This is a genomic window from Actinomadura madurae, assembly GCF_900115095.1.
In the GTDB taxonomy this organism is placed as follows: Bacteria; Actinomycetota; Actinomycetes; order Streptosporangiales; family Streptosporangiaceae; genus Spirillospora; species Spirillospora madurae.
In genome coordinates this window covers 1-111,398 of sequence record NZ_FOVH01000011.1, presented here as the reverse complement: position 1 = coordinate 111,398, position 111,398 = coordinate 1, and the positions used below count along the sequence as shown (strand labels likewise).

Genomic DNA, 111,398 nt, shown 5'->3' with positions numbered 1-111,398 from the left:
CGGGCGGCTCGCCCGAGGGTGTGCGTGCGGGGTCACTGGGCGGCGCGCCGGCGAGGCGGGCCACCGCGCCGCCGAAGAGATCGCCTTGTGAACCCGCCCCGCGGCGCTGGTGGGTCAGGCGGGGGTGGCGAGGGTTTCCAGGACCTGTTCGCCGTACTTGGCCAGTTTGTTCTCGCCTACGCCGTTGACTCGGCCCAGTTCAGTGAGGGTGGTGGGGAGGGCGGTGGCTATCTCGCGCAGGGTGGCGTCGTGGAAGATGACGTAGGCGGGGACGCCCTGCTCCTTCGCGGTGGCGGCGCGCCAGGAGCGGAGGCGTTCGAAGACCGGGGCCGCCTCGGCGGGGAGCTCGACCGGGGCCTTGGCCGTCTTGGCGGTCTTCGCCGCCTTCGCGGTGGGACGTTCCGGTTCGCGGCGCATCATCACCGTGCGCCGCCCGCGCAGGACGTCGGCGCTGGCGTCGGTCAGGACGAGGGTCCCGTGGTTGCTCTCCACGGCGACGAGCCCCTGCGCGAGGAGCTGGCGGATGACGCCGCGCCACTCGACGTCGCGCAGTTCGGTGCCGATGCCGAAGGACTTCAGCGCGTCGTGGTCGAACTGGATGACCTTGGCGTTCTTCTTGCCGAGGAGGATGTCGACGATGTGGCCGGCGCCGAACTTCTGGCGCCGTTCCCGGTCGAGCCGGACGATCACCGACAGCACCTTCTGGGCGGAGATGGTCGCGTCCCACGTCTCGGGCGGCTTCAGGCACGTGTCGCAGTTGCCGCAGGGCTCGCCGGACTGGCCGAAGTAGTTCAGCAGCTGGACGCGGCGGCACTCGACCGTCTCGCAGAGGGCGAGCATGGAGTCGAGGTGCTGGCTCTGGCGGCGGCGGTGGGCGGCGTCGCCCTCGCCGCCGTCGATCATCTTGCGCAGGTTGACGACGTCCTGGAGGCCGTAGGCGAGCCAGGCGGTGGACGGGAGGCCGTCGCGCCCGGCGCGGCCCGTCTCCTGGTAGTAGCCCTCGACGGACTTCGGCAGGTCGAGGTGCGCGACGAACCGGACGTCGGGTTTGTCGATCCCCATGCCGAACGCGATGGTCGCGACGATGACGAGGCCGTCCTCCCGGAGGAAGCGCGCCTGGTTCGCGGCGCGCGTCTCGGAGTCCAGGCCCGCGTGGTACGGGAGGGCCTCGATGCCGTTCTCGGTGAGGAAGGCGGCGTGCTTCTCCACCGAGTTGCGGGACAGGCAGTAGACGATCCCCGCGTCGCCCTTGTGCTCGTTCTGGAGCAGGCGGAGCAGCTGGCGTTTGGGGTCGGTCTTCGGCTCGATCCGGTACTGGATGTTCGGACGGTCGAAGCTCGCGACGAAGTGCCGGGCCTGCTCCAGCTGGAGCCGGGACGCGATCTCGCGGCGGGTCGCCTCGGTGGCGGTCGCGGTGAGGGCGATGCGCGGGACGTCCGGCCAGCGTTCGTGCAGGCCGGACAGCATCAGGTAGTCGGGACGGAAGTCGTGCCCCCACTGGGACACGCAGTGCGCCTCGTCGATCGCGAAGAGCGAGACGTCGCCCCGGTCGAGCAGCTCGACGGTCGAGGCGAGCTTCAGCCGCTCGGGCGCCAGGTACAGCAGGTCGAGCTCGCCCGCGACGAACTGCGCCTCGACGACCCGCCGCTCGTCGAGGTCCTGCGTGGAGTTGAGGAAGCCCGCCTGGACGCCGGCGGTGCGCAGCGCGTCCACCTGGTCCTGCATGAGGGCGATGAGCGGGGAGATGACGATGCCGGTGCCCTTCCGGACGAGCGCCGGGATCTGGTAGCACAGCGACTTCCCGCCGCCGGTCGGCATCAGGACGAGCGCGTCCCCGCCGACGACGACGTGTTCGATGATCTCCCGCTGGCCGTCCCGGAACGTGTCGTAGCCGAACACGCGCCGCAGGGCGTCGAGGGTCTCCGGGGTCTCAGGGGAAGTCACCGGGCCATACTATGAACCGCTCGCGACACCCGTCCGCCGAAACCTCACCTGTGGACAACGTCCGCGAGTTCCGGCGTCAGCTCGTCGAGGTCCTCGGCCACGTGCGCGGCCAGCGCGAGCGCGTCGGGCGCGGGCGGATGCGCCGGACGCGGGATCGCGATCACCGTCATGCCCGCCGCGTGCGCCGACCGGATGCCGTTGCTGGAGTCCTCGACCGCGACGCAGTCACCGGCGGGCACGTCGAGCTGGGCGGCCACGGCGAGGTACCCGTCCGGTGCGGGCTTGCCGCGGTCGACCTCCGCGGTCGACACGGTCGCGCGGAACAGGCTCTCCACGCCGACCTTGCCGAGGACCAGGTCGATCAATGCGCGCGGGGACGAGCTGGCGAGCCCCAGCGGACGGTGCTCGGCCATCCGGCGGACGGCGGCCTCGGCCCCCGGCAGCATCGGCGGCCCGGCCTCGTACCGCTGCGTCATGTGGTCGATGACCTCGTAGGCGACCTCCTCGGCCGTCACGCCGTCGACGAGGTCGGTGGCGATGTAGTCCGCCCACTCCTCGGTGCTCATGCCCATGAGCCGCTCCTGGGTGTCGGGCAGCCAGCGCCCGCCGCGCCCGGCGACGTAGGCGCGCCGCACCTCCTCCCACACCGGCTCGGAGTCGATCAGGACGCCGTCCAGGTCGAAGACGATCGCCTGCACGGACATGGGCCCTCCACGGTTCTCGGGTGCGACGTCCCGTCACTACCCGGTGCGATCGGGCCGGAACCTCCGGCACCACCTGCGGTGACGCGGTGGGGACGAAACGTATTTATCCGACGAATGCGACAAGATCCAGTTGCAGTCTGGCATCGTGGAGACCCTCCGCACCCCCTCCGGAGTCACTGCAGAGGAGATCTGCTCATGGTGTTCCTCGGTTTTCTCCTGGTCGCCGCCGCCATCACCGTCGGAGTCGGCATCGTCCTGGACAACACCGACCCGGCGAACCTCGTCCTCTTCGGCCAGACGGTGCCCGCACTGGAGAACGAGTGGCAGGTGTTCCTCGCCGGCGCGGGCGTCGCCCTCGTCCTCGTCTGCGGCCTGACGCTCACCTTCATGGGTGCGGCCCGGCGCGTCCGCGACCGCCGCGACCTGCGCGACCTCCGCGAGGAGCACGAGGAGTCGCTGACCACCCTGGAGATGGAGAAGCGCCGCCTCCAGCGCGAACTCGCCCGCGTCAAGCAGTCGGGCCCGCGGCAGGCCCCGCCCCGCGAGCCGGCCGTGCAGGGCGTGCGCGTCGCGGGACGGCCCGCCGGGAACCGCTCGCAGATCCCCGCGACCTCCCCGTTCTTCGACCGCGCCGAGTAGTCCGCGAAGATGACGCCGCCGTCCGGGCGAATCGTCAAGGGGAGGGATGACGCGGGCGGACCCCGGCCAGCATGATCGTGGTGTGCGTATTCTTCTCAAGGTCGCGATCACCGCGGTCGCCCTCTGGGTCTCCACCGTCCTGATCGAGGGCATCACCCTCGGCGACCAGTCGACCGGCCGGCGGATCGTCACCCTGCTCGCGGTCGCGGTCATCTTCGGCCTGGTCAACGCCATCCTCAAACCCGTCATCAAGACGCTCGGCTGCGCCTTCTACGTCCTCACGCTCGGCCTGATCGGGCTCGTCGTGAACGCGCTGCTGCTCTGGCTGACGAGCGAGCTGGCCCAGGAACTGGACCTGCCGTTCCACGTCACCGGCTTCTGGCCCGCCTTCTGGGGCGCGATCGTCGTCGGCGTCGTCGGCTGGCTGCTGCACGTCCTCGTCCCGGACGGCAAGGACAAGGACGACGACTAGCCGAGCAGGTCCGGGGCGGCGCTCGCGGCCCGCTCGAACGGGCTCTGCTCCAGGCGCCCGGACGGCTCGTCCGCGTACTCCCGGTAGCCCGGCGGGCGCGAACCGGCCGCCCCCACGAGGATCCAGCGGCGCGTCCGGACGGCGCCGACCAGGAACTCGCCGTCCGTCAGCGCCCCCGCGTCCGCGACGATCAACGCGTCGAACTCCTGGCCGGGGGCGGTCAGGGCGGCGCCCGCCGGCGTCCCGACGACCAGGTCGGCGGTGCGGAGCAGGACGTCGCCGCCCACCGCCCGGCCGCCCTGCAGGTAGCCGGTCAGCTCCTCGATCCGGGCCATCGCGCGCCGCTGATGCGTGGGGACGACCTCCGGGTCGTCGGCGGGATCGGCGCCGCAGATCTCGACGACGTTCTCCCGCGTCCGCGCCTCCGTCGCCGTGACCGTCTCCAAATCCTTCTCCCGGGCGGCCATCTCCCGCGCGGCCTCCTCGGTGTGGCGCTCCAGCGTCGCCGCCAGCTCCGCCTCCCGCGCCGCGGCGGCCGCCGCGGCCGACCGGGCCCGCTCCGCCGCCGCCAGCGCCTCCGCGCGGGAAGCCCGCGCCGCATTCACCCGGTCCTGGATCACCTGCGCCGCCTGGTGCGCCGCCCGCGCCCGCAGGCCCGCCTCGGTCGCGCGCTCCACCGACTCCGACGCCAGCCGCGCCTGCTCCCGGTGCTCGGCCCCGGCCTTCTCCCGCTCGGCCGCGAGCCACGTCAGCTCCGTCCCGAGCCTCTCCTGCGCCTCCTGCGCCGCCTTCAGCCGCGCCCCGCCCTCCGACACGAACGACGCCAGCCCGCGCCGCACCCGCTCCGCGTGCTCCGCCGCCTCCTTGGCCTCCCGCGCCCGCTTCGCCGCCTCGTCCGCCTCCCGCGTCCGGGCCTTGACCTCGGCGCGCAGGCTCTTCAGCTCCGACGGCGGTGACGCCACGTGCAGGCGCTGCCCGAGCGACATCTTCCGGCGCAGCGCCGCCAGCGCCGACTCCGCCGACACCAGCCGGTAGTAGGCGGCGTGCCCCTCCGCCGCGGCGTCCGCGTCCGCCGCCGTCAGCCGGTGGGCCTCCTCCGCCGCGCCCGGCAGCGCCTCCCGCGCCCGCGCCAGCTCGTCGGTGAGGGACGCCTCCGCCTGCCGCGCCGCCTGCAGCTCCGCCTGCGCCGTCTTGGCCCGCTCGTCCATCTGCACGCACCGCGCGTAGGAGGCGTCGGCCGTCCGGGTGAGCGCGTTCGCCTCGGCGCCCGCCTCGTCCGCGGCCCGCTGCAGCCGCTCCGCCTCCTCCCGCGGACCCACCAGCTCCGCCTCGGCCTCCTCCTCGACGCCGGCGAGCCGGCGCGCCTCGGCCTCCGCCTCGTCCGCGGCCTGCTCCGCCGCGCCCGCCGCGGTCCGCGACTCCTCGATCGCCTCCGCCAGGCCCGCCCGCTCGACCTCCAGCTGCTCGGTCCGCCGCAGGTTCTCCGCCTGGACGGCCTTCAGCGCCGCCGCGTCCCGGGGCCACTGCTCCAGCCACATCAGCCCGCGCTGCAGCAGCCGCGCCTCCGTCTGCCACGACAGCCGCCACGCCTCCCCGACCGGCCGCAGCGCCGCCGACCGCACCCGCGTCTCCGGCGCCGACGGCCCCTCCTCCGGCTCCACGGGCGGCGCGGCCTCCACGGGCACCGGCAGCGGCTCGGCCCTGGTCACAGCGGCCTCGCCAGGCGCCACGGGCCTGAACTCGATCGTCCCGTTGGACCCGGGCTCCCGCAGCGGCGGCGGCTCCTCCACGGGCGGCATGGCCTGCGTCCGCACCGACCGGACCTCCGCCGTCTGCGGCTGCGTCTCGATCAGCAGCGAGAAGACCTCGGGATCGTCCTCCATGCTCCGCAGCAGCTCAGCGGCCTTCTCCGGGGTGGGAGCGACCAGCAGCGCCCGCTCGTCCCTGCCCGCGAGTTCCTTGACCGCCTCCCGGACGGCCTCCACCTCGTCCCCCGCGTCCACCTCGACGAGCCGCAGCTCCTCCGCGCCCTCCACTGACCCGGGCGAGACCAGGAACCGGGCCAGAACCTCCCAGTTCCCCGCGACCTGCCCGTCCCGCAACGCCCGCAGCGCCGCCACATACGGCCCCCACCCCACCGGCGGGACGTCCTCGGGCACCTCCCGAAGCCGCGCATCGATCCGCTCGTAGAACTCGCTCAGCGGCCCGTAAACACTCTCGACGAGCTCCCGCCACCCCTCATCCGCGGACTCCGTCCCCATGGGCGGCGTAGGCTCTCCGACCTCCACGGGTACGGTCTCCAACCCCGCCCGAACATCAAGCACCTCGCCTTCCACGGCCGCCGCGCCACCGGACCCGCCGACGCTCTCCCCGGCAGGAACCGCCTCCCCACCCTGCTCCCCGGCCCCGCCACGGCCGTCCCCGACCTCCGCGGCCCCGGCACGCCCCTCGACACCCGCGGGTTCGGAGGACGCAGCGCTGTCGCCCGTGAGCGCGTCCGTCACGCCGACGCCAGCCGGGGACTCCGCATCGCCCGGCGTCGCTGTGGTGGACGAGAAGCTGCCGCCCCCAGCGACCTCGCCCGCCATATCCTCACCAGGCGCAGGTTCGCCATCGTCGCCTTCGGTGGACGGGCCGGGGTCGTCCGCAGCGGCCGCCTCTGGCGTGGTGTCACTGACCGAGGGCTCTGCATCGCCCGCGATCGCTTCGAAGGGCGCGGTGACGCTGCCCGGCGTGGGCACGCCCGTCATGTCGGCGCCAGTCGTGGGCTCCGCACTGCTGGCTTCGGGGAGCGGGTTGGTGTCGCCAGCGTTGGCGGGCTCTGGCGTGGTGGCGCCAGCCGGGGGCTCCTCATCCCCTGCCGTCGCTTCGGTCGCAGGGAGGGTGACGTCTGCCGAGGCCTCGTCCGGTGCGACGGCACCGGGCTCTGTGGTGGTGCTTGCCGGGAATTCGGTGTCGGTTGCCGTGGGTGCGGGGGTGCCGACTACGGGTACCTCGGCCGCAGGTTGCTCGTCGTCGGCCTCGCTGGACGCGGCGGGCTCGCTCGGAGTGGGTGCGTCTGGTGTGGCGGCGTTGGTCGCGGGATCCTCGTCGTCGGTTTCGGGGGACGGCGAGGCGTGGTCCGCGGAAGGCTCGTCCTTGGTGGGGAGGGGGACGGTGACGGTGGGGAGTTCGGAGTCCGGGATGTACCTGGGCTCGGCGTCTTCCTCGTCCGGCCCGTTGGTTTCCGAAGGTTGCTTCACGGTGCTGTCCGTCCCACATCTACCGCCCGGGGCCAGTATGTTCCCCTTCTGCTCGGGACTAACGTCTCACAGGTAAGCGATCAGCGGTGGCCCGCGAGGACGGCGTGATGGTCCTCACCGGGGCGTGGCTCGGGGTCGGGGTGGACGGCGGCGCCGGTGAGGCGGGGGAGCGCGTGCAGGAGGCTGTGTTCGGCGTCGGCGGCGATCCGGTGGGCGCGGACGACGGTGGACGCGGGGGTGGACGCGGGGTCGACGACGACGTCGCATTCGGCGCGGAGGCTGTGGCCGATCCAGCGGAGCCGGACCTCGCCCACGGCGAGGACGCCCGGGGTCGAAGAGAGGGCCTGCTCGGCGCGGTCGACGAGCGAGGGGTCCACGGCGTCCATCAGGCGGCACCAGACGTCCCGGGCCGTCTGCCCGAGGACGGTCAGGATCGCCGCGGTGATCAGCAGGCCGACGACCGGGTCGGCCCACGGGGCGCCGAGGGCGACGCCCGCGGCGCCCAGCAGGACGGCGAGGGACGCGAACCCGTCCGTGCGGGCGTGCAGGCCGTCGGCGACCAGCGCGGCGGAGCCGATGCGGCGGCCCACGCGGATGCGGTAGCGCGCCACCAGCTCGTTGCCGACGAAGCCGACCAGGGCGGCGACGGCCACGGCGGCGACGTGGTCCACAGGTTGTGGATGGGCCAGGCGCTGGACGGCGGCGTACCCGGCGGCGACGCATGACGCGGCGATGGCCAGGACGATGACGACGCCGGCGAGGTCCTCCGCGCGGCCGTACCCGTAGGTGTAGCGGCGGGACGGCGGCCGCCGGCCGAGGACGAACGCGATGGCCAGCGGGACGGCCGTCAGCGCGTCGGCGGCGTTGTGGAGGGTGTCGCCCAGCAGCGCCACCGAGCCGGTGAAGGCGACCGCGACGGCCTGCAGCGCCGTGGTCGCGCCGAGGCCGGCCAGGGAGATCCACAGGGCGCGCATCCCCTGGGCGTCCGCCTCCATCGCCGAGTCGACCTTGTCGGCCGCCTCGTGGGAGTGCGGGCGGATCCGGTGGAGGAGCCGTGCCCGCGAGGAGTGCCGGTGTCCGTGTCCGCTCATGCGTCCACGATGGACCGGAAAGTCCGTTGCAGCATCTCGACACCTGCGGGGTCGTCGCAGGTGCACGGCCTGTGTCAGTGCGGGTTGGTCGCCAGCAGCTCCGCGAGGAGGTCGTCCAGGGTGACGATGCCGGCGAACTCGCCCCGGCCGTCGTTCACCACGGCGAGCTGGGCGCGGCCCCGGCGCATGCGGCTGACCGCGTCCAGGACGGTCGTCTCCGCCGTGAGGACGGGCGCCGGGTGCGCCAGCTCGCCGGCGCTGCGGTCGCCGGGGTCGGTGATGGCCGCCCGGACGTGGACGATGCCCGTCATCGCGCCGTCCTGATCGCGGACCAGCAGTCGGCTGTGGCCGCTGGCGGTGGCGGTCCGGCGGATCTGCGCGGCGGTGGCGTCCGCGCCGATCGTGCTGACGGACGTGGCGGGCACGACGAGGGTCCCGACGGTCGCCTCCCGCGCCGAGATCGCGCGGCGGAGCAGCTCGTGGTCGTGCCGCCCGATGAGGCCGAGGCGGCGGGACTCGCCGACCAGGTGGTTGAGCCGCGCCGGGTCGGTGTGGTTGTCCAGCTCGTCCTTCGGCGTGACGCGGACCAGCCGCAGCAGCGCGTTGGTGGTGGCGTTCAGCGCCGACAGGATCGGCCGGGACACCTTCGCGAACGCGCGGAACGGCAGGGCCAGCAGCAGCGCCGACCGCTCCGGATGCGTGATCGCCCACGACTTCGGCGCCATCTCGCCGATGACCATGTGCAGGAACGTCACGACGGCGAGCGCGGTGCCGAGCGCGATGGCCTTCACGCCCGCCTCGGGGACGCCGGCCGCGTGCAGCGGCGGTTCGAGGAAGTGCTCGAACGCGGGCTCGGTGACGATCGCGAGGCCGAGCGAGCACATCGTGATGCCGAACTGCGCGCCGGCGAGCATCAGCGACAGCTCGCGGACGCCCGCGACGGCGGCGACGGCGGGACGGCTGCCCTTCGCGGCGGCGCGCTCCAGCTGGGGCCGGTTCGCCGCGACCAGGGCGAACTCGGCCGCGACGAAGAACCCGTTGCCGAGCAGCAGCAGGACGGTGATGAGCAGCGAGGTCAGGGGGTCCACGCGGCCTCCCCGGCCGGGACGTCCGCGGTGCGGATCAGGATCTTCTCGGCGACCCGGCGGGCCACGCTCACGACCTCCAGCTCGACGGAGCCGGCGTCCAGCCCGACGGTGAGCCGGTCGCCGGCGGACGGCAGCCGGCGCAGCTCCGCCATGACGAGGCCGCCGAGGGTGTCGTAGGCGTCGCCTTCGGGCAGGTCGAGCCCGGTGAGCCGGCCGACCTCGTCGATGCGCATGCCGGCGTCGACCAGCCAGGACCCGTCCGGGCGGGACGTCGGCGCGTCCTGCGGCCCGTCGGTCTCGTCGGAGATCTCCCCGACGAGCTCCTCGGCGACGTCCTCGAAGGTGAGGATGCCGGCGAGCCCGCCGTACTCGTCGACGACGCAGGCGAACTCCTCGCCCGAGTCGCGCATGTGCTCGATCACCCCGTACAGCGGCTGGCTGCCGGGCACCAGCAGCGCGGGACGGGCGACGGAGCCGACCGGGGTGGACGGGTCGAGCGCGTCGTCGGCGACCTCGCGGACGCCCGCGACGCCGACGACGTCGTCGACCTCCTGCCCGTAGACGGGGTAGGCGCTGTGCCCGGTCTCGCGGATCAGCGCGACCAGGTCGGCGACGGGGGCGGCGGCGGGCAGCGTCCGGACCTGCGGGCGGGGCACCATGACCTCGTCCGCGGTGAGGTCGCCGAACGACAGCGCGCGGTCGAGGAGCCCGGACAGGTCGGCGGGCAGGTGCCCGGCGCTGTGCGACTTGCCGATGATGTCGCCGAGCTCCTCCAGCGTCGCGCCGCTGTGCAGCTCCTCGACGGGTTCGACGCCGACGGCGCGGAGCAGCCGCTCGGCGGCGCGGTCGAACAGCCGGATCAGCGGCCCCGCGACCGTCAGGTACACGAGGGTGGACGAGGCCAGCGCCCGCGCCAGCGACTCGGCGCGCGCGAGGGCGAGGTTCTTGGGGAACAGCTCGCCGAGCAGCATCTGGACGAGGGTCGCCAGGACGAAACCGGTGGCGAGCGCGATCGCGCCGGTGGCGCCCTCCGGGATGCCCGCGAGGGTCAGCAGCGGCTCGATCAGCTCCGCGAGGGCGGGTTTGGCGATGAATCCGACGACCAGCGTCGTCATCGTGATGCCGAGCTGCGCGCCCGAGAGCATGAAGGAGAGCCTGCCGATGACCTTGACGGCTCTGCGGGCGGAGGTGTCGCCGCGCTCGGCGGCCTGTTCCAGGGTCGCGCGGTCGGCGGCGACGTACGCGAATTCCTGGGCGACGAAGTATCCGGTGGCGGCGGTGAGGAGGATCACCGCCAGCACACCCAGTGCCGCGGTCACCACGGGGCACCGGGTCTATGACTGGGGTCCGACACCGCGGACTCACCACTCCTCTCGTAGACGGGCTACCTGACGTAACGTCACCAGGGACAACGAGGTTCCCCGCGGACAGGGTACGGCCGGGCGGCGGTGGCCCTCGGGCGGTGTCGGGCTTCCGTGAGAGAAAGGACCTTGTCTCGGTTGGTGTCACGGATCACACTTGTATGAGAGCGTACGTCCGATAGTGGACCGGTCCGTGCTCCCAGACCGGCATTGAGGGCATGCTCAGGGGGACCCGAGAACACGAGCGTGGGGCGAACGTTGGACCAGAGCGGGGCAGGGGCCGCCGCGCCCATGAGCCGTGAAGGCGTTGACCATGCCCTCAGGGAGCTCAGGGCGGAGCGCGACCGCATCGCCGCGTCCCTGCTCGAACTGGACCGCCACCAGGGCGGCCGCCTGCTGAAGGGCGCCCGCCTCACCGGCGAGACGTGGCGCCGCTGGGAGGACGCGCAGGCCCGGCTGGCGACGCTGTGGCGGCTGTTCGACGCCTACCAGCGCGTCCTGGACGCGGCGGGGGAGCTGCGCGACCGGTCGTCCCGTCCGGACGCGGCGACGCTGGTGGAGCTGTCGGAGCTGCTGTCGGGCCCGTCGGTGGAGCTGCCCGACGGGGAGATCCCGCTGGAGCACCGCACGCTGCTCGGCCCGCAGGAGCGCCGGATCACGCTGGACGAGGCCGTCACGATGATGTCGGACGCCTACGCGTTCGTCGCCGGCGAGATCGCCGCCGCGGACGCCGCCTGGTCTGCGCTGCTCCAGCCGCTGGAGAAGGCCGAGGAGGGCTGGCGCGACACGGCCCGGCTGGCGCACTCGCTGGACGGCACCCGGCACCCGGAGCTCGACCGCGTCGGGCGCGAGCTGACCGCGCTCGGCCGGATCGTCCGCACCGATCCGCTGTCGCTGGTCAAGGACGGCAATGCCGACACCGCCCGGCTCGACCGCGTCTGCGCCATACTGACCTCGCTCGGCGACGAACTCGCCGGCGTCGCCCGGATGCGCGAGGACTACGAGGAACTCGTGCTCCGGGTCACCGCCACGGTCGAGGAGATCGAGGAGACGGAGCGGCGCGCCCACGAAGCCCACGCGACCGCCCTCGCCAAGATCTACTCGCCCAACCTGCCCGCACCGTCGCGGGGCCTCGGCACCGCGCTGCGGGACCGGCTCGCCGCGCTCGAACGGCTCCGCGAGGCGGGCCGCTGGGTGGAGATGGCGGGCCGCTTCGCCGAACTCGAACGCGCCGCCGACGAGGCGCTGGAACGGGCGAGGGGTGACCTGCGTCTCAGTGCCGGGCTGCTCGACCGGCGGGGCGAGTTGCGCGGGCGGCTGGAGGCGTACCGGGCCAAGGCGGCGCGGCTCGGCCTGGCCGAGGACGAGCGGCTCACCGTCCTGTACGGGGAGGCCCGCGAGGTGCTGTGGACGGCACCCTGCGACCTGCGCAGGGCGACCACGGTACTGGCGGAGTACCAGCGAGCGATCAGGGCGTGCGAAAGCGAGACGGGGACCCGGCGATGAACCGATGCACCCAGCCCGGCTGCACGGGCGAGGTGGAGGCCGACGGCTTCTGCGACGTGTGCGGCATGGCCCCGGCCGCCGCTCCGGCCGCCGCTCCGCCGCCCGCGGAGTCCGCCGCCGGACCGGTCGCGGAAAGCCCCGCGAACTCGGTGTCCCGGCCCGCGCCCGCCGCACCGGCGCCGCAGATGCCGCCCGCGCGGGCGGCGGCGCCCGCGCGTCCCGCCGCGCCCGTGGCCCCCGGCTACCCCGGCGCGTACGGGCGGCCTCCGAACCCCGCCCCGGTCACGACTCCGGCGACTCCCGCGGCCCCCGTCGGCGCGCCGCCCGGGCCTCCGGTCGGGGCGCCGCCCGGCTCCTCCGGCCCGAGCGGGCCCGGCTCGTCGTCCGGCGGCTCGTCGAGCAGCGGGTCGCCGGCCAGCGGGTCGCGGAGCGTCGGGTCCGGGCGGACGGCGTCGCGCGGCGGCACCCGCGGCACGGGCTCCAGCGGCTCCGCCCGGCGCGGCATGCTCGGCGCCGGGCTGGTGGAGGTGCCGCCCGTCCCGGCCCGCGACCCCGCCTCGGCGATCATGGACAAGCCGGAGGTGCCGGAGAACCGGCGCTTCTGCAGCAAGTGCGACGAGAAGGTCGGGCGGAGCCGCGGCGGGCGCCCCGGACGCACCGAGGGGTTCTGCCGCAACTGCGGGCACCCGTTCTCGTTCACCCCGAAGCTGCACCCGGGCGAGATGATCGGCGGGCAGTACGAGGTGCTCGGCTGCCTCGCGCACGGCGGGCTCGGCTGGGTGTACCTCGCCCGCGACCACAACGTGAGCGAGCGGTGGGTCGTCCTGAAGGGCCTGCTCGACACCGGGGACGCCGACTCGCTGGCCGCCGCGACCGCCGAGCGCGCCTTCCTCGCCGAGGTCGAGCACCCCAACATCGTCAAGATCTACAACTTCGTCCGGCACGGCGAGTCCGGCTACATCGTGATGGAGTACGTCGGCGGGCGGTCGCTGAAGGACATCCTGCTCAGCACCCGCAAGCAGCAGGGCGAGCAGGCGGCGCTCCCGCTCGGCCAGGTGATCGCCTACGGGCTGGAGGTGCTGAGCGCCCTCGGCTACCTGCACGGCGTCGGGCTGCTGTACTGCGACTTCAAGCCGGACAACGCCATCCAGTCCGAGGAGCAGCTGAAGCTGATCGACCTCGGCGGCGTCCGCCGCGCCTTCGACGTCGACAGCCCCATCTTCGGCACGCCCGGCTACCAGGCCCCGGAGATCGGCTCGCAGGGCCCGTCGATCACGTCCGACCTGTACACGGTGGGACGGACGCTGGCCGTGCTGAGCTTCCCGTTCCGCGGCTACACCGGACGGCACCTGCGCAGCCTGCCGCCCCGCGAGGAGGTGCCGCTCTTCCAGCGGTACGAGTCCTACCACCGGCTGCTGCGCCGCGCCACGCACCCTGACCCGGCCCGCCGGTTCCAGAGCGCCGCCGAGATGGCCGAGCAGCTCACCGGCGTCCTGCGCGAGGTCCTGTCCGCCGAGGACGGCCGCCCGCGCCCCGCCCCGTCGCCGCTCTTCGGGCCCGAGCAGCAGACAGCCGGCACCGAGATCGTCGAGGGGCTGGAGCACACCGCCGCGAACGGGGCGGCCCCGCCGATCCTGGCGCGGCTGGAGCCCGCGGCCGCCGCGGCGGCGCTGCCCGTCCCGCTGGTGTACGCCTCCGACCCGGCCGCCGCGTTCCTCGCCGGGCTCACCGCCCGCGACCCCGCCGACCTCGCCGCCGCCCTCGGCTCGGCCCCGGTGGCGTCCCGCGAGGTGCGGCTGGCGCTGGTCCGCGTCCGCATCGAGCTCGGCGACCTCGACGGCGCCGCCCGGCTCCTGGAGGACATCGCCGCCGAGGCCCCGGACGACTGGCGCGTCGACTGGTACCGCGGCGCCCGCGCCCTCGCCGGCGGCCGCGGCACCGAGGCGGTCGCCGTCTTCAACGACCTGTACGACCTCGCGCCCGGCGAGCAGGCGCCGAAGCTGGCGCTGGCGTTCTGCCACGAGACCCTCGGCGACATGCAGAGCGCCGGCCACTTCTACGAGACGGTCTGGCGCACCGACCCGACGCACGTCAGCGCCGCGTTCGGGCTGGCCCGCACCCGCCTCGCCGCCGGTGACCGGGCGTCCGCCGAACGCGTCCTGGACTCGGTGCCGAACATCTCCAGCCACTACCTGTCCGCGCAGCTCGCCGCCGTCGCCACCACCGTCCGGGGACGGCGCCCCGCCGAGCTGACCGCGCCCGCGCTCATCGAGGCGGGCCGCCGGCTGGCGTCGCTGCGGCTCGACACCGAGCGCTCCGCCGCGTTCACCGCCGAGGTCCTGGAGGCGGCGCTCGGCTGGCTCCGCGCGGGCCGCGGCTCCGCCCCGCCCGGCGTCCGGCAGCAGGTCCTCGGCACCGACCTGGACGAGCAGGCCCTCCGCAAGAGGCTGGAGGACACCTACCGCGTCCTCGCCAAGCTCGCCGACGGCTCCGAGCACCGCCACGCGATGGTCAAGCGCGCCAACGCCGTCCGCCCGAGGACGCTCTTCTGACCATGAACGCGGACCAGCACACCCCCGTGGCGCTCTGCCGTACCTGCGGCGAGCCCGTCCAGCCCCGCGACCGCTTCTGCGAGGAGTGCGGCCGGCCCGATCCGACCATCCGGCGGACCCCGCCCCTCGGCAACTCCCTCCCGAACGCCGCCCCTCCGCCCGCCGGCCGCGACGTCCTCTTCGTCCCCAACCCCTCCCCCGCTCCCGAGACGCCCGCACCGCCCGGTGGAGGTGCGGTCTGCGTGGACTGCGGGAGCGGGGCCGTCGGGGCGGACGGGTACTGCGAGCAGTGCGGGCTGCGGCAGCCGAGCGGGCGGGAGCATGTGGAGGCCGACCTCGGCCGGCTGGGGGCGGCGGTCAGCGACCTCGGTCTCCGGCGCAGCCGCAACGAGGACGCGTTCGCGCTGGCGGCGCTGCCCGCGGGCGCGTGCGCGGTGGTGTGCGACGGCGTCGCGACGGCCCCCGGGTCGGAGGAGGCGTCGCGGGTGGCCGCCGAGACGGCCGTGTCGGTGCTGACCGGACGGGTCTCGGTCGGCATGGATCCGCGCGGCGCGATGCGCGCGGCGGTGGCGCGGGCGGCCGAGGCCGTGGCCGGGCTGCCGGGCGATCCGGAGTCCTCGCCCGCCTGCACGTTCGTGTCGGCCGTGGTGGACGCGTCCGGCGTGACCGTCGGGTGGGTCGGCGACAGCCGCGCGTACTGGCTGTCCGCCACAGGCTCGTGCCGGCTGAGCACGGACGACTCGTGGGCCGCGAACATGATCGAGCAGGGCACGATGACCGCCGCCGACGCGTGGGCCGACAAGCGGGCGCACCTGCTGACCGCGTGGCTGGGCGCGGACGCGGGGCCGGTCGAGCCGCACGTGACGGCGTTCCGCCCGACGCGGCCGGGGATGGTTGTGCTCTGCAGCGACGGGCTGTGGAACGACCTGCCGGAGCCGTCCGACCTCGCGCGCGTGGCGCTGGACGGGCGGGACGGCCCGCTCGGCGCGGCGCGCAGGCTGCTGCGGGCGGCGCTCGACGCGGGCGGGCACGACAACGTCACGGTGGCGGTGATCCCCTGTCCACCGCCGGAACCGATCAGGGAGCGGGGCAGATGAGCGATTTTCCGGAGTTCACCGTCCGGGTGGACCAGAACCCCTACCTTCCGGCGGGCGGACGGGAGATGCACGCGATCGTGTCCGTGGAGGCGCGGTCGTCGGGCGCCGCGCCGGCCGCGGCCGGGCGGGCGCCGGCCGCGGAGATCATCATGATCGACACGTCCGGGTCGATGTCGTACCGGGGCAAGATGGCCGCGGCGAAGCGGGCGGCGCGGGCGGCGGTGAACGTGCTGCGCGACGGAGTGCACTTCGCGGTGGTCGCCGGCGCGAACCGGCCGCGGATGATCTACCCGCAGGGGGAGCGGCTCGTCGTGGCGGACGAGACGTCCCGGCGCAACGCGGCGACCGCGATCGGGCGGCTGGAGGCGGCCGGCGGCACCGCGATCGGGTCGTGGCTGCGGCTCGCCGAGCGGCTGTTCGCCGGGCACGACGCGGCCGTCGGGGAGAGCGCCGTCAAGCACGCGATCCTCCTCACCGACGGCAAGAACCAGCACGAGTCGGACGAGGAGCTGGACGCGGCGCTGCGGCAGTGCACCGGCCGCTTCCTGTGCGACGCGCGCGGCGTCGGCACCGACTGGGACGTCGCCGAGCTGCGCAAGATCAGTTCGGCGCTGCTGGGCGGGTTCCTGGACGTCCCCGACCCGGCCGACCTGGAAGCCGACTTCCTGGCGATGACCCGCGCCGCGATGAGCAAGGAGATCGCGGACGTGACGCTGCGGGTGTGGACGCCGCAGCAGGCGAAGCTCCGGTTCGTCAAGCAGATGGTCCCGGTCGTGGAGGACCTGACCGGCCGCCGGGTCGAGTCGGGCACGCAGACGGGCGACTACCCGCTCGGCGCGTGGGGGAACGAGAACCGCGAGTACCACGTGTGCGTGGAGGTACAGCCCGGGGACATCGGGCGGCAGATGCGCGCCGGGTGGGTCAAGCTGGTCGCGGGCGACGAGGTGCTGGCGTCCGGGAACGTCCTCGCCGAATGGACCGACGACGAGGCGCGGTCGACGCGCATCAACGGCCGCGTCGCGATCCACACCGGCCAGTCGGAGCTCGCCGACGCCATCCAGGAGGGTCTGGAGGCGCGCCGGGAGGGCGACGAGGACACCGCGACCGCGCGGCTCGGCCGGGCCGTGGTGCTGGCCCGCGAGGTCGGCAACGAGCAGATCTCCGATCTGCTCGACAAGGTCGTCGACGTGGTCGACCCGGTGCGCGGCACGGTGCGGCTCAAGCGGGACGTGGCGAAGGCGGATGAGATGTCGCTCGACACCCGTTCCGTCCGGACCGTGCGGACCCGGCACGGCGACGAGGCAGGGGGCTGAGGCCCATGCCGGTCTGCCCGAGCGGGCATTCCTCCCAGGCCACCGACTACTGCGACGTGTGCGGTGACCTGATGGAGGGTGCCCAGCGCGCCGAGTTCGCCGAGCCCGAGCCCGTCCCGAAGCCGCCGGAGCCGTCCGCGCCGTCCCAGCCGTCGGCGTCGTCGAAGCCGGAGCCGGCGGACTGCCCGCACTGCGGGACGCCCCGCTCCGGCCGGTTCTGCGAGGTCGACGGGTACGACTTCGAGACCGGCACCGTCTACACCGTCCAGCTGTCCGCGGCGGGCACCGCGCACGCGGTGCCGCTGGTGCCGCGGCAGCGTACGCCCGGCCCGCCTTCCGCCCCGACCCCGGCGCCGTCCGCGCCCGCCGGCCCGTGCGCGGTCATCGCGGCCGACCGCGCCTACTTCGACACGGTGGTCGCGGAGATGGGGCCGGACGCCGGGGGCCTGACGTTCCCGCCGTACTGCCCGGAGCGCCGCGTCCCGCTGCTCGGCGACCAGATCCGCATCGGGCGGCGCAGCACGTCCCGCGCGCTGCTGCCGGAGATCGACCTGAGCACGCCGCCGGAGGACCCCGGCGTCTCGCATCTGCACGCCGTCCTGCTCGCCCAGCCGGACGGCACCTGGAACCTGATCGATCCCGGGTCGACGAACGGCACGACCGTCAACGGCGGGACGGAGCCGATCCCGGTGAACGTGCCGATGCCGGTCGGTGACGGCGACCGCATCCACGTGGGCGCCTGGACGACCATCACGCTGTCCCTTCAGGAGGGCACGCCATGACGATGAGTCCCGCACCGCCGGCGGCCCCCGCCCCGCAGCCGTCGCGGCCGCCCGTTACGGAGGACGCCGCGGAGGTGCGGCCCACCGGCCGCCTGCGGACGTTCGTCCGCGGACGGTGGCTGAAGACCATCCCGGGCCGGATCCGCTCCCACGTGGTGCTGTGCCTGGCCGCGCTCCTGGCGCTGCTTGCCGTCCTCACCGTGGCGATCGGGAACGCCCGCGACTCCGTCGAGACGATCGGGCACGACGCGGGCCCGCAGGTCGTCGCGACCGGCACGCTGTACTTCGCGCTGAGCGACATGGACGCGCAGGTCTCCAACATCCTGCTGATCGGGCGCGAGCACGATCTCGGCATCGGCTACGACGAGACGCTGCGGGTGTACGAGCGGCGCCGCGCGGAGGCGGACGCGGCGGCCGTGCAGGCCGCGCAGCTCGCCGGAAGCGACCTGGCGCTGAAGCGGACCGTCCAGGAGGTGCTGGACGGCCTCGGCAAGTACGAGCGGCTGGTCGGTCAGGCGATGCAGCTCGACGCGCAGTCGAACCACGCGCCCGGCGAGACCCCGCCGCAGGTCGTGAACGCCTACCGGCAGGCGACCGACCTGATGAAGCTGCAACTGCTGCCGAAGGCGTACAACATCACGCTCGACACGGGCGCGCACGTGCGGGAGTCCTACGAGACGAAGCGGTCCGCGGTGCTGACGGGACGCGCCTGGGTCGCGCTCACCGGCCTGATCGTGCTGCTGTTCCTGATCGCCACGCAGCTGTACCTGATGCGGACGTTCCGCCGCGTGCTCAACCCGGCGCTGGTGCTGGCGACGCTCGGCACGCTCGTCCTCACCGCCGTCGGGGCGGGCCTGCTGACGGCCCACGCCGGGCACATCCGCAAGGCCAAGGAGGACGGGTTCGACTCCATCCTGCAGCTGTCGCGGGCCCGCGCGATCAGCCACAGCGCGTTCGGGGACGAGAGCCGCTACCTCCTCGACCCCGGCCGTGCCGACACCTACGAGCAGACGTACCTGGACAAGTCGCTGTCGGTGATCTACCCCGACCTCGGCGACAAGCCGGTGAACCTGGAGAACTACTACGCGGGCCTGGAGCAGAAGGCGGGCGCGTACAAGTCCGGCCAGCGCACCGTCGGGTTCCTCGGGTTCTTCGGGGACGAGGCCCGCACCGCCGGCACGGGCCGCGAGGGCGACGCGCTGGCCAAGACGCTCGCGGCGTACCGGGCAGTCCAGCGCAACGACGCGGAGATGCGCCGGCTCGCGTCGGCCGGGAACCGGACGGCGGCGGTCGACCTGCGGATGGGCCGCAACAGCAGCACGATCCGTGACTTCGACGACTACGACTCGGCGCTGAGCGCGCTGACGGCCGTCCACCAGGACGTCTTCGACGAGGCGATCGAGGACGCGGACGGCGGGCTGCGCGGCTGGAACGCGGTCCCGCCGATCGCCGCCGCCGTCATCGCCGCCCTGATCATCGCGGGGGCCCGTCCCCGGCTGGCCGAGTTCCGCTGAGCGAGGGAGAGCAAGCCATGCGCGCGACCCGTGCGATCGCCGCCCCGGCGGCCGTCCTGGCGGCGGTGGCGCTGCTGCCCGCCTGCGGCCTCGGGGCCCAGGAGGAGCAGTCCATCGCCGACAAGGACGCCCTCGTCATCGGTGTGAAGGAGGACCAGCCGGCCCTGGGCGTGAAGCGCCCGGACGGCAAGTACGAGGGCTTCGACGTCGACGTCGCCAAGTACATCGCGGGGCGGCTCGGCGTCCCGGAGAGCAATCTGACGTTCCGGACGACGAACTCGTCCGTCCGCGAGGACGCGCTCGCCAAGGGCACCGTCGACATGATCGTCGCGACGTACTCGATCACGGCCAAGCGCAAGATGAAGGTGACCTTCGGCGGCCCGTACTACGTCGCGCACCAGGACACCTTCGTCCGCGCCGACGCGACCGCGGTCAAGGACGTCCGGGACCTGAAGGGCAAGCGGATCTGCGAGGTGACCGGGTCCAACTCCTGGCGGCGCGTCATCGAGGAGCGCAAGGTCGCGGCGAAGCCCGTCACCGTGAACACCTACGGCGCCTGCATGGACGCCCTCGCCGCCGGCCGGCTCGACGCCGTCTCGACCGACGACCTCATCCTCGCCGGGTTCGCCACCGGCCGCCCCGGACGGATGATCAACGCGCCGTTCACCGACGAGAAGTACGGCGTCGGGCTGAAGAAGGGCGACCTGAAGGGGTGCGAGGAGGTCAACCGGGCCATCACCGCCATGTACCAGGACGGGACGGCGCAGCGGCTGCTGAACAAGTGGTTCGGCCAGTCGGGGCTGAAGCTGACGACGAGCGTCCCCCAGTTCGAGGGCTGTACCTGAGCCGCGGAGGGCCCGGACCTATCTGGTCGTGGACGGGAAGGCGACGATCGCCTCCCGCAGCGTGTCGTGGATCGGGATGAACTTGTCGAGCCCGGTGATGCGGAAGACCCGCTGGACGCGCGGCGGCAGCGCCACCAGCGCGATGTGCGTGCCGCGCTCGCCCGCGCGGCGGTTGGCGGCGACGATCGCGTTCAGGCCCGTCGAGTCGCAGAACGTGACCTCGCGCATGTCGACCACCATCGGCTCGCCCGATTCGACGACCTCGAACAGCGTCTCCTCGAAGCGCGTGCGCGACACCACGTCGATGTCGCCCTTGACGCGGACGAGCGTGCAGCGGTCGTCGCGCATCAGACTGATGTCGAAGTCCATCGTCACCTCACGCCCCACTCCGGCGGTTCCCGGCCATCTCAGGTGACTCCTCAGGATTGCGCACCCGTGCCCGCATTCCAAGCACTTCCCGGGAAAAGGACCAGGTCGCCCGCCCCTCACCCGGGACCGTAACGCCCGCCAGGACGTCCGCCCGGTGCTCCGTGACGACTCTACCTGACGATGCGCCCGGGGCGTCCGGATGCCTCCCGGGGCGTCCGGGAAACAGGCGTAATAACTTACTCAAGAGAAACTTACTTGAGGGTAGGGAATGGCGTCCAATACCGCCTGGGTGGCCTTTGACCTGGACTTGAACCATTCCTGACCGGCTCTCGGCCGGGAAAGGAGGGCGCTGACCGGGGCCCGGATCGGCGCAGAGGTTACAGTGGCGTTGGCGAATTCGGGAGGCTGGGTGTTCTACACGTTCATGACGCGCGTGGTGCGTCCGATCCTCTGGCTTCTTTTCCGCCCGCGGGTGGTGGGCGGCGAGAACGTGCCGAGCTACGGGCCGCTCATCGTGGCGAGCAACCACCTGTCGTTCATCGACAGCTTCATCATCCCCCTGGCGGTCCCGCGTCCGGTCACCTACATCGCCAAGGCGGACTACTTCGAGGGCGGCGGGCTGAAGAACGGCTTCGTCCGCTGGTTCCTCACCAACCTCGGGCACGTCCCGGTGCGGCGCGGTGCCCGGCGGGCCGCCATGGGCGCGCTGGAGCAGGCCGCCGAGGTCCTCGGCAACAGCGGCGCGTTCGCTATCTACCCGGAGGGCACCCGCTCCCCGGACGGGCGCCTCTACCGCGCCCGGACGGGCATCGGCTGGCTCGTCCTGCAGTCCGGGGCGCGCGTCCTGCCGGTGGCACTCGAAGGCACCGAGAAGATCCAGCCGATCGGCGCGAGCCTCCCCCGCGTGTTCGGCCCCCGCCCCACCGTGCGGATCGGCCCGCCGATGGACTTCTCCCACTACCGCGACCTGCCGCCCGCCAAGGCCCGCCGCGCCATCGCCGACGAGATCGTCGAGACCATCCAGAAGATGTCCGGCCAGGAGTACGCCGGCGAGTACAACGAGCGCGCCGAGAAAAGCTGACGGGTTCGTCCGGGGGTGTGTCGTCCGGGGCGACTCGCCCCCTGTGCCCCGTAGGGTCGCGCCATGGCGCACAGGCTCCTCCCGATCATGCTGCTGTCGACGGCCGCCGCCGCGACCGCGTGCGGCGGCGGCGACGCCGGACGCGCCTCCCAGGTGGGCGGCACGGCCCGCGCCGAGGTGGCGGGCATCGGCTACACCTCCGACCAGCTCGCGCAGGCGCTGCTCACCGCGCCGACCGGCTACCGGCGCGCGGGCGAGCCCGACTCGGGCGAGTACGGGTCGCTGAAGGCCATCCAGAACGCGGCCAGGCTGCAGCGGGAGGCGGCGCTGGACAAGCCCCGCTGCGGGACGGGACGCCTCGCCGGGGACGTCGCCGGCGACGTCCCCGCCGCCCTCGTCTCGTTCACCAACGGCAGCGGCCAGACCGCCACCGAGACGCTGATGGGCATGTCCGCCGCCGACGCCGAGAAGCAGGTCAACGCCCGCGTCCCCACCGGCTGCCTGACCTTCCGCACCAAGGTCGGCACCACATGGTCCGAGCACCGGGTCGTCGAGGCGCCCAAGGGCGACATCGGCGAGGGCTCCCGCACCGTCGGCGTCACCACGATCAGCGGCGGCGCCCGCACCCGCACCTGGTACGTCGTGTTCCGGGGCCGCCACTACCTGTCCACCATCACCGTCTTCGGCCCCAACGCGACCCGCACCGACGCCGAACGCCTGGCCCACGAAGCCCTGGCCCAGGCTCAGCGCGTCCTGCCCTAACTCCCAGGGGTAGCGACCCCCCTGGAACCCCCCGTCACGACGCAGGCGATCCTCACGCCGCGGTTGCGGTCTGTCGTGCCTGTTCTGGCGTGCGCGGCGTCGCTGCGGTCGCCTGCGTCGACGGGCATGCGCGCTGCGCTCGCTGCGCTCGCTCCGCGCGCCTGCCCGTGACCCCGGCTGAGCTTCAAACCCCGAGAGGGTGCGGCCGTGTCGCCCGCGGGGGTGGGGTGCGGCGGTGCGGGAGGGGGGTTTCAGCAGATACGGTTCGGCTTACACGAGCCGCAGGGTGCGGTGAGGCATGGCGTTCGCAGGGGTGGTCGTGGTCGGTAGGGAGGGACGGGTGACCGGCCGGATCGGGCCTGGACTCGTCGGCGAGGTCATGGTGGGCATCCGCGGGGGTGTGGAGGCGTTCTACGCGCACCCGGTCAATCCCCGTGACGAGATCGACGTCGGGGCGATCGTCGTCGTGGTCGAGTACCACCCGCCCCGGACGGTGTACGTGGCACCCGCGCTGCCCTCGTGACGCCACGACGATGAAATTGGCCTCATCAGGACGCGAATACGTGCGGCGGTGACCGAACCGTCCGCGCGCGGATCGCGTCTATTGGGAAACGCGGACGGGCCGCCCCCGGGCCGGCCGCGCCCCTGACATCTGAAGAGGAGGCCCCATGCCCGTGATCGCCGTGGCGGTCGGTGCCGTCGTCGCAGTCATCGTCTTGATCATCTTGTTCAAGATGGTCTGGCGGGTCGCCGAGCCGAACGAGGCTCTGATCATTTCCGGGCTGGGCGCCAGGTCCAAGCCGATCGACGGCGTGGACAGCCTCGGTTTCAAGATCATTACCGGTAAGGGCACGGCGGTGCTGCCCGGCTTCCAGACGTCCCGCCGGCTGCGGCTCGACAGCCGCGCGGCCAACCTCGAGGTCAGCTGCGTGACGCAGCAGGGCATCCCGGTCAAGGTCCGCGGCGTGGTCATCTACAAGGTCGGCGACGACTTCGTGTCGATCGCCAACGCGGCGCGGCGCTTCCTGGAGCAGCAGAAGTCGATGGACGGGGCCATCCACGAGCTGTTCACCGGCCACCTGCGCTCGATCATCGGCAACCTCACCGTCGAGGACCTGATCCTCAACCGCGAGCGCCTGACGTCCGAGACCCGCGGCTCGGCCGCCGACGAGATGAGCAAGCTCGGCCTGATCGTGGACTCCCTGCAGATCCAGGAGATCCACGACGACGCCGGCTACATCACCAACCTGGGCCGCCCGCACGCCGCCAAGGTCGCCGCCGCCGCCCGCATCGCCGAGGCCGAGCGGAACCAGGAGGCCACCCAGCGCGAGCAGGAGGCCCTGCGGGAGAACGCCGCGGTCATCCGGGACACCGAGATCAAGAAGGCCGAGTACGAGGGCCAGGTGCAGCAGGCCGCGCAGCAGGCCCGGCAGGAGGTCATCCTCAAGGAGACCCGCAACGCCGAGCTGGAGGCCGAGCGCACCGAGAAGCGGCTGGAGAGCGAGGTCCGCAAGCCCGCGGACGCCCGCGCGTACGAGCAGGTCAAGCTGGCCGAGGCGGAGCGCGAGGAGCGCATCTCCTACGCCCAGGCCGCCGCGACCGAGGTCCAGCTCAAGGCCCAGCGCGAGTCCGAGGCGATCCGGCTGCTCGGTGAGGCCGAGGCGGACGCGACCCGGCAGAAGGGCCTCGCCGAGGCGGAGGCGATCAAGGCCCGCGCCGTCGCCCTGGCGGAGAACACCGACGCCGTCATCGCCCAGCAGCTCGCCGAGAAGTGGCCGGAGATCGTCGAGGCCGGCGCGGGCGTGTTCGGCAACGTCGACAACATGGTCCTGCTCAACGGCGCCCAGGGCATGGAGGACATGCTCGCCAAGGCGCTCACGCTCGGCGGCACCGGCCTCGGCGTCGCCCGGCAGCTCCTCGCCGGGATGAACGGGCAGAACGCCGCGAACGGCCACAACGGCGTCCCGGCCGCCACGGTTCCCGTGGAGGTCCCCGCGGAGACGCCGAAGGAGGACTGACCGCCGAAGGCCCGGCCCGGTCCCGGGCCGGGCCTTCTTGGCGTTAACGGCCCGTCGCTCCCGCTAAGTTCGTTGCATGTCCGTGCCGCGGCTTGCCGTATCCGTCGACCTCGTCGTCCTCACCGTGCGGGAGCACCGGCTGTGCGCCCTCCGGTGGCGGCGCGACCGGGCGCCGTACCAGGGGGCGTGGTCGCTGCCGGGCGGGTTCATCCAGCTCGACGAGGACCTGCCCGCCGCCGCGTCCCGCCTCATGGCGGAGCGGGCCGGGCTCGCGGACGTGCGCATCCACCTGGAGCAGCTCGCGACCTACGGGTATCCCGACCGCGACCCCCGGCAGCGGGTGGTGAGCGTCGCCTACCTCGGGCTCGCGCCGGACCTGCCCGCCTCCAGCCGGGCGCAGGTGCTGTGGACGGCCGTGGACGACCTCGTCCACCGGGACCGGGCCGCGTTCGACCACCGGCGCATCCTGTGCGACGGGATGGAGCGGGCACGGGCGAAGCTGGAGTACACCTCGCTGGCCGCCGCCTTCTGCCCGCCCGAGTTCACGGTCGCGGAGCTGCGCCGCGTCTACGAGATCGTGTGGGGCACCAGCCTCGACCCGCGGAACTTCCACCGGAAGGTGACCGGCGCCGACCGGTTCCTCATCCCGACCGACCGGACCACCACGCGGGACGGCGGACGCCCCGCGAGGCTCTACCGGCGCGGCGACGCCGAACAGCTCAGGCCGCCCATGCTGAGACCCCGCGCATGAGGTTTTACCTGGGGCGATGTCGCAAGCAGCGCCGGGCGGTTGCTAGTTTCACCCCCTATGAACGGTGACCCTTCCGACGCTCTCGGCCTGCTCGTCCGGGACATCGGGGAGGCCGGCGTCGCGGAGATGGCCGGCTCCCCGGGCCTGGCGGCGGCCGTCGACCAGCATGTGGCCAGCCTCCGCGACGAACTGGGCGAGCCCGGCGCGCCGCCCGGATCGGCCGAGCTGATGGGATACCTGCACGGTTTCGCAGAGGACGCGTTCAACCGGGGCTGGTGGCCGGACGACACCCGCGACTGGGAGTTCGTCCGGATCGTGGCCGTTTGCTGGATGATGATGGACGCTGCATAGGCTGGGGCTCATCACCCCCTGTGCGATCTGGAGGACAACGGTGTCCGAGGCAACCACTCCGCGCTTCCGCTCCGTTCTCGACCGGTTCGTGGCTTACAAGCCCGGCAAGGTCGTGATGTCGCCCGAGGGCCGCTCGTTCAAGCTGTCGTCCAACGAGTCGCCGCACGGTCCGCTCCCGTCGGTCGTGGACGCGATCGGCGAGGCGGCCCGGAACGTCAACCGCTACCCGGACAACAACGCGACCGCGCTGACCGAGGCGATCGCGGAGTTCTGCGGCGTCCCCGCCGACCATGTCGCGGTCGGCTGCGGGTCGGTCGGGATGACCCAGATGCTGCTGGAGGCCGTCGCCGAGCCGGGCGCCGAGGTCGTCTACGCGTGGCGCTCCTTCGAGGCGTACCCGCTGCTGGTGTCGCTGTCGGGCGCCACGGGCGTCCAGGTCGCGCTGCGGGACGAGACCCACGACCTGCCCGCGATGGCCGGCGCGATCACCGACCGGACCCGCCTGATCTTCCTCTGCAACCCGAACAACCCGACGGGCACGATCGTCCGGCGCGCGGAGATCGAGGCGTTCCTGGACCGCGTCCCCGCCGACTGCCTGGTCGTCCTGGACGAGGCGTACCGCGAGTACGTCCGCGACGACGAGGTGCCGGACGGCCTCGCCCTCTACGGCGACCGGCCGAACCTGGCGATCCTCCGCACGTTCTCCAAGGCCTACGGCCTCGCCGGCCTGCGCATCGGGTTCCTCGTGGCGCACCCGGAGGTGGCGGGCGCGATCCGCAAGACCTTCCTCCCGTTCAGCGTGAACTCGGTCGCGCAGGCCGCCGGGATCGCGTCGCTGCGGGCCACCGGTGAACTCCTGGAGCGCGTCGAGGGCACGGTGAAGGAGCGCGACCGCGTCCGGGACGCGCTCCTCGCGGACGGCTGGACCGTCCCGCCGACGGAGGCCAACTTCGTCTGGCTCCGCCTGGGCGACCGCACGATGGACTTCTCCGCAGCCTGCGACGCCCAGGGCGTGAGCGTCCGCCCCTTCGCGGGCGAGGGCGCCCGCGTCTCGATCGGCTCCCCAGAGGAGAACGACGCCTTCCTCGCGGTGGCCAAAGCCTTCCCCCACCGCAACTGACGGCCCTCGGACGGCAGCGCACGACGGCCTTCGCGTGCGCTGCCGTCAGTGGACCGCCTGATCCGTCCTCGTCGGCTCGGCAGCCGGTTCGGGCTGTTCCGGCCCGGACCGTGAGAGCCAGCGAAGCGCGATGACGCCGAGGACGACGTGCAGGAGGCTCGCCACGGCGGCGGCGACGCGGAGGCCGGTGACGAAGGCCGCCTTCGCGTCCCCGATGGCCGCGGGCGTCACCCCGGGGAGCCGGAGCGTCTCATCGAGGGTGGGCGCCAGGCCGGGCCCCTGGAGCCGGAAGATCAGCGCGGCGAGCGAGCCGAGCAGCGCGATCCCGAGGGCGTTGCCGATCTCGTTGCTGGTCTCCGCGATCGCTCCCGCCGAGCCCGCCCGCTCGACCGGGACCGCGCCGACCGCCGTGTCGGCGACCACGGCGAAGGAGATGCCGTAGCCGACGCCCGCGGTGACCGTGGCGGCGACGTACCATCCGGCCCCGCCGCCGGTCGTGACCGGCAGGAAGAGGAGCAGCCCGGCCGCGATGGAGAAGTGGCACGTGATCAGCGCGGCCCGCCTGCCGACGCGGTCGGCGACCGGCGGTGTCACGACGCAGGCGGTGGTCAGGACCGCGGCCCCGGGCAGGGCCAGCAGCGCGGCGTCCAGGATGGGCAGGCCGAGGACCGACTGGAGGTGGACGCCGGCCAGGAAGGCGGTGGCCGACCACGCGGCCAGCGGCAGGAGACCGGTGATGATCGCGACGGTGAAGACGCGGTCGCGGAAGAGCGAGAAGTCCATCAGCGGGTGCGCGAGGACCCGCTGCCGGCGGGCGAACCACGCGAGCAGCGCCACCCCCGCCGCGCCCGCCAGGACGGCGGCGGGCGAGAGGCCCTCGGCGGCCCCGTGCTTGAGCCCGTGGACGACGAGCAGGAGGCCCGCCGCCGAGGTCGCCACGCTGAGGACGTCCACGCGCCCGGGACGGGCCGCGCGCACCTCGCCGAGCAGGAGGGGGGCGAACACCAGGAAGAGCACGGTGACGGGCAGGTTCACCAGGAAGACCGATCCCCACCAGAACCGTTCCAGCAGCATCCCGCCGACGACGGGGCCGATCGCGAACCCGGCCGAGAACGCCGCGGCGAAGATGCCGATCGCCTGCGCCCGGCGGCGGGGGTCGGCGAACAGCTCGCTCAGCACCGCCAGGGCCGACGGCAGCAGCGTCGCGCCGGCGGCGCCCATCAGCGCGCGGGCGGCGATGAGCAGCTCCGGGGTGGGCGCGAACGCGGCCGCCGCGGACCCGAGACCGAAGACCGCCGCGCCGATCATGAGCAGCCGCAGCCGGCCGTACCGGTCGCCGATGGCGCCGAACGCGATGAGCAGGGATCCGACCGCGAATCCGTAGACGTCCAGGATCCACAGGGCCTGGTCCGCCGTGGGCGTGAGGGCCTGACCGATCCGTGGCATCGCCAGGAACAGGATCGAGCCGTCCATGGACACCAGGAGTACGGGACCGAGGATCACCAGGAGCCCGAGCCAGGAACGGAGACCGGCGGGGTTCGTCGCGTGCCGCTGAGACATGCCGTCCACGCTCCGGCACCGCCCGGACGGCAGCCATCCACCTGCCGTGGGTACACCTCGCAGGTGCACCCGGTCAGACGCCGGACCGCTTACGCTCGAAATCGTGGAGAGCCTCGGAACGTTCCTGCGGAGCCGTCGTGACCGGGTCACGCCGGCCCAGGTCGGGCTGCGTACCTACGGCACCGCGCGGCGGGTGCCGGGACTGCGACGCGAGGAACTCGCCCAGCTCGCCGGAGTGAGCGCGGGCTACTACACGCGCCTGGAGCAAGGCCTGGCGGACACCGCTTCCGAGCAGGTTCTGAGCGCCCTCGCCAGGGTGCTGCGGCTCGACGCGGTCGAGCGCACGCACCTGCTCAATCTCGCGCGGCAGTCTCCTGTTCCCGGTCTGTCCGAACCACCTCGTGAGGCGCCCCACGCGCGGGTCCTCGCGCTCTTGAACTCCCTCGGTGAGGCGATACCGGCGCTCGTGCTGGGCCGCCGGGGAGACGTCCTGGCCTGGAACCGCACCGGTCACGCCCTGTTCGCCCGGCACCTCGCCTTCGACGCGCCGAAGGAACCAGGGCACCGGCCGTCCATCCCGCGCATGTTCTTCCTCGACCCGCGCACCCGCGACCTGCACCGCAACTGGGAGGAGCTCGCGCGCATCCACGTCGCCTACCTCCGGCTCACCGCCGGCCGGTTCCCCACCGACGCGCGGCTGGCGGAGCTGATCGGGGAACTCGTCATGCGAAGCGACGAGTTCGCGGCCATGTGGGCGACCGGCGAGGTCGCCGACTGCACCACCGGCGACATGCACCTGAGCCACCCCGCCGCCGGCGCGGTCAGCATCGCCTACCAGGTCTGGCTCCAGCCCGACAGCCCCGACCACCGGCTTGAGATCTACACACCGAACGACCCCGCCTCAGCAGCCGCCCTGCAGTCCCTCGCCAACGTCTCTCGCCAGGACGACGTCCGCGAAGCCGGCGCCGCCCCTCGCGGACGTCCGGAGCCGTCTCGGGGTCAGCCGGCCTTGGCGGGGCCGAGCTTCTCCACGATCAGCCGGTAGAGCTGGCGGGGGCGGCCGGGCTGCGGGGTGCGGTTCGGGGGCAGCGGCCAGGCCAGGCCCTCCTCGACGAGGGTGCGCAGGAGGCGGCGGGCGGTGCGGGGCGTGACGCCCAGCATCTTGCCGGCGTTCTCCGCGTCCACGATGAGCGGCTGCTCCTGGTCGCCGAGCTTGTCGGCCAGCCGGGCGAGGATCTCCAGGCCCTTCGGCTTGGCCTGCGGCTGGGCGCGCTGGGAGCTCTGCGAGCGGGCCAGGGCGGCGCGGGCGTGGTTCTCCGCCTCGTGCGCCGTGCGGCCCATGCCGATGCCGACCTCGATGGCGAGGCCCAGCTCCTCGCGGACGCGCTCGACGAACGGCGGGGTGCGGAACCCCTCGGTGGACGCGGTCACCGAGCCGCGCGTCGCGATGACCAGGTAGCTGTGGTCGTCCAGGGGCCACACGGAGGCGTTCATGCGGTGCGCCTCCTGGAGGAGGACGCGGTGCAGGGCGAGCTTCAGCTCGTCCCGCCAGTAGCGGGGGGTGACGCGGCGCGGCGTCTCGCGGAGGGTGGGCACGTCCACCAGGACGACGACGAGCTGCGACTCCTCCAGGCGGTGGTGGGCGCCGAGCAGCGCCGCGGTCTGGAGGGAGCTGCGGATCGCGGCGCCGGTCGGGCGGACGCGGATGGTGGGCACGCCCGCCATCTCCATGCGCTCGGCGGTGGCGTGCACGCAGGTCATCGCGACGGTGGTGGCGCCGCGCCGCCACAGCCGCTCGTGGAACGCGGCGAGCGTGCCGGGGCCGGCGGCCTCCTCGCGCAGGTGCACCTGCTCGGTGCCGAGGCTGATCTCGGAGTAGGCCTCCTCGACCTCGGCGCGGCCGAGCACGTCGATGCTGACCCGGGACGGGTCGAAGCGCTCGTCGAGGGACGCCCGCAGCAGCGCGCCCTGGAGCGCGGCGCCGTTCAGCGGCACGTAGGTGGCGGGCATGCTGAGGACGCCCGCCTTGCGCGCGAAGTCGTAGGGGACGGGGCTGGCGAACAGGCACACGTCGACGCCCGAGCCCAGCCGCACCACCTTGTCGGCGGCCTCCTGCTCGTCCCGGTACGCGGCGGCCACCAGCCGGCTCGGGACGGGTGTGGGGCCATGGCCCATCAGCATGACCCGTTCCACCAGGTCATGCGGGCCCACGACCCCGATCGTGAGGTCGGGGGTGACCGACCCCGTGCGTGCCGCCGTCATCGATGATCGCTCGCTTCCGGTCCGTCCTCTCGGCGGGGTCGCCGCCCCGGCCACCTGCTCGCGCACGTTCCGCCCAACGGTTGACTCATGGCTCGTCGTCCCTGCCTTCTGCCCCAGCACCGCAGTTCCCGTGCGATTCGCCTTCCCACAGTCCGCAGATCGGGTCAGGACGACGATGTGTGACGCCCAGAGGCGAAATCGAATCAAGAGTGCGGCGAAAAAGTAACCTACGCGACCCCTTGGTCAGTAATTTGTCACCAATCGGCCAGGCATGATCCTGCATCTTCGGACGTCCGAAGTTGAAAAACAAGACCCGAAAACATGGCGGGGGGTCCTTCCTGACGCTGTCACGTACAGGGGGGACCCCTAGGGTGTCCGTTTGGTTTACGCGCGGGCCGAAATCCGTGCGAGCCCGTGCCGACCGGGCCGGAAAGACGAGCGATCCGTGCAGGCAGGGCCGCGGATCGGCGCCGGTGATTTTTTACCGCGTTACGGTCCGCCCCATTGGGAGCGGTCCAGGGGGCACTTCCCAGGTCGGCGGGACGCCCTACAGGCGGTCAGGACGGCTGTCCGAGCGGTGCGTCACCGGCCGGTGACGCACCGCTCGGGCGATTTGGCCGCCGGGCGTTACATGCCCCGTCAGGGATCACGCCCGAGTTGGTCAGAGGGAGGCCACATTCGGCCGATTAAGGCCCCGGGGCGGGCGCCGCGGCGCCTTAGTCGGCCTCGCGGACGATCTCCGCGCCGAGCTGGGAGAGCCGCTCGGCGGTGTGCGCGTGCCCGCGGTCGAGGTAGTACGCGGAGGTGATCGTCGTCTCGCCCTCGGCGGCCAGGGCCGCGAGGACGAGGGCGCTGCCGCAGCGCAGGTCGTGCGCCTCGACCTCGGCGCCGCGCAGGCCGCGCGGGCCGTTCACCTTCGCGCGGTTGCCGTCCACCTCGATGTCGGCGCCCATCTTCGCCAGCTCGCCGGCCAGCTTGAACCGGCCGTCGAAGATCCGCTCGTAGACGTAGGACGGGCCCTCGGCCAGGCAGGACAGCGCCATGATCGGCGACTGCAGGTCGGTGGCGAAGCCCGGGTACTCGTCGGTGATGACGTTGATCGGGCGGAGCGTCCGGTCGCGGCGCACCTGCAGGACGGCGCCCTGCTGGTGGAACTCGACGCCCATCTGCTCCAGCTTGTCGGCGGCGACGCCGAGGTGCTCCAGCGAGGCGCCGACGAGGCTGAGGTCGCCGCCGGTGATCGCGGCGGCCATCACGAACACGCCGGCGTCGATCCGGTCGGGCATCACGGTGTGCTCGACGGCGGTCAGCTCGTCCACGCCCTCGACGGTGATGAACCCGGTACCGCCGCCGCTGATCCGGGCGCCCATCGCCTGCAGGATCGCGATGTTGTCCAGCACCTCGGGCTCCAGCGCCGCGTTCTTGATCAGCGTGGTGCCGTGCGCCAGCGCGGCCGCCATGATCAGGTTCTCGGTGCCGGTGTGCGACGGGGTGTCGCAGTACAGCGTGCCGCCGCGCAGGTCGCCGGCCTTGATGTGGATGATGCCGTCGCCGTTGTCGGCCACGTGCTCGGTGACCGTGGCGCCCATCCGCTTGAAGCCGTTGTAGTGGAAGTCCAGGTTGCGGCTGCCGAGGTTGCAGCCCCCGACGCCCTCGATCACCGCTTCGCCGAGCCGGTGCAGCAGCGCCGGGACGAACAGGAACGAGCCGCGGAACCGGGAGGCGATGTCGGCGGGCAGCACGGGGCTGCTCAGCGATGACGCGTCGATCACCAGGGTGCGCTCGGTCTCGTGCAGCTCGGCCTTGGCGCCCACCGCGCGGGCGAGCTCCACCGCCCGCCGGACGTCCTCGATGATCGGGACGTTGCGCAGGACGGTCCGTCCCTTGGCCGCCATCAGCGAGGCGCCGATCATCGGCAGGACGGCGTTCTTCGCGCCCTGGATGAAAACGGTGCCGTGCAACTGCCGGCCGCCGCGCACGCGGTAGCGAACCTCGTGGCCCATGCTCATGCCGCCTTACTTCCTCTCAGATGCGGTTTCAGTGCCTGCAATCCAGTGGGAGCACGAGGGCCGAGCGCGCCGAGTCCCCCCTCTGCGTCAACGCGACCCCAGTAAACCACCGGGCCGAGGGTGTGAAGCCCGGCCCGCGCCTCGTCGGCGTCAGTCTGCTCGTTGAGACTTCCGCGACACGCCAAAGGTTCGCGTTCCCCAGGAAAATTCCCAAGGTCAGCCTAGGGCCGCGGGGCGGGCGAATACGGGCTATCGTGATCATTTATGGATGATGAGACGCCCGGCTGGGACGCCATCGACGACGCCCTCCGCGGCATCTACGGGGACGCGAAGCCCTATCACCTGGGCACGCTCCTCAAGTGGGCGCTGGGCGGTCCCGATCCGCTGGACGGGATCAGTGTCTACGCCCGCACCGAACCCATCCCGCACTGGCATTTCGTGTCGTACGGGATGAGCGAGCTGTACACCAAGGAATCGGAGAATCCGGACGAGTCGGGCTGGGGCTTCGAGTTCACCTTCCGCCTCGCCCGCGACCCGGCCGAGGAGACGCCGCCCGCGTGGGCCGCGAACTTCCTGCAGAACCTGGGCCGCTACGTCTTCACCAGCGGCAACTGGTTCGAGCCCGGCCACCACATGGACGTCAACGGGCCGATCGCCGCCGACCGCGACGACTCGGAGATCCGCGCGGTGACCTTCGCCGCGGACCCGGAACTCGGAGAGATCGCGACCCCGCACGGCAGCGTCCTCTTCCTCCAGGTCGTCGGGCTCGCGGCGGAGGAGTACGAGGCGCTGCGCCGCTGGAACGCCGACGGCCTCATGGCCGTGCTCGCCCCGCACCTCCCGCTGCTCGTCACCGACGTCGACCGCCGGTCGCTGCTCGCCGACCCCGGCGTCGCCCGCGCCGTCGAGGCGGGCATCGCGCGGGACGGCTCCAGCAGCGGGCTGCTGTTCGTGACCACGGCCGGCTGGCTGCGCGACGCCGGGTCCACCACGCTGCGGCTCGGCGCGCTCCAGGCCCCCGCGATCGCGGACGCGCTGCGGGGCCGCCTCCCCTTCGGCCGGGAACTGATCCTGCAGACCGAGGACACCGTCCTGGCGTTCCGTCCCGGCGACGCGTTCGCCGTCGAGGAGCCGGACGAGGGACAGCTGGAGGTCCACGTCCCGCCGGCCGCCCTGGACGACCTCACGGCCGTCCTGCGGCCCACCGCGGGCAGCGCCGCGGTCCCCGCCCTCCCCGGCCTCACCGTGGAGATCGTGCCGACCGCCATGCGCGACCGCTACGGCAACGAGACCGGCGAAGTGGTCGGCTGACCCTCCGCGGGTCAGCGGGGTTCCAGGACCTCGATGGGGTCGCCGACCGTGAGCGTGCCCAGGACGCGCGGAACGCAATTCTGACCGAAGAGGATGCCGCGGTCACGGTTGCGGTAGGAGGCGAGCGTCCGCAGCGGCTCACGGCCCCGTTCGGCCGTTTTCTGGTCGGTGGTGGTGATGACGCAGCGGTTGCACGGCTTCACCATTTCGATGACGGTCTCGCCGACGCGCAGGAGTCGGACGTCGTCCTCGCCGAAGGGGCCGAGGCCCTCGACGACGAGGCTCGGACGGAACCGGTTCATCGGCAGCGGTTCGTCCAGGTGCGCGTTGAGGTCGTCCAGCGACTCCGCGGAGATGACCAGCAGCGGGTATCCGTCGGCGAACATGACCTCACCGCCACCCCGGGACGTGGGCCGGTGACCGGTGAAACGCACCAGGCGGCAGTCGATGTCGAACAGTTCGGAGAACCACGCCGCGGCCTCGTCGCCCTGGTCGACGCCCTGGCATTCCTTGCGCTGGACGGTGACGTCCCTGACCTCGCCCACGTCCGAGGCCTTGTGCACCAGCGGTGAGACTCCGGGCGCGTCCACCGTGAGGATCTCGCCGTCGTAGGACGGGCGCAGCAACGCCATCCGCGCGAGATCCCGCTGAGAGAGGAAGCGGCCCTCGGGTGTGACGAGCATGAACTCGCGGTCGAACGGCAGACCGCGCGCGGTCAACTCGGCAGTGCGCAGCGCGGTCACGGCGCCGCTCTTGAGCGGATAGACGTTCAGCTCGGTCAGGGTCCCCTGCAAGGCCCCTCCTACCTCAGATCGGCCAGTCGGTCGAACATCGCCCCGAGACGCTCGACGAAACGCTCGGGACGGCACACCTCGTCCAGGCGCCGCTCGTCCAGGGTCAGGCCCGCCTCCGCGGCGTGCTTGCGGAGCGTCTCGCGGAACGGCGTCCCGCTCTCCCACGTCTCCATGGCGGCCTTCTGGACCAGCGGATACGCCTCGTCGTCGCGCGACATGCCCGCCTCGACCAGCTCCAGCAGCACGGTCGAGGTGTAGATGAGGCCGCCGGTCGAGTCCAGGTTGGCCCGCATCCGCGCCTCGTCCACGACCAGACCGGACATGAGGCGGTTCGTCAGGTTCAGCATGTAGTCGAGCGCGATGGACGCGTCCGGCAGCGCGATCCGCTCGGTGGACGAGTGGGAGATGTCGCGCTCGTGCCACAGCGGGATGCCCTCCAGCACCGGGACGACCTGGGCGCGGACGATCCGCGCCATCCCCGCCAGCCGTTCGGAGATGATCGGGTTCTTCTTGTGCGGCATCGCCGACGAGCCCTTCTGGCCCTTGCCGAACGGCTCCCACAGCTCCCGGACCTCGGTGCGCTGCCCGTGCCGCACCTCCAGCGCGATCGCCTCGCACACCGTCGCCATGATCGAGAGGGACGACACCCACTCGCTGATCCCGTCCCGCATCACGACCTGCGTCGACACGTCCGCCGGCCGCAGCCCGAGCTTCCGCGCGACGTGCAGCTCGACCGCCGGGTCGATGTTGGAGTACGTCCCGACCGCGCCGGAGATCGCCATCACGCCGACCGCCTCGCGGGCGCGCCGCAGCCGGTCGCGCGAGCGGGCCAGCGCGAACGCGAAGTCGGCGACGCGGTGCCCCCACACGTCCGGCTCGCCGTGGATCCCGTGCGTCCGCCCGACCCGCAGCGTCGCCCGGTGCGCGAGGGCGTGGTCGCGCAGCGTCGCCACGAGCGCGTCCGCCTTGTCCAGCAGGATGTCGGTCGCCTCGACGAGCTGCAGCGCGAGCGCCGTGTCGAGCAGGTCCGACGACGTCATGCCGAAGTGGACGTACCGGGCGGCCTCCCGCGGCTCGGTGTTGTCCGCCCACGCCGACAGAAAGGCGATCACGTCGTGCTGTGTGACCGCCTCGATCGCGTGCACCGCCTCCGGCGTCGGCGGCGGCGCCGCGCGCACCGGCTCCACCACCTCCGGCGGGATCGTGCCGGCCTCGGCGTGGGCCTCGACGACGAGGACCTCCACCTGGCACCACAGCTCGTATTTGTGCGCGTCGCTCCAGACACGCCCCATCTCCGGAAGGGTGTACCGCTCGATCACCTGCTTATTATGCGTCCCTCTCCTCCTTCGGGCCTTGGCGGCCCTCCATCGTCGAGAAACGCGGGCGATCGCTGGCATCGCTCCGGCTCGCCTTGCGGCTCGCTGCGCGATCAGGGTCTCGCTTCGCTCGCCCCTGCCTTCGGACGCGATCGCAACCATTGAGGTTGTTGCGGGGTTGCGGAGACGGTTGGGTGGGGCGGTTGTCAGGGCGCGCCGGCTGTGGCGCGCAGGGCGATGTCGGTGCGGTGGTGGGCGCCGCGCAGGGCGATCTTCGAGACGGCCTCGTAGGCGGTGGCGCGGGCCGCCGCGAGGTCGGGCCCGGTGCCGACGATGTTGAGGACGCGCCCGCCGTTGGCGATCAGCCGTTCCTCGCCGCCGAGCTTGGTGCCCGCGTGCAGGACGTACGCGCCGTCGACCCCGGCGGCCCCGTCCAGGCCGGTGATCTCGTCGCCCTTCACCGGCGCGGCCGGATACCCCTCGGCGGCCACGACCACAGTGACGGCCGCCCCCGGGTGCCATTCGGGACGGAACTCCGGGTCGAGCCCGCCGATCGCGCAGGCCTGCAGCAGCCTGCCGATCGGGGTCGCGAGCCGGTCCAGGACGACCTGCGTCTCCGGGTCGCCGAAGCGGGCGTTGAACTCCACCACCCGCACGCCCCTGGACGTCAGCGCCAGACCCGCGTACAGGACGCCGACGTACGGCGTCTCGCGGCGGCGCAGCTCGTCCACCGCGGGCTGGACGACCGTGGACATGACCTCGTCCACCAGTTCCGGGGGCGCCCAGGGGAGCGGCGTGTAGGCGCCCATCCCGCCCGTGTTCGGGCCCTCGTCCTTGTCGTAGGCGCGCTTGAAGTCCTGCGCCGGCAGCAGCGGAACCGCGTGCTGCCCGTCGCACAGCGCGAACAGGGAGACCTCGGGGCCGTCCAGGAACTCCTCGATCACCACGCGCTCGCACCCGGCCGCGTGCCGCTCCGCGGCGGCCCGGTCCCCGGTGACGACGACGCCCTTCCCCGCCGCCAGACCGTCGTCCTTCACGACGTAGGGCGGGCCGAACGCGTCGAGCGCCTCGGCCACCTGCGCGCTCGTGTCGCACACCCGCGACGCGGCCGTCGGCACCCCGGCCTCCGCCATGACCTCCTTCGCGAACGCCTTGGACGCCTCGATCCTGGCCGCCGCCCGGTCCGGGCCGAAGCACGGGAACCCCGCCCGGCGCAGGGCGTCGCCCACCCCCGCCACCAGCGGCGCCTCCGGGCCCACGACCACCAGGTCGACCCGCAGCCGCCCGGCCAGCTCCGTCACCGCCACCGGATCCGTCGGGTCCAGCTGGTGGTTGTCCGCGATCTCCGCCGTGCCCGGATTGCCGGGGGCGCAGTGGACGGCGGTGACGGCAGGGTCGCGATGCAGGGCGCGGGCGAGCGCATGCTCGCGGCCACCCGATCCAAGGACGAGTACTCGCACGTCACGCGAGCTTACTGGTCCCGCCTCCGCCGAGGGCGGGCATGACCCCTCGGAGACCGGCGTCGCTCCGGATGAGGCGACCGTCACACCCGAGCCGGGTGAACCTCGCCGTTACGGGCGGCGTCCCAATTGTCGGCTGATAAGCTGCGACGGGCTTGACCGCCGCATGTCGAGGTGCGTGAAAGGAGGTGGTCGGGATGAGTCCTGGTGATCCTTGCAGTTCGCCGGAAAACCCTCACAGTCCGGGCAGGACTGTCTCACCGTCCGCCTCCATCTGGCGTCCGGCCACCCCCCTCGCGCGCTCCCTTCGCTGACGGCCTGGGTTGAGCGCGCGCTGCGCGCGTGGCCGGCGGGTTAGGAGCACCTCATGGCCATGACACGAGTTCGCCCGAGCCGCGTGCTGTTCAAGACGCGCGGCCGCCCCACCGGCGTCCAGGCTCCGAACCGCGATTCCGCCGTCATCGACTGGGCCGCCTACATCGACGGGCACCGCGTCTCCACCGACACCGTCGCCGACGCCGTCCGCCTCATCCGCGACGGCCGGCTCACCCCCGAGGGCGACAGCGCCGGCTTCGTCTGGGTCGGCCTGCACGAACCGTCCGCCACCGAACTGGCCGACCTCGCCGAGGTCTTCGGCCTGCACCCCCTCGCCGTCGAGGACGCCATCCACGCCCACCAGCGCCCCAAGCTGGAACGCTACGACGACGTCCACTTCGTCGTCATGAAGACCGTCGGCTACGTCTCCACCGGCCCCGGCGGCGCCGAGGTCGTCGAGACCGGCGAGATCATGATCTTCTGCGGGCCCGACTTCGTCGTCACCGTCCGGCACGGCGCCCACGGCGCCCTCGGCCCCGTCCGCCGCGACCTGGAGCAGGACCCCGCCCGGCTCGCCCTCGGCCCGGCCGCCGTCCTGCACGCCGTCGCCGACCGCGTCGTCGACGGCTACGTCGGCGTCGCCGACGCCGTCATGGAGGACATCGACGAGGTCGAAGAGGCCGTCTTCTCCCCCGAGCGCACCGACGAGTCCCGCCGCATCTACCGGCTCAAGCGCGAGGTCATCCAGCTCAAGCGCGCCGTCGGCCCCCTCGCCGGCCCCCTGCGCAACCTCTCCGGCCGCCGCTTCGTCCCCGCCGAGATCAAGGAATACCTCCGCGACGTCGAAGACCACCTCACCCGCGTCCGCGAGCAGGTCGAGTCCTACGACGAACTCCTCAACCCGATCCTCCAGGCCCACATGACCCAGGTCACCGTCGCCGACAACCAGGACATGCGCAAGATCTCCGCCTGGGGCGCCATCTTCATGGTCCCCACCGCCATCGCGGGCGTCTACGGCATGAACTTCGACTTCATGCCCGAAACCCAGTGGCGGTTCGGCTACCCCATGATCCTCGGCGTCATCGGCTTCGCCTGCCTCTCCCTATACCGGGGCTTCCGGCGTAATGGTTGGCTTTAATCTCCTCCTTCGGGCCTGGCGGCCCTCCATCGTCGATCAAAGCGGGCGATCGCTGGCATCGCTCCGACTCGCCTAGCGGCTCACTTCGCGATCAGGTTCTCGCAAGCTCGAACCTGCCTTCGGACGCGATCGCGGCCCTCATGTCGTTGCGTGGTTGCGGCGGTGGCTGAGGTGGAAGCGCCCGGGGGTCCGGCCGCTGCCGTCGGGCGCTGGGGCGCCCTCCTTTGTCGAGGGAGGCTCAGGAACTCGCCAGTACGGATTGGAGAAGGTCTGGGTAGTCGGTGACTATGGCGTCTGCGCCGTACTTGATGAAGCGGGTCATGTCTTCGGGGGTGTTGACCGTCCAGACGATGACGGGGAGGGCGGCGTCGTGGGCGTCGTCTATCAGGCCGGGGGTGGTTATGGCGTGTTCGGGGGAGATTGCCGTCGCGCCTATGGCCTGGGCTGTGGCTATGGGGTCGTGGGGGTTCTGGCCTGCTAGCCAGGTGGTGTTTGGGGTGAGGGTCTTGCGTTCCAGGAGGGCGACGCGGCCCAGGGTGGGGTAGTGGCGGCGGGCCTCTGTCAGGACGCGCCAGTCGAACGCCAGGAGGCTGGCTCTGGGGGTCAGGGCGTGGTGGTCGAGGACGGCCACTACGGCGGCTGTGAAGAGCTCGACTTCCTCGTTGGTCCAGGTGGGGTCTGTTTTGAGTTCTACGGAGAGCTTGACCGTTGTGGGGGCCAGCAGGGCGCATGCCTCGGCGAGGGTGGGGATGCGTGTGCCCGGCATCGGTGCGGGGCGGAAGAGGGTGCCCGCGTCCACGGTTCGGAGCTGGGCGAGGGTCAGCTCGCGGATCGGCTTGCCCACGTAGGGGTGGGCGGGGTCGTCCGGCCAGGCGGGGGCGGTGTCGGCCAGGTTCGCCGGGGAGAGGGACTGGTCGTGGTTCAGGACGACCACGCCGTCGGCGGTGAGGCCCACGTCCAGCTCGATGGCGTCGACGCCCAGGTCGAGGGCGTGGACGAAGCCCGGCAGCGTGTTCTCCGGACGGAGGCCGCGCGCCCCGCGATGCCCGTGCACCTCGACGGTAGTGATCACCGCACGCACGCTACAGTCCGCGACCGAACGGGCGGTGGAGAACGGGTGAGGTCAAAGGAAACGGAAGTCAGATGAGGGAGCGGCGGGAAAGCGTCTGGTCGCGGCCCGGGCCGACGCCGATCGCGGAGATCTGCGCGCCGGACATCTCCTCCAATGACCGGACGTACGCCTGCGCGTTCGCCGGGAGGTCCTCGAACTTCTTGGCGCCGGAGATGTCCTCCCGCCAGCCGTCCAGGTATTCGAGGATCGGCTTGGCGTGGTGGAACTCGGTCTGCGTCGTGGGCAGCTCGTCCACCCGGACGCCGTCGACCTCGTAGGCGACGCACACCGGGACGCGCTCCAGGCCGGACAGGACGTCCAGCTTCGTCAGGAAGTAGTCGGTGATGCCGTTGACGCGGGTGGCGTAGCGGGCGATGACGGCGTCGAACCAGCCGCACCGCCGGTCGCGTCCGGTGGTCACGCCGTACTCGCCGCCGGTCTTGCGCAGGTACTCGCCCTGCTCGTCCAGCAGCTCGGTGGGGAACGGGCCGGAGCCCACCCGGGTCGTGTAGGCCTTCAGGATGCCGATCACCCGGGTGATCTTGGTGGGGCCGACACCGGAGCCCGCGCAGGCGCCGCCCGCCGTCGGGCTGGACGACGTCACGAACGGGTAGGTGCCGTGGTCGATGTCCAGGAGCGTGCCCTGGGCGCCCTCCAGCAGGACGATCTTGCCGTCGTCCAGGGCCTTGTTCAGCACGAGCGTGGTGTCGGCGACGAACGGCTTGAGGCGCTCGCCGTAGGCCAGGTACTCCTGCACGATCGGCCCGGTGTCGATGCGGCGCCGGTTGTAGACCTTGGTGAGGACCTGGTTCTTCTCGCGCAGGGCGAGGTCGAGCTTCTGGGTGAGGATGTTCGGGTCGAACAGGTCCTGGACGCGGATGCCCATCCGGTTGATCTTGTCGGCATAGGTGGGGCCGATGCCGCGCCCGGTGGTGCCGATCCGGGCCTTGCCGAGGTACCGCTCGGTGACCTTGTCGAGGGCCCGGTGGTGGGGCATGATCAGGTGCGCGTTCGCCGAGATCAGCAGCCGCTCGCAGGTGATGCCGCGGTCCCGCAGCCCGTCGATCTCCTGCAGCAGGACGGCCGGGTCGATCACCACGCCGTTGCCGATCACCGGGACGACGTCGGGCGACAGCACCCCGGACGGCAGCAGGTGGAGCGCGTAGCTCTTGTCACCGATGACCACCGTGTGACCGGCGTTGTTGCCACCCTGGTAGCGGACGACGTAGTCGACGTCGCCGCCGAGCAGGTCTGTGGCCTTGCCCTTGCCCTCATCTCCCCACTGGGCACCGACAAGAACGATGGCAGGCATGCCACATTTCCTTCCCACGACGAAGGCCCCGGTCGCCGCAAGCGCGCGAAGGGGCCTCTTGCGATCAAAGCGTACCCGGCCCCGGGCGGCAAGGAAACCGGAGCCGGGTCCGGCCCGGCTCAGGCCCCCGCGCGCCGCGGCCAGTAGTTCTCCGCGAACAGCCGGGCGACGAGCTCGCCGCGGCTGGAGACGCCGGTCTTGGCGAAGACCGCCTTGACGTGGTCGCGGACGGTGTGCGGGGAGATCACCAGCTCGGCGGCGATGCCGCCCGTCGTCACCCCTCGCGCGACGAGCTGGGTGATCTCCAGCTCGCGGGCGGACAGCCCGTACGCCTGCGCGATGACGGGCGCCATGTCGGAGCCGGCGGCGGGCTGGACGACCACCGCCGTGGGGCCGGGCGCGCCGCCGGGGCCGTCGGTGCAGGAGGCGTGGCAGACGAGCCACTGGCCGTCGCGGGTGCGGATCCGGATGCGCGCCGCCCCGCGGTCGTGCCCGGCGGCGACGGCGCGTGCCTGCGCGGCCGTCCCGACGAGCCAGACCGGCAGGGCCGGGCCGAGCGGCGACGGGGTGGACGGGCCGTCGGGCAGGCGCTCCAGATGGTGGCGCGCCTCGTCGTTGATCGAGATGGGCGTCCCGGACGGGTCGAACAGGATCAGCCCGGGATCCTGCTCCCTGCCGGGGGCCGGCGTCCGGACGGGCCGGGCGAGTTCGCGCAGGCGGTCGCCCAGCGGTGCGGAAAGGTCGGCGACCAGGGAGATCTCGGCTGGATTGAACGGAGGTCGGCCCTTGTCGCGGAAGAGGCTCACGACTCCCCAGGGGCGCCCGCCCGCGCGCAGGACGGCACGGAGTTCGTCGCCCACCCCTTGGCGGCCGAGGAGCTTGCGGTACTGGGCGCTGCGCGCGGGGAGGCCGCCGGTGCTCGCCGCGAGCCCTGCGGCCGGGACCGCCGCACGGGCGAGCTCGCGGAACGGTATGACGGTCTCCTCCAGGATCGCGCACTCCCAGTAGGTGAAGCACTGGTCGCCGCTCCCGAGGTTCTCCACCCGCATCGGCGCGGTGATCAGCCCGGTCTCCGGGTCGGTCGCCGACCACGCCGCCGCCTGGAAGCCCACCAGCCGGCGGAGCCGCGCCGACACCCCGCCGAACAGGCCGGACGCGTCCCGCGCGCCCGCCGCCCGGTCGAGGACGGCCCGCCGCTCCCGTTGATCGAACACGGGATCAAGTCTGCCTCCGGGACGCGCCGCGCGAACCCCTCACTTGGGGGATTCCGGTCCGGGCCGGTTCCCGGACCGGGGGGATGGGGCGGGCGCGGCCCGGCGGCGAGGCTCGTCGGCATGGATCTGGCCATCATCGGGGCGGGTGCGGCGGCCGTCGGCCTGCTGGACGCCCTCGACCCCTCGGACGTGCGATCGGTGACCGTCTTCGACCCCGCGCCGCTGCCATGGCGCGGCCGTCCCTATCGACCCGACCTCGATTCCGTGCTCGTCAACGCCCCTCCGGAGATCATGTCGATCCGGTTCGGCGACCGGGACCACCACGCGCGCTGGCTCGGTGAAAGGGCTCCCGCCGGGACCTACCTCGATGAGCGGCTCGGTGCACCGGTCCCGCCGCGCGCCGTTTACGGGCGGTACCTGGTGGACACGGCGGAGGCCGCGCTCGCCCGGTTCGCCCGGACGGAGGTCGTTCAGGCCGCTGTGACCGGGGTGTCGCTGGAGGCCCGCCCGGTCGTGCGAACCTCGGACGGCCGCCGGCACATCGTCGATCATGTCCTGCTCTGCGTCGGCGGTGGTACGCCCCCGGACCTCTACGGGCTGGCGGGCGCGCCCGGTTTTGTCGCGGACCCGTACCCGCTGGAGTCGACACTGGATGGGATCCCGCCCGGCCGTGACGTCGCCGTGATCGGCGGGGGCCTGACCGCGGTCGACGTCGCGGTGTCGCTGGCCGCGCGGGGGCACACGGGCAGGATCAGCCTGGTGTCGCGCAGCGGAGCCCTCCCCCTGGTCTGGCAGCGCTTGGCCGACACCGGCATCCGGCACCTGAAACCCGATCGCCTGCCGTCGCCGGACGGGCCGGTCACGCTGGACCGGCTGGCCGGCCTGATCCGCGCGGAACTGGCCGATCACGGCGAGAGCTGGGACGGGCTGTCCGCCTGGATCGCCGCGGCGATGCGGCGGGACCCGGTCGCGAACCTGCGCGAGCAGCTCGCCATGGTGGACGCGCCCCAGCTCGGCCGCCGGATCCTGCAGGAGGCCGCGCACACCGCCGGCCCGGTGGCCTGGCGGCTGCTCGGCGCGCGCGACCGGGAGCGGCTCCGCGTGGACCTCGGCCGGACGATCACCAGCCTCGCGTCGCCGATGGTGCCCCTCAACGCCGCCGTGCTCCTGGAGCTGTTCGAGGCCGGAACGCTGGACGCGGTATCCGGGGTCGAGAAGATCGAGGCCGGGGGCGGGTTCCGCATCGTCCACGCGGCCGGGGTGCGCACCGCCGACGTCGTGATCAACGCGGTGAACCCGCCGCCGCACGCGGTCCCCGAACCGGCCGGACCGCTCGTCTCGTCCCTGCTCGGCCAGGGGGCGACGCGGCATCCGGACGGCGGCCTCGTGGCGGACCCGGAGACCGGGCGGCTCGTCGTCGGCGGCCGTCCCGACCCGCGGATCCACGTGGCGGGCGACCTCGCCGGCGGGCCCTTCATCGTGTCGGGCATCGCCGGCGTCGCCGTCCAGGCGCACCGGGCGGCCCGATCGGTCCTCGCGGCGCGGCACGCCGCGAGGACCGTGCCGGTCAGGAGGAGCTGAGCTCGTCGGCCGCGGTGGCGCTGCTGTCGCGCAGGAAGGACTTGCAGCGCTCGGCCTCGTCGTCCTCGCCGATGGCGGCGGCGGCGCGGCCGAGGGCGTGCAGGGCGCGCAGGAAGCCGCGGTTGGGCGCGTGCTCCCACGGGATGGGGCCGTGGCCCTTCCAGCCGGCGCGGCGCAGCTGGTCGAGGCCGCGGTGGTAGCCGGTGCGGGCGAACGCGTAGGAGTCGATGACGCTCGCCTTGGCGAAGGCGCGGTCGGCCAGCTCGGCCCACGCGGCCGGGTAGTCCGGGTGCCGCGCGGCGACTTCGAACGGGTCGACGCCGTTCTCCAGGGCCGTGCGGGCCTCGGTGTTGTCCGGCAGTTCGGTCGGAGGAGGGCCGCCGAGCAGGTTCTGGGTCATGCGGGTCATCGTAAGTGGGCTCGCCCGCCCCGGATCAACCCGGGGCGTGGCCGGTCGTTTCGCGCGATCACGCGGGGATGGGGAGCGGCAGCCGGAAATGCGCGGCTCCGCCGTCCCTGGTCGAGCGGACGCCGGGCCAGCCGCGCCGGACGAACAGCAGCGCGTCCCGGTTGGTGAGGACGACGTCCGCGTCGAACTCGCGGATGCCCCGCCGCTCGGCGAGCCGGGACAGGCAGGAGACGAGGGCGCTGCCCAGCCCCCGGCGCTGCCAGGGGTCGGTCACCAGCACGGCGAGGTCGGCCCGGCCGGGCTGCGCGGCGTTGCGGGCGTACTCGGCGATGCCCGCGATCTCGCCGTCGGCCAGGGCGACGAGGGCCTCGCGGTCCCAGTGGTCGAGGGCGTCCAGCAGCCGGACGTAGTGCTCGGGGATCCGCGGCGTGCCCGAGAAGAAGCGCGTGTAGAGGCTGGCGGAGGACAGCCGGTCCGACATCCGCCGCACGCGGTCGCGGTCGGTCCGGCCGTACGGGCGGATCCGGACGTCGTCGAGCGTCGCGGCGATGTGGGCGGCGCTGCGCACATCGAGTTGCTTCATAAAACCCATTGGAGCGTAGTTGGGTTGCTTGACGCAACTCATTGGCCGGCAAAAAGTGCGTGCGCTTTCCGTGAACAGGGGGTCAGGCGCCGGGGCCCGGGCGCGGCTCCACGTCGCCCGGGCCCAGGTGGGAGCCGCAGGACGAGCAGGTGAACTGCCTGGTCAGCGTGCCGTCACAGCCCCGGTGACCGATGATGACCGGCGCGCCCTCGGGCGCGTAGTGGCGGTCGCCCCACATCAGCAGGGTCATCATCGCCGGCCACAGCTCGACGCCCTTGCGGGTGAGCCTGTACTCGTACCGCTCCGGCCGCACCTGGTAGGGGACGCGGCGCATGATGCCCTCGTCACACAGCCGGTTGAGGCGGTCGGTGAGGACGTTGCGGGCCACGCTCAGGACGTCCTGGAAGTCGTCGAAGCGCCGGACGCCCTCGAAGGCGCTCCGGATCACCAGCAGCGTCCACCGGTCGCCCACGACCTCCAGTGAGCGGGCGATCGAGCAGTTCTGCGACTCGTAGGTGCGGGGTAGTGCCACACCCCGACCCTACCTGAGTTTCATCAAACAACGATGTCGTGCTCAGGGAATGCGTCCCCTGGAACCCGGCCGGGCCGGGCGGTCGCCCGCCCGGCCCGGGTCCGGCCGTCCTACTTCAGCTTCTGGCCGGCGGACTGGAGGTTCTCGGCGGCCTGGACGATGCGGGCGGCCATCGCGGCCTCCGCGGCCTTGCCCCAGGAGCGCGGGTCGTACTGCTTCTTGTTGCCGACCTCGCCGTCGACCTTCAGCACGCCGTCGTAGTTGCGGAACATGTGCTCGGCCACCGGGCGGGTGAACGCGTACTGCGTGTCGGTGTCGATGTTCATCTTGACGACGCCGTACGACACCGCCTCGCGGATCTCCTCCAGCGTCGAGCCGGAGCCGCCGTGGAAGACCAGGTCGAACGGCTTGTCCTTGCCGTACTTGGCGCCGACCGCGTCCTGGATCTCCTTGAGCACCTCGGGACGCAGCTTCACCGAGCCCGGCTTGTACACGCCGTGCACGTTGCCGAACGTCGCCGCCAGGATGTAGCGGCCCCGCTCGCCCACGCCGACGGCCTCGGCGGTGGCGAGCGCGTCGCCCGGCGTCGTGTAGAGCTTCTCGTTGATCTCGTTGGCGACGCCGTCCTCCTCGCCGCCGACGACGCCGATCTCCATCTCCATGATGATCCGCGCCTTGGCGCACTGGTCGAGCAGCTCGGAGGCGATGTCGAGGTTCTCGTGCAGCTCGACCGCCGACCCGTCCCACATGTGCGACTGGAACAGCGGCTCCTCGCCGCGCGCCACCCGCTCCTGCGAGATCTTGATCAGCGGACGCATGAAGCCGTCCAGCTTGTCCTTCGGGCAGTGGTCGGTGTGCAGGGCGATGTTCACCGGGTACTTGGCGGCCACGACGCGGGCGTACTCGGCGAGCGCGGACGCGCCGACGACCATGTCCTTCACCGTGGAACCGGACAGGTACTCGGCTCCGCCGGTGGACACCTGCACGATGCCGTCGCTCTCGGCCTCCGCGAACCCGCGCAGCGCGGCGTTCAGCGTCTGGCTGGACGTCACGTTGATCGCGGGGAAGGCGAAGCCGTCCTGCTTCGCACGGTCGAGCATCTCCGCGTAGACCTCGGGCGTTGCGATGGGCATTGTCAGCGTCCTTTCATACGCAGGGTGCCGCCGGGCATCCGGCCGGGCGGTTGCACCCGGTCGTCCGAGTACCCAGGTGAGTGCCCAGGTCACACGGTTTCCGGGTCGGGCATGCCGTCCGCGCTCAGTATCCCGCCTAATCGGAGCGTGGGGAAAGGTACGCTCACGGTGTGGATCTCACGACCCTTCCCCTCAATATCACCGAGTGGCTGCATCCCACCGCGTGGCTGCAGCTTTTCGGCACGTTCGCGACGATCGGCGTGCTCGCCATCATCTTCGCGGAGACCGGACTGCTGTTCGGCTGCATCCTTCCGGGTGACTCGCTGCTCTTCACGGCGGGGATCCTCACGGCGGTCTCGACCGTCAACGGGCAGGAGTTCCAGCCCCTGTCGCTGCCCTGGCTGCTCATCGGGGGGCCGGTCGCGGCGATCGCCGGCGCCCAGCTCGGCCACTTCCTCGGGGCGCGCTACGGCCGCAAGCTCTTCGACAGACCCGACTCGCGGATCTTCAAGCACGAGTGGGTGGAGAAGGCCGAGTACTACTTCAACCGGTTCGGGCCCGCGAAGGCGGTGGTTCTCGCCCGGTTCATCCCGATTGTGCGGACGTTCCTGAACCCGCTCGCCGGGATGCTCGGCATGGACACGCGAAAATTCTTCATCTGGAACGCCATCGGCGCCATCGTGTGGACCGACAGCCTGTTCCTGCTCGGCCACTTCCTCGGCTCCGAGGTGCCTGACATCGAGAAGTACATCCTGCCGGGCGTCGCGGTCATCCTGATCCTGTCGGTCATTCCGATCATTCGCGAGGTCCTCAAGGGGCGCAAAGCGGACCAGGGTCCGAATAAGAATGGCCCCGAAGAGTCACGTCCGTCGCTCAGCGGTGACAGTTATCGCTAACCTCCCCATGTGGGACGTCATCGGTCGGACCCTAGGGGTCTCGCGCGCATACTGATCGCGGCCTTGGCCGTGGTGGCCGCCTTGGCCCTTCTCGTGGTCGGCGGCATGGCTCTGGTCAACGCGATCTCAGGCGAGCCCGAGAACTCGGGGCCGTCGACGGCCGCCTCGCCCTCCGAGAGCGGTGCCAGGACGCCCGCGAGCAGCAACGCAGCCTCGACATCGCCGACGGCGACGGTCCCGCTGGTGATCCGCGTGACCGGCCAGCCCACGAACGTCGTCGTCCGCGTCGCCGACACCGGCGGGAAGGTGCTCACCAACGGCACCCTCAACACCGGGGACACGCTCAAGTACGACGAGGCCCCCCTGCAGGTCGTCGCCACCAACGGCGGCTCCCTGCAGGTGGTCATCTACGGCAAGCTGCAACCGCGCCAGCCGAACGGCCAGCGCGCCCAGTGGTTCGTCAAGACCCGCAGCGGCTCCTGAGCCGCGCCTAGTCCAGGCCGAGGTCGGTGACGTCGTACGGGTGCCGGTAGTCCAGCCCGGCCTCGGCGATCCGGCCGGCGGCGCCGCGCTCCAGGATCGTCGCCACCGCCACCACCTCCGCGCCCGCCTCCCGCAGCGCCTCCACCGCGGTCAGGACCGACCCGCCCGTGGTGGAGGTGTCCTCCACGGCGAGGACGCGGCGCCCCCCGACGTCCGGGCCCTCGATGCGGCGCTGCAGCCCGTGCGCCTTGCCCGCCTTGCGGACGACGAACGCGTCGAGCACGCGCCCGCGCGCCGCCGCGGCGTGCAGCATCGCGGCGGCCACCGGATCCGCGCCGAGCGTGAGCCCGCCGACGGCGTCGTAGTCCAGGTCCGCCGTCTCGTCGAGCATGACCCGCCCCACCAGCGGCGCCGCGGCCCCGTCCAGCGTCACCCGGCGCAGGTCCACGTACCAGGACGCCCGCTTGCCCGAGGACAGCACGAAGTCCCCGTGCACCACGGCCCTGTCCTTGATCTTCTGCAGCAGCTCATCACGATCGCTCACGTGCAGAACCCTAATGACCTCCCGCCGGGCCCCCGGTGCCGCCGTGTACGGTTCGCCGGGTGACCACCGGAACCGTCGTCCTGCTGCACGCCCCGAACGCCACCGCCGCCTCCTGGGGCGATCTGCCCGAGATGCTCCGGTCGTACGGGCTGGACGTGGTCGCGCCGGACGTCCCGGACGACACCGGCCCCCGCTACATCGCCCGCGTCTCGCTGATCATCGCCGCGACCGCCCCGGCACCGCCGCTCACCCTCGCGGCGCACGGCGCCGCCGGGCCGCTGGTGCCGGGCATCGCCCTCGCGCAGCGCGCCGCCCACCGCCCCATCCGCGGGTACGTGTTCATCGACGCCGACCTCCCGCGCCGCCTCGCGCACGACCACGCGGAGCCGCAGAACGACGTCCCCATGCCCCCAGATTGGCCGGAGGCGCCCTGCGGCTACCTCTGGACCCATGCGGACCGCACCGCCTCCTCCGGCCACGCCCAGGCCGTCAGAGAGGCGCGCCTGCGCGACTGGCGCGTCACCGAACACGAGCCCCCGGCCGCGGTCGCGCAGTCGCTGAGCGAACTGGTACTGGGGCTGTCCTAGCCCCGCAGGCCCCGGGTGATCACGCGTTCTTGAGGAGGTCGTCCAGGAGGGCGTCGTAGTCGTCCTCGCTGCGGCCCAGGTCGATGCGGGCGCGGTAGCGCAGGCGGAGGAGGGCTTCCAGGCTGTCCTCGGCCAGGGCGACGTCGTCGGGGCCCGGGGTGAGGGAGTCGGCGTCGGGAGCGGGGGCCTCGTCGGGGCCGCCGCCCATGCCGGTGCCGACCGCGCGGTCGCGCAGTTCGAGGACGACGTCGGCGCCGCTGGTGGCCCATTCGTGGGCGCCGGTCGCGTCGCCCTGGGCGTAGAGCACCTCGGCCACGGTGCGGTACACCTCGGGGTCGCGCGGCTTGTCGGCACGGATCCGCTCGACGAGCTTGCGGGCCTCGTCGGCCTCGCCCAGTTCGAAGAGCGCGTCGGCGAGGTAGGCGCGCGGGTCGCCGTAGGTCTCGCCGCCGTCCTCCATGGCCCTGCGGTACAGCTCGGCCGCCTTGCCGTGGTCGCCGGCGTGCTGCCACTGCTCGCCGGCCCGCAGCAGGACGTTGGCGCGTGACACTCCGCCGGACACCGACTCGGCCAGCTCGGACAGCCGCCGGGCCGCCGAGATGTGATCGCCGGTGCGCAGGGTGTCGAACTCCAGGTCGTCGAGATCGTCTTCCGTCACATGCGTCACGGTTCAACGCTACCCGCCGTCGCGCGACCGAAGCGGGCGAATCGATGATGATCGTGGAATACCGGTGCGTAGGTGTCAGGTCACCTGCGGGAACGTTCTAGCGCGTCCCAGAAACCGCGGCGCAGCGCGTGCCGCACTTCGTCGTGCAGGAGGAAGTCGATGGGCAGCGAGGAGCCCTGCAGCAGCCTCGCTTCGAGGTCGGACGGCATGCGCGGCTTGCGGGCGAGGACGGCCTCCAGCCACAGCGCGGGCGCGTCGCGGGCGACGGACTCGCCGAAGTCCTGGCCTTCCTGGTGGGCGGCCTTGACGGCGTCCGCGAGCGTGGGCGTCTGCTGCACGGGGACGGGCGAGACCTGCTGCGGGCCCGTGTAAGGGCCGTGCTGCCCCGTGGGCTGCACGGTCTGCGGGGGCGGCGGCGGGGAGGGCGACGGGACGGGCGAGGAGCTGTACTGCGGGCTCGGCGGTGGCTGGGACGGCGCCGGTGGGGGCGACGGGGCCGGAGCCTGCGGGGCCTGCGTCGAGGACGGCCCGGCCGGGGCCGGTTGCAACGGGACCTGCTGCCCGCCGGTGCCGTAGGACGACCCGGAGTAGCCGCCCCCGCCGCCGTTCGGCAGCGGCATCGGGCCGGTGCCCGCGCTCGGTCCGGGGCCGACGCCGCCGGTCGTCCCGGGCCCGCCGCTCAGCCCGCCGCTCAGCCCGCCGGTCATGGCCGGGCCGAGGTCGCGGACGGACGGGGTGGCGGGCGGCTGCCCGCTGAGCGGGGACGAGGGCGGCGGACCTCCGTTGTGCGAGGTCGTCTGGAGCGGGCCGATCGAGCTGCCGTGCCCGTTGACGGAGCCGTGCCCGTTGGACAGCGGGCTCGTCCCGTGCGAGGACGCCCCGTCCATCCCGGTGAGCATGTTGACGTAGGGGCGCAGGTGGCCGGAGCCGATCTCGATGAGGTCGTCGCACTCCTGCCGGAGCACCCGGGAGATCGTCCAGTTGCCGTCGACGGCGACGTGCACGACGGTGACGCGGACGCCGAAGTCCTGGGCGTCCGCGATGACCTGCGCGAGGTCCTCGTCGCCGCTCACCAGGACGGCGTCGGTGAGCGCGGAGTTGCGGGCCAGCGTCATCAGATCCCGGTGGATCTCGGTGTCGACGCCTTCGCGGCGGCCGGGGCGGATCCGGCCGAGCCGCAGCTTGAGGCCGGGGAGGTCGGCGAGCGCGTCGTGCTCGGGGTTGCGGCGTCCCTCGACCGTCGCCTCGTACCAGTAGCAGCGCAGGAGAGGCATGCCGGTGCGTTCTCTGGCGAGGTTGCCCAGGAGTTGCAGGAGGCCGCCGAAGTCCCACGAGACGGTCTCGCGATGGCGGGTGCCGTGCACCGCCATGGCGCCGTCGGCCAGCAGGTAGCCGGCGTCTACGAACAGCGCGCAGCGATCCATGCGACACCGTCCTTCCTCAACACGGGAGCTCACAGCATGCCCACATCGGCGTAGCGGTCCCGGGCGCTTATAGCGTAGTGAAGCCCGTCTGCCCGGTAGGCCAATACGGCGATTCGCCACTCTTTCATGGCGACCCGCCGGTTGGCGACTCCCCAGTAACCGTGAGATGGGAGCCGCGGCGGACGCTACCAGCCGATCCGGCCCCGCCCTGAGCTTCCGCAGGATCTTTACGGGAAGAATCAGGTCGCCGGTTCAGTCGCGGTGTACCCGCGACCCTTACTTCAACCGGTCATGGCGGGTCCTATGCAGTGCGGTGTCGCCCCTGAGATGGACGTGCACCTTCACGGAGCGCGGTCTCACGCGCAGGTGGATCTGGACGGGTGAGCCTCCAGGTCTTTCGGCGGGCTTTTCGGGTGCCGGCTGGTGCGGGGCACCGGGTTCTTCTGGTTCGGGCGGGACGTGCTGCGGCGGTGAGTCGGGTGTAAGGCGTGGTCTGGGCTGTGGTGTCCTCGGGTTGGGTGCGGTCGCCGGCTTGGGTGTGGCCGTCGGCTCGGGGGCGGACTTCGGGTCCGGGTTCCCCGTCGCTGGACGGGGAGGAGGCTGCGCGGCCGCCGGGACGGTCGGTATCGCCACGGCCGGTGGCGTGCGCGGAGCGGGAGCGGGCTCGTCGTTGGCCACCAGCACCATCGCGAGTGCCGCCGCGACGGCGACGATGCCCGCGCCGAGCGCCTGGGCGCGTCTCGGCATACGCCGGAACCACAGCAAGGTGCCGCTTTTGGACGCCAGGTAGGCGGTACTGGCCGAGCCCAGGACGAGAGGGCCGAGGACGTCGCGCAGTGCCGAGTTCACGCAGGCCAGCTCGGCGTGGAAGGCCTTGCAGCGTTTGCAGCCGTCCAGGTGACGTTTCACCCGGCGCGTTTCGCGGGCGGCGAGCGCGCCCCGCACGTACGAGCCGAGCTTCTCCTGGACGGGACGGCACGCGTCGTCCGCCTCGACGCCGTCCAGGTGCATGCGCAGGTACGCCTGGCGCAGTCCTTCACGCGCCCGGTACGCGAGCGCGGCGGCGCTGTTCGCCGTGACACCGAGGATCGGGGCCACCTCGGCCGGTTTCGCGCCCTCGACCTCGGTGTGCCAGAGGACCGTCTGCCAGCGGTCCGGGAGGGACAGGAACGCGCGCGCCACCAGCGAGCGCTCCAGTTCCTCGACGGCGGTGTCCTCGAACGGCGTCCCGGGATCGAACGCCTCGATGTCGCCGGTGTGGTGGACGCGCCGGTCGGTGCGCCGCCGGTCGTAGACGGTGCGCCGCACCACCGTGAGCAGGTAGGGGCGGAAGTCCGATCCGGGCCCGCCGCCGCGCTTCAGGACGGCAAGGATCCTGGCGAAGGCGTCCTGGACGGCGTCGTCGGCGGCGTCGCGTCCGGCCAGATGGCGAGCGAGGCCTCGCGCGGCGGGCAGGTGCCGTTCGTAGAGGGCTCCGTAGGCCGAGGCGTCGCCGTCGCGAGCACGGCGGATGAGGGCGGCGTCACTGACCCCGGCATCACTGACCCCGGCGCCGCTCGTTTCAGGCGCGTCCTCTCCTCGCTCCATACTTGCTCATTGTGACGGGTTGACCACTGCTTGTCGCGCGTTTTGGTCACAGAAAGCCGGGCGAAGTGGCGTCATGGACCGGACGCGACGCCGTTGGAGAAGTGCGTGAAGCGGGTGCGTTCGTTCCGTCGAGGGGGTGGAACGAACGCACCCCACGTGTCAGGTGATGTCGGCGTGCCCCATCTGGGTGAGCTTGCCGCCGTCCTTCGGGGTTTCCCAGCGCACCGTGCAGTCACGTCCGGACAGCTCGACGGTGGCGATGGCGTTGTCGAACCATGGGCCGTCGGTCATGCGCCACCGGATCGGCACGGCGGGCACCTTGGCCAGCTTCGCCAGGAGCCGGAAGGGGCTGCCCGTCGCCCGCGAGTAGGCGATGCGGTTCGCCCACCGGAACTTCCCGACCAGCGGGTTCCGCAGGGGGGAGCAGACGATCTGGGAGACCTTCGACCGGGTGTCGGGTGACGTGACCCGCGCCAGATACGAGTAGTGGATGTCGCCCGACAGGAACGAGATGCTCGCGGGCGCGGGGCCGCGCTCACCCCGTCCCACGGCGACGACGTCGGCGGCCACATCGCGGAACGACTTCTCGAACGCGGCCCAGTGCTCCAGGTCGGCCGCCTGGCGGACCTTCTCGGCCAGCCGTGCCCCACGCTTGCCCCACGCGCCGCCGGCGACCGCCTCGTTCCACGACTCGGCATGGTGGATCGCCATGGGGAGCAGGTAGGGCAGGGAGCTGGCGATGAGCAGGTGGTCCACGCCGCCTTGGCACTGACCGTCCAGCCAGTCGAACTCGTCGTCATCGAGCATTCCGCGGCGGTCGGCGGTGAGCAGCCGGGAGCATCGGCTGTCGACGACGATGAGGCGCGTGCCGCCCCAGTCGTGGGCGTAGCTCCAGCGCGTGCTGTCCGGCTGCTTGTCGGCCTTCTCGGCGAACTCGTCCAGGACGGTGCCCGCGTCGCCCGTGGTGTCGGACGCCGTCCGCACCGCCTTGTAGACCGGGTCGGACGCGCGTTCCTGCGGCGACAGGTTCCCGAGATGCTGATAGATCCAGTACGACCCGATCCCGCCGGTGATGCGGTCCCTCCACCAGGGCTGCGACCACATCTCCCGGCGCCACGCGTACGAGGTGTTCCAGTCGTCCCGGATGTCGTGGTCATCGAAGATCGTGAACGTGGGGACGGTGGACAGCAGCCACCGCACCTCCGGGTCGTCATGCCACGCCAGCTTGTACAGGTGCGTGTAGTCCTCGAAGTCGGCGGCCTCGTCGTCCGGCGGCTCGCCCTGGGCGCGGCGGCCCCGGATGAACGCGCGCATCTCGTCGCTCAGCTCGTCGGCATAGACCTGGTCGCCGACCATGAGCAGGAGGTCCGGCCAGGTGACCGCGTCGCCGCCCGTCCGCAGCCGGTGCGCGAACGAGGTCAGCGCGTCGTGCCCGAACTCCTCCACGGTGCCGGGCGAACGGCGGCAGGACCCGAACGAGATGCGGAGCCTGCCGTCCTCGGTCAGCGTCCTGATTTCGGACGGCGGAAACCCGGTGTCGGCCTCCGGCCAGACGGTCTCGCCGTCGATCGACACCTCGTACGGGATCCGCGCCCCGGGCGCGAGCCCGTCGATCTCGACGACTGCGTAGTGGTGGCCATGCGCGGTGAACGTGCGGGAGCCCGCGTCCAGGTCGTACTGCCGGCTGACGACCCTGACTTCGCAGGGCCGGTCGGTCTCCACCCATATCGTCGCGGTGCGGTGACTCACGTGGCGGAGGTGGGGGCCGAGTACCAAAGCGGTCATACCCCGTCTCTCTAGCGGACCGGGGGGCGCCGCGTCCACTCGTCTCGTCTCAGCGGCCCAGCACCGCCGCCTCGGTCACCGGGTCCAGCCCCACCACCGGACGGTCGGGGCGCTGCGGGGCGCGTCCGCCCATGGACTGGAGCCACTCCCAGGTATCCGTCACCGTTTCCTGGACCGGCCTGCAATGCAGCCCCGTGTTTAGGGCCTTCTGCACGTTCGCCTGGTGCAGCGTGTCGTAGTCGTCGCCAGGCGGGAGCCACACCGGAAGCTGCACCCACGGCCGGATACCCGCTTCGAGGATGGTCTCCGGGGCCGTCCAGACCAACTCGGCGTCGGACCCCGTCGCCTCGATGCACGCTTCCAGCAACTCGGCCATCGTCGTGTGGTCGGCTGGGCTGACCAGGTTGTACGGCCCGTCAAGGCCTTGCTCGACGGCGTCGAGTGTCCAGGCGGCCAGGTCCCGGACGTCGATGTACTGCATGCCGGCGTCGCGCGGGCCGGGTGCCAGTACAGGGCCGCCCTTGGCGATCCGGGTCAGCCACCAGGGGAGCCGGCCGATGTTCTCGTACGGGCCGAGAATGAGCCCCGCCCTCACCAGCAGCGCCTTCTGGCCGAACGTCTCAAGTGCCGCCAGTTCACCGCCGCGCTTGGCCGTCGCGTAGTCGACGTCCCCGTCGTTCGGGGAGCCGTCCACCACGTCCGCCTCCTCGCCCAGACCGAGCGGCGTGGGGAACCGGTAGACCGAACGGCTGGAGATGTAGACGTAGCGTTCTGCGCGTCCTTCCAGGAGGCGAGCAGCGTCACGGACTGCGGACGGCGCGCCCGACCAGGTGTCGACGACCGCGTCCCACTTTCCGTCGGCGAGAGCCTTCAGACCGTCTTCGGTGGTCCGGTCGCCATGCAGGGACGCCACGCCTTGGGGCGGCTCGTGGCGTCCTCTGTGGAAGACGGTCACGTCCCAGCCGCGTGCGAGCGCGTCCTCGGTGATGGCGCGTCCGACGAACTCCGTACCGCCCAGCATCAGAAGTTTCATGGGGAAGACTCTGCCTTCTGTACGTTCTGTACGGAACGTCTGCACGCTTACAGCGGAACCGGGGTCTCGGTGGCGATTCCCCGCAACAGCGTGTCCACCACAAGGCTGGTGAGGGCGCCGACGTCGTCGCCGCCGTCCACCCCACCGCCCGTGCTGACCTCGTGGATGAGGGCGTAGTACACCCGCCGGGCCCAGGTCAGGTCGACGTCGGGCCGGATCACGCCCGCCTCCTGGGCACGGCGGAACAGGCCGTCGCATTCCCGCAGGACGTCCGCGTGCACCCGGGCGACCTCCGGATCGGACGACGATGCCGCCCGTCCCATGGCGAAACCCCAGCCGGTCTTCACTTCGAGCACGTTCGCGGTGACCTGGTAGAGCGCGACGAGCGGCGGCGCGGTGTCGGCACGCGCGGCGGCGACGGCCGCCGCGAACCGCTCGGCCGCCCACCGGGTCAGCGCGTCGATCAGCGCCTCGCGCGTGGCGAAGCGCCGGTGGACGGTCGTCCTGGCGACCCCGGCGGCCTCCGCGATCCGCTCCATCGAGGCGGCCGGATCCTGCGACAGGACCCGCTCGGCCCCTTCCAGGATCGCCCGGACGGTCCGTTCGGCATCGGCGCGCAGTGCTCTCGTCACCCCTATACAGTACAGACGCGTCCCGACTCAACCGCTACTTGCATCATCAGTGTTGCAGTTATTAGGCTGAACGCATCAACGTCGATGCATTATGGAGTCTTCAATGGATCTGCGACTGAACGGCAAGACCGCGGTGGTGACCGGTGCCGGCAGGGGGATCGGCCTGGCCACCGTCAGGGCCCTCACCGCCGAGGGGATGCGCGTCGTGGCCGCGTCCCGGACCGCGCCGCCCGAGCCGGCGGAGACCGGAGCGATCAACGTCGCCGTCGACCTGGCCGACCCGGGCGGGCCCGCCCGCCTGATCGAGACCGCGCTCGCCGAGCTGGGCGGCGTCGACGTCCTGGTCAACAACGTCGGCGGTGGCGACGGCGGCGCCGTGGGCGGTTTCCTGGCGTTCGACGACGCCCGCTGGCAGGAGGTCATGGAGCTGAACCTCTTCGCCGCCGTCCGCACGACGCGCGCCGCCATGCCGAGCCTGCTGGAGCGTTCGGGGGTCATCGTGAACGTCTCGTCCAACGGAGCGCGCCTCCCGCATTCCGGGCCCGTCCCGTACACGACCGCCAAGGCCGCGCTGACGGCGCTCGGCAAGGCCCTCGCCGAGGAGTTCGGGCCGCAGGGCGTCCGCGTCAACACGGTGTCGCCCGGCCCGGTCCGGACCGCGTTGTGGGAGGCCCCCGAGGGCTACGGCGCGGAACTGGCCTCGTCGATGGGGCTGCGGCACGATCAGTTCCTGGCCGGCCTGCCGGACGCCGCGGGCATGCTCACCGGACGCATGGTGGAACCGGCCGAGGTCGGCGCCCTCATCGCCTACCTGGCGTCGCCGCTCGCGGCCAGCACGGTCGGCGCCGACCACGTCATCGACGGAGGCGCCATCAAGACCGCCTGACGGTGTCGGACGAACGGAGTAGCTTCGCCTGCGTGACCTCATTCGAGCTCGTCCGCGACCTCCCGGGCGCGCTGGCCGACCGGGCGGCGGCCTGGGAGTACATCCGTGGCTTCGCCGAAGCCTGGTCCACCCCGCTGACGGCCGGCGACGGCACGCCGGAGACCGAACTGACCGCGGCCGAGGAGGCCCTCGGCATACGCCTGCCCGCCGCCCTGCGCGAGGCGTACACCCTCTTCGGCCGCCGCTTCGACCTGCACAGCAACATGCACCACCTCCTGAGCCCCGGCGAGTTCTACGTGGACGACCGCAAGGAGGCCCTGGTCTTCCGCGAGGAGAACCAGGGCGCCGCGTCGTGGGGCGTCCTCCTCGCCGACCTCGACCAGGCGGACCCGCCCGTCCGCACGCGTCCCGACCTCGCCGACAAGGAGGCCGAGCGCTGGGAGGGCTGGCTGGACGCCTTCTCCATCTCCTGCATCGAGATCGTCCTGACGGAGTCGCTCCTGGCGGAGGAACCCGTCTGCGACTCCGGCGACTACGAGGACGGCGACGAACTGGCCCGCCGCTTCACCCGCCTGCCCTTCCCGGCATACCCGGACGGCGAGTCCGCCTTCTACACCGGCCCGGGAGTGCTCGTCTGGGACACCGGCGGCTGGCTCTCCGTCCGCGCCCAGGACGAAGAGACCCTCGACCGCTTCCGAGACGACTTCCCCGCCGACTGGCTCAACGGCTGACGAATATCCTCGCCCAACGAGGATATTCTGAACGCGTGGAAGTCCACGACTTCGTCATCGACGTGCCACAGCGTCAGCTGGACGATCTGCACCGCCGCCTGGAGCGCACACGCTGGCCGTCCCAGGTGCCAAGGACCGGCTGGGAACGCGGCGTCCCGGTCGACTACCTCGCAGGCCTCGCGGAGTACTGGCTGACCTACCGCTGGAGAGACCACGAAGCCAGGCTCAACCGCTTCCCGCAGTTCATCACGGAAATCGACGGCCAGCCCGTCCACTTCCTCCACGTGCGGTCGCCGGAACCGGACGCCCTACCGCTGATCCTCACGCACGGGTGGCCGAGCTCGATCGTCGAGTACACCGACATCATCGGACCGCTCACCGACCCGCGCGCCCACGGCGCCGACCCGGCCGACGCGTTCCACATCGTGGCGCCGAGCGTCCCGGGCTTCGGATTCTCCACCCCGCTGAAGGAACCCGGCTGGAACCACGCGCGCATCGCGAGAACCTGGGCCGCGCTCATGGCCCGCCTCGGCTATGACCGCTACGGGGCGCAGGGCGGCGACACGGGCTCGATCGTGTCACCAGAACTGGGACGAATCGCGCCACACCAAGTAGTGGGCGTCCATATCAACGGCGGACTGGCCTTCCCGGAAGGCGACCTGCAGAACCTCACACCCGATGAGAGGGCACGCATCGCCGCAGCGGAACGCCTCCGCGAGGTCGGCACCGGCTACGCCGACCTACAGAGCACCCGACCCCAAACGCTCGCCTACGCACTCAGCGACTCACCGACCGGGCAACTCGCGTGGATCGTGGAGAAGTTCTGGGAGTGGACGGACCCGACCAAACCGCTCCCCGAGGACGCCGTGAACCGCGACCTGCTCCTCACCAACGTGACGCTGTACTGGCTCACCAACACCGCCGGCTCATCCGCCCAGCTCTACTACGAGGTACGCGCCGCCCCGGTAGCACCACCCGGACCCCACAGCGTCCCAACAGGAATCGCAATCTTCCCCAGCGACCCCGCCATCCGCCGCATAGCCGAACAGCAGCACAACCTAGTCCACTGGACGGAACACCCCCGCGGCGGCCACTTCGCCGCCGCCGAAGCCCCCGACCTCCTGACCAAGGACATCCGCACCTTCTTCCACCCCCTCCGCGGCGGGTGAGTTTCTCGGGGGTGGGTGTCGAAAACGGGGTCGGTCGATTGTCGGGAGGGGGAGAGCTGACTCCGGCGGAAGGGGAGAGACATGGGGGCGCGGCTTTGGGGAGTGTTGGGGCTGCTGTGTGCGGCGAACTTCATGGTGATCCTCGATTCGCAGATCGTGCTGCTGGCGTTGCCGTCAGTGGAGCGCGATCTGGGGTTCGCGGGAGGTGGGGCGCAGTGGGTGCTGAGTGCCTACCTGCTCGGGTTCGGCGGGCTCCTGCTGCTCGGCGGGCGCACGGCCGATCTCGCGGGCAGGCGGCGGACGTTCCTTGGCGGGACGGCCCTGTTCCTCGTGGCGTCGCTGTTGTGCGGGTCCGCGTGGACGGGCGGGGTGCTGATCGGTGCGCGGGTTCTGCAGGGGATTTCGGCGGCGCTGATGGCGCCGAGCGCGCTGTCGATCGTGACCGCGACGTTCGCGGAGGGGCCGGAGCGGAACCGGGCGATCGCGGTGTGGGGCAGCGTCGGCGGCTTCGGTGCGACGGCGGCGCTGCTGGTCGGCGGGCCGTTGACGGGCGTGCTGGGCTGGCGGTCGATCTTCTTCCTGAACGTCCCGGTCGCGGTGCTGCTGCTCGGTCTGGGCCCGGTGCTGCTGGCCGAGAGCCGGGGCGGGGGACGTGCCTATGACCCGGTGGGGGCCCTGACGGTGACGCTCGCGGTGTCGGCGGCGGTGTACGGGGTCGTCCGGGTTCCCGAGGTCGGCTGGACGAGCGGCTGGACGGCCGCCGCGTTCGCGGTGGCGGTCGTCGCCGGGGCGCTGTTCGTGCGGGTGGAGGCGCGGTCGGCGGCACCGCTCGTCCCGCTGCGGACGTTCCGGTCGCGCCGGCTGGTCGGCGGGAACACCGTGACCCTGGTGGCTGCGATGGCGGTGTTCGGGACGTCGTTCGCCCTGTCGCGGTTCGCGCAGGGCGTCCTCGCGTACTCGCCGCTGGAGCTCGGGTTCGCGACGGCGGTGTTGCCGGTGATGGCGGTCGCCGGGTCGTACACGGCGCAGGCGGCGCTGCGGCGCGTCGCCGTCCGGCAGGTGGCGATGGCGGGGCTCGCGGTCATGGCGGCGGGCTGCCTGCTGCTGGGCCGCGTGACGGAGACCAGCGGGTACGCGGCGGGACTGCTGCCGGGCCTTGCCCTGCTCGGGTTCGGGCTGGGGGCGTGCGGGGTGGCCGGGGCGGTCGCCGCGCTCGCCGGGGCCGCCGCCGGGGACGCGGGCCTGGCGTCCGGGATCAACACGGCCGCGTTCCAGCTCGGCGGCGCGTTCGGGGTGGCGGTCTCGTCCACCGCCGTCCTGTCCTGGCCGGGCCCCGCCGCCGGGTTCCGCGCGGCGTTCGACGCGTCGGCCGGGATCGCCCTGGCCGGCGTGCTCGTCGTGGGCGTCCTGCTCACGGCACCGGTCCGACGAGTTTCGCGGCCGGAGAAGGTCAGAGTCCGATAGGAGGAACCATGCAGTACATGATGCTCATCTGCGGCGTGCCGGGGCGCGAGATGTCCCCGGACGAACAGGCGGCGATGATGGCCGACACGGTGGCGTGGGTCAAGGAGATGGACGACCGCGGCGTCCGCCGGTTCGGGGACCGGCTGCGGCACGCCGACGCCGCCACGACGGTCCGGGTGCGGGACGGCGAGACCCTGATCTCCGACGGCCCGTTCGCCGAGACCAAGGAGCAGATCCTCGGCTTCGACCTCCTCGACTGCGCCGACCTGGAGGAGGCGCTGGAGATCGCGTCCAGGCACCCGTCGGCGCGGTACGGGTCGATCGAGCTGCGGCCGTTCTGGCCGCTCGGGGAGGGATGACGGGCGGCGTCGAGCGGGCGGTCGCGGCGGCCTTCCACGACGAGTGGGGACGGGTCGTCGCGACCCTCATCCGCATGACGGGCGACTGGGACCTCGCCGAGGAGTGCGCCCAGGAGGCGTTCGCCCGAGCCCTCGAACGGTGGCCGGACGACGGCGTGCCGCGCCGGCCGGGCGCCTGGCTGACCACGACGGCCCGCAACCACGCGCTGAACCGGATCCGGCGCGGCGCGACCGAGACCGCCAAGCTGAAGGAGCTGGGCACGATGACCGGGCCGCAGGAACCGCCCGACACCGGCGGCGTCCCCGACGACCGGCTCCGGCTGATCTTCACCTGCTGCCATCCGGCGCTGCCGATCGAGGCGCGCGTGGCGCTGACGCTGCGCACGCTCCTCGGCCTGACGACCGGCGAGATCGCGCGGGCGTTCCTGGTCGCGGAGCCGGCGATGGGGCAGCGGATCGTCCGGGCCAAACGCAAGATCCGGGACGCGGGCATCCCCTACCGGGTCCCTCCCGCGCACCTGCTGCCGGAGCGCACCGCGTCCGTCCTCGGCGTGGTGTACCTGCTGTTCAACGAGGGGTACGCGGCGACCGAGGGCGACGACCCCGTGCGGGTCGACCTGTGCGCCGAGGCGATCCGGCTCGCCCGCGTCCTGCACGGCCTGATGCCCGCCGACCCGGAGGTCACCGGCCTCCTCGCGCTCCTGCTGCTCCAGCACTCCCGGCGCGCCGCCCGGCAGGACGCGGCGGGCGACCTGATCGCCCTGGAGGACCAGGACCGCGACCGCTGGGACCGCGCCGCGATCGCCGAGGGGACCGCGCTCCTGGACGAGGCCCTGCACCAGGGCGCCCCCGGCCCCTACCAGGTGCAGGCGGCCATAGCGGCCTGCCACGCCACCGCCCGCACCGCCGAGGACACCGACTGGCCGCAGATCGCCGCCCTGTACGGGCGCCTTGAGACCATGAACCCGGGCCCGGTCGTCCAGCTGAACCGGGCGGTCGCCGTGGCCATGGCCGACGGCCCGCAGGCGGGCCTCTCTCTCGTCGACCGGATCGAGGGCCTCGACGGCTACCACCTGCTCCACGCCACCCGCGCCGACCTGCTCCGCCGCCTGGGCCGCAGGGACGAGGCGGCGGAGGCCTACCGCGAGGCCCTCGCCCTGGCCCGCGCGACCCCCGACCGCCGCTACCTCGCCCACCGCCTGAACACCCTCTGACCACTCGCCCCTGCCGCCTGTTCCCTCGGCTCCGGCGCCTGACCTCTCGGCTCCGGTGTCTGACCTCTCGGCTCCGGCGTCTGATCCCTCGGGCCCGCCGCCCGTGCGGGTCGCCGATGGCTTGGAGCTCTGCAAGCCGATGGTCGCGAGTTCGGCCGCCGGAGTAGTGATGGGTACGGCGCCGCGGGGAGGCTGGGGCGTCCGCGGCGCCGTACGTTTCGGGGCGACTCGGGCTTCGGTCGCATTACCTGCTGGGTTGGCAGGTGGCGAGGGGGCCGAGGTCGGTGATGGCGATGGTGATGCGTTGGCCCGTCCCGTGGACGGTGAACGCCTCGGTGACGGTGAGGCCGCCGTCGCGCACGGCCTTGGTGTCGGGCTGGGCCGTATGTGGTCACCTCTCCTTCGCGGGGCCCGGTCGGCGCGCCGGGTCGGCGGGACCCGTCTGGGAGAGGTACGCAATCGGGGGCGAATCCGATCAAACGTCGCGGCTTCAGGGCTTTGGGGGTGTGTCGGAAAGGGGTGGGTGGCGGGCCGATTTTGCTGGTAAGGCGGGCATATCCGCGCTGACCGGTTCGCATACTAGGTGGTACTTATATCCCGGTCGCTCGCTTTACCGAGTTTGTGGTGCGAGCGGGGAAATTCTGGCTATGGTCGAGTTCCTGCAACTCTCATTCGGTGGGGGAATGGGCTTGCGCATTGACGACTGCCTTGCGCGGATGATGGCCATACCGGGGGCGCAGCGGGTGACCCTGGTCGACTGCGCCAGCGGGCTGGCCGTGGCCGCGGCCGGCCGGGAGGACCTCGTCGACCAGCACGAGGACGCGGCGGGGGCGACCGACGTGGTGCGCGCCGTGCTGACGGCGCCGGCGCTGAGCGCGACCGCCGCGGGGGACGACGTCGAGGAGATCATCGTTTGCGGCACGCACGGATATCACCTGCTGGCCCTCACCGACGCCGATCTCGACGGCCACCTGTTCGTCCATTTGCTGCTCGACCGGCAGAACGGAAACCTCGCGCTCGCCCGGATCCGGATGCGCTCTCTCGTCGGCGAAATGACGGGCGGCTGAGATGGTGCGGAACACCATTTCGGACGTCCTCGGCTCGCTCGAACGGGAAAGGCGCACCGGCCTGCTCCGCGTCGGCGGCGACGGCACGGTCCATGTCGACCGCGGCGCCGTCGTCCATGCCGAGAGCCCGCACGCGCCGGGGCCCCGGCCGGGTGGAGCCGACCCTGAACTGCCGGCGCTGCTCGCGCTGTTCGACGCCGCCTACTTCCTCCTCGGCTCCACGGCCGAGCCGGTGTTCACCGAGGGGGCGCCGCGCGGGCGTCCCTTCCGGGTCACCGTGGCGACGCTCGTGCACGAGCGGCGCCGGCGCCGCGCCCTCCTCGACGCCGCCTGGCCGGACGCCGGCGTGGACGCCGCTCCCGTCGTGCCGGTCCGCCGCGTCCGGCGGCAGCGCGTCATCCTCACCGGCGTCCAGGCGGAGATCCTGCTCAACGCCGACGGCCGGCGCACCCCCGGCCGGCTGGCCCGCGACCTCGGCCGGACGGCGTTCGGCTGCCTGCTCGCGGTCCGCGGCCTCGCCGCCGCGTCCCTGATCCGGACGGAGCCGCCCGCCGTCCCCGGCCCCCCGCCACCGCCGCGGGCCGAGATCCCGGCCGAATGGGCACCGGCCGACCACGACCTGCTCGGGCGGCTCCGGGCGGCGCTGGTGGAGCTCGGCTGACCGTGCGACGGGCCGAGTGGGCCGGCCGACCGGTGAGACGTTCGATCGAAAGGCTGACGAAGGTGGCGAGACGAGCGGCGGTACCGCGCCCCGAGACGGAGGTGGCGGCGGAGCTGCGCACGTTACGGGCACGCGTGCCGCAGCTCACCGGCAGCCTGGTCGCGTCGGCGGACGGGCTGCTCGTCGCGCAGGACCTGCCCGAGTCCGTCGAGCCGTCCGGGATGGCGGCCGTGACGGCGACCGGCCTGTCCCTCGCGCACCGGATCGCGCAGACCGCGCACGGCGGCGCCTTCCACGAGGTGGTGATCCGCGGCGTGGACGGCTACGTCGTCATCTACGCGGCCGGTCCGACCGCGTCGCTCACGGTTCTCGCGGGCCCGTCCGTCAACGTGGGCCGGCTCCACCTGGAGTCGCGCCCCGCGGCCCGTGCCATCGCCGCGCACCTCACCGGCACGCGCCGCCTGTAACCGCAATCACGCGTCACCGAAATCGAAAGGGGAACACGCATGTCCAACCTGGACCTCGCCCTGAAGGACATGATGGCGATCGACGGCGCCGTGGGGGTCGCCGTCGTCGACTACAACAGCGGCATGGCCCTCGGGCAGCTCGGCGGCTCCAAGGCCCTCGACCTGCAGATCGCCGCCGCCGGCAACACCGAGGTGGTGCGCGCCAAGCTCCGCACGATGGAGCAGCTCGGCATCAAGGAGGAGATCGAGGACGTCCTCATCAGCATCTCCACGCAGTACCACGTCATCCGCCCGGTGACCGGCCGCAAGGGCAAGGGCCTCTTCCTCTACGCCGCGCTCGATCGCGGCCGGGCCAACCTCGCCCTTGCCCGCCACCGCCTCCGCGAGATCGAGGAGAACCTGGAGGTGTGACGCGCGTGCCCCAGGGGGCGACCCCTGGGGCACCGGGTCAGACCGTCAGCCCCTTGGCCGCGTGGACGGTCAGGGCGTCGGCGGCCTCGTCCAGGTCGACGATCACCTCGTCGCCGTCGCGGATCCCGCCGGAGAGGAGCTCGCGGGCGAGCTGGTCCCCGATCGCGGTCTGGACGAGGCGCCGCAGGGGACGCGCCCCGTACAGCGGGTCGTAGCCGGTCATGGCCAGCCACTCGCGGGCCGCGGGCGTCACCTGGAGGGTGAGCCGCCGGTCCGCGAGGCGTGCGGCCAGCGTGTCGACCTGGAGGTCGACGATGCGGGTCAGCTCGTCCGTGGAGAGCGCGTCGAAGAGGATCACGTCGTCGAGGCGGTTGAGGAACTCCGGCTTGAACGAGTTCCGGACGGCGTTCCAGACCGCCTCGCGCTTCGCCCCGTTCTCCAGCGTCGGGTCGACGAGGAACTGCGACCCGATGTTGGACGTGAGGATCAGGATCGTGTTGCGGAAGTCGACCGTGCGGCCCTGCCCGTCGGTCAGGCGGCCGTCGTCCAGGACCTGCAGGAGGATGTCGAACACCTCGGGGTGCGCCTTCTCCACCTCGTCCAGCAGCACCGCCGAGTACGGGCGGCGCCGGACGGCCTCGGTGAGCTGCCCGCCCTCCTCGTAGCCGATGTACCCGGGCGGGGCGCCGACGAGCCGGGCGACGGAGTGCTTCTCGGAGTACTCGCTCATGTCGATGCGGGTCATCGCCCGCTCGTCGTCGAACAGGAACTCCGCGAGCGCCTTCGCCAGCTCGGTCTTGCCGACGCCGGTCGGGCCGAGGAACAGGAACGAGCCGGTCGGGCGGTCCGGGTCGGAGATGCCCGCGCGGGCGCGGCGCACCGCGTCCGACACGGTGCGGACGGCGGTCTCCTGGCCGATGAGCCGCCGGCCCAGCTCGTCCTCCATGCGGAGCAGCTTGGCCGTCTCGCCTTCGAGGAGCCGTCCCGCCGGGATGCCCGTCCAGGACGCGACCACGTCGGCGACGTCGTCCGGGCCGACCTCCTCCTTGACCATCGCGTCGCGGTTCTCGGCGTCCTCCGACGCCTCCTCCAGCTGCTTCTCCAGCGCGGGGATCTCGCCGTAGGTGAGCCGCGCGGACGTCTCCAGGTCGCCGTCGCGCTGGGCGCGCTCGGCCTCGCCGCGGAGCTGGTCGATCCGCTCCTTGATCCCGCCGACGCGGTTCAGGCTCGCCTTCTCCTTGTCCCAGCGGGCGACGAGGCCGGTGAGCTGCTCCTGCTTGTCGGCCAGGTCCTTGCGGAGCCGGTCGAGGCGCTGCCGGGACGCCTCGTCGGTCTCCTTCGCGAGGTTCAGCTCCTCCATCTTCAGCCGGTCCACGGCGCGCTGCAGCTCGTCGATCTCCACCGGGCGGGAGTCGATCTCCATGCGCAGCCGGGACGCGGCCTCGTCCACCAGGTCGATGGCCTTGTCCGGAAGGAACCGGGACGTGATGTAGCGGTCGGACAGCGTCGCCGCCGCGACCAGCGCCGAGTCGTTGATCTGCACCTTGTGGTGCGCCTCGTAGCGGCCCTTCAGCCCGCGCAGGATCGCGATCGAGTCCTCCACCGAGGGCTCGCCGACGAAGACCTGCTGGAAGCGGCGCTCCAGGGCCGGGTCCTTCTCGATGCGCTCGCGGTACTCGTCCAGCGTCGTCGCGCCGATCATCCGCAGCTCGCCGCGGGCCAGCATCGGCTTCAGCATGTTGCCGGCGTCCATCGCGCCCTCGGCCGCGCCGGCCCCGACGACGGTGTGCAGCTCGTCGATGAACGTGACGATCCGCCCGTCGCTCTCCTTGATCTCGTTGAGGACGGCCTTGAGCCGCTCCTCGAACTCGCCGCGGTACTTGGCGCCCGCGACCATCGCGCTCAGGTCCAGGGAGACGAGCCGCTTGCCGCGCAGCGACTCCGGGACGTCGCCCGCGACGATCCGCTGCGCCAGCCCCTCCACCACGGCGGTCTTGCCGACGCCGGGCTCGCCGATCAGCACCGGGTTGTTCTTCGTGCGCCGCGACAGCACCTGGACGACCCGGCGGATCTCCGAGTCGCGCCCGATGACCGGGTCGAGCCGCCCGTCGCGGGCCGCCCCCGTCAGGTCGACGCCGTACTTCTCCAGCGACTGGTAGGTGCCCTCCGGGTTCTCGGTCGTGACGCGGGCGTGGCCGCGCACCTTCTCGAACGCGTCCAGCAGCGCCTGCGGCGTGGCGCCGAACTCCTTCAGCAGGCCCGCCGCCGGGCCGCCGTCCGCGGCCAGCCCGACCAGCAGGTGCTCGGTCGAGACGTACTCGTCCTCCAGCTGCTGCGCCCGGTTCGCCGCGGTGTTGATCGACCGCTGGAGCTGGCCGGACAGCCGCGGCGTCGCCACCGTCGACCCCTGCGCCTTCGGCATCGCGGCGAGCCGCTCCTCCGCCCGCCGCCGGATGACCTGCCAGTCGGCGCCGATCGCCTCCAGCAGCGGCACGGCCGTGCCGTCCGGCAGCCCGATCAGGGCCACCAGCAGGTGCTGGGGATCGACCTCGGGGTGTCCCTCGGCCGCGGCCCTGCGGACCGCGACCGACACCGCCTCCTGACTCTTCTGCGTCAGCTTGTAGTCCATGTCCCGCCCCCGTAGGAAGGTCAGTCCGAGTCGCGCTCGTGCCAGACGACGACGCTGGTGTGCCTGATCGGCACGAGGTCGCCGCCGGGTGCGCCGCCCGGTTCCCCGTGCCGCCGCTGCTGCGCCAGCCGCGCCGCGACGGAACGGGTCGATTCGAGTTCGTTGGCGAGCTCCTCCAGCGCGGCGTGCGCCCTGGCGAGCTCCTCGCGGAGCCGCGCGTTGTCGCGCTGCAGCTCCAGGATGTGCTTGATGCCGGACAGGTTGACGCCCTCCTCCTGGGAGAGCCGCTGGATCTCGCGGAGCATCACGATGTCGCGCATCGAGTAGCGGCGGCCCCGTCCCGCCGTCCGGCCGGGGCACACCAGGCCCATCCGGTCGTACGTCCGCAGGGTCTGCGGGTGCAGCCCGGACAGCTGGGCCGCCACGGAGATCACGTAGACCGGAGTGTCGTCGCCGAAGGGATCAGTGTTCATGGCTCACTCCGTTCGCCGCCGCTCATGACTTCACTCCTGTCTGGCCTGCTGGAGGAGCCCGGCGCGCAGGTCGTCGCCGTCGCCGGCGTCGCGGAGCCGGACGAGCGCCTCGCGGGACTGCTCGTCGAGCTTCTGCGGGACGTGCACGTCCACGGAGACGAGCAGGTCGCCCTTCGTGCCGTCGCGGCGGGGCGCCCCGCGGCCCTTGACACGGAACTTGCGGCCGTTCGGGGTGCCCTCCGGCAGCTTCAGCGTGACGGGCTGCCCCTGGAACGTCGGCACCCTGATCTCGGCGCCGAGGGCCGCCTCGGGGAACGTCACCGGGACGGTCAGGGTCAGGTTGTCGCCGCTGCGCCCGAACACCTTGTGCGGGTGCACCTTGATGTTCACGTACAGGTCGCCGGCCGGGCCGCCGTTCTCGCCCGGCGCGCCCTTGCCCTTCAGCCTGATCTTCTGCCCGTCCGCGACGCCCGCCGGGATGCGGGCCTGGATCGTCCGGGTGCCGGTCGCGCGGCCGCTGCCGTGGCAGATCGGGCACGGGTCGTCCACGACGAGGCCCCGGCCGCGGCACTCCTTGCACGGCTCCTGGAAGCCGAAGTTGCCGAGGTTGCGGGTCTCGTGCCCGGTGCCCTCGCAGTTCGGGCACACCCGCGGCACGGTGCCGGCCTTAGCGCCGGTGCCCCGGCAGCCGTTGCAGGCCGCCTCGCTGGTCAGCTTGATCGGGACGGTCACGCCGTTCATCGCGCGGCCGAACGACAGCGTCACCTCGGTCTCGACGTCCGCGCCGCGCCGGGCGCGCCGCGTCCCCGTCGTGCGGGTGCCGCCCCCGCCGCCGCGGCCGAACAGCCCGCCGAACAGGTCGCCGATGCGCTCGCCGGCGCCGCCGGGCTGCGTCCCGCCGCCCTGCTGGCCGAACAGGTCGCCGAGGTCGAACGGGAAGCCGCCGCCCTGCTGGCCGCGGAAGCCGCCCGGCATCGACCGCACCGCGTCGTACTCCTTGCGGCGCTTCTCGTCGGAGAGCACGTCGTAGGCCTCGGAGACCTCCTTGAAGCGGTCCTCGGCTTCGGTGTCGCCCTTGTTGGCGTCCGGGTGGTACTTGCGCGCCAGCTTCCGGTAGGACTTCTTGATCTCCTCCTGCGAGGCCGTCTTCGCGACACCGAGGACCTTGTAGTAGTCCTTCTCCAGATAGTCCTTGGTGCTCACGGCGCCCCGCCTTCTGCTATCGCCACTTGCCACATGTCTTCAAGCCCCGGGCGGGGCCCGCCCCGGACGGGACGGGCCCCGCGGGGTTCACTCGCCCGGTCCGTCGTCGCTGTCGCCCGGCTCGGCGCCGGACGCGTCCGGCGCGGCGTCCGGGTCCGGGTCGGCCACCGCCACGCGGGCGGGCCGCAGGATCCGCTCGCCGATGCGGTAGCCGGGCTGGAGGACGTCGATGACGCTCGTCTCGGTCACGTCCGCCGAGAGCGAGTGCATCAGCGCCTCGTGCACGACCGGGTCGAAGGGCTCGCCCTTCTCGCCGTACCGCTCCAGGCCGAGCTTGCCGGTGACCGCCTCCAGGCTCTCCGCGACGGACTTGAACCCGCCGGTGAGCTCCTCGTGGTCACGGGCGCGGCCGATGTCGTCCAGCACCGGGAGCAACTCGGACAGCACCTGCCCGAGGGCCTGCTCGCGGACGGCGACCCGGTCGCGCTCGACGCGCTTGCGGTAGTTGTCGTACTCGGCCTTCAGCCGCTGGAGGTCGGCGAGCCGTTCCGTCAGCTGGGTCTTGAGCGAGGAGGTCTCCTCGTCGGTGACCGTGGCGCCCCCGTTCGCCGGGGCCTCCGGGGCCGGCGACGACTCCGCCGCCTGCGCCCGGACTTCCCCCGTTTCGGGATCGATGCGCCGCTTGTCGCGGATCACCGGGCCCTCCTTCTCCTCGCCCTCGTTGGGGGAGGACGTCACGATGCATCACCCTTCGGCTTGTCGTCGTCCACGATCTCGGCGTCGACCACTTCGTCGTCCTGCGGCTCGCCGCTCTGCGCGCCGGCCGTGGGCCCGGGGTCGTCGGCGCCCGCCTGGGCACCCTCCGGGTTCTGCGCGTACATGGCCGCGCCCATCTTCTGGCTGACCTGCGCCAGCTTCTCGGCGCTGCCCTTGATGGCGTCGACGTCGGTGCCCTCCAGGGCCTTCTTCACCTCGGCGACCGCGTCGTTGACCTCGGTCTTGAGCTCCTCGGGGACCTTCTCGTCGTTCTCCCGCAGGAACTTCTCGGTCGAGTACGCGAGGGTGTCGGCCTGGTTGCGGACCTCGGCCTCCTCCTTGCGCCTGCGGTCCTCCTCGGCGTAGTCCTCGGCGTCGCGCATCATCTTCTCGATGTCCTCCTTGGGCAGCGCGCTGCCGCCCGTGATGACCATCGACTGCTCGCGACCGGTGCCCTGGTCCTTCGCGCTGACGTTCACGATGCCGTTCGCGTCGATGTCGAAGGTGACCTCGATCTGCGGGACGCCGCGCGGCGCCGGCGGCAGACCGGTGAGCTGGAAGGTGCCGAGCTTCTTGTTGTACGCGGCGATCTCGCGCTCGCCCTGGTAGACCTGGATCTCCACGGACGGCTGGTTGTCGTCGGCGGTGGTGAACGTCTCCGACCGCTTGGTCGGGATCGTGGTGTTCCGCTCGATGATCTTGGTGAAGATGCCGCCCTTGGTCTCGATGCCGAGGCTCAGCGGGGTCACGTCCAGCAGCAGGACGTCCTTGACCTCGCCCTTCAGCACGCCGGCCTGGAGGCTGGCGCCGATCGCGACGACCTCGTCCGGGTTGACGCCCTTGTTGGGCTCCTTGCCGCCGGTCAGCTCCTTCACCAGGTCGGACACCGCGGGCATCCGGGTAGAACCGCCGACCAGGACGACCTGGTCGATGCCGTCGACCGTGATGCCGGCGTCCTTCAGCACCGAGTGGAACGGCGCCTTGGTCCGGTCGAGCAGGTCGGAGGTCATCCGCTGGAACTCGGCCCGGGTGAGCTTCTCGTCCAGGTGCAGCGGGCCCTCGGCGGACGCGGTGATGTACGGCAGGTTGATCTGCGTCTCGGACGAGCCGGACAGCTCGATCTTCGCCTTCTCGGCGGCCTCGCGGAGCCGCTGGAGGGCCATCTTGTCCTTGCCGAGGTCGACGCCGTTGGCGTTCTTGAACTTCTCGACCAGCCAGTCGACGACCTTGTTGTCCCAGTCGTCGCCGCCCAGGTGGTTGTCACCGCTGGTGGCCTTGACCTCGACCACGCCGTCGCCGACCTCCAGCAGGGACACGTCGAACGTGCCGCCGCCGAGGTCGAAGACCAGGATGGTGGCCTCGTTCTCCTTCTCCAGGTGGTAGGCCAGCGCCGCCGAGGTCGGCTCGTTGATGATGCGCAGGACGTTCAGGCCCGCGATCTGGCCGGCCTCCTTGGTGGCCTGCCGCTGGTGGTCGGAGAAGTAGGCGGGGACCGTGATCACCGCGTCGGTGACGGTCTCGCCGAGGTAGGACTCGGCGTCCCTCTTCAGCTTCTGCAGCACGAACGCGCTGATCTGCTGCGGGTTGAAGTCCTTGTCGTCGATCTTGGTCTTCCAGTCGGTGCCCATCTCGCGCTTGACCGACCGGATCGTCCGGTCCACGTTGGTCACCGCCTGGCGCTTGGCGACCTCGCCGACCAGGACCTCCCCGTTCTTGGCGAACGCGACGACGGACGGCGTGGTCCGCGACCCCTCCGCGTTCGCGATGACGGTGGGCTCGCCGCCCTCCAGAATCGCGACGACCGAGTTGGTCGTCCCGAGGTCGATGCCGACCGCACGTGCCATGTTTCTCGTCCTCCGTCGTTTCCGGTTGCAACCCCGTTGCCGGTGTCCTCGCAGCCCCGGTCGCCCCCGAGGCGCGGCCGGTTGAGTCTTCTGTCCGCAAGAGTGCCGTCCGGTCGCGGCCTTGTCAAATGACTTGAGCCGACCCGACTCAACTTTGCTGACGTCCTCTACAACAGGACGATTGACTCACCTATTCCGGTTCCCGACTCGGCCCCGCCCGCTCGGAGTTCGGCTGCACGGAGGAGTACGCCGTCCCCCACCAGGAGGAGCGCCTCGTCCACAAGACCCCGCCGTCGCCACGCCGCGCCTCGCCGACGATTCCGAGGTCGATGTACTCGCTCCTGCCGCACATGGACACGGTGACGAGCCGGACCGCACCGCGCACACCCGTGCTCGCCCCGCGAAGAGCCAGCTCGACGTTGGCGATCGCGGCGTCCATGTCATCGGTCACCCCGGACTGACCGTTCCCGACGTCCCAGGCGTACATCTGCGGCGGCTCGTAAGCCGCCCGCGCCCTCACCGCCAGCCCCCGAACAGTGCACGCCGCCGCCGCTTCGGCCGCGCCTGGGGCGGACGTGACGTTCCCCGCGACCGGGAGCCGACGACCATGCCGGGCCGCTGCGTCCTCCCGAAGACCGGGCGCTGCGGCGAGATCGCTCGCCGGACGCCGGGAACTTCCCGAATCCTGTCGGCGAGCTGGCGAGGGGTGTCCGCCTCCACCAGGCGATCGTTCGCCAGGGCCCACCAGTGCCCGGTGTACTCACCGAGCCATGCTCGAACGCCGGGGAACGAGGCCTCCAACTCCCGCCGGATCTGGTCGGGGTCGAGGTAGACCCAACTCGTCGCGGAGCAATCAGCTAGGTTGCCCATAGATCGGACCTCACTCCGATTGAGGCCCCGGACGTCATGGTGTTGCAGCACCTGTCCGGGGCCGCCCTATGTCAACGAGCGCGCAGGCGCGCGACTCGCTCTTGTACACCACGCGGCCGGAAGCCCGGGGGTGAGCGTCCCGGCCGCGCGACACCCCGTCGGTCCGAGTTCGCAGACACTGCACCGACGATCCACGTGATCACCGTCCGCACTGGGGGAAATGGGACAAAGAACACGCAGTGCGTTCTCCCAATCGCGCTGAGTGGTTGAAGGCACTCGCCTATCATGACCCGCACTTGTGCAAAGCGCCAGTGCTGGCACGAAAGTTCTGTTACGAATTGGCCACATACGGTGATCGCTCTGATGGGAAGGTGCAGCCATGCCTGTTGAGCACGGACCGACCGCCCGGCACCGCCGACTCGCGGCCGAGCTGCGACGCCTTCGCGAGGCGGCAGACCTGACGCCGGAGGTGACCGCCGGCATCCTCGGCTGGAGCCGAACCAAGCTCGTGCGGATCGAAACGGCCAAGAGCATGCCTTCCGTCGGCGACGTCGAGCGCATCCTGGACGTCTACGGCACCGACTACGCGACGCGGGCGGCGCTACTCCAGCTCACACGTGACATCCGCACCCGAGGCTGGTGGGCGGCGTTCGGTGATGTCCTGGCCGGTGGCTACGCCGAGTTGGAGGACGCGGCCGACCGCATTCGGATCTGGCAAACGGAAGTCGTTCCAGGGCTACTCCAGACCCCTGACTACGCTCGCGCTCTGATCGCGGGGACGTTTCCTGATGACCGGGACGAGATCGACCGAAGGTTGCAGGCGCGGATGGCAAGACGTGCACGCTTCGCACGCACTGACGCCCCCGAACTGGACATCCTCCTGGCAGAGGAGATCTTCCGCCGCCCAGTCGGCGGGCCGGCTGTGATGGCGGGCCAGCTCACGGAACTCCTTGAGGCGATGGAGAACGCGTCGGTAGCTATTCGCGTCGTGCCGATGCCGCTCGGATACCGTCCCGGTCTCGGCGAGGGCTCGGTGGAGATTTTTGAGTTCTCGGCGCCTCTGGAGCTCGATACCGCACATGTGGAGACTATGGGGGGAAGTATGTACATCGAGGACATTGCTCAGGTGCGGCGCTGTAGTTCGATGTTGGACCGCATCGCCGGCGTGGCGTTGTCTGATGACGAGACGGTGGCGCTTATGAGCGCTATCCGGGAGGAGTTCCGAGTTCATGCGCATGCCTGAATTTTCGGCCGAGGCGCAGTGGCGGATCAGCAGCCACTCGGGCGGAGGCAACAGTTCGTGTGTTGAGGTGGCGCTGAACGTTCCTGGTGTTGTGGGGGTTCGTGACTCCCTAGATAGGGACGGGCCGGTGCTGGTGGTCTCGCCGTCCGCGTGGCGTGCGTTGACGTCCCGGATCAAGAACGGCGAGGTGTAGCGCAGCCGGTCAGGGGCTGCGGACGACCTTCCAGGCCCACGCTCCTCGGCCTCGCCACAGGATGGTTGTGCCGTCCGGTTCGACTTTCGCCCGTGCTCCGTAGCACGGCAGGTCGCCCTCGCGGAGCCAGCGTGCACGGATCACATCCAGGGCATCCCACAGGCGCCGGGGGCCGCCCTGGGTGATCGTCGTGAGTTCGCCGTCACGGGATTCCGCGCGTGCCCATGACCCGTCGTCCGACCACATGAGCGCCCGCCGGGTGCCGTCACCATCGTCGGTGAAGTCGTGCCGGACGCCAGGATTCTCAAGGTTGTAGGTGGACCACAGCGGCCAGCCTTGTGCCACGTCCACCACCGGAAACGACGCCGTGTGGACGTCGCCCGTGCCGGTCAGCGCTCGTGCGCGGCCCTCGTCCGCATGGTGTGCCCCATCATCTTGTCGGGCGGTCATGAACCCGGCCCTGTCCCAAGCGGTGACCCCGCGCAGCGTGCCGTCGTCCTGCTTGTCCAGGACGAGAATGATCCCGGTGTCGGTAAGGGTGACGACGACCCGGCCGCCTGGCCGCAGTGCTCTCACCCATGATGCTGGGACATGAGACACCGAGAACGTGCCGACGATCCTGTCGAACTCGCCCGGCAGTTCCCCGGTCACGTCGAAGGCCCTGGCGCGGATCGGCACTCCCGCCTCTCGGGATCGTGCCGCCGCCACCTCGACCAGGTAGGGGTCGACGTCACCCGACAGCACCCGATCCCCGAACCGGGCCGTGAGCAGGGCCGCGCCGTACCCGGAGCCGGTTCCCGCATCGAGGATGTCGAGATCGTCGCCGAGCATCGAGTGCCGGTACATCTGGAGGAGGAGGCTGGGCAGGGTGGCCGAGGACGTCGGATGCCCGTGCACGGTCGCGCCGGGCTCGGCCGCGTCGGCGTGGTCGGCTCCGACCCTGGTGACGACCGTTCGATCGCGGTAAGCGACCTGCGCCCACTCCTGCGGGTCGGCCCGGCCGTCGCAGGCCGTCCAGTCTCCGTCGCCCGCTCGCTCGAACCAGCGCGGGATGAAGACGTGCCGGGGAACCTCGGCGACCACCGGCCACCACCGCGAAATGGGGTGGGCGACGGCGACGGCGAGTGTTCGGGCGTGGTGTTGCCAGTCGACCATTAGATGTCGTCCGAATCGTTGGGGCCGCAGTCGTTCCCGTCAGCGGGTGGGCACGCCTTGCCGAGCACGATTGCCGGGTTGCAGTCATTGGAATCCGCCGGAGCGCACGCGCGTCTCTGGCCAGCCTTCACCACACGCCGGATGTCCCGCCACCGTTCGCCGTCCAGCACCGTGTTCAGATCGCTGTGCGCGACGTTTCCAGCCGCCAGGAATCGGCCGAGTACGCACGGCGCGATCGTCCCGTCGGCCAGCACCGCGAGCCGGTTCTCGGCGCAGCGGCCGCAAAGGTCGGACGGCCTCGGCGGTCTGCCGATCAGCAGGCCCGCATTCCCGATCGGACGCGATCGATCCCGCGAGACTCTCGCGACCCCGAGAGCGATCATTTCCGCCTCGGCCTCGGCGGCGTGCTGGCCGTCCTCGACCTCGACCACTTGCCCCCGCACGGGGATGCCCCGGCGGATCGCCTCGATGATGTTCGAGCGCGTCTTGACGTGGCTTCCGGGCAAGCCGGTGACCGCGTCATGTTCTTGGGGGATGGACGAATGGTAGGAGACAGCGACGGTCACTCCCGGCTTTCCCAGCACTGTCCAAAGCCGCGTCGGCACGCGCACGAGGGTGGAGGCGACCTCGACGGCCAGGCCGCGACACAGGGCGTGTTCGATCATGACGACGATGTCAGGGTGAAGCAGCGGGTCACCGCCTATGAATTGCACCCTGCCTCTGCCGTCCGCAGCGCGGGTGGCGATGGCGTCGATCACGGCCAACCATTCAGAGGTCGCCAGAGGGCTGTGTTCCTGGGTGGGACCCGCCTGCACGTAGCAGAGTTTCGGGCAGGTCGCCGCGCACCGCCGGGTGATCTCGAGCTCCGCCAGTAGCGACGCTCCTGCCGATGCGGGGGTCTCTGGCACGGACATGGGCCCTCCGTGAGGTAGCGAAACGGGGTCTCCTCGACCGTGGCTCCGCACGCACAGCAGGGTCCACGAGATTGCAGCAGATTGCAGGAGGCGTCAGGTGAGTTCCGACAAGGCGGCGAGTATGAGGGCCCTCGCGTGCTCTCCGTACACCGCCATGGAGGCCAGTGCTTCGAACGTCCGGGTGTACACCTCGATCTCCCGGGGCTGTGTGACGGTGATCTCCGCTGAGGGAATCTCGCAGACCACGCGCTTCTGGTCGAAGATCCAGAAACCGTTCACGGGCCACATGGCGGCCCGAGGGACGCTCGTAGGGATGATGCCGACAGAGATGTTCGGTGATGACATCTCGGTCAACAATCGCCCGAGTTGCCCCGCCATGACATCGGCATCGCCGAATCTGCTTCGCAGAACCTGCTCCTCGATGACCACTGCGAAGGTCCGGCGGCCATCGCGCAGCACATGCTGACGCTCCATGCGGGCCGCAACGGCCTCGGCCAGGTCGTCCGGTATCCGGCTGAACGAGATGATGGTCGTGATGAGTGCGGCAGCGTACTCGGGCGTCTGGAACAGGCCGGGCACCAGCCCAGGCTCAAAGATCCGGAATCGTCGTGTCCGTTCATACAGGGGAATCGCTGCCTGCTGCACCTTGGCGAGCCCCATGCGTTCGACTCGCCGCCACTCCACATAGGCCGATGCGATCGTGCGTGCCGATGCGATCAGATCGTCGATCTCTCCCGGAGCGTCGCAAGCCCTGCACCAAGCGCGGATGTCGTCGAAAGACGGGGAGGTGACCAGGTGTTCGAGCTTTGAGATCTTCGTCGGGTGCCATCCGACCAGTTCCGCAAGCGCCTTGCCGGACAACCCGGCGGACTCGCGCAGTCCGCGAAGACGGTCGGCGAGAGCTTGCCGAGCCTGTTGAACGTTCGACGAGGGCGAAGGGCGCGATGCGGACGGCATGGACGGGAGATGATACGTCAGGCGAAACGCATGTCATCGTGGTCGATACCGCGCTCCCACACAGCCTCGAACGCTTCGACGCAGCGCCGCACGACAGCAGGATCTTCGGTGACCTGAACGCCGGTGGGCCTGCCCTGGCCGTCGAACAGGTTGAACATGACGCGCGTCTCGTCCACCAGCCAGCAGTCATTTCCAGGAAGACACAGGTCAGAGACGAGATCCCGCGACACCCAGCGGACCGCCTCTCCCGCATCGACGTTCTGCCAGGCGCCTGCCGCTTCGAACCTTATGTAGTCGCTTGCGGGCACCGAATAGACCCGTGCCCTGCGCATGGTCACCCGCCGGGCCGTCGTCGCCGTCAGATCCCACCAAGGATGGATCTCGCGCGGCATCCGGTCCGGACGCCCGTTGTCCACCCACCAGCGCCACCGCTCGTCTTCGTAGTTCACCGCGTAGAGGTCGCGTAGTTCGAGATGGGCGAGGCCGCCGGCCGCCGAGGCGAACAGTTCCGCGAAATCATCATCGGTCGGTACGGGCAGTTTCTCCACGCAGTTCCTCCAACCTTTCCAGCGCCCTGCGGAGGATCGGCTCCATCCGCGCCGGCAGGCGCATGGCGGTCTCGTGCCCGGGGACCGGGGCAGCGATCCGCCCGATCTCAGCGATCGTGTCGGTGTCGGCCGTCCACCCCTGAACCACAAGCTCCGCCAGGTCGGTGTCCACGAACACCGTGGGTGAATTGCCGTGTCCGCTGTCCGGGTCTCGACCGATCAGCTCCAAGGCCATGATCGCCTCCGGGGTTGAGCGATTGCAGGAGATTGCAAAGACTCCCAGGACTCTTTCCGCACGCTCCACCGCCAAACCCACATGGCCGAACAAGGTCGCACGGTGGCTCAGGTCACGAGGCGGGCCACTCGGCGGGCGTTCGCGGAGGCCGGTAGGGGACCGGGAGTCGTCGGGGCTCTGGCGCGAAGACGATCGGCCTCTGCGGGTGATCAAGGGTGACCGTCCAGTACGGGACGGGCATCGCGCAGAGGAGACTCGATGACGTACAGACGCCGGAGCCGGGCCCTGCTCGGCATCCTGCTGGCGGCTGGGGCGCTGGCCGCCATTCCGCCGTCCGCGCACGCGGCGCCGAAGACGGGTGGCCTGGACCCAGGTAAGGCCTGGAAGGTGACGCTGCTGACCGGGGACGTCGTCAGCGTCCGGACGGTCAAGGGGAAGCCCCCGCTCGTCTCGGTGACTCCGGCGCCCGGCCGGGAGAAGCGTTCGTTCCGCAAGGAGATCCGGCCGGACGGGCATGTCGTCGTCATCCCGGTCGACGTCGCAGACCTGGTCGGGCACGTGATCGACCCTGAGTTGTTCGACGTCACCGCGCTGATCGCGCAGGGCTACGACGACGCCCGCAGCAAGGACCTGCCGCTGATCGTCAAGCGCGACAAGGGTGCCCGCGCCCTGCCGACGCTCGGCAGAACGAAGGACCTGCCCAGTATCGGCGCCGTGGCCGTGCGGCAGTCCAAGGGCGACGCGGGCGACCTCGGCAAGACGCTGGCCGGGATGCGGGGACCGTCGGCGAAGGCGACCGGTGGCATCCGGCACATCTGGCTGGACGGCAAGGTCAAGGCGAGCTTCGCCCCGGCCGCGCCCGCGACCGCGCGGCTCGACCGGAACCTGAGCCAGATCGGGGCACCGGAGGCATGGCGGTCCGGTTACACCGGGAAGGGTGCGAAGGTCGCCGTTCTTGACACCGGTGTCGACGCCGGGCACCCGGACCTCCGGGGGCGCATCTCCGCGTCGGCGAACTTCTCCGAGTCGGCCGACACCGTCGACCGGTTCGGGCACGGCACGCACGTCGCCTCGACCGTCGCCGGAACGGGCGCCGCGTCGCGCGGGGAGCGCAAGGGCGTCGCCCCGGACGCGGACCTGCTCATCGGCAAGGTCCTCGGCGACGACGGATACGGCACCGACTCCAGCGTGATCGCCGGGATGGAGTGGGCCGCGCCGCGCGCCGACGTCGTCAACATGAGCCTCGGCGGTGATCCCACCGACGGCGGCGACCCCCTGTCCATGGCGCTGACCGACCTCACCGCCAAGTACGGGACGCTGTTCGTGGTGGCCGCAGGCAACGAGGGGACGTTCGAGTCGGTCGGCTCACCGGGGACGGCCGAGGCCGCGCTCACGGTCGGCGCGGTCGACGCCCGCGACGGGCTCGCGGAGTTCTCCAGCCGCGGCCCGGTCGGAAACAAGGCCAAACCGGAGATCGTGGCGCCTGGCGTCGACATCCCGGCGGCCCGTGCCGGGGGCACCGCGGCGGGCACCCCGATGGGGGCGTACTACACGAAGATGTCGGGCACGTCGATGGCGGCACCGCACGTCGCGGGCGCCGCCGCGCTGCTCGCCGCGAAGCATCCCGACTGGAAGCCCGCCCGGCTCAAGGCGGGCCTCGTCGGTACCGCCGACCCCGCCACCGGCGGTGACGCGTACGAACTCGGCGCCGGACGGCTCGACGTGGGCGAGGCCGCACACGCACCCGTCCTCACCGACCAGAGCGTCGTCGACCTCGGGACGTCGAAGTATCCGGACCACGGTGATCTGTCCACGGAACTCGGCTGGACGTCGGGCACGGACCGTCCCGTCCGGCTCGGGCTCAGCGTTGAGGTGACCGACCGGGACGGCCGTGCCGCCGGCGGCGTCGCGACCCTCCCGTCCAGCGTCAGCGTGCCCGCAGGCGGTGCCGCGACGGCGGCGTTGACCGTGGACGCCTCCCGCCTCGCGGGACGGCCCGGCCTGTACACGGCCGTGGTCACGGCCAAGGGCGGCGGCGTCACCCTGGAGACGCCTGTGACGTTCTATGTCGAACCCCCGACGCACACCCTCAAGGTCGAGGGCACGCCGCTGCCGGGCACCGAACCGGCGAACTTCTCCGGCGCCGCCACGGTGGTCAACCTCGACGATCACTCGCTGTTCGCCGGCTGGGCCGAGGTCGGACCCGACGGCGGGACGGAACTCCGCGTACCCGAGGGCCGCTACTCCGTTCTCGGCACCGTGGACGACACCGGTGACTGGCGCTCGGCCCTCGCCGGCGACCCGGATGTGGTCGTCGACCGGGACGTGACAGTGACGCTCGACGGCACCGCCGCCGTCAAGATCGGAGCGAGCGTCGAGGGCGTCCGGACGAAGGCGGCGATGTCGTCCGCGGACATTGTCCAGGACGCCGGCGACGGGCTCTGGTACTACTCCGTGTACGCGTTCGATCCCGTCGCGGCGCCCGTCTACGTCCAACCCATGGAGGGCGTGGCGAAGGGGACGATCAAGGCGTCCACCCAGTACCGGCTGACCGCGCCCGGCGCCGTGTACGACATCGTCCACCCGCTGGGCGACGGGATCCCCGCCGACCCGACGCACGTCGTCACCGCCGCCGAACTCAAGCGGATGGCCCGAGTCGACCAGACGTTCGCCGCTTTCGACGGCGACACGGGCCGGTCGATGAGCGAGAAGCGCTACGGACTCAGCGCGGAGGGCCTGCTGTCATTCGAAGGGAGCGGCGACGTCGAGCCGGGAACGTCCCGGACCGACTACGTCTCGACCGGCGCCGGACAGCTCTGGATGAGCGAGGGGTTCGTCCAGATCGGTGAAGACATGTGGGTCGACCAGGGGCGCTTCGCCGAACTGGAGCCGGGCGAGCGGATCGCGCATCGGTGGGGCCGCCAGCCGATGCGTCCCGGCCCGTACTCCGGTACCGGCATCACGCCGAGTGAATGCGCCCGGTACCCCACGGCCCGGACGGGCGACAACATGCGCATCGCGCTGGTCGACCTCCAGACCCGGCCGGACGGCTTCGACTGCGGCCTGCACGAGGTGAAGGGCCACATGGCGCTGTTCGCCGGGGACGAGAAGGTCGGCGAGAAGAACGGCCCGTTCGGCGACTTCACCGTCCCGTCCGGACCGGCCGAGTACCGGTTGACGTACGAGAACGACGCGTCGGCCATCCTGCCTGTGTCGACGCGGACGTCCACTTCCTGGACGTTCCGTTCGCGCGAGCCGCGCGGTCACAAGAGCAAGAGCCTCCCGCTCCTCCTCGTCGACTACGACCTGAACCTCGACCTGCACAACCAGCCCGTCGGTGAACCCGCCGTTTTCACCGTCGCGCGGATGGCGGGCTCCGGCGAGGCGAAGGTCACCGGCCTGAAGTTCTGGACGTCCGTGGACGACGGCACGACCTGGCAGGCCGTCCAGGTGAAGGATCTCGGCGGCGGGCGGTTCAGCGCACCGCTCCCGGCGCCCGTCAAGGGCCAGGCCGTGTCGCTGCGGGTCGGCGCGCAGGGCGAGGACGGCAGCGGCATCGACCAGCGCATCGTCCGCGCCTACCGCGTCCGGTAGGCCGCGGTACGGCCTGAAAGTGAAAGCGGCGAGGGGTTCCGGGTGATACGTGTGTGACCGCCATCCGCCCGACGGAAAGGCACCACATGACAGGGAAACCCCTCGCCGCGGCGCGGCCGGACCGGCTCGGCACCGGTCCGGCCGCGGCGCGGCCGTCCCTGGACGACCCCGAACGGTTCGGCGAGGTCTTCGACGCCCACTTCGCCGAGATCCACGGGTACGCCGCCAAGCGGCTCGGCCCCGACGCCGCGTCCGACATCGCCTCCCAGACGTTCCTGGAGGCGTTCCGCCGCCGCCACCGCTACGACCCGGCCCGGGCGAACGTGCGGACCTGGCTGTACGGCATCGCGACCAACCTGATCGGCAAGCACCGGCGCGGCGAGGTGCGCGGCCTGCGGGCCCGCGCGCGGCTCGGCCCCGTCCCGGACGAGGGCGGCCACGCGGACCGGGTGGACGCCCGGGTCAGCGCCGAGGGCCTGCGGGGACGGCTGGCCGGCGCCATCGCCGCGCTGCCCGCCGGCGAGCGGGACGTGCTCCTGCTCGTCGCGCTCGCCGACCTCACCCACGAGGAGGTCGCGGCGGCGCTGGACGTCCCGTACGGGACGGTCGGCTCCCGGCTCAGCCGGGCCAGGAAGAAGGTGCGCGAGGCACTCGGCGGCACGAACCCGATGCGCGAAGGGGAGGACGACCATGGATGAGCTGCGGACGATCCGCGAGGCGTACGGGGAGCCCGCCCCGCCGACCGCACGGGAGATCGCCGACGCGCGCGCCGTGTGGGACGGGAAGCCCGCACGGCGGACCCTCTTCGGATGGCCGGCCAGACTGGGCCTGGGGATCGTCGCCGCGGGCGCCGCGGCCGCCGTCGCCGTCGCGGTCACCGCCCAGGGTTCGCCGGGGGCACCGCCGTCCAGGGTCGACCTGGGCAGGCAGGCGGTGCTGGCGGCGGCGGCGAAAGCGGAGCTGATGCCGACCGGCAAGTACTGGTACACCGACCAGATCCAGGGCCAGTCGTACATGGTGCGGCCGAAGACCGGGAGCTACGCGATCGTCGGCGCGCACAGCGAGACGTTCCAGTGGGCCGCCGCGAAGCAGGGCGGGGGCGAGGCGTTCTACGGCCGAGACCTGCCCTCCAGACCGCTGACGGCGAAGGATGAGGCGGCGTGGCGGCGCGCGGGCTCGCCCACGAAGTTCAAGGTGTGGTCGAACGACCACTACTACACCTACGGCCAGAAGACGACCGGATGGGAGGTGGACGATCCCGACCCGGCGGGCGGCGGCAAGTACTTCGTGCAGGGCACCGGCCGATCGCTGACCGTCGCGGAGATTCAGCGGCTTCCGACCGATCCCGAGGCGCTGGCCACGATGTTCTACGCGCCGAAACCCCCGCGCGACAGCAAGGGCGTCCGCCCGTTCGAGCGCAAGGCCGGCCGGCCGCTCGACCGCAAGGCGGTCCGCCCGCTCGACCGGATGAGCACTCCGAGCGCGAAGCTCGGCGTGACCGCGGCACTGCTGGAGAACACGCCGTTGCCGCCGAAGGTGCGCGCGGGGCTGATGCGGGCGCTCGCCGCGCAGCCCGGAATCCGGTCGCTGGGCAAGGCGACCGACCCGCTCGGGCGGAAGGGCGTCGCGCTGGCCGCCGAGGATCGGCCGTCGACGGTGGACGGCGAGTACGGAGCGCCGCCCGAGGAGCAGGGCACCTACAAGGCGCGGTCGGAGCTCGTCTTCGACCCGGCCACCGGTGAGCTGCTCGCCGAGCAGCTGGTGCTGACCGAGCCCGGTGGGGCGTACAGGGACCGCGAGCCCGGATTCGTGATCAACTACTGGCTCGTCCGGGACACGGGCTGGACGGACGCCAAGCCGAAGCCTCCGGCCAAGCCGCCCTTCTGACCGGCCGCCCTTCTGACCGGCCGCCCTTCTGACCCTGCCGCCCTTCTGACCTGGGGCCGCGCACGCCTCCCGCCCTCCGCCGGGCGGAGGGCGTGCGCCCGTGAAGGCGATACCGGGCTTCGGTTGAGAACGGTATGACCGAGCACTTCCCCACAGCGAGGATCATCCCTATGGCCCCTCACCCACCGCCTGATGTGAGCGCGGACGCGGCGGACGCGGAGGCGATCGTGCGGTCGCGGCGCGACCCCGCCGCGTTCACGGAGATCTTCCACCGCCACTTCGCCGCGATCCACGGGTACGCGGCCCGGCGGCTCGGCGTGGACGCGGCCGACGACATCGCGGCCGAGACGTTCCTCGCCGCGTTCCGCAAGCGCGGGCGCTTCGACCCGGCGCGCGGGAGCGTCCGGCCCTGGCTGTACGGCATCGCGACCCGGCTGATCGGGCTGCACCGCCGCGCGGAGGGCCGCCGCTTCCGGGCGCTCGCCCGCACTCCCGCCGATCACTTCGAGGACGGCCACGAGGAGCTCGTCACGGCGCGCGTCACCGCCGGCGGCGCCGGGGCCGAGCTCGCGGACGCGCTGGCCGGGCTCCCGCGCGGGGACCGGGACGTGCTGCTGCTGGTCGCGCTCGCCGACCTGTCGTACGAGGAGGTCGGGCAAGCGCTCGGCCTGAAGACGGGCACGGTCGCCTCCCGGCTGCACCGGGCCCGGCGCCGGTTGAGGGAGTCGCTCGGCGGGACGCACCGCGCGCTGATGGTTGAGGAGTCGCCCGCGTGAACGAGAAAGAGAAGAACGTGATGGACCAGGTCCGGGCCCTGCTGCAGGAGCCTCCGCCCCCGTCGCAGGAGGTCACGGCGAAGGCGCTGGCCATGCTGGAGGACGCGATGGCGCCGGGCGGCGGGCACGTTCGGACGTCCCGGCCGCGGCGGCGGTTCGGGTGGCCGGTGAAGCTGGGCGCCGGGCTGGTCGCGGTGGGCGCGGCGGCGGCCGTCGCCATCGCCCTCACGGGCCAGGGTTCGCCCGGTTCGCCCGGTTCGCCGGGGACGCCGGGGACCGTCGACCTGAACCGGAAGGCGGTGCTCGCGGCGGCGGCCAAGGCGGAGCTGGCGCCGACCGGCAAGTACTGGCACACCGACAGCATCGACGGGCAGTCGTACATCGTCCGGGCGAAGACCGGCACGTACGCGATCGTCGGCGCGGCGAGCGAGTCGTTCCACTGGGCGGGCGTGAAGAAGGGGACCGGCGAGGCGTACTACGACCGCGACCTGCCCGCCCGGCCGCTCACCCCGCAGGACGAGGCCGCGTGGAAGCGCGCCGGGTCGCCGTCGAGCTTCCGGGTCTGGTCGAACGACCACTACTACACCTACAAGGCCAAGGCGACGCCGTGGCGGTCGAACGGCCCGGAGGTCGGCGTCTTCCCCGAGGGCGGCGGCGAGTTCCTCGGCAAGTCGATCGAGGAGTGGCAGAACCTGCCGGCCGATCCGGCCAGGCTCACCGACATCCTGCTGGGCAACGGGGAGGCGCGCTTCGGGGCGGACCCCTCGGGCGGGAAGCGCAACCCGAGGCTGAAGGCCGAGGCCGCGCAGGCGTCCGACATCTGGCGGACCGCGTCGATCCTCAGCAACACCCCGGTGACGCCGAAGGTGCGGGCGGCGCTGATGCGGGCGCTGGCCGCGCGGCCGGGCGTCCAGGCGATCGGCACCGTCGCCGACCCGCTGGGCCGCCGCGGCGTCGCGCTGGCCTCGGGCGAGCGCACCGCGACCATCGACGGCGAGTGGGGCGGGCCGAAGGCCGAGCGGGGAACCTACCGCCACCGCCAGGTGATCGTGTTCGATCCGCGGACCGGGGGGCTGCTGGCCGTCCAGGACACGCTGACCCAGCCCGGCGGCCGGTACTCGGAGATGAAGCCCGGCTTCATCATCAACTACGTGGCGACCCGCTCGGAGGGCTGGACCGACACCAAGCCGAAGCCTCCCGCGGAACTGCCCTTCTGACGCCTCCGAACTCTCCCGAACCGGGGGTGGTGAGCGCTGCCGTTATCCCTTGGCGAAAGCCACGGCGACTGCCGCCCCCACACGATGCCCTCCGCCCACCGTCCGGGCGGGGGGCATCGCCCGTGCACGGCGTCAGGGGCGCCGTGCCTCCAGGCCGTCCAGGACGCACGCGAGCCCGAACGCGAACCGGCCTTCCAGGACGTCGCCGGTCTCCTTCATCCAGATCTCGCGGATATGGGCGGCGAGCCCGGGACGTTCGGCGTCCAGCCCGCCCAGGTAGGGGCCGAGGCTCTCGACCCACTCCGCGGCGGACGTGCCGGGCTGGTCGCGCTGCCAGCTCACCTCGCTGCCGGCGGCGCCGATGACGTAGTCGACCACGGCGGACCAGGCGTACTCCAGGTCGAAGCCGGCGAACCCGGCGGCGCCGAACACGGCCAGCACCTCGTCCAGGACGCGGGTGGCGTTCGGGCCGATCATCGGGCGGCTGCCGAAGAGGGTGACCGTCCACGGATGCCGGTGGATCATCGCGCGGAGGCTGCGGGCGTACCCGGCCGCGGCGGCGCGCCAGCCGTCCCCGGCGGGCACCTCCACCTCGGCCATGACGCGGTCGAGCGCGAGTTCGAGCAGCTCGTCCTTGTTCGCGACGTGCCAGTACACCGAGGTGGCGCCGGAGTTCAGCCGGGTGCCGAGGCGGCGCATGCTGAGCCCGTCCAGCCCTTCGGCGTCGAGCAGGCCGAGGGCGGCGTCGACGATCTGGTCGCGGCTCAGCGCCGGCTGCTCGCGCCGGGCCCGCGCGGGCCGCGTCCAGACCGACGCCGGTGCCTTCTCCGCCATCGCGTGCTCCCTCGCCGTCGTCCCTCGCCCTCGTCTCGTACAGAGTACCGGCACTTGAACAGTGTACAAGTGGAGTCGTACAGTGTGCGAGCCATCTCGAACGCTGTACGAGAAAGGATGCTCCGATGAGCCATGCCCCCGATCCCCGCCGCTGGCGGATCCTCGGCGTGCTGTGCCTCAGCCTCTTCGTCGTCATGGTCGACAACACGATCCTGAACGTGGCGATCCCGTCCCTGCTGAAGGACCTGGACGCCACCACGTCCGACGTCCAGTGGGTGATCGACGCCTACTCGCTGGTCTTCGCCGGGCTGCTGATCACGGCCGGCGGCCTCGGCGACCGCTACGGCCGCCGCCGCGCGATGCTGATCGGCTTCGCCCTGTTCGGCGCCGGCTCGCTGCTCGCCGCCTTCGCCGCGGATCCCGCGCGGCTCGTCGCGATGCGCGCGCTGATGGGTCTCGGCGGCGCGCTCCTCATGCCCGGGACGCTGTCGATCATGGCCCAGGTGTTCGGCCCCGACGAGCGCGCGAAGGCGTTCGCCATCTGGGGCGCGACGTCCATGGTCGGACTCGCCGCCGGGCCGACGCTCGGCGGGTTCCTGCTGGAGCACTTCTGGTGGGGCTCGGCCTTCCTGGTCAACGTGCCGATCACCGCCGCCGCCGTCATCGGCCTGCTGGTGCTCGTCCCCGAGTCCCGCGGGCCGCGCCGCCGCCCGGACGTGCTCGGCGCCGTCCTGTCCACGGCCGGGATGTCGGCGCTGGTCTGGGCGATCATCTCCAGTCCCCAGCACGGCTGGACGGGCCTCCGCACGCTCGGCGTGGCCGCGGCCGGCGCCGCCGCCCTCGCCCTGTTCGTCCTCTGGCAGCACCGCAACCCCGAGCCGATGCTCGACCTCGGCCTGCTGCGCCGCCGCGCGTTCTCCGGCGCCGCCACCATGATCGCGATGTTCGGGTTCGCCCTGGCCGGGGTGATGTTCGCGCTGACCCAGCTGCTCCAGCTCGTGCTCGGCTACGGGCCGCTGAAGGCCGGGCTGGCGCTGCTGCCCGTCGCCGTCTCGGCGAGCGCCGGCAACGGCCTCGGCGCCTCGCTGGAGTCGCGGTACGGCGCCCGTCCCGCCCTGGTCACCGGGTTCGCCGTCCTCGCGGCCGGGCTCGCGGCGCTCGGCCTGACCGACCCGCACGACGGGTACGCCGTGCTCGCCGCCGGGCTGGTCGTCCTCGGTCTCGGCGCCGGGATCGGCACCCCGGCCGCCTACAGCACGCTGATGGCGGCCGTGCCGCCCGAGGAGGCCGGGGTGAGCTCCGCCGTGAACGACGCCGGGCAGGAACTCGGCAGCGCCCTCGGCGTCGCCGTCCTCGGCAGCGTCGTCTCCGCCGGCTACGCCGCGGGCCTGCCGGACGGCGTGTCCGGCCCCGCCCGCGACTCGCTCGGCGCCGCGCTGGCGACCGGCGACCCCGGCCTCGCGCGGGCCGCGCAGGACGCCTTCGCCGACGCGGTCGCCGCGGGCTCGCTGGCGGCGGCCGGGGTGATGCTGGCCGCCGCCGTCTTCGCGGCGTTCGTCATGCGCGGCGTCGCCCGCCCGGCCGCCGCGGACGTGCCGGAGCCCGTCAGGACGTGAGGTCGGACGGGGCGGTGCCGGCCTCGGTGAGGGGGAGGCCGAGCGCCACCCGTTCGGTCAGCCAGGCGCTCGGCCGGTAGCGCGGGTCGCCGGTGGAGGCGTGCAGGCCGCGCAGGATCGCGAGGACGCGGTCCGCGCCCGCGTCGTCGGCCCACTCCAGCGGGCCGCGCGGGTAGCCGAGGCCGAGCCGGACCCCGGTGTCGATGTCCTGCGGGCGGGCGAGCCGCTGCTCGGCGATGCCGCACGCCACGTTCACGATCGACGCGAGGAGCCGCTGCGCCACGGGGGCGGGGGCGTCCCGCACGACGGTGACGTCCCGTCCGGTGGCCGAGAGGGCGGCGAGACCCGCACGGCCCGCGTCCCGGTCGAGACCCGGATGCACCATCGCGGTCAGGCGGGTGAAGAAACCCCCGAACGGGTCAACGCCCAGGGTGCGCTCAAGAGGGAGGCCTTCGGCGGCGGCCACCGTGCTCTGCCCGAACGGGGCGACCAGCACGACGGCGCGGTCGGAGGGCTCGTCCCCCGTCTCGACCTCTATATCCGCTGTGGACAGCAGCGCACCAAGTTCCTCACGCACATCGCCGTGGACCCACACGGGGCGCGGGTCCACCGCCGGCACCGTGACCTCCGGCGGCTCCTGCTTGGCACCGTCCACGTACTTGTAGAAGCCCTCGCCCGTCTTGCGTCCGTAGAGGCCCGCTTCAAGCCGCGCACGTCCGAGCCTGGACGGACGGAACCGCGGCTCCGTGTAGAACCCCGTCCAGATGGACTCCATCACGGGGTGCGACACGTCCATCCCCGTGAGGTCGAGCAGTTCGCAGGGCCCCATCTTCAGACCGAGGACGTCCCGCGCGACCCGGTCGACGTCCGCGGGCTCGGCGGCGCCCTCGGAGAGGATCTGCAGGGCCTCCGTCACCAGGCCGCGCCCGGCGTGGTTGACCAGGAAGCCGGGCGCGTCCGGCGCGAGCACCGGCTCGTGCCCGAGACGCCGGACGAGGTCGGCGAGAGCGCCCGGGATCCACTCCGCCGTGCGCGCCCCGGGAACCACCTCCACGAGGCGCATCAGCGGCACCGGGTTGAAGAAGTGCAGCCCTGCCACCCTGGACGGATCCTCCAGCGCGGCGGCGATGGCCGTCACCGGCAGCGAACTGGTGTTGGTGACGAGGATCGTCCGCGCCGGGCAGACCTTCTCCAAGGACGAGAACAGTTCCCGCTTGGTGTCGATGTCCTCCCGCACCGCCTCCACGACCAGATCGCAGTCCTGGAACGGGGTGAGCGGCTCACCGACCGGCCGGAGCCTCGCCTTGGCCGCCTCCGCCTCAGCCGCCGTCATCCGCCCCTTGGAGACGAGCTTGTCGAACATGCCGCCGATGTACTCGGCCGCGGCGACCACGGCGTCCATCCGGAGGTCGGCCAGTTCCACCGTCAGCCCGCCCGCCGCGGCGAGCTGCGCGATCCCGCGCCCCATCGCCCCGGTGCCGATCACCCGGACCGTCGTCGCCCGCCGCGCCCACTGCTCCACCGTCGCCTCCTCGCTCGTCCGCCTCCCCCGCATTCAACCCTCCACCGCCCGGGAGGGCGGACCCGCCCTCCCGGATCCGCCGCGGTACTAGGTCAGCGTGGGCGAGAGGCCGGGGGAGACCAGCAGGACGAGTCCGAAGGCGATCATCACGGCGCCCAGCGGTCCGCTGACCCGTTCCCCGTACCGCCAGACCTTCTCCACGAGGATGACCGCGGCGACGACCCCCATCCAGACCAGGCTCATCATCCCCGCGGCGAGCAGGACGGCCATCAGCGCCCAGCAGCATCCCAGGCAGAAGGCCCCGTGGTGGACGCCGACGAGCAGCGCGCCCGACGGGCCCGCCGTGATCCGCTCCCCGTGCCGGACGACGACGGCGAGCGGCGAGCGGCACAGCCGCAGGCACGCCCGCTTCAGGGGCGAGAGCTGGTAGACGCCCGCGAACACCAGCACGACGGCGCCCGCGCGCACGGCGGTCACGGCATCGCCCGCCGTGGCGGCCGACTGGAAGGCCAGGTACAGGCCGTACGCGGCCGCTCCGGCGGCCGCCCACACGAGCAGGTACCCGGCCGCCAGCATGTACGCCGTCATGCCCCGCCCGTCCCGGCGCCGCACGAGCCGGTCGATCCGCACGATCACCGGTGTCACCGCCGGGAGCATCATCGCCGCCATCATCACGAGCCAGATGCCGAGGAACAGCCCCGCGCTCATGGAATGGTCCATCGGCATGGCGTCCATCCCGCCGGAGCCTCCGGGACGGGCGGCGCCGGTCAGCAGCCCGGCGCGCATGTCCGGCGTGGCCAGGCGGTGGACCGCCAGCCACGCGACCGCGGCGAGGGCGACGAGGACCCCGACGAACACGAGCTCGTGCGTCGCGGGCCGGGCGCCGGTCCGCCGCCGGGGCACCGGGACCGGCGGAGCCCTCACTCCGGTCCGCTCCAGTCGAACGGGATGTGCTTGCTGGAGCGGCCCGCCCAGTCCCAGCTGAAGCCGTAGGCGTCGGCCTGGTCGGCGAGCGCCCTGCCCCAGGTGGCGACCTGTCCGGGCCCCGTCTCGGAACCGGGCGGGTTGAGGGTCTGCACCCGTGCCCCCTCGGGCGTCGTGGGGCCCGTCAGCGCCTCGGCCCTCGCCACGACCCGGCCGGGGACCTCCGCGCTCCAGGTGGCGAGGTCGTCGTCGACCGAGATCGTGACGGGCGAGAACTCGATCCCCCGCACCTCGGGAGCGAGCATCCCCACCAGCTGGGCGGGCCACCCTCCGGCCTCACCGCCGAAGATCTTCCCGAGCGCCTCGCGCTGGGAATCGTCGGCGCGCTCGTCCAGGAAGACGGCCGCGTAGGCGTCGGAGTGCTCGCCCCACACGTTCCCCACGAACGAGCCGAGCATCAGGACGTTGAGGCCGTCGAGAGAGACGTCTCCGTACCTCCCTTCGCGGATGTGCCATGCCAGCACACCGTCGCAGTCACCGTAGGTAGGAGGCTGCGCATAGGTGCACGGGCACGGGACGGCGCACTTGCAGACGTCGAACCAGTCGCCGGCGGCATGCCAGCGAGGTGTCGCGCCGGTCTCGGTCATGGCTTCCCCCGATCGCGCTCCCCGCCGCGTCTGGAGATGCCGGCACACGGCAACCACTCCGACAATCGTCACAGAACAGCAGATCAGGAGCCAGCGGGCGCGGGTAAAACCTGCCGTGCCGGAACCGCCGCCCGGTCAGTTCCGCTCGGCCGTCCAGGAGGGGTCGCGGCCGGTCATGGCGATGAGGCGGTCGAGGGCGGGCGCGTCCTCGGGGACGTCGACGGCGGGACCGAACAGGCCGGGGACGCCCTTGCCCCCGCTCTGCTCGACGGACGGGGCGACGAAGGCCAGGCAGGACTCGATCTCCTCCGCGCTCACCTCGTAGGGCTGGCCGCTGGCGCGGGCGATGTCCCAGCCGTGGACGACCAGCTCGTTCATGGCGACGTTGCCGGCGTCCGCCCCCGGCAGGTCGATGCCGCCCGCATGGGTCATGCCCTCCCACGCGGCCGGGTCGCGCCAGGCGTCGGCGAGCGCGTCGAGCTGCTCGGGCATGCGGGTGCGCCAGTCCGGCGGCAGCAGCGGCGCCTCATCGTCGATCCCGGGCCGGTCCGTGGACGGCGGCTGCGTACCCCCTTCCGGGTAGTCCTTCTTCGCCGCCCAGGTGAAGGCGAGCGTCAGCCCGTTCACATGGTCGATGAGGGCGCCGAGCGAGGTGTCCGCGCAGGGGGTCGGCTGGTCTAGCTGGAAGTCGCGGACGCCCGCGAGCAGGGCGGCCATCCGGCGCGTGGCGGGCGCGAGATCGGGCATCGGGGTCATGGGAGTCCTCCGTTTCGGCATACCGCTGGACGGGACGAGGCTGCCGCGTCCCATCCGGTGATATGACACGTGAAGGGCCGAAAACTCATCGGTAGTCTGACCAGCGGATGTGACGCCTAAGCTACTACCGAGTAGTATTCGGGCCCCGGATGACGAGCGGTTCGTGGCGAGCCCTACGCTGACAGCCATCGCCCGTACCCCAGGAGGACGGAACAGTGTTCTGGATCACGTTGGTCATTGGGCTCGCCGGAACGGCGGTCGCTTTGGCGCTCGCCGGCCGGCGGGTGCTGTTCCTCTACGCCATCGCCAAGAGCGGTCAGCCCGACCCGGAACGGACGCTGCAGGTCAGGCGTGAGCCCGCCAAGGCCGTCGAGGGACAGGCGGTCGAGGTGCTGGGCCAGCGCAAGCTGCTGAAATGGACGCTCGCCGGCAGCGCGCACTTCGCGGTCATGTGGGCGTTCATCCTGCTGATCACCGTCTACCTGGAGGCGGGCGTCGCGCTGCTGTTCGGGCTGGACGCCAAGATCCCGGGCCTGCAGACCTGGCCGCCGATCGGCTTCGTCCAGGACACGATCGCGCTCGCCTGCACCGCGGGGCTCGCGGTGTTCACCGCCATCCGGATCAAGAACTCGCCGAAGCGGCTCGACCGCAGGTCGCGGTTCAAGGGCTCCCACCTGTCCGGCGCGTGGATCACGCTCTTCATGATCTTCAACGTGATCTGGACGCTGTTCTTCTTCCGCGGCGTCGAGTGGGCCAGCGGCAACCTCCCCTACGGCAAGGGCGCCTACTTCTCCTACCTCGTCGGGCGGCTCTTCGAGGGCATGAGCCACGACACGCTGGAGGTCCTGGAGTCCATCGGCCTGCTGCTGCACATCGCGGTCGCGCTGATCTTCCTGGTCTTCGTCGTCCACTCCAAGCACCTGCACATCTTCCTGGCCCCGCTGAACGTCATGTTCAAGCGCAGCCCGGACGGCCTCGGCCCGGCGCAGCCGATGATGTCGGACGGCAAGCCGCTCGACTTCGAGGAGGCCGACCCCGACGAGGACGTCTTCGGCCGCGGCAAGATCGAGGACTTCACCTGGAAGGGCCTCCTCGACATGGCGACCTGCACCGAGTGCGGCCGCTGCCAGTCGCAGTGCCCCGCCTGGAACACCGGCAAGCCGCTGTCGCCGAAGATGCTCGTGCTCGAACTGCGCGACCACGCCCTCGCCAAGGCGCCGTACTTCACCGCGTCGGAGGACCAGCGGGAGAAGTTCACCGACGAGCAGAAGCTCGCCATGCAGGTCGACAAGGAGCTCGTCGCCGACGACGGCGTCATCCACCCGGACGTCCTGTGGTCCTGCACCAACTGCGGCGCCTGCGTCGAGCAGTGCCCGGTCGACATCGAGCACATCGACCACATCCTGGACATGCGCCGCTTCCAGGTCATGATCGAGTCCTCGTTCCCGTCCGAGGCCGGCGTCATGCTGAAGAACCTGGAGAACAAGGGCAACCCGTGGGGGATGTCCGAGATGAAGCGCCTCGAATGGGTCGAGGAGCTGGACTTCGAGGTCGACGTCGTCGACGACAAGGTCGCCGAGGACACCGAGTACCTGTTCTGGGTCGGCTGCGCCGGCGCCCTGGAGGACCGCGCCAAGAAGACCACCAAGGCCGTCGCCGAGCTGCTGCACATCGCGGGCGTCAAGTTCGCCGTCCTCGGCCCGATGGAGGCCTGCACCGGCGACCCGGCCCGGCGGCTCGGCATGGAGTTCGTCTTCCAGATGCTCGGCCAGCAGAACGTCGAGACCCTCAACGACGCGGGCGTCAAGAAGATCGTCGCGACCTGCCCGCACTGCTTCAACACCCTGGCCAACGAGTACCCGCAGATCGGCGGGAACTACGAGGTCGTCCACCACACCCAGCTGCTCGCGCACCTGGTCGAGGAGGGCAGGCTCACCCCGGTCACGCCGATCGAGGAGAACATCACCTACCACGACCCCTGCTTCCTCGGACGCCACAACAAGGTCTACAAGCAGCCGCGCGACATCATGGCGACCGTCCCCGGCGTCAAGACCCAGGAGATGCACCGGCACAAGGACCGCGGTTTCTGCTGCGGCGCCGGCGGCGCCCGGATGTGGATGGAGGAGCGCATCGGCAAGCGCATCAACACCGAGCGCGTGGACGAGGCCCTGGAGACCGACCCCGACACCGTCTCCACCGCCTGCCCGTTCTGCCTGGTGATGCTGGGCGACGCCATCAACGAGAAGAAGAACTCGGGCGACGCCAAGGAGTCGCTGGAGGTCGTCGACGTCTCCCAGCTCCTGATCCGCTCCATCAAGGGCGAGGGCACCGCTCCCGAGAAGGAGCCCGTCGCCGCCGAGTAGGCGCGTCCCGGACGGCCCCGCTCCCGCTTTCCTCTGGGGGGCGGGGCCGTTTTCGTGGGTTGCGGTGGCCGATGAACTGGTAAGACCTGGAAATGGCCGTGCTCGCGTCCCTCCTCGCGTTCGTGATGACGCTCGCCGGAGGGCTGGCGGCGATGCGGATCCGCGACCACCGGCACCTCGTCCTCGGCCTCGCGGGCGGCCTCATGCTCGGCGTCGTCGCGTTCGACCTGATCCCCGAGTCGCTGGAGCTGACCCGGCACCGCCCGCTCGGCGTCCCCGCCCCCATGATCGGCTTCGCGGCCGGGTTCGTCCTGCTGCACGTGGTCGAGCAGGCCGTCGCCATCCACCGCGCTCACGAGGACGAGTACGCCCCGCACGTCCACGCGCACGGCGCCGGCTCCGGCGGGCTCGTCGCCGCGTCCGCGCTCGTCGCCCACAGCCTGGTGGACGGCCTCAGCATCGGCCTCGGCTTCCAGTCCGGGACCGACGTCGGCGTCTTCGTGGCGCTCGCCGTCGTCACCCACGACTTCACGGACGGCTTCAACACCTTCACCGCCGCCTCGCTGCACCGCACCGACCGGCGGCCCGCCGTCCTGCTGCTCCTCGCCGACGCCGCCGCCCCCGTGGCCGGGGCCGCGCTCGGCACGCTCGCGTCCGTACCGGACGCGGTCCTCGGCCCCTACCTCGGGCTCTTCGCGGGCGTCCTGCTGTACCTGGCGGCGGCCGAGATCCTGCCCGAGGCGCACAGCGTCCACCCGCGGATCATGACGCTGTGCGCCACCGGGCTCGGGCTGCTCGCCGTCCTGTGCACGGTGGGCCTCGCCGGATGAGCACGGTCGGCCTCGCGGGATAAAAGCGCGGAGGGCCGCCCGGCGATGCCGGACGGCCCTCTTCCGAGCGCGGGCGGTCAGCCCGTCAGCGACGTGGCGTAGCTCTGGTTCGTCTTCAGCCACTCGTCGACGGCCTGGTCGGGCTTGCCCTTGAACTTGTTCTCCATCAGGTCCTCAAGCGAGCCCAGCTGCTTGTCGTCCATCCGGAACTTCTTCAGCCAGGCGGTGACCTCCGGCTGGTCCTTGCCGAAGTCCTCGCGGGCGACCGTGTAGATGCCGTCCGGCTTGCCCATCGCGCCCTTCGGGTCCTTCAGGTCGCGGATCGGGTACTTCGTGTACGCCCAGTGCGGGCGCCACAGCGTGACGACGATGTCCTTCTTGCCGTCGATCGCCTTCTTCAGCTCGGTCAGCATCGCCGCCGTCGAGGACGTCGTCACCGTGTACTCGTCCTTCAGGCCGTACGCGGGGAGCATCTCCTCCTGCGACACCCGGTACAGGCCCGAGCTCTTCTCGATGCCGACGATCTTGCCGTCGTACTGGCCGCCCTTGCCCTTGAGGTCCTCCAGCGACTGGAGCGGCGAGTAGTTCGGCACCGCGATCGTCAGCGGGGCCGAGTCGTACCAGGCGCCGATCTTCTCCAGCTTGTCGCCGTACTGCTTCCAGTAGTCCTCGTGGGTGCCGGGGAGCCAGGAGTCCACGAACAGGTCGACGTCGCCCTTCGACATGCCCGCGTACAGCGGCCCGGTGTCGAGGGTCTTGACCTCGACCTTGTAGCCCTTGTCGGTCAGGAGCCGCTTCCACAGCGCCGTCGCGGCCTCACCCTCGGCCCAGCCCGAGACCATGCCGATGGTGATGTTCTTGTCGCTCTCACCCCCACCGGAGTCGGAGTCGCCGCACGCGGCGGCGCTCAGGCCCAGCGTGAGCGTCAGCGCCGCGACCGTGAGGCCCTTGAACTTGAAGCGCATGCCCATCCTTTCGTCGGCTTGCATGGTGTGGGGGGAACGGGGGAAGGCGTCGAACCGGCCGGGGCCGCGGCTAGTCGGCGCCTGCGGTGCCCACGACGGCCGGGGTACCGCGGGAGAACAGTGCGCGCAGCAGGCCGGCGCCGGCGCCGCCGCCGAGCGAACCGGTCAGCCGGTCCAGGTAGATGGCCAGCACGACGACGGCGATGCCGCCCTCGAAGCCCTTGGCGACGTCGACCCGGTTGATGCCCTCCAGCACCTCGCCGCCGAGGCCGCCCGCGCCGACCATGCCCGCGATGACCACCATGGACAGCGACAGCATGATCAGCTGGTTGACGCCCGCCATGATCGACGGCATCGCGAGCGGGATCTGGATCCGGGTCAGGATCCGGTTCGGCGGCGTCCCGAACGCCTCGCCCGCCTCGACCATCTCCGGGTCGACGCCGCGGATGCCGAGCTCGGTCAGCCGCACCCCCGGCGGCATCGCGAAGATCACCGTCGCCACCACGCCGGGCACCGCGCCGATGCTGAAGAAGAAGATCGCCGGGATCAGGTACACGAACGCCGGCATCGTCTGCATGAAGTCGAGGATCGGCCGCACGACCCGGCTCACCATGTCGCTGCGCGCCGCCGCGATGCCGATCGGTATCGACAGGACGGTCGCCACCACCGCCGACACCAGAACCAGCGCCAGCGAGTCCATCGCGGACTCCCACAGCTCCATGCTGTCGATCAGCGCGAACCCGAGGACCGTGAAGACGCCCAGCTTCCAGCCGCTGACCACGAGCGCGAGCAGAGCCAGCACCAGCGTCAGCGCCAGCGGCGGCAGGACCGTCAGGACGTCCGTCAGCACCTCGACCGACGAGTCGATCGCGGAGCCGATCCCGTCGAACAACCACGACAGGTTGTCCGTACACCAGTTCACCAGGCTGTCGAACCACTCACCGACCGGAACCCGGGGCAGCTCGACCGCTCTACTCACCGTCAACGCCACTGCCCTCCTTCGTCAGCGCGAGTTCCGGCTCGGCCACGACCTCCTCCACATGGGAGTTGATCGCACCCAGTGCCGCCAGCAGCGTCACCCGCGGGATCACGCCGAGCAGCGTCCCGTCCTCGTCGGCCACGGGGACCGGCAGGTCGCTCTCGGCGCACCGCACGAACAGGTCCGCGACCGGCGTGTCCGGCGACACCGGCGCCGGGTCCTCCGGGTCGACCAGCCCGTCCAGCGTCTGCACGTTCTCCTGCACCGCGTCGGCGATCACCGTCGCCCGCACCCGGCCGACCAGCTTCCGGTCCCGCTCGATCACGAACGCGGCCGACGTCTGGTGCTCGCGCATCGTCCGCAGCGCCGTCCGCGGACCCGTCGACGCCAGCACCGTCACGAGCGGCTTCTCCATCACCGAGGACGCCGTCAGCACCCTGGTACGGTCCACATCCGCGACGAACTGGGCGACGTAGTCGTTCGCGGGGTCGGTCAGGATCTCCTCGGCCGTGCCGATCTGCACGATCCGGCCCTCCCGCATGACCGCGATCCGGTCGCCGATGCGCATGGCCTCGTTCAGGTCGTGCGTGATGAACACGATCGTCTTGCCGAACCGCCCCTGCAGGTCGAGCAGCAGGTCCTGGACCTCCCGCCGGATCAGCGGGTCGAGCGCGCTGAACGCCTCGTCCATCAGGATGATGTCGGTGCCGGCCGTCAGCGCCCGCGCCAGCCCCACCCGCTGCTGCATCCCGCCCGACAGCTCCCGGGGGACCTTGCTCTCCCAACCCTCCAGGCCGACCAGGGCCAGGAACTCCCGGGCCTTCTTCTCTCGTTCCTCCTTCGGGACGCCGCGGACCTCCAGCCCGTACGCGGCGTTCGCCAGGACCGTCCGATGGGGGAACAGCGCGAAGTGCTGGAAGACCATGCTGACCTTGTTCTGCCGGAGCGCCCGCAGCGCCTTCGGCGACATCTTCGCGATGTCCTGGCCGTCGATCTCGACACTCCCGGACGTGACCCCGAGAAGCCCGTTCAGCATCCGGATGAGGGTCGACTTCCCCGACCCCGACAGGCCCATGACCACGAAGATCTCGCCCTGCCGGACCTCGAACGTGGCGTCCACCACCGCGGGGGTGACCCCTAGGTCGCGAACCGCCTGCAGGTCGGCGCCCGCCCTGAGTTTCCGCTGTGCCTCGCCCGCCTTACGGCCGAAGAGCTTGGTGACGCTTTCCGCGCGGAGTACTGACACGATCTCCTTCCGGGTTCCCACGTCAAAGCGCGGAAACGGGTCGCCCTGTCCGTCCGGGCGTCCGGAGTCTCATGCAAAGAGACTGTCAACCAGACGCCAACGTTGTGCGTCGCCCGAAACTACCCGTCCAGAGAACATGTTTCATCTTTTGGTGATCTCCGTCACGTTCAGGTCACGAACCGACTACACCTTCGTCCGATGGAAGTTCAGGTAGGACCGCGAGGGCGTCGGCCCCCGCTGGTCCTGGTACCGCGACCCGTACTTCGCCGACCCGTAGGGGTACTCCGCCGGCGAGCTCGTCCGGAACAGGCACATCTGCCCGATCTTCATCCCGGGCCACAACTTGATCGGCAGCGTCGCCACGTTCGACAGCTCCAGCGTCACGTGCCCGCTGAACCCCGGATCGATCCACCCGGCCGTCGAGTGCGTGAGCAGCCCCAACCGCCCCAGGCTGGACTTCCCCTCCAACCTGGCCGCCAGATCGTCGGGCAGCGCGAACACCTCGTACGTCGACGCCAGCACGAACTCCCCGGGATGCAGGACGAACGCCTCCTCGGGATCGACCTCCACCAGCCGCGTCAGATCCGGCTGCTCCACGGCCGGATCGATGTGCGGATACCTGTGGTTCTCGAACACCCGGAAGTACCGGTCCAGCCTCACGTCCACACTGGACGGCTGAACCATCCCCGGCTCATACGGGTCGATCTTCACCCGCCCGGACCCGAGCTCGGCCCTGATATCGCGATCGGAGAGCAGCACCCCGAAACGCTATCCCACACCCCACCCCACCCGGCGATCCGGTACAGTAACCACAGCATGGAGCCCCACCAGGGCCCCCACGCGGGTGTAGTTCAATGGTAGAACTTCAGCTTCCCAAGCTGACAGCGCGGGTTCGATTCCCGTCACCCGCTCCACCAAGAAGGCCCAGGCCAGGGAGTAAGTCCCCGCCTGGGCCTTGATCGTTTCAAAGCCCTTCACGGGCCCTCGTGCCATTAGCGTGCCATTAGCCCACCGGCACCAGGGCGCCGCCCGACCCGTCGTCCTCCTCGTCGCCGTCCTGCGTCCGCTCGGCCTGGACCAGCGCGTCAAACCCGTCCGCGATGGCCCGATCCGCCTTGGCCGATCGGTGCTGGTACCGGAGCGCGGCCCGCTCGTTGTCGTGCCCCATGCGCGCCATGAGGTTGCGCAGCGAGACGCCCATGTCTGCCGCCAACGTGTTGCCGGTATGCCGAAGGTCGTGGAAGTGCAGATTCGGCACCCCCAACGAGCTGACGACGTGGCTCCACCGGGTCAGCTTGTTGAAGCCGCTACGCCGCAGCGGCCCGCCCTTGATCCCCGTGAAGACGAGGGCATCAGCACCCGGCCGAACGTACTTGTCCAAGTGGGCGACCAGGTGAGGAACGATCGCAGCCGGAATAGAGACGGTGCGCATCCCTGCTCGTGACTTGGTCGGCCCGAGGATCATCTCCCCGGTTGCCCGCTCGACGTAAGCGCCCCGTACCCGGACGGTGCGGTTCACGGTGTCGATGTCGCAGCGTCGTAGCGCCGTGACCTCGCCCCATCGAAGACTGGCGAACCCGGCAAGCAGGATCAGCGCCCGAAGCCGGTCGTCCTGGACCACGTCGGCGCGCCCCTCCTCGGCGAGCTTCCACAGCGCCCGCTCAGCCTCCAGGCGCGTCCCGAAGGAGCCCGGGAAACGGCGCATGACGCCGTCTTTGACCTGATAGCGCAGCCGGTACTCGCCCGAGTCCAGCTTCCGGATGTTGCCCACCGGCCGCACGCCGACCCGTTCGGCCAACTCGAAGACCTGAGCAACCGTGAGGGTCGGGCGTTCGGGCGCATCCTCGGTACCGGCCCCACGCACGCGGCAAGGGTTCCGAGTGAGGATCTTGTCCTCGTCGACGGCCGTCATGAGGACGCCCCGCAGCAGCCGATACGCCTTTGCGCGCGAGGTCGCCGAGACCCCGGCATCAGCCAGCGTCGACAGCCAGTCCCGGATCATCGGCGTACTGAGCTGGCCGAGCGCGACCGCCCCGAGGTGCGGCGTGATGTGCTTGCGCAGCAGCCAGGCATACAGTTCCCGTGTACGGGGCCGGAGGTTCTGACGCTGCTCTATCCACTTGGCGGCATAGTCGCCGAGCTTGACCTTGCCCCGGTCTGGATCAGTCCACTCCCCGCCGAGTATCTGCCCCTCGATCAGCGTGAGCGCGCGTTCGGCATCGCGTTTGGTGGCGAACGTGTTCGGAGCGGTGCGGACGCGCCCGTCAGGGCCGGGGTACCGCGCTTGGAACCGGCCCGAGGGGAGCTTGCGGACGTTGCCGAACCGGCGGTGCCCGTCTCTGTTCGCCATTAGGCAGCCCTCCAGACGTCGGAGGCGGTCATGGGCTCGACCAGGCCGCCCGCGATGTACTCGCGGAGCGCCGATTCGGGGATGCGGACGTGTCCGCGCCTGCCAGGTTCGCCGAGGCGGACGAAGCGGATTCGCCGCTCAGCGATGAGCCGCCGCGGGAACCGTTCGGAGGTCGACAGGACCTCGGCCGCCTCAGCGACGGTCAGCAGTCGTTCACCCAGGTTGATCGGGGACACCTCAGCCTTTGCCTTGCTCATGCGGCTTTCCTGTCTGTCGATGCGGGAGGCGGTAGGGGTCTTCCGGTGAGCGCGGCCGTGACGAGCGCTTCGCCGCGTGTGAGGCCCTGGCTGTGGAAGCGCCATTCGCCGATGGCGAGGATCAGGTCAGGGTCTTGGTCGTCGGGCGGTTGCCAGCCGGGGTGCTGTTCGCGGACGTAGGCGATGCGTGCGGCCCGCAGGGCGCCGAGGGTGGTGGAGTAGCGGCGTGACTTGGTGGAGAAGTGGCCGCGGAACCCGAGCATGTGAGCCCACTGGACGAGCCGGAGGTCTGCGAACTCCTCCAGGGCACCCAAGATCAGGCATGCGCTCATGAGCCGCCGGGCGTGCGGCGTGATCGGTAGCTCGTCCAGGTCGTCAGCGGGATGAAGCCGCCGGTCGAGGGTGCCGACGCATTCGGCGGCTTTGGTGGCGTACTTGGCGATGTAGCCCGCTACGGCCTGTTGGGTGAGCGCACCCGAGGAGGTGATGGCCCGGATGTCGACTTGCGCGCCCCAGGTCAGCGACCGTGCCCGGATGCCGGGGGCGGCCGGAGTGGTGACCGAGACGGCGCCGGCGGCGTGCTTGACGGCGTCTTCCAGGAGTTGGACGGTGGCCCAACCGGGCGGGGGTGTGGTGGGGCCGTCGGGGCCGTCGAAGCGGATGACGGCGTGGAAGTGGACGACGCCGCGCCGTTGGTATTCGGCGACCTTGGCGAAGGAGACCGCCAGCGTCTCGCGGAACTCCTTTTGTGTGAGCCCGGCCGCTTTGGCCAGGTAGCGGCGCAGTGCGAGCGTGAAGCGGCGCCACAGTTCCGGGGCCATGGCGTTAAACATGACCGACCCGGCGTAGTCGTAGCAGTCGGGGCACAGCGGTTCGCCGAGCCGGGGGTCGTCGGCGGAGTGCCGGGCGGTGCAGGAGGCCGTCACGCCGTGCGGGCACGGTGTGGCGTCCCGCCGGGGGTGGCAGCGCTCGACCCGTCCGCCGTTGCGTTCCCGGCGTGTGTGGACGGGGCCGAAGGAGGGCGCGGTCAGGGTGACGAAGGCGGCCGGGTGACCGGAGACGGTTTCGGGGATGCCTTTGCCGCCTGCCAGGCCCGCGCGGATGAGTTGGTAGGTGTCGGCCCGGTAGATCTCGGCGCAGGCCGGGCAGCGGGAGGCCCGCCGGGTCTTGCACGCCACTGGAAGCGCGCCGTCCGGCTCACGGTCGGTGGTGTAGTGGTGCAGCAGTTCCCCGGTACCGGTGTGGACGTGGCTGACGGTGCCGGTCAGGAACACCGGTTGCGCGCAGCCGCCGGTAGCGCGGGCACGAGCGGCCCAGCGCTCGAAGTCGGGCCGGTCGATGATCTTGGCCATCAGTCGGGCGTCCTGCGGTGTGAGGGCAGGGTGGGGCACGATGAAGGGGTCTCCTTACCGGTTTCGTGCGGGTGAAGGGGATGGCCCCCGACGTGACGGCGTGACTTGGCGGTTGAGCGGTCACGCCGGGGGCGCTCAGGGCTATTGGCAGTTGCCGAGGCCCTGGCAGTGCGGGCAGGTGTCGCCGTAGGAGTCCAGGCCGGTCCCGCCGCAGTTGCAGCACTGCCACCACTGGCCGACCGAGGGGAGCGGGCGCGGGAAGGCGATGGCCGATCCGGTCGCCGAGTCCTGCGCGGTCACCTCGGTCGAGCCGCAGGCCGAGCACGAGGGGCCGCCCCGCAGGCTGAGCAGGGTCACCCAGTGCAGACCGCCAGCGGTGAGGTTGCAGGCCCGGCAGCGAAGCCGCCACGTCGTCGGGTTCTGGTCGGTCATCAGGCCACCCGCCCACTGATCTCGCTGTGGCCCTGGTCGCTGCGCTGGCCGGTGTCCAGGGTGATGTTGTCCCAGTAGCTGTCGCGGGCGTGGTACTCCTCGTGGCGCCGCTGGGGGATGTGGACGATGCGGTAGGAGACGCGGCCGAAGGTGCGGGTTGCGGTGTAGTGCCCGCCCCGGCCGGTGTCGTCGGCGACGTCGACGCCCAGCAGCGCCGCCGTGGCGTCGACCAGCGCGACCGCCGAGGCGTCATCGGCCCGGACGCTGACGATGAGGTCGTGGCCGAACTCGTTGACCGGCACGTCCGGGTTGGCTTCCAGGAAGACGGCCAGGGCGCGCAGGCCGAGAATGATCTGGTGCCGGGCGAACAGGTCACCGGGCACCACCGGAGCGGCCGGACGGGTCGAGTTCGAAGGCGTGGTCATGGCAGGTTCCTCCAGCAAGTCAGGAGACGGGCACGGTTGCTTGGTTGCGGATCTGGCGGAGCAGGTCAGAGGCGAGCTGGTTGGAGACCCCGAGCCGGGCGCGCAACGCATCCCGGGTGATGGGCCGCCCGTGCTCGGTTTCGTGTTCGGTGGCGACCCGGCGGGCGAAGTCGACCAGCGGCCCCGCCGGAGCCGACGAGGACGAGTCGGACGAGGCGGACGCGGGCGCCGTCGAGGTGGGGCGTTCGGTCGGGACGGGGATGGAGGTCTGTCCGTCCTGCTCGTCCTCGCCCTGGTCCTGGTCGTCCTGGTCGCGGGGGACGGGCGCGGTAGCAGCGGCGGCCGTGGGGTGCTCCCAGACCACCCACGGGGACGAGGCCGGGTCCGGCGGGGACGGGACGGACAGCGCCCCGGACGAGGACCGCGACGGAGACGGGGACGGTTCGGGACGGCCGAAGGAGTCCGGGACGGGCAGCGGACGAGCCGCCGGGCGGGTGCCGGCTTTGCGGCGTTCCAGCATCGAGACGGCGACCAGGAACGCGCCCGCCGGGGTCCCTGCGGTGATCCAGCCCCAGACCGAGGGGTCGGCTTGCGCGAGGTTGGCGGCGAGGGAGAGCAGGATGCCGCCGATCAGGACGAGGGTCGGCCATGACAGGCGCCCGGTGTCTCGTCCGGTGCGCTTGTCTCGCTGGCGCTCTCCGGCTGCCATGACGCAGGTCAGGTCGATGCACACCGCGATGGCCCAGGCCATCCAGCCGTGTTGACCGTGTTCGGTGGCGGTGTCGCGGATGTGGGTGAACGACCCCGCCGCCGCGATCCCCGCCAGGACCACGACCGGCCCGGAGTCGGCCACCGCGCCGAAGACGCGCCGGGTCATGCCGCCCGCCGGGTGTCGACGAGGGCCAGCAGCGCGACCATTTCGGGGTCGCAGTGGTGGGTGTCGGCCCACTGGTCGGCCTCAGCCGAGGACGAGGAGGCGAACGACTCGGCGCACTGCTGGCACCGGGCGATGTGCAGGGACCGGAACTCGTCCCACTCGACGCCGACCGGCCACACGTCCCAGGACGACACTGGCGACGGCCGGGACGAGCCCGAGGACGGCGACCAGGACGAGGACGGCGAGGACGAGTCCGGGGACGGGGACGGGACGGCGACGAACCGAGGGCGAGGACGGGGACTAAGGACACGGATACGGGCAACCATTGGGCAGCCTCCCGGGATGGTTTCGGGCATAGGTCGGGTAGGGACGTGGTGTGATCAGGGCTCACGCCGAGCCGGAGAAGAGGAGAAGGAGAGAACCGCCTATGCGGCAGGAGTGATCGGGACGGAGCCGATGAGGTCGCCCCAGTCCGGGGTCAGGTACGCGTAGGTGTGGGCGGCTTCCTCGGCCTGGCTTTCGGGGACGTACACCGACCGGGCGCGGTGCCAGGCGCCGTCTTGCCCGGCGACGATGCACACGCCCGGGGTCTCGGCGGGGATGGCGCGGGCGGCGTCCAGGGCGGCCGGGTCCAGGTCGCCGAGCGTCATGTTCGCCGTCTCCGGGTCGTTGACCCGATGGCACACCCGCCCGGACAGTTGCGCGCGGAGCGCGGTGACACCGGGGCCGAGGTCAGACCCGATGCGCTGCCCGCACACGATCAGGTAGACGGCGAACGCGCGGCCGAGCTGCGCGACGCGCAGCAGCGCGGTAGCGGTCCGCGACACTTCCTCCTTCTCGGACTTGTCGGCCATCAGGAACAGTTCGGCGACCTCGTCCACCAGGACCACGACCGGCACCGGCCGCAGGTCTTCCGGGAGCGTCCAGACGTTGCGGGCGCCGTGCGCGCGGCAGGTGGCCATGCGGTTCTCGACCTCGCCGACCAGGTCGGACAGCAGGTCGACCGACTCTTTGCGGGTGGTGGCCAGCGCCGACAACCGCGGCGCGTAGGGGGTGAACTCGACGCCGCCCTTGAGGTCGAAGCCGACGAGGGCGACCGGTTGCGGCGCCAGGCCCTTGATGAGGGCGTTGGCGAGGTTGGACTTGCCGGACTGTGTCGCCCCGGCGTTGAGCCAGTGCGGCACGGTGCGAAAGTCGATCAGCCAGTCACGGCCGTTCTCCAGCTTGCCGGGACGGACCGTGAGAAGCTCACCGGTTTCGGGTTCGGTGACCACGTCGACCAGGGGGTCACGCATGGTGGCCCACAGGGTGACGTAGCCGGGCCGGACGTCGACCACCCGCACCGAGTGCACCCGCCAGGCGTGCGCGATGCCCTCCGCCGCGCGTTCGTAGTCGGCCGGGACTTGGCCGTCATGCAGTCGCAGCCGCATCCGCCACCCCAGCCGGGTGGGACGCAGGATGCCGAGGCGGGGAGCGCGTTCGACGTCGACGCGGCGCACCCGCCGCTTGTGCTCGACCACCGTCGCAGCGGACCGGGAGGCAGGCCCGACCACGGGGATGGCGTAGAGGGTGAGCCGGAACCGGCGCCGGTTGCGGGTGAGCTTGCAGCCCGAGGCGATGTGATGCCACGTCAGGTACACGAGCACCGCCCGGAGCTGGAAGCCGACGCCGTACCAGAACGAGGCCGGGTGGTACCGGCGCCAGGCCCAGAGCCCGGCCGCCGCAGCGGCCAGGACCCCGAGCACCACAAGCAGATCAGTCATCACGGCCGCCGATCAGGCCACGCCCGCCGCAGCGGACGAGTCCGACGACCCCGACGACGCGGAGGCCGGGGGCGGAGCGACCGCGGAGACGGGCGCGATGCGGTCGGCGCGGTAGGCGACGCCCCAGCGCTTCTCACCGCCCAAGACCGCCTCCCACGGGAACGCCACCAGCCCGACCGGCGTCACCACCTCCCCGATCGTCACCGACTGGTCCCCGACGACCGCCACGTTGAGCAGGTCCACCCGCCCCATCGCGTCGGCCGCCGACAGACCCACCGTGAACACGGTCTGCCCGTTGCGGTCGGTCTTCACCTCCCCGGTCTCCTGGTTCACCAGCTTGGGACGCGGCGGCGACACGCACACGAACGTCAGCGCCGACAGGTCCACCGGGATGTTTCGCACGTCAGCCTCCAGGCCATCGATTGCTTCCTACGTTCCTAGGTTACATAGGAAAGTAGGTAGGTCAAGCAATAGACAGAAACTTTCCTAGGAACCCACGAACCTAAGTCAGGCGGTTATGCTGCTGACATGGGAAAACCTGGTGCAGCGGACCGACGGAAGGTCTACGTCCGCATCGCTGACGAACTGCGGAAGGACATCGCCGCAGGGCGCTACCCAGTAGGCGAAGCCCTACCGTCCATAGCGAAGCTGGGGGAGCGGTTCGGCGCGGCCGGGGCCACGGTAGAGCGTGCCCTCGCAGTCCTGCGGGAAGAGAACATCATCATGAGTCGGCAGGGCACGCCGAGCGTCGTCACGAGGCGGCCGGAGCAAGAGACAGCAGCCGAACCCTCTGGAGAGACAGACGAAGGCCCAAGCGAAGAGTTCACTCTCCTCTTCGGCCAACTCCAGGAGATCCGGGAGCATGTCCGCCGTCTCAGTGAGAAGGTCCATGACCTGGACGAGCGAACGAGGGACCTCTAGGACAAGCCCCGCCGCCAGTCGTCGCGCCCGCCCCGGACAGCGACGACCGCGCAGCACAGGAACTCACGGTGCCCCACCGTCCCCCGTGCCGCACGGCCGTCACGGCCGTCACGGCCATGGCCACCCGTCAGGATGCGTGATGGCCATGACCAGCTCGCGAACTGATGCCGCTTCCACCAGGCGCCACCCGCGGTCACAGCGCACCAGCGCCCATAACGAGCGGGTGTAATGGCCTCGCCAGCACGTGACCCCGAAGCGGTCCGAGATCTCGGCGAGGGCCGCCGCGGCGTCCATCAGGCCCCGTCCGTCCTCCAGGCCGAGTCCGCCGCCGCGATCCACCGATCTAGCGACGTCGTCACCCGCAGCGCTGCCCGGTCCACATCCGAGCAGGGCGCGAGCAGTTCCCCGGTACTGGACCGGTACCACCAGCCGCCATCCCCGCCGACGACGGTGACGCTCTCGCCCAGGCTCGCAACCTCGGCGAAGCGCATTCGCAGCATGGGCAAGGTCTCGGTGTAACGGCGCTCCACCGTCCAGCCTCGCCGCCGCAGGGCACGGGCGAGCCGGTTCAGCAGCCGCCGCGCGGTGAACGGCCGAGGCGGCGCGGCCAGTGCATCCGGGGGGATAAGCACCCGCCGCGCCGCCTCAGCCTCCCCCCGGGCCGCCCCACCCGGCGCAGGGACGGCCCCGATCGGGGACGGCGGCGGGGTCCACGCCACCATCACCAGGCCCTTTTCATCACCGGACGGTCCGCGCGGTCCCGCTCCTGCACGAGCGCCTCACGCAGCGCCGCAGAGTCCGACCGGATGACCGTGAGGTCGACGCCGGCGGCCGAGTCATGCAGCGTCGCGACCCAGTCGCCAGGACGCCCGTCCCAGCGCCGAGCCCGCCAGATCCGATGCCCGGTGAACTCCTCCCGAAGCCGACGAAGCGCCGGGTCATCGTTGTGCGCACGCGTTTCCATTGCACGGTTCCTCAGTGAAGTGACTCGTCTCAGGCTGCCCCGGTCTCACGAGCCGGGATGGCCGTCCCGGCCCGGTGAACCCGGGCCGTGATCTGCTGTGTCCGAGCGCGGAGTTCATCGAGTTCGGCAGTGATCTCGGCGAGTTCTGCGAGCAGGAGCTGACGCTCTTCCTCGCTCAGCCCGCCGGGCCGCCCCGTGGCATTGCTGCGCAGACGCGGCGTGGAGAGCCGCACCACCTTGTCTTCCGAACGCACACGACCGCTCATGCCAACCACGGTGTCGTGTTGAGCAAGCCGTTCCCATGTCCAGGCACCGACGTAGCACTGAACTTGTCCTGCACCCGCCCCTGTGAGCAGCCCATACCTACTGACACACTGAGATCCATGGCTGAACTCAACGGCGTACCTGTCACCCCGGATGAGCTCAAAGCGCTAGCTCTCGTGAACTACGGCCACTTCACGTCGATGCGTATGGAAAATCAGCGCATCAGAGGCTTTTCGCACCATCTAGAGCGACTTGTCCGAGACTGTCGAGTTCTGTTCGGGCACGAGCTGGACCGTCAACAGGTCCGGGAGTACGTCAGACAGGCCACCGCCGGACGAGACGGCGCGTTCGTCGTCCGTGTGACGATCTACGACCCCAACCTCGAACTAGGCCACCCCGGAGCCCAAGCCGAGCCCAAGGTACTCGTCACGACCCGGCCAGCCGGAACATGGCCCATGTCCCCGCTTCGGGTGCAATCGGTCCCCTACGTTCGCGACCTGCCCGAACAGAAGCACGTCGGCCTGTTTGGCGCCCTGTGGCACCGCCGTAACGCCCAACTCGACGGATTCGACGATTGCGTTTTCACTGACCCGGAGCTGTACCTCTCAGAGGGGGCAACGTGGAACATCGGCTTTTTCGACGGACAGCAAGTCATCTGGCCTAACGCCGAAGTTCTCCCCGGCGTGACGATGCGCCTACTCCACCAGGTGCACGACGCGACATCCCTTGGCCCCGTCAACCTCTCCGACCTGCCACGCATGGAAGCCGCGTTCGCCACCAACACAGCCTTTGGCGTACGAGCGATCACGGCCATCAACGAAGTGGAGTTCCCGGACGCGCACCCGATCTTCGAGACCCTCCGCAAGGAATACGAAGAGATCCCCGCCGAAGCCGTCTGAGCACCGCCCCGCTACGGAGAGCACCACATGCCCCCCACAGTCTCACGCTGGACCGGCAAGGAAGCCCGCGCCCTACGGGAAGCCAAGCGCGTCAGTCAGGTGGAGTTCGCCGCGGAACTCGGCGTCAGCGAACGAATGATCGTCCGATGGGAGAAGGGGAACGTCACTCCCCGCCCCATCAACCAGCAGGGCCTAGACACCATCCTGGCGGCCTGTAGCCCCGACGTGCAGGCCCGCTTCGCCGAGATGATCGGCTTGACGGCCGCGACCACGCCCGCACAGTATCCGGGCGTGTCCTCAGAACAGCCAGCAGGCCCCCAGTCAGAGCCGGACGTGCCCATCGGTGACGAAGACCAGGTCAGGCACCCGATCGACGGGAAGTTGATGACGCTGGTCCCGGCCGGCGTCTACTTCGCAGGCGAGAACAGCGAACCCGTGTACCTCCCGGCGTTCTACATCGATGTGTTCCCCACCACAAACGCCGACTACGCCCGGTTCGTCGCAGCGACCGACTACAAGCCGCCACAGCACTGGGAGACCGGCGACATCCCCGATGGACTCGACAACCACCCGGTCGTGTTCGTCACATGGCACGACGCCCACGCCTACGCCCAGTGGTCCGCCAAGGCCCTCCCCAGCGCCCAGCAGTGGGAGAAGGCAGCCCGAGGTACCCGAGGCGAGATCTACCCCTGGGGCAACCAGCGGACCCCAGCGAAGGTCAACTGCCGAGAGGGTGGGAAGCGCAGCACGACCCCCGTTGACTGCTACGCAAGCGGCGTGAGCCCGTACGGCGTCTACGACATGTGCGGCAACACCTGGGACTGGTGCTCGACCGAGACCGAGCCCGGCCGCTACGAGCTGAAGGGGAGCGCGTTCACAAGCCCCTTCCTCCGCTGCGCACCCGCCACGTTCAACGACGCCTCAGCAGACATGCTCGACGACGACACCGGCTTTCGCTGTGTGACCCCAGCCGAGACCATGCGAGCCCTGCTCAACGTGCGAGGCCAGTCAGCCACCTGACGACCAGCGCGCCGGTTGTCTAGTCCCAGGAGATGCTTGACGTTTTGGTCCCAGGACATGCTTGACGGATGTTCTAGGAATCATGGGGCGGCCTTGCGGGGCCGGTGAGCCTTGATGCTTCGGACGGGCTGGGTGGTGGTCCGGCGGACCGTCCGCACGTCGTCGTCGCCCAGTTCGATGGCCAGGGTGGTGTCGGCGACGTGGATGGTCACCACCCGGCCGGCGTGCAGGCGGCCCAGTGCGATCTTTTGCCCGGTGACCATGACCACGCCGCTGTTGCTGGCCCGCCGCTGAACGGTGACCGGTTCGGTGCGGGGCCGGGGCGGTGGACCGGCCCGCCGTAGTCCGCGCAGCGCCTGGACCTGGTCGGGTGTGAACGGGTTGGGGCGGGTGCGCAGCAGTTCGCGGGTTTGGGGGTCGAAGAACATCAGGGTGGCGGGTTCGATGCGGATGCCGACGCGGCGGCCGCGCAGGATCTCTGCGGCCAGCACCATGCGGCCGCCCAGGCCGACGTTGCCGTCCTTGTTGACGGTCCGGTCGACCTCTCCCGCCTCGCCGTCTTCGGGTGGCGGCAACGGGGGTGGCCCGGCTTTGCGGGCTCCGCGGGCGGCCAGTGCGGTCAGGTCGGCGGTCGACAGGTGTGAGCGCACGGATTTGATCCGGGACCCGGCGTTGAGCAGGTGGATGACATCGGTGTCGGCCCAGAACGTCACCGTGACACCGGCCTGGGCGGGGCCGAGCCAGAACTGGCGACCGGCCACGAACATGTTCCCGCTGGCCGGAACGGTTCGTTCGAACTCCACTGCCCCGCCGTCCCACACCCTTATCTGGGCGGCTTGCGCCTGCACATCGGTGCCGGCAGGGTCGGCGGGTTCGGCTTCTTGGGCGGCCGGTGGGACGGCGGCCAGGCGGACCGCGGCGGGCAGCCGCAACGGCAGCAGCTCCTGCTCGCCCTGGGCGGTGCGGGTGTCGAACCGGTCGGCCGGGAACGCCATGCCCAACGATTGATGCGGGCGGCGGGTGTTGTATTCGACCACCCAGCCCGCCACTGCAGCCCGGGCCGCAGGCAGGTCATCGAACGGCACCGCGTCATCCAGCAGCTCTCGCCGCAGACTCTGGTGGAACCGCTCGACCTTGCCCGTCGTGGTCGGTGAGCGAGGCTGCGTCAGCCGGTGCACGATGCCGTTGTCCCGGCAGATCCGGTCGAACAGCACCTCACCGCCATGCCCGAACCGGTCGGTGAACTGCTTGCCGTTATCGGTCAGCACCTCACCCGGCACCCCGAACTCACGCAACGCCGCCGCGAACGCCAGGCACACCGCCCGGCCCGTCGCCCGCGGCACCACCTCAGCGATCACACAGAACCGCGAATGGTCATCCACCCCGGTGACCACCTTGCACTCCGACCCATTGGCCAACAACACCCCGCCGACGATGTCCATCTGCCACAACGCCATCGGCTCCTCGCGCTCCCAGCGGCGAAACTCCTCCCGCTTGCGGCGCCGCCGGCCCGGCTCGATCAACCCATGCCGCACCAGCGCCCGATGCACGCCCATCCGCGACGGCACCGGCACCACACCCAGCCGACCGATCTCATGCACGATCCGCACCGGACCCCACCGCGGATGCTCCCGCCGCAGCTCACACACCACGGCCTCCACCTGCGCACTCATCTGACCCGGCGAAGACACCGGACGCCGGGACCGATCAGCCAGCCCCGCCAGCCCCTCAGCCCGATAACGCTTCACCCAGGCATGCACGCTCTGACGCGACACCCCGAACCGGGCCGCCACCTCGATCACCGGCACCCCCGCCAGCACCTGCAGCACCGCCCGATACCGCTGCTCCACCACCGACAACTCGACCAGGCCCAATCCCGGCCTCCCTGACACGCGACGCCCGCAAACGAACACGCGACAGCCAAGCCGAACAGGCACCCGTCAAGCATGTGATGGGACAGAGATGTCAAGCATGTCCCGGGACAGGACA

The 111,398-nt window shown here is 71.6% G+C and carries 105 protein-coding genes, 1 tRNA gene and 1 pseudogene; 47 read left to right on the top strand and 60 right to left on the bottom strand.

The features are described 5' to 3' along the window. Positions 1-114 precede the first annotated feature (114 nt). Entirely contained in the window at positions 115-1,944 is a 1,830-nt protein-coding gene (recQ, locus tag BM339_RS28240; RefSeq protein WP_075022795.1) for a DNA helicase RecQ, read from the bottom strand. A 44-nt stretch (positions 1,945-1,988) separates the two neighbouring features. Next, a complete protein-coding gene (locus BM339_RS28235) occupies positions 1,989-2,648 on the bottom strand; it encodes an HAD family hydrolase (RefSeq protein ID WP_075022794.1) in 660 nt (219 codons plus the stop codon). A 195-nt stretch (positions 2,649-2,843) separates the two neighbouring features. Between BM339_RS28235 and BM339_RS28230 the strand changes: the two genes are divergently transcribed. Together BM339_RS28230 and BM339_RS28225 are read left to right on the top strand one after the other, a co-directional pair. Next, positions 2,844-3,287 (top strand): hypothetical protein, encoded by a 444-nt coding sequence (locus tag BM339_RS28230; protein WP_021593839.1) that lies wholly within the window; start codon positions 2,844-2,846, stop codon positions 3,285-3,287. A gap of 82 nt (positions 3,288-3,369) precedes the next feature. After that, entirely contained in the window at positions 3,370-3,759 is a 390-nt protein-coding gene (locus tag BM339_RS28225; RefSeq protein ID WP_021593838.1) for a phage holin family protein, read from the top strand. Here the strand turns inward: BM339_RS28225 and BM339_RS50110 are convergent. The 4 genes from BM339_RS50110 to BM339_RS28205 form a co-directional block, all read right to left on the bottom strand. Then, the gene (locus BM339_RS50110; RefSeq protein WP_075022793.1) at positions 3,756-6,020 is read right to left on the bottom strand and encodes a coiled-coil domain-containing protein; all 2,265 of its coding nucleotides are present in this window, start codon (positions 6,018-6,020) and stop codon (positions 3,756-3,758) included. The two genes, BM339_RS28225 and BM339_RS50110, sit on opposite strands and share 4 nt — an antisense overlap. A 1,061-nt stretch (positions 6,021-7,081) precedes the next feature. Beyond that, the gene (locus BM339_RS28215; RefSeq protein WP_075022792.1) at positions 7,082-8,092 is read right to left on the bottom strand and encodes a cation diffusion facilitator family transporter; all 1,011 of its coding nucleotides are present in this window, start codon (positions 8,090-8,092) and stop codon (positions 7,082-7,084) included. A 74-nt stretch (positions 8,093-8,166) separates the two neighbouring features. After that, complete coding sequence (locus tag BM339_RS28210) at positions 8,167-9,180, bottom strand: hemolysin family protein (protein ID WP_075022791.1); 1,014 nt, start codon at positions 9,178-9,180, stop codon at positions 8,167-8,169. Continuing rightward, positions 9,168-10,499 carry a hemolysin family protein gene (locus BM339_RS28205; protein WP_024934761.1) on the bottom strand — a complete coding sequence of 444 codons (1,332 nt, stop codon included), beginning with the start codon at positions 10,497-10,499 and terminating at the stop codon, positions 9,168-9,170. The genes BM339_RS28210 and BM339_RS28205 overlap by 13 nt, the downstream gene beginning before the upstream one ends. A 333-nt stretch (positions 10,500-10,832) precedes the next feature. On the opposite strand from BM339_RS28205, the gene BM339_RS28200 reads away from it, so the two are divergent. Genes BM339_RS28200 through BM339_RS28170 form a run of 7 tightly spaced genes read left to right on the top strand, consistent with a single transcriptional unit; the run spans position 10,833 to position 20,150 of the window. Then, positions 10,833-12,047: a hypothetical protein gene (locus BM339_RS28200; RefSeq protein WP_021599151.1), complete on the top strand. Its 1,215-nt coding sequence runs from the start codon at positions 10,833-10,835 to the stop codon at positions 12,045-12,047. Continuing rightward, positions 12,044-14,599: a serine/threonine-protein kinase gene (locus BM339_RS28195; protein ID WP_143118624.1), complete on the top strand. Its 2,556-nt coding sequence runs from the start codon at positions 12,044-12,046 to the stop codon at positions 14,597-14,599. The genes BM339_RS28200 and BM339_RS28195 overlap by 4 nt, the downstream gene beginning before the upstream one ends. Before the next feature lie 2 nt (positions 14,600-14,601). Further along, positions 14,602-15,696, top strand: coding sequence for a PP2C family protein-serine/threonine phosphatase (locus BM339_RS28190; protein WP_075022790.1), 1,095 nt, complete (start codon positions 14,602-14,604; stop codon positions 15,694-15,696). After that, a complete protein-coding gene (locus BM339_RS28185) occupies positions 15,693-17,009 on the top strand; it encodes a VWA domain-containing protein (protein WP_021600066.1) in 1,317 nt (438 codons plus the stop codon). Before BM339_RS28190 ends, BM339_RS28185 begins: the two co-directional genes overlap by 4 nt. Positions 17,010-17,014: 5 nt before the next feature. Further along, the gene (locus BM339_RS28180; RefSeq protein WP_024936350.1) at positions 17,015-17,791 is read left to right on the top strand and encodes an FHA domain-containing protein; all 777 of its coding nucleotides are present in this window, start codon (positions 17,015-17,017) and stop codon (positions 17,789-17,791) included. Next, positions 17,788-19,305: a hypothetical protein gene (locus BM339_RS28175; RefSeq protein ID WP_024936349.1), complete on the top strand. Its 1,518-nt coding sequence runs from the start codon at positions 17,788-17,790 to the stop codon at positions 19,303-19,305. Before BM339_RS28180 ends, BM339_RS28175 begins: the two co-directional genes overlap by 4 nt. Positions 19,306-19,322: 17 nt before the next feature. Continuing rightward, a complete protein-coding gene (locus tag BM339_RS28170; RefSeq protein WP_075022789.1) occupies positions 19,323-20,150 on the top strand; it encodes a glutamate ABC transporter substrate-binding protein in 828 nt (275 codons plus the stop codon). A gap of 18 nt (positions 20,151-20,168) precedes the next feature. Here the strand turns inward: BM339_RS28170 and BM339_RS28165 are convergent, their stop codons facing one another. After that, positions 20,169-20,519, bottom strand: a complete 351-nt coding sequence (locus BM339_RS28165; protein WP_021593804.1) for an STAS domain-containing protein — start codon at positions 20,517-20,519, stop codon at positions 20,169-20,171. 409 nt (positions 20,520-20,928) lie between these two features. On the opposite strand from BM339_RS28165, the gene BM339_RS28160 reads away from it, so the two are divergent. The 7 genes from BM339_RS28160 to hisC all read left to right on the top strand — a co-directional run bounded on the left by BM339_RS28160 (position 20,929) and on the right by hisC (position 26,602). Next, the gene (locus tag BM339_RS28160; protein WP_021593805.1) at positions 20,929-21,600 is read left to right on the top strand and encodes a lysophospholipid acyltransferase family protein; all 672 of its coding nucleotides are present in this window, start codon (positions 20,929-20,931) and stop codon (positions 21,598-21,600) included. Between the two features lie 63 nt (positions 21,601-21,663). Beyond that, entirely contained in the window at positions 21,664-22,362 is a 699-nt protein-coding gene (locus tag BM339_RS28155) for a hypothetical protein (RefSeq protein ID WP_021593806.1), read from the top strand. 298 nt (positions 22,363-22,660) lie between these two features. Beyond that, the gene (locus BM339_RS28150; protein ID WP_052357922.1) at positions 22,661-22,885 is read left to right on the top strand and encodes a hypothetical protein; all 225 of its coding nucleotides are present in this window, start codon (positions 22,661-22,663) and stop codon (positions 22,883-22,885) included. 145 nt (positions 22,886-23,030) lie between these two features. Further along, complete coding sequence (locus tag BM339_RS28145) at positions 23,031-24,380, top strand: SPFH domain-containing protein (protein WP_021593808.1); 1,350 nt, start codon at positions 23,031-23,033, stop codon at positions 24,378-24,380. Between the two features lie 76 nt (positions 24,381-24,456). After that, entirely contained in the window at positions 24,457-25,131 is a 675-nt protein-coding gene (locus BM339_RS28140) for an NUDIX hydrolase (RefSeq protein ID WP_021593809.1), read from the top strand. 57 nt (positions 25,132-25,188) lie between these two features. Beyond that, positions 25,189-25,482 (top strand): DUF6401 family natural product biosynthesis protein, encoded by a 294-nt coding sequence (locus BM339_RS28135; RefSeq protein ID WP_021593810.1) that lies wholly within the window; start codon positions 25,189-25,191, stop codon positions 25,480-25,482. A gap of 40 nt (positions 25,483-25,522) precedes the next feature. Beyond that, positions 25,523-26,602 carry a histidinol-phosphate transaminase gene (gene hisC / locus BM339_RS28130; protein WP_021593811.1) on the top strand — a complete coding sequence of 360 codons (1,080 nt, stop codon included), beginning with the start codon at positions 25,523-25,525 and terminating at the stop codon, positions 26,600-26,602. Positions 26,603-26,647: 45 nt separating this feature from the next. Here the strand turns inward: hisC and BM339_RS28125 are convergent, their stop codons facing one another. Continuing rightward, positions 26,648-28,162, bottom strand: coding sequence for an MFS transporter (locus tag BM339_RS28125; RefSeq protein ID WP_075022950.1), 1,515 nt, complete (start codon positions 28,160-28,162; stop codon positions 26,648-26,650). A gap of 103 nt (positions 28,163-28,265) precedes the next feature. On the opposite strand from BM339_RS28125, the gene BM339_RS28120 reads away from it, so the two are divergent. Continuing rightward, on the top strand, positions 28,266-29,207 hold the full coding sequence (locus BM339_RS28120; protein ID WP_021593813.1) for a helix-turn-helix transcriptional regulator: 942 nt from the start codon (positions 28,266-28,268) through the stop codon (positions 29,205-29,207). Here the strand turns inward: BM339_RS28120 and BM339_RS28115 are convergent. Both BM339_RS28115 and murA read right to left on the bottom strand, forming a co-directional pair. Then, positions 29,162-30,424 (bottom strand): GTP cyclohydrolase IIa, encoded by a 1,263-nt coding sequence (locus BM339_RS28115; protein WP_177287794.1) that lies wholly within the window; start codon positions 30,422-30,424, stop codon positions 29,162-29,164. The genes BM339_RS28120 and BM339_RS28115 overlap by 46 nt on opposite strands. Positions 30,425-31,140: 716 nt before the next feature. Continuing rightward, the gene (gene murA, locus BM339_RS28110) at positions 31,141-32,427 is read right to left on the bottom strand and encodes a UDP-N-acetylglucosamine 1-carboxyvinyltransferase (protein WP_024936346.1); all 1,287 of its coding nucleotides are present in this window, start codon (positions 32,425-32,427) and stop codon (positions 31,141-31,143) included. Between the two features lie 270 nt (positions 32,428-32,697). Between murA and BM339_RS51760 the strand changes: the two genes are divergently transcribed. Then, entirely contained in the window at positions 32,698-33,744 is a 1,047-nt protein-coding gene (locus BM339_RS51760; protein ID WP_021593816.1) for a suppressor of fused domain protein, read from the top strand. Positions 33,745-33,755: 11 nt separating this feature from the next. On the opposite strand, the gene BM339_RS28100 is transcribed toward BM339_RS51760, so the two are convergent. The 3 genes from BM339_RS28100 to purD form a co-directional block, all read right to left on the bottom strand. Then, positions 33,756-34,538 (bottom strand): MOSC domain-containing protein, encoded by a 783-nt coding sequence (locus BM339_RS28100; protein WP_075022788.1) that lies wholly within the window; start codon positions 34,536-34,538, stop codon positions 33,756-33,758. Between the two features lie 8 nt (positions 34,539-34,546). Then, positions 34,547-35,857, bottom strand: coding sequence for an adenylosuccinate lyase (gene purB / locus BM339_RS28095; protein WP_021593818.1), 1,311 nt, complete (start codon positions 35,855-35,857; stop codon positions 34,547-34,549). A gap of 203 nt (positions 35,858-36,060) precedes the next feature. After that, positions 36,061-37,314: a phosphoribosylamine--glycine ligase gene (gene purD / locus BM339_RS28090; protein WP_075022787.1), complete on the bottom strand. Its 1,254-nt coding sequence runs from the start codon at positions 37,312-37,314 to the stop codon at positions 36,061-36,063. A 367-nt stretch (positions 37,315-37,681) separates the two neighbouring features. Here purD and BM339_RS28085 point away from each other — a divergent pair, with 367 nt between their 5' ends. Further along, positions 37,682-38,767: a magnesium and cobalt transport protein CorA gene (locus BM339_RS28085; RefSeq protein ID WP_024936345.1), complete on the top strand. Its 1,086-nt coding sequence runs from the start codon at positions 37,682-37,684 to the stop codon at positions 38,765-38,767. Positions 38,768-39,005: 238 nt separating this feature from the next. Here BM339_RS28085 and BM339_RS28080 read toward each other — a convergent pair whose 3' ends face one another. The 3 genes from BM339_RS28080 to BM339_RS28070 form a co-directional block, all read right to left on the bottom strand. After that, the gene (locus BM339_RS28080) at positions 39,006-39,839 is read right to left on the bottom strand and encodes a glycerophosphodiester phosphodiesterase family protein (protein WP_075022786.1); all 834 of its coding nucleotides are present in this window, start codon (positions 39,837-39,839) and stop codon (positions 39,006-39,008) included. A 67-nt stretch (positions 39,840-39,906) separates the two neighbouring features. Further along, positions 39,907-41,190 (bottom strand): adenylosuccinate synthase, encoded by a 1,284-nt coding sequence (locus BM339_RS28075; protein ID WP_021593822.1) that lies wholly within the window; start codon positions 41,188-41,190, stop codon positions 39,907-39,909. A gap of 119 nt (positions 41,191-41,309) precedes the next feature. Next, a complete protein-coding gene (locus BM339_RS28070; RefSeq protein WP_021593823.1) occupies positions 41,310-42,404 on the bottom strand; it encodes a helix-turn-helix domain-containing protein in 1,095 nt (364 codons plus the stop codon). Between the two features lie 120 nt (positions 42,405-42,524). On the opposite strand from BM339_RS28070, the gene BM339_RS28065 reads away from it, so the two are divergent. Beyond that, positions 42,525-43,985 (top strand): FAD/NAD(P)-binding protein, encoded by a 1,461-nt coding sequence (locus BM339_RS28065; RefSeq protein WP_075022785.1) that lies wholly within the window; start codon positions 42,525-42,527, stop codon positions 43,983-43,985. On the opposite strand, the gene BM339_RS28060 is transcribed toward BM339_RS28065, so the two are convergent. From BM339_RS28060 to fbaA, 4 genes are all read right to left on the bottom strand, one after another. Beyond that, entirely contained in the window at positions 43,972-44,394 is a 423-nt protein-coding gene (locus tag BM339_RS28060) for a DUF3151 domain-containing protein (protein ID WP_024936343.1), read from the bottom strand. The two genes, BM339_RS28065 and BM339_RS28060, sit on opposite strands and share 14 nt — an antisense overlap. Before the next feature lie 58 nt (positions 44,395-44,452). Beyond that, positions 44,453-44,977 carry a GNAT family N-acetyltransferase gene (locus BM339_RS28055; RefSeq protein WP_021593826.1) on the bottom strand — a complete coding sequence of 175 codons (525 nt, stop codon included), beginning with the start codon at positions 44,975-44,977 and terminating at the stop codon, positions 44,453-44,455. An 82-nt stretch (positions 44,978-45,059) separates the two neighbouring features. Further along, positions 45,060-45,509, bottom strand: a complete 450-nt coding sequence (locus tag BM339_RS28050) for a winged helix-turn-helix transcriptional regulator (protein ID WP_021593827.1) — start codon at positions 45,507-45,509, stop codon at positions 45,060-45,062. Between the two features lie 110 nt (positions 45,510-45,619). After that, the gene (fbaA, locus tag BM339_RS28045; protein ID WP_021593828.1) at positions 45,620-46,642 is read right to left on the bottom strand and encodes a class II fructose-bisphosphate aldolase; all 1,023 of its coding nucleotides are present in this window, start codon (positions 46,640-46,642) and stop codon (positions 45,620-45,622) included. A gap of 170 nt (positions 46,643-46,812) precedes the next feature. On the opposite strand from fbaA, the gene BM339_RS28040 reads away from it, so the two are divergent. Continuing rightward, the gene (locus BM339_RS28040) at positions 46,813-47,538 is read left to right on the top strand and encodes a DedA family protein (protein ID WP_021593829.1); all 726 of its coding nucleotides are present in this window, start codon (positions 46,813-46,815) and stop codon (positions 47,536-47,538) included. A 72-nt stretch (positions 47,539-47,610) separates the two neighbouring features. Then, complete coding sequence (locus BM339_RS28035) at positions 47,611-48,021, top strand: RodZ domain-containing protein (RefSeq protein ID WP_235206550.1); 411 nt, start codon at positions 47,611-47,613, stop codon at positions 48,019-48,021. A 7-nt stretch (positions 48,022-48,028) separates the two neighbouring features. Here the strand turns inward: BM339_RS28035 and pyrE are convergent, their stop codons facing one another. After that, positions 48,029-48,565 carry an orotate phosphoribosyltransferase gene (pyrE, locus tag BM339_RS28030; RefSeq protein ID WP_021593832.1) on the bottom strand — a complete coding sequence of 179 codons (537 nt, stop codon included), beginning with the start codon at positions 48,563-48,565 and terminating at the stop codon, positions 48,029-48,031. A 59-nt stretch (positions 48,566-48,624) separates the two neighbouring features. Between pyrE and BM339_RS28025 the strand changes: the two genes are divergently transcribed. Beyond that, entirely contained in the window at positions 48,625-49,152 is a 528-nt protein-coding gene (locus tag BM339_RS28025; RefSeq protein ID WP_021593833.1) for a lipase family protein, read from the top strand. A gap of 19 nt (positions 49,153-49,171) precedes the next feature. Here BM339_RS28025 and BM339_RS28020 read toward each other — a convergent pair whose 3' ends face one another. The 6 genes from BM339_RS28020 to BM339_RS27995 all read right to left on the bottom strand — a co-directional run bounded on the left by BM339_RS28020 (position 49,172) and on the right by BM339_RS27995 (position 56,280). Beyond that, on the bottom strand, positions 49,172-49,819 hold the full coding sequence (locus BM339_RS28020) for a tetratricopeptide repeat protein (RefSeq protein WP_235206549.1): 648 nt from the start codon (positions 49,817-49,819) through the stop codon (positions 49,172-49,174). An 80-nt stretch (positions 49,820-49,899) separates the two neighbouring features. After that, the gene (locus tag BM339_RS28015; RefSeq protein WP_075022784.1) at positions 49,900-51,243 is read right to left on the bottom strand and encodes an NYN domain-containing protein; all 1,344 of its coding nucleotides are present in this window, start codon (positions 51,241-51,243) and stop codon (positions 49,900-49,902) included. A gap of 276 nt (positions 51,244-51,519) precedes the next feature. Continuing rightward, entirely contained in the window at positions 51,520-52,830 is a 1,311-nt protein-coding gene (locus BM339_RS28010) for a sigma-70 family RNA polymerase sigma factor (protein ID WP_075022783.1), read from the bottom strand. 159 nt (positions 52,831-52,989) lie between these two features. Then, entirely contained in the window at positions 52,990-54,615 is a 1,626-nt protein-coding gene (locus BM339_RS28005) for an alkaline phosphatase D family protein (RefSeq protein WP_075022782.1), read from the bottom strand. 49 nt (positions 54,616-54,664) lie between these two features. After that, entirely contained in the window at positions 54,665-55,648 is a 984-nt protein-coding gene (locus BM339_RS28000) for an NAD-dependent epimerase/dehydratase family protein (protein ID WP_075022781.1), read from the bottom strand. A gap of 47 nt (positions 55,649-55,695) precedes the next feature. Next, complete coding sequence (locus BM339_RS27995) at positions 55,696-56,280, bottom strand: TetR/AcrR family transcriptional regulator (protein WP_021599518.1); 585 nt, start codon at positions 56,278-56,280, stop codon at positions 55,696-55,698. A 103-nt stretch (positions 56,281-56,383) separates the two neighbouring features. Here BM339_RS27995 and BM339_RS27990 point away from each other — a divergent pair, with 103 nt between their 5' ends. The 10 genes from BM339_RS27990 (at position 56,384) to BM339_RS27945 (ending at position 64,709) form a co-directional block, all read left to right on the top strand. Continuing rightward, positions 56,384-57,166, top strand: coding sequence for an SDR family oxidoreductase (locus tag BM339_RS27990; RefSeq protein ID WP_021599517.1), 783 nt, complete (start codon positions 56,384-56,386; stop codon positions 57,164-57,166). A gap of 32 nt (positions 57,167-57,198) precedes the next feature. After that, positions 57,199-57,897: a hypothetical protein gene (locus BM339_RS27985; protein ID WP_021599516.1), complete on the top strand. Its 699-nt coding sequence runs from the start codon at positions 57,199-57,201 to the stop codon at positions 57,895-57,897. Positions 57,898-57,932: 35 nt separating this feature from the next. Continuing rightward, positions 57,933-59,066, top strand: coding sequence for an epoxide hydrolase family protein (locus BM339_RS27980; protein WP_075022779.1), 1,134 nt, complete (start codon positions 57,933-57,935; stop codon positions 59,064-59,066). A gap of 81 nt (positions 59,067-59,147) precedes the next feature. After that, positions 59,148-60,530, top strand: a complete 1,383-nt coding sequence (locus BM339_RS27975; protein ID WP_075022778.1) for an MFS transporter — start codon at positions 59,148-59,150, stop codon at positions 60,528-60,530. Positions 60,531-60,538: 8 nt separating this feature from the next. After that, on the top strand, positions 60,539-60,889 hold the full coding sequence (locus tag BM339_RS27970) for a YciI family protein (protein ID WP_021595978.1): 351 nt from the start codon (positions 60,539-60,541) through the stop codon (positions 60,887-60,889). Then, entirely contained in the window at positions 60,886-62,103 is a 1,218-nt protein-coding gene (locus tag BM339_RS52350; RefSeq protein WP_075022777.1) for an RNA polymerase sigma factor, read from the top strand. Before BM339_RS27970 ends, BM339_RS52350 begins: the two co-directional genes overlap by 4 nt. 647 nt (positions 62,104-62,750) lie before the next feature. Further along, positions 62,751-63,170, top strand: coding sequence for a hypothetical protein (locus BM339_RS27960; RefSeq protein WP_235206482.1), 420 nt, complete (start codon positions 62,751-62,753; stop codon positions 63,168-63,170). Between the two features lies 1 nt (position 63,171). Next, complete coding sequence (locus BM339_RS27955; protein ID WP_075022776.1) at positions 63,172-63,831, top strand: DUF4388 domain-containing protein; 660 nt, start codon at positions 63,172-63,174, stop codon at positions 63,829-63,831. A 62-nt stretch (positions 63,832-63,893) separates the two neighbouring features. After that, complete coding sequence (locus tag BM339_RS27950) at positions 63,894-64,298, top strand: roadblock/LC7 domain-containing protein (RefSeq protein ID WP_033332754.1); 405 nt, start codon at positions 63,894-63,896, stop codon at positions 64,296-64,298. Positions 64,299-64,337: 39 nt separating this feature from the next. Next, positions 64,338-64,709: a hypothetical protein gene (locus tag BM339_RS27945; RefSeq protein WP_021595972.1), complete on the top strand. Its 372-nt coding sequence runs from the start codon at positions 64,338-64,340 to the stop codon at positions 64,707-64,709. A gap of 37 nt (positions 64,710-64,746) precedes the next feature. Here BM339_RS27945 and clpB read toward each other — a convergent pair whose 3' ends face one another. The 6 genes from clpB to BM339_RS27915 form a co-directional block, all read right to left on the bottom strand. Beyond that, positions 64,747-67,338, bottom strand: coding sequence for an ATP-dependent chaperone ClpB (gene clpB, locus BM339_RS27940; protein WP_021595971.1), 2,592 nt, complete (start codon positions 67,336-67,338; stop codon positions 64,747-64,749). 20 nt (positions 67,339-67,358) lie between these two features. Next, positions 67,359-67,811: a heat shock protein transcriptional repressor HspR gene (locus BM339_RS27935; protein WP_021595970.1), complete on the bottom strand. Its 453-nt coding sequence runs from the start codon at positions 67,809-67,811 to the stop codon at positions 67,359-67,361. A 30-nt stretch (positions 67,812-67,841) separates the two neighbouring features. Continuing rightward, positions 67,842-69,014, bottom strand: coding sequence for a molecular chaperone DnaJ (dnaJ, locus tag BM339_RS27930; protein ID WP_021595969.1), 1,173 nt, complete (start codon positions 69,012-69,014; stop codon positions 67,842-67,844). A gap of 87 nt (positions 69,015-69,101) precedes the next feature. Beyond that, positions 69,102-69,755, bottom strand: coding sequence for a nucleotide exchange factor GrpE (gene grpE / locus BM339_RS27925; protein WP_052357718.1), 654 nt, complete (start codon positions 69,753-69,755; stop codon positions 69,102-69,104). Then, positions 69,749-71,614: a molecular chaperone DnaK gene (gene dnaK / locus BM339_RS27920; RefSeq protein ID WP_021595967.1), complete on the bottom strand. Its 1,866-nt coding sequence runs from the start codon at positions 71,612-71,614 to the stop codon at positions 69,749-69,751. The genes grpE and dnaK overlap by 7 nt, the downstream gene beginning before the upstream one ends. A 190-nt stretch (positions 71,615-71,804) precedes the next feature. Then, positions 71,805-72,134, bottom strand: coding sequence for a hypothetical protein (locus BM339_RS27915; RefSeq protein ID WP_075022775.1), 330 nt, complete (start codon positions 72,132-72,134; stop codon positions 71,805-71,807). Between the two features lie 729 nt (positions 72,135-72,863). Here BM339_RS27915 and BM339_RS27905 point away from each other — a divergent pair. Together BM339_RS27905 and BM339_RS27900 are read left to right on the top strand one after the other, a co-directional pair. Continuing rightward, positions 72,864-73,727, top strand: a complete 864-nt coding sequence (locus BM339_RS27905; RefSeq protein ID WP_075022773.1) for a helix-turn-helix domain-containing protein — start codon at positions 72,864-72,866, stop codon at positions 73,725-73,727. Continuing rightward, a complete protein-coding gene (locus BM339_RS27900) occupies positions 73,714-73,920 on the top strand; it encodes a DUF397 domain-containing protein (RefSeq protein WP_218163783.1) in 207 nt (68 codons plus the stop codon). The genes BM339_RS27905 and BM339_RS27900 overlap by 14 nt, the downstream gene beginning before the upstream one ends. Positions 73,921-73,929: 9 nt before the next feature. On the opposite strand, the gene BM339_RS27895 is transcribed toward BM339_RS27900, so the two are convergent. From BM339_RS27895 to BM339_RS27875, 5 genes are all read right to left on the bottom strand, one after another. Next, a complete protein-coding gene (locus BM339_RS27895) occupies positions 73,930-75,075 on the bottom strand; it encodes a methyltransferase domain-containing protein (protein ID WP_075022772.1) in 1,146 nt (381 codons plus the stop codon). Further along, a complete protein-coding gene (locus tag BM339_RS27890; protein WP_075022771.1) occupies positions 75,075-75,989 on the bottom strand; it encodes a radical SAM/SPASM domain-containing protein in 915 nt (304 codons plus the stop codon). The genes BM339_RS27895 and BM339_RS27890 overlap by 1 nt, the downstream gene beginning before the upstream one ends. Positions 75,990-76,082: 93 nt before the next feature. Then, positions 76,083-76,946: a helix-turn-helix domain-containing protein gene (locus tag BM339_RS27885; RefSeq protein ID WP_075022770.1), complete on the bottom strand. Its 864-nt coding sequence runs from the start codon at positions 76,944-76,946 to the stop codon at positions 76,083-76,085. 17 nt (positions 76,947-76,963) lie between these two features. Further along, positions 76,964-77,494 (bottom strand): DUF6879 family protein, encoded by a 531-nt coding sequence (locus tag BM339_RS27880; RefSeq protein WP_218163782.1) that lies wholly within the window; start codon positions 77,492-77,494, stop codon positions 76,964-76,966. After that, the gene (locus BM339_RS27875; protein WP_075022769.1) at positions 77,466-77,729 is read right to left on the bottom strand and encodes a hypothetical protein; all 264 of its coding nucleotides are present in this window, start codon (positions 77,727-77,729) and stop codon (positions 77,466-77,468) included. Before BM339_RS27875 ends, BM339_RS27880 begins: the two co-directional genes overlap by 29 nt. A gap of 258 nt (positions 77,730-77,987) precedes the next feature. Here BM339_RS27875 and BM339_RS27870 point away from each other — a divergent pair, with 258 nt between their 5' ends. The 5 genes from BM339_RS27870 to BM339_RS27850 all read left to right on the top strand — a co-directional run bounded on the left by BM339_RS27870 (position 77,988) and on the right by BM339_RS27850 (position 85,203). Further along, positions 77,988-81,323, top strand: coding sequence for a S8 family serine peptidase (locus tag BM339_RS27870; RefSeq protein WP_075022768.1), 3,336 nt, complete (start codon positions 77,988-77,990; stop codon positions 81,321-81,323). Positions 81,324-81,409: 86 nt separating this feature from the next. Next, on the top strand, positions 81,410-82,021 hold the full coding sequence (locus BM339_RS27865) for an RNA polymerase sigma factor (protein ID WP_075022767.1): 612 nt from the start codon (positions 81,410-81,412) through the stop codon (positions 82,019-82,021). Continuing rightward, positions 82,014-83,210: a CU044_5270 family protein gene (locus BM339_RS27860; RefSeq protein ID WP_075022766.1), complete on the top strand. Its 1,197-nt coding sequence runs from the start codon at positions 82,014-82,016 to the stop codon at positions 83,208-83,210. Before BM339_RS27865 ends, BM339_RS27860 begins: the two co-directional genes overlap by 8 nt. 170 nt (positions 83,211-83,380) lie before the next feature. After that, positions 83,381-83,986: an RNA polymerase sigma factor gene (locus BM339_RS27855; RefSeq protein ID WP_075022765.1), complete on the top strand. Its 606-nt coding sequence runs from the start codon at positions 83,381-83,383 to the stop codon at positions 83,984-83,986. Continuing rightward, positions 83,983-85,203, top strand: coding sequence for a CU044_5270 family protein (locus BM339_RS27850; protein WP_075022764.1), 1,221 nt, complete (start codon positions 83,983-83,985; stop codon positions 85,201-85,203). Before BM339_RS27855 ends, BM339_RS27850 begins: the two co-directional genes overlap by 4 nt. 132 nt (positions 85,204-85,335) lie before the next feature. Here the strand turns inward: BM339_RS27850 and BM339_RS27845 are convergent, their stop codons facing one another. After that, the gene (locus BM339_RS27845) at positions 85,336-86,037 is read right to left on the bottom strand and encodes a TetR/AcrR family transcriptional regulator (protein ID WP_021600008.1); all 702 of its coding nucleotides are present in this window, start codon (positions 86,035-86,037) and stop codon (positions 85,336-85,338) included. A gap of 125 nt (positions 86,038-86,162) precedes the next feature. On the opposite strand from BM339_RS27845, the gene BM339_RS27840 reads away from it, so the two are divergent. Continuing rightward, a complete protein-coding gene (locus tag BM339_RS27840) occupies positions 86,163-87,653 on the top strand; it encodes an MFS transporter (RefSeq protein WP_075022763.1) in 1,491 nt (496 codons plus the stop codon). Here BM339_RS27840 and BM339_RS27835 read toward each other — a convergent pair. The 4 genes from BM339_RS27835 to BM339_RS27820 form a co-directional block, all read right to left on the bottom strand. After that, a complete protein-coding gene (locus tag BM339_RS27835) occupies positions 87,643-89,208 on the bottom strand; it encodes a 3-hydroxyacyl-CoA dehydrogenase (RefSeq protein WP_143118623.1) in 1,566 nt (521 codons plus the stop codon). The two genes, BM339_RS27840 and BM339_RS27835, sit on opposite strands and share 11 nt — an antisense overlap. Positions 89,209-89,262: 54 nt before the next feature. After that, positions 89,263-90,099: a DUF2182 domain-containing protein gene (locus BM339_RS27830; RefSeq protein WP_075022762.1), complete on the bottom strand. Its 837-nt coding sequence runs from the start codon at positions 90,097-90,099 to the stop codon at positions 89,263-89,265. Further along, on the bottom strand, positions 90,096-90,746 hold the full coding sequence (locus tag BM339_RS27825) for a DUF1326 domain-containing protein (protein WP_021597237.1): 651 nt from the start codon (positions 90,744-90,746) through the stop codon (positions 90,096-90,098). The genes BM339_RS27830 and BM339_RS27825 overlap by 4 nt, the downstream gene beginning before the upstream one ends. Positions 90,747-90,881: 135 nt before the next feature. Beyond that, complete coding sequence (locus BM339_RS27820) at positions 90,882-91,502, bottom strand: TIGR03086 family metal-binding protein (RefSeq protein ID WP_021597236.1); 621 nt, start codon at positions 91,500-91,502, stop codon at positions 90,882-90,884. A 215-nt stretch (positions 91,503-91,717) separates the two neighbouring features. On the opposite strand from BM339_RS27820, the gene BM339_RS27815 reads away from it, so the two are divergent. Both BM339_RS27815 and BM339_RS27810 read left to right on the top strand, forming a co-directional pair. After that, positions 91,718-93,865, top strand: coding sequence for a (Fe-S)-binding protein (locus BM339_RS27815; protein WP_021597235.1), 2,148 nt, complete (start codon positions 91,718-91,720; stop codon positions 93,863-93,865). A gap of 92 nt (positions 93,866-93,957) precedes the next feature. Continuing rightward, positions 93,958-94,695 carry a ZIP family metal transporter gene (locus tag BM339_RS27810; RefSeq protein ID WP_075022761.1) on the top strand — a complete coding sequence of 246 codons (738 nt, stop codon included), beginning with the start codon at positions 93,958-93,960 and terminating at the stop codon, positions 94,693-94,695. Between the two features lie 77 nt (positions 94,696-94,772). Here the strand turns inward: BM339_RS27810 and BM339_RS27805 are convergent, their stop codons facing one another. The 4 genes and pseudogenes from BM339_RS27805 to dcd all read right to left on the bottom strand — a co-directional run bounded on the left by BM339_RS27805 (position 94,773) and on the right by dcd (position 98,644). Continuing rightward, on the bottom strand, positions 94,773-95,660 hold the full coding sequence (locus tag BM339_RS27805) for a glycine betaine ABC transporter substrate-binding protein (protein WP_021597233.1): 888 nt from the start codon (positions 95,658-95,660) through the stop codon (positions 94,773-94,775). Between the two features lie 70 nt (positions 95,661-95,730). Beyond that, positions 95,731-96,477 (bottom strand): annotated as a pseudogene (locus tag BM339_RS27800) (ABC transporter permease); the annotation flags it as partial. A gap of 154 nt (positions 96,478-96,631) precedes the next feature. Then, the gene (locus tag BM339_RS27795; RefSeq protein ID WP_075022945.1) at positions 96,632-97,885 is read right to left on the bottom strand and encodes a quaternary amine ABC transporter ATP-binding protein; all 1,254 of its coding nucleotides are present in this window, start codon (positions 97,883-97,885) and stop codon (positions 96,632-96,634) included. Positions 97,886-98,068: 183 nt separating this feature from the next. Continuing rightward, complete coding sequence (gene dcd / locus BM339_RS27790) at positions 98,069-98,644, bottom strand: dCTP deaminase (protein WP_024935867.1); 576 nt, start codon at positions 98,642-98,644, stop codon at positions 98,069-98,071. An 81-nt stretch (positions 98,645-98,725) separates the two neighbouring features. Here dcd and BM339_RS27785 point away from each other — a divergent pair. After that, positions 98,726-98,799 (top strand) — tRNA-Gly (locus BM339_RS27785). Positions 98,800-98,888: 89 nt separating this feature from the next. Here BM339_RS27785 and BM339_RS27780 read toward each other — a convergent pair. The 9 genes from BM339_RS27780 to BM339_RS27740 all read right to left on the bottom strand — a co-directional run bounded on the left by BM339_RS27780 (position 98,889) and on the right by BM339_RS27740 (position 105,743). Beyond that, positions 98,889-100,235, bottom strand: a complete 1,347-nt coding sequence (locus BM339_RS27780; protein ID WP_075022760.1) for a tyrosine-type recombinase/integrase — start codon at positions 100,233-100,235, stop codon at positions 98,889-98,891. Next, positions 100,235-100,492, bottom strand: a complete 258-nt coding sequence (locus BM339_RS27775) for an excisionase family DNA-binding protein (RefSeq protein ID WP_218163781.1) — start codon at positions 100,490-100,492, stop codon at positions 100,235-100,237. The genes BM339_RS27780 and BM339_RS27775 overlap by 1 nt, the downstream gene beginning before the upstream one ends. Then, the gene (locus tag BM339_RS27770) at positions 100,489-101,883 is read right to left on the bottom strand and encodes a replication initiator (RefSeq protein ID WP_256255478.1); all 1,395 of its coding nucleotides are present in this window, start codon (positions 101,881-101,883) and stop codon (positions 100,489-100,491) included. The genes BM339_RS27775 and BM339_RS27770 overlap by 4 nt, the downstream gene beginning before the upstream one ends. A 102-nt stretch (positions 101,884-101,985) precedes the next feature. Beyond that, complete coding sequence (locus BM339_RS27765; protein WP_075022758.1) at positions 101,986-102,276, bottom strand: hypothetical protein; 291 nt, start codon at positions 102,274-102,276, stop codon at positions 101,986-101,988. Next, complete coding sequence (locus BM339_RS27760) at positions 102,276-102,701, bottom strand: hypothetical protein (RefSeq protein ID WP_075022757.1); 426 nt, start codon at positions 102,699-102,701, stop codon at positions 102,276-102,278. Before BM339_RS27760 ends, BM339_RS27765 begins: the two co-directional genes overlap by 1 nt. Positions 102,702-102,720: 19 nt before the next feature. After that, positions 102,721-103,578 (bottom strand): DUF2637 domain-containing protein, encoded by an 858-nt coding sequence (locus tag BM339_RS27755; RefSeq protein WP_075022756.1) that lies wholly within the window; start codon positions 103,576-103,578, stop codon positions 102,721-102,723. Continuing rightward, positions 103,575-103,757, bottom strand: a complete 183-nt coding sequence (locus BM339_RS27750; protein WP_143118622.1) for a hypothetical protein — start codon at positions 103,755-103,757, stop codon at positions 103,575-103,577. Before BM339_RS27750 ends, BM339_RS27755 begins: the two co-directional genes overlap by 4 nt. A 246-nt stretch (positions 103,758-104,003) precedes the next feature. Further along, positions 104,004-105,341: an FtsK/SpoIIIE domain-containing protein gene (locus BM339_RS27745; protein WP_075022754.1), complete on the bottom strand. Its 1,338-nt coding sequence runs from the start codon at positions 105,339-105,341 to the stop codon at positions 104,004-104,006. Between the two features lie 12 nt (positions 105,342-105,353). Next, on the bottom strand, positions 105,354-105,743 hold the full coding sequence (locus tag BM339_RS27740) for an SCO3933 family regulatory protein (protein ID WP_075022753.1): 390 nt from the start codon (positions 105,741-105,743) through the stop codon (positions 105,354-105,356). A 126-nt stretch (positions 105,744-105,869) separates the two neighbouring features. Between BM339_RS27740 and BM339_RS27735 the strand changes: the two genes are divergently transcribed. Further along, entirely contained in the window at positions 105,870-106,262 is a 393-nt protein-coding gene (locus tag BM339_RS27735; protein WP_075022752.1) for a GntR family transcriptional regulator, read from the top strand. Positions 106,263-106,555: 293 nt separating this feature from the next. On the opposite strand, the gene BM339_RS27725 is transcribed toward BM339_RS27735, so the two are convergent. From BM339_RS27725 to BM339_RS27715, 3 genes are all read right to left on the bottom strand, one after another. Continuing rightward, positions 106,556-106,894, bottom strand: a complete 339-nt coding sequence (locus tag BM339_RS27725) for a hypothetical protein (protein ID WP_143118621.1) — start codon at positions 106,892-106,894, stop codon at positions 106,556-106,558. Between the two features lie 89 nt (positions 106,895-106,983). Next, positions 106,984-107,226, bottom strand: a complete 243-nt coding sequence (locus tag BM339_RS27720; RefSeq protein ID WP_075022749.1) for a hypothetical protein — start codon at positions 107,224-107,226, stop codon at positions 106,984-106,986. A 29-nt stretch (positions 107,227-107,255) separates the two neighbouring features. After that, complete coding sequence (locus tag BM339_RS27715; protein WP_143118620.1) at positions 107,256-107,492, bottom strand: hypothetical protein; 237 nt, start codon at positions 107,490-107,492, stop codon at positions 107,256-107,258. A 117-nt stretch (positions 107,493-107,609) separates the two neighbouring features. Here BM339_RS27715 and BM339_RS27710 point away from each other — a divergent pair, with 117 nt between their 5' ends. Together BM339_RS27710 and BM339_RS27705 are read left to right on the top strand one after the other, a co-directional pair. Further along, positions 107,610-108,389 (top strand): aminotransferase class IV family protein, encoded by a 780-nt coding sequence (locus BM339_RS27710; protein ID WP_075022747.1) that lies wholly within the window; start codon positions 107,610-107,612, stop codon positions 108,387-108,389. Positions 108,390-108,416: 27 nt separating this feature from the next. Further along, positions 108,417-109,409 carry an SUMF1/EgtB/PvdO family nonheme iron enzyme gene (locus tag BM339_RS27705; RefSeq protein WP_075022746.1) on the top strand — a complete coding sequence of 331 codons (993 nt, stop codon included), beginning with the start codon at positions 108,417-108,419 and terminating at the stop codon, positions 109,407-109,409. 80 nt (positions 109,410-109,489) lie between these two features. Here BM339_RS27705 and BM339_RS27700 read toward each other — a convergent pair whose 3' ends face one another. Beyond that, complete coding sequence (locus BM339_RS27700) at positions 109,490-111,268, bottom strand: IS481 family transposase (RefSeq protein ID WP_143118649.1); 1,779 nt, start codon at positions 111,266-111,268, stop codon at positions 109,490-109,492. Between the last annotated feature and the right edge of the window lie 130 nt (positions 111,269-111,398).

Bases quoted from the DNA above. Each gene is read 5' to 3' on its own strand.
- BM339_RS27905 (WP_075022773.1), top strand. From the start codon at position 72,864: ATGCCTGTTGAGCACGGACCGACCGCCCGGCACCGCCGACTCGCGGCC.
- BM339_RS28165 (WP_021593804.1), bottom strand. From the start codon at position 20,519: ATGGACTTCGACATCAGTCTGATGCGCGACGACCGCTGCACGCTCGTC.
- BM339_RS27720 (WP_075022749.1), bottom strand. From the start codon at position 107,226: ATGGAAACGCGTGCGCACAACGATGACCCGGCGCTTCGTCGGCTTCGG.
- BM339_RS27840 (WP_075022763.1), top strand. From the start codon at position 86,163: ATGAGCCATGCCCCCGATCCCCGCCGCTGGCGGATCCTCGGCGTGCTG.
- BM339_RS28115 (WP_177287794.1), bottom strand. From the start codon at position 30,424: ATGACGGCGGCACGCACGGGGTCGGTCACCCCCGACCTCACGATCGGG.
- BM339_RS27875 (WP_075022769.1), bottom strand. From the start codon at position 77,729: ATGGCCTTGGAGCTGATCGGTCGAGACCCGGACAGCGGACACGGCAAT.
- BM339_RS27705 (WP_075022746.1), top strand. From the start codon at position 108,417: ATGCCCCCCACAGTCTCACGCTGGACCGGCAAGGAAGCCCGCGCCCTA.
- BM339_RS27975 (WP_075022778.1), top strand. From the start codon at position 59,148: ATGGGGGCGCGGCTTTGGGGAGTGTTGGGGCTGCTGTGTGCGGCGAAC.
- BM339_RS27735 (WP_075022752.1), top strand. From the start codon at position 105,870: ATGGGAAAACCTGGTGCAGCGGACCGACGGAAGGTCTACGTCCGCATC.
- BM339_RS28195 (WP_143118624.1), top strand. From the start codon at position 12,044: ATGAACCGATGCACCCAGCCCGGCTGCACGGGCGAGGTGGAGGCCGAC.
- BM339_RS28230 (WP_021593839.1), top strand. From the start codon at position 2,844: ATGGTGTTCCTCGGTTTTCTCCTGGTCGCCGCCGCCATCACCGTCGGA.
- BM339_RS50110 (WP_075022793.1), bottom strand. From the start codon at position 6,020: ATGGGGACGGAGTCCGCGGATGAGGGGTGGCGGGAGCTCGTCGAGAGT.
- BM339_RS27775 (WP_218163781.1), bottom strand. From the start codon at position 100,492: ATGAGCAAGGCAAAGGCTGAGGTGTCCCCGATCAACCTGGGTGAACGA.
- BM339_RS27715 (WP_143118620.1), bottom strand. From the start codon at position 107,492: ATGAGCGGTCGTGTGCGTTCGGAAGACAAGGTGGTGCGGCTCTCCACG.
- BM339_RS28135 (WP_021593810.1), top strand. From the start codon at position 25,189: ATGAACGGTGACCCTTCCGACGCTCTCGGCCTGCTCGTCCGGGACATC.
- BM339_RS27890 (WP_075022771.1), bottom strand. From the start codon at position 75,989: ATGTCCGTGCCAGAGACCCCCGCATCGGCAGGAGCGTCGCTACTGGCG.
- murA (WP_024936346.1), bottom strand. From the start codon at position 32,427: ATGGGCCACGAGGTTCGCTACCGCGTGCGCGGCGGCCGGCAGTTGCAC.
- BM339_RS27745 (WP_075022754.1), bottom strand. From the start codon at position 105,341: ATGACTGATCTGCTTGTGGTGCTCGGGGTCCTGGCCGCTGCGGCGGCC.
- BM339_RS28055 (WP_021593826.1), bottom strand. From the start codon at position 44,977: ATGAAGCAACTCGATGTGCGCAGCGCCGCCCACATCGCCGCGACGCTC.
- BM339_RS28190 (WP_075022790.1), top strand. From the start codon at position 14,602: ATGAACGCGGACCAGCACACCCCCGTGGCGCTCTGCCGTACCTGCGGC.
- BM339_RS27755 (WP_075022756.1), bottom strand. From the start codon at position 103,578: ATGACCCGGCGCGTCTTCGGCGCGGTGGCCGACTCCGGGCCGGTCGTG.
- BM339_RS28085 (WP_024936345.1), top strand. From the start codon at position 37,682: ATGGCCATGACACGAGTTCGCCCGAGCCGCGTGCTGTTCAAGACGCGC.
- BM339_RS27845 (WP_021600008.1), bottom strand. From the start codon at position 86,037: ATGGCGGAGAAGGCACCGGCGTCGGTCTGGACGCGGCCCGCGCGGGCC.
- BM339_RS28200 (WP_021599151.1), top strand. From the start codon at position 10,833: ATGAGCCGTGAAGGCGTTGACCATGCCCTCAGGGAGCTCAGGGCGGAG.
- BM339_RS27780 (WP_075022760.1), bottom strand. From the start codon at position 100,235: ATGGCGAACAGAGACGGGCACCGCCGGTTCGGCAACGTCCGCAAGCTC.
- BM339_RS28155 (WP_021593806.1), top strand. From the start codon at position 21,664: ATGGCGCACAGGCTCCTCCCGATCATGCTGCTGTCGACGGCCGCCGCC.
- BM339_RS27835 (WP_143118623.1), bottom strand. From the start codon at position 89,208: ATGCGGGGGAGGCGGACGAGCGAGGAGGCGACGGTGGAGCAGTGGGCG.
- BM339_RS27935 (WP_021595970.1), bottom strand. From the start codon at position 67,811: ATGAACACTGATCCCTTCGGCGACGACACTCCGGTCTACGTGATCTCC.
- BM339_RS27855 (WP_075022765.1), top strand. From the start codon at position 83,381: ATGGCCCCTCACCCACCGCCTGATGTGAGCGCGGACGCGGCGGACGCG.
- BM339_RS27990 (WP_021599517.1), top strand. From the start codon at position 56,384: ATGGATCTGCGACTGAACGGCAAGACCGCGGTGGTGACCGGTGCCGGC.
- dnaK (WP_021595967.1), bottom strand. From the start codon at position 71,614: ATGGCACGTGCGGTCGGCATCGACCTCGGGACGACCAACTCGGTCGTC.
- BM339_RS27765 (WP_075022758.1), bottom strand. From the start codon at position 102,276: ATGACCGACCAGAACCCGACGACGTGGCGGCTTCGCTGCCGGGCCTGC.
- BM339_RS27805 (WP_021597233.1), bottom strand. From the start codon at position 95,660: ATGCGCTTCAAGTTCAAGGGCCTCACGGTCGCGGCGCTGACGCTCACG.
- BM339_RS28175 (WP_024936349.1), top strand. From the start codon at position 17,788: ATGACGATGAGTCCCGCACCGCCGGCGGCCCCCGCCCCGCAGCCGTCG.
- BM339_RS27970 (WP_021595978.1), top strand. From the start codon at position 60,539: ATGCAGTACATGATGCTCATCTGCGGCGTGCCGGGGCGCGAGATGTCC.
- BM339_RS27820 (WP_021597236.1), bottom strand. From the start codon at position 91,502: ATGACCCCGATGCCCGATCTCGCGCCCGCCACGCGCCGGATGGCCGCC.
- BM339_RS27825 (WP_021597237.1), bottom strand. From the start codon at position 90,746: ATGACCGAGACCGGCGCGACACCTCGCTGGCATGCCGCCGGCGACTGG.
- BM339_RS27710 (WP_075022747.1), top strand. From the start codon at position 107,610: ATGGCTGAACTCAACGGCGTACCTGTCACCCCGGATGAGCTCAAAGCG.
- BM339_RS28065 (WP_075022785.1), top strand. From the start codon at position 42,525: ATGGATCTGGCCATCATCGGGGCGGGTGCGGCGGCCGTCGGCCTGCTG.
- BM339_RS27900 (WP_218163783.1), top strand. From the start codon at position 73,714: ATGCGCATGCCTGAATTTTCGGCCGAGGCGCAGTGGCGGATCAGCAGC.
- BM339_RS28150 (WP_052357922.1), top strand. From the start codon at position 22,661: ATGGCGTTCGCAGGGGTGGTCGTGGTCGGTAGGGAGGGACGGGTGACC.
- BM339_RS27960 (WP_235206482.1), top strand. From the start codon at position 62,751: ATGGTCGAGTTCCTGCAACTCTCATTCGGTGGGGGAATGGGCTTGCGC.
- BM339_RS27860 (WP_075022766.1), top strand. From the start codon at position 82,014: ATGGATGAGCTGCGGACGATCCGCGAGGCGTACGGGGAGCCCGCCCCG.
- BM339_RS27895 (WP_075022772.1), bottom strand. From the start codon at position 75,075: ATGGTCGACTGGCAACACCACGCCCGAACACTCGCCGTCGCCGTCGCC.
- BM339_RS27865 (WP_075022767.1), top strand. From the start codon at position 81,410: ATGACAGGGAAACCCCTCGCCGCGGCGCGGCCGGACCGGCTCGGCACC.
- BM339_RS27955 (WP_075022776.1), top strand. From the start codon at position 63,172: ATGGTGCGGAACACCATTTCGGACGTCCTCGGCTCGCTCGAACGGGAA.
- BM339_RS28170 (WP_075022789.1), top strand. From the start codon at position 19,323: ATGCGCGCGACCCGTGCGATCGCCGCCCCGGCGGCCGTCCTGGCGGCG.
- BM339_RS28125 (WP_075022950.1), bottom strand. From the start codon at position 28,162: ATGTCTCAGCGGCACGCGACGAACCCCGCCGGTCTCCGTTCCTGGCTC.
- BM339_RS27885 (WP_075022770.1), bottom strand. From the start codon at position 76,946: ATGCCGTCCGCATCGCGCCCTTCGCCCTCGTCGAACGTTCAACAGGCT.
- BM339_RS28015 (WP_075022784.1), bottom strand. From the start codon at position 51,243: ATGGATCGCTGCGCGCTGTTCGTAGACGCCGGCTACCTGCTGGCCGAC.
- BM339_RS52350 (WP_075022777.1), top strand. From the start codon at position 60,886: ATGACGGGCGGCGTCGAGCGGGCGGTCGCGGCGGCCTTCCACGACGAG.
- fbaA (WP_021593828.1), bottom strand. From the start codon at position 46,642: ATGCCCATCGCAACGCCCGAGGTCTACGCGGAGATGCTCGACCGTGCG.
- BM339_RS28005 (WP_075022782.1), bottom strand. From the start codon at position 54,615: ATGACCGCTTTGGTACTCGGCCCCCACCTCCGCCACGTGAGTCACCGC.
- BM339_RS28215 (WP_075022792.1), bottom strand. From the start codon at position 8,092: ATGAGCGGACACGGACACCGGCACTCCTCGCGGGCACGGCTCCTCCAC.
- BM339_RS28145 (WP_021593808.1), top strand. From the start codon at position 23,031: ATGCCCGTGATCGCCGTGGCGGTCGGTGCCGTCGTCGCAGTCATCGTC.
- BM339_RS28060 (WP_024936343.1), bottom strand. From the start codon at position 44,394: ATGACCCGCATGACCCAGAACCTGCTCGGCGGCCCTCCTCCGACCGAA.
- clpB (WP_021595971.1), bottom strand. From the start codon at position 67,338: ATGGACTACAAGCTGACGCAGAAGAGTCAGGAGGCGGTGTCGGTCGCG.
- BM339_RS28010 (WP_075022783.1), bottom strand. From the start codon at position 52,830: ATGGAGCGAGGAGAGGACGCGCCTGAAACGAGCGGCGCCGGGGTCAGT.
- BM339_RS27945 (WP_021595972.1), top strand. From the start codon at position 64,338: ATGTCCAACCTGGACCTCGCCCTGAAGGACATGATGGCGATCGACGGC.
- BM339_RS27760 (WP_075022757.1), bottom strand. From the start codon at position 102,701: ATGACCACGCCTTCGAACTCGACCCGTCCGGCCGCTCCGGTGGTGCCC.
- BM339_RS28000 (WP_075022781.1), bottom strand. From the start codon at position 55,648: ATGAAACTTCTGATGCTGGGCGGTACGGAGTTCGTCGGACGCGCCATC.
- BM339_RS28185 (WP_021600066.1), top strand. From the start codon at position 15,693: ATGAGCGATTTTCCGGAGTTCACCGTCCGGGTGGACCAGAACCCCTAC.
- BM339_RS51760 (WP_021593816.1), top strand. From the start codon at position 32,698: ATGGATGATGAGACGCCCGGCTGGGACGCCATCGACGACGCCCTCCGC.
- BM339_RS28180 (WP_024936350.1), top strand. From the start codon at position 17,015: ATGCCGGTCTGCCCGAGCGGGCATTCCTCCCAGGCCACCGACTACTGC.
- BM339_RS27870 (WP_075022768.1), top strand. From the start codon at position 77,988: ATGACGTACAGACGCCGGAGCCGGGCCCTGCTCGGCATCCTGCTGGCG.
- BM339_RS28075 (WP_021593822.1), bottom strand. From the start codon at position 41,190: ATGCCTGCCATCGTTCTTGTCGGTGCCCAGTGGGGAGATGAGGGCAAG.
- BM339_RS28235 (WP_075022794.1), bottom strand. From the start codon at position 2,648: ATGTCCGTGCAGGCGATCGTCTTCGACCTGGACGGCGTCCTGATCGAC.
- BM339_RS27810 (WP_075022761.1), top strand. From the start codon at position 93,958: ATGGCCGTGCTCGCGTCCCTCCTCGCGTTCGTGATGACGCTCGCCGGA.
- BM339_RS28140 (WP_021593809.1), top strand. From the start codon at position 24,457: ATGTCCGTGCCGCGGCTTGCCGTATCCGTCGACCTCGTCGTCCTCACC.